Source organism: Aeromicrobium ginsengisoli (genome assembly GCF_004134905.2).
GTDB lineage: Bacteria > Actinomycetota > Actinomycetes > Propionibacteriales > Nocardioidaceae > Aeromicrobium > Aeromicrobium ginsengisoli.
Genome location: NZ_SDPQ02000001.1, coordinates 620,448 through 732,469 on the forward strand (window position 1 = coordinate 620,448; position 112,022 = coordinate 732,469).

A 112,022-nucleotide genomic window follows, 5' to 3' on the forward strand; every position below is an offset into this window, starting at 1 on the left:
TCGTCAACTACGGCGTCAGCGCCGTTGCCGGCCGCGTCATCGGCGGCAGGAAGCCCAACATCTTCACGACGCTGGGCCGGCAGCGCAAGCTGTTCCGCGGCTGGCTCTACTACAGCGGCAAGCTCATGCCGGGCGGCCGGCTGCCGCGCCGGGAGAGCGAGCTCGTGATCCTGCGCATCGCGACGATCCGCGAGTGCGAGTACGAGCGCCGCCACCACGTACGCATCGGGCGCAAGGCCGGGGTCACTCCTGCGCAGATCGACCACCTCGCCGACGAGACCTGGCCCGGCTGGACCGAGCGCGAGCGGGCGTTCTTCGCGGCGGTCGACCAGTTCGTCGACGACAAGTACATCGACGACGCGACGTGGACCGCGCTGAGCCGGCACCTCAGCGAGCCCGAGCTCATCGAGTTCCTGCTGCTGTGCGGCCAGTACGACTCGCTGGCCACGGTGCTGCTGACGCTGAAGGTCCAGCCGGAGGACTAAGGGACCATCGCGTCGAGGTAGCGACGAGTCATCAGTCGCTGTACGAGCCGGGCGACGGGGCCGCCGAGCCGGGTCACCCAGGTCGCCGGGTTCGAGAAGGCGGTGATCGTCGCAGTCACCTCGCCGGTCTTCGGGTCGCGTTGAGCCAGGAACCGCTCCTCCCCCGTCTCGGGGTGGCCGGGCAGCGTGCCGTATGCGAAGCCGCGACGGTCGGGCTCGTCAACGACCTCGACGACGCGGCACGGAATGGTCTGGAGCATGGACCGGAACGTCACGTCGACGCCCGGCCCGACCCGATCAGGACCGGCGATCCGCCGCACGCCGGCTCGCTCCTGCACCTTCCAGCTGAACAGGATCTCAGCGACCGCGTCGAGGTCCACCACGCCGAGCGAGCGCGTGGCACGTACGTGGTGATAGCCGTCAGGCAGCAGCTCGCGAGCCGTCGCCCCAACTTCGGAGTAGGTCAAATCAGCCATGAACCCGGCGACCCCTGACCCGACCACTCGAAGGTTCCGTCACGACGCAACGTCTGGACCAAGGCGCTGGGAATGACCGCAGCACCTCGGAGCGATCAGCCAAGCCGCGATGAGGTCGATCAACGGTGAGCCGACAATCGACAGCAGTCATCGACCCCGGCCCCGTCGCAGACTCAAGACTGCTCGGACAACATGCCAGCCACCAGAAACGCGAGCTCGAGGCTCTGGGCCCGGTTGAGGCGCGGGTCGCACAGCGTCTCGTAGCGGTGCGACAGGTCCTCGGCCGACAGCTTGGCGCCGCCACCCACACACTCGGTGACGTCGTCGCCCGTGAGCTCGACGTGCACGCCGCCGGGCCAGGTGCCCAGCGAGCGGTGCACCTCGAAGAAGCCGCGAACTTCGTCGATGACGTCGTCGAACTCGCGCGTCTTGTAGCCGTTGGAGGTCTCGAACGTGTTGCCGTGCATCGGGTCGCACACCCACGCGACCTCGATGCCGGCCGCAGTGACCTTCTCGACGAGATTGGGCAGACCGTCGCGAATCTTGCCGGCGCCGAAGCGGGTGATGAACGTGATCTTGCCGGGCGTGCGCTCGGGGTTGAGCTTCTCGTAGAGCGCGATCGCGTCATCGGCGGTGCTCGTGGGGCCGAGCTTGACGCCGATCGGGTTGGCGATCTTGCTCATCAGCTCCACGTGTGCACCGTCGAGCTGCCGCGTGCGCTCGCCGATCCACACGAAGTGGCTCGACACGTCGTAGGGCCGCTCGGTGCGCGAGTCGATGCGCGTCAGCGAGTGTTCGTACTCGAGGATCAACGCCTCGTGCGACGAGAAGAAGTCGACGGTGTGGAACTCGTCGGGATCGACGCCGATCGCATCCATGAACGCGAGCGCGCGGTCGATCTCGGCGCCGATGCGTTCGTAGCGCTCGCCGACGGGGCTGTTCTTGACGAAGTCGGTGTTCCACGCGTGCATCTGGCGCAGGTCGGCGTATCCACCGGTCGTGAACGCGCGCGCGAGGTTGAGCGTCGACGCCGAGGCGTGGTAGACGTCCACGAGCCGCTGCGGGTCGTGCGCCCGCGACTCGGCGTTGAAGTCGAAGCCGTTGACCGCATCGCCACGGTAGGCCGGCAGGGTGACGCCGTCGCGCGTCTCGGAGTCGCTCGAGCGCGGCTTGGCGTACTGACCGGCGAGGCGGCCGACCTTGACGACCGGCACGCTCGCGGCGTAGGTCAGCACGACTGCCATCGAGAGCAGGACGCGGAGCTTGTTGCGGACGTTCTCGGCGGTGACGCCCTCGAACGTCTCGGCGCAGTCGCCGCCCTGCAGCAGGAACGCCTCGCCACGCGCGACCTCGGCGAGCCGGTCACGGAGGGCGTCGCACTCGCCGGCAAACACGAGGGGTGGCATCTTGCGCAGCGTCCGCACCGCAGCGTCGCGGGCAGAGGGATCGACATACGTGGGCTGCTGGGCAGCACCCATCGCATGGAGGTCGTCAAGGCTGGGAATGCTCACCAGCCAATCCTACCCGCGTACGATCGTGGCTCGTTCCACGCGTTCTTGCGTGGACGCGCCGCTCAGCCGAAGAGAACCTCGGCCTCTTCGTAGAGCTCGGGGCGTACGACCTTGAGCTCCTTGGTGCCCTCCGACAGCGGGACCCGCTCGATGTCAGTGCCGCGCAGGGCGACCATCTTGCCGAAGTCGCCCTCGTGCACCGCCTGGATCGCGTGGAGGCCGAACCTCGTGGCGAGCCAGCGGTCGAAGGCCGTGGGCGTGCCGCCGCGCTGGATGTGGCCCAGCACGACCGCGCGCGCCTCCTGGCCCGTACGCTGCTCGATCTCGGACGCCAGCCGGTCGCCGATGCCGCCGAGGCGTACGTGGCCGAACGCGTCCTTCTGGCCGCTCACGAGCGACATCGATCCGCCGTCGGCAGGGACGGCGCCTTCGGAGACCACGATGATCGGCGAGTAGTGCGTCGCGAAGCGGCTCTCGACCTGCGCGCACACCTTGTCGATGTCGAACGGGCGCTCGGGGATCAGGATGATGTTGGCGCCACCGGCGAGACCCGCGTGCAGCGCGATCCATCCGGCGTGGCGACCCATGACCTCCACGACCAGCACGCGGTGGTGCGACTCGGCCGTCGTGTGGAGCCGGTCGATCGCCTCCATCGCGATGTTGACCGCGGTGTCGAAGCCGAACGTGAAGTCGGTCCCGGACAGGTCGTTGTCGATCGTCTTGGGCACGCCCACGACGTTGACGCCGAGATCGGCGAGCTTGGTGGCGACGCCGAGGGTGTCCTCGCCGCCGATCGCGATCAACGCGTCACAGCCGTTGGCCGCGAGATTGTCCTTGATGCGCTCGACGCCGTTCTCGATCGCGAACGGGTTGGTCCGCGACGAGCCCAGGATCGTGCCACCACGAGGCAGGATGCCGCGCACGGCGTTGATGTCGAGCGTGATGGTGTCGTTGTCCAGCGGCCCGCGCCAACCATCGCGGAATCCGACGAACTCGTGCCCGTACGTGGACACTCCCTTGCGCACTGCGCCACGGATGACCGCGTTGAGTCCGGGGCAGTCGCCTCCCCCAGTGAGCATGCCGACGCGCATCGAGCTTCCCTTCGTTGTGGTGAGCGTTACTCGGGCTTGATCTCGTCCCAGACCTCGTCGGCCTCGGCGCGGGCGACGACCTTGGCGGCCTCGCGCTCCGCGTCACGGTCTCGCTTCTTGGAGTCCTGCGCGTAGAGGTCGACGTACTCCTGACCCGACAGCCGCATGATCTCGTACATGATCTCGTCGGTGATGGCGCGGAGGATGTAGCGGTCGTCCTGCATGCCTTCGTAGCGGCTGAAGTCGAGCGGCTTGCCGAACCGGACGCCAGGACGGGCGAACTTGCCGAAGATCTTGCCGGGAGGCGCCACGACATCCGTGCCGATGACCGCGAGTGGGATGACCGGCACGCCGGCCTCGAGCGCCAGTCGGGCCACGCCGGTACGTCCGCGGTAGAGCTTGCCGTCGTGCGAGCGGGTGCCTTCGGGATAGATGCCGCAGACCTCGCCGTCCTTGAGGAGCCGCAGCTGCGTCTTGATCGCTCCGGCAGCCGCCGAGCCGCTCGTACGGTCGATCGGCACCTGACCGGCGCCGGAGAAGAAGGTCTTCTGCAGCCAGCCCTTGATGCCGGAACCCTCGAAGTACTCAGCCTTGGCCACGAACGTGACGCGACGCGGGATCACGAGTGGCATGAACAGCCAGTCGGAGTAGGACAGGTGGTTGCTCGCGAGGATGACCGCGCCTTCCTTGGGCACGTTCTCCGTGCCCTCGGCCCAAGGCCTGAAGATCAGCTTGAGCAACGGGCCCAGTGCGAGGAACTTCAGGAACCAATAGAACACGGACAGGACACTACTCTGAACCGCGTCCCTTTCGCATGATGCGACCCGATCGGAACCACGATGAGGGAAGATGGACGCATGACCCCGACGACGTCCCCGGCCGTGGTGCCCGGAGCCGAGCCGTTCTCTGCCGACGGTGGACGCATCGGCGTCCTCCTGAGCCACGGCTTCACCGGCTCCCCCGCGTCCATGACGCCGTGGGGCAAGCAGCTCGCCGGCCTGGGTCACACCGTGCGGGTGCCGCGTCTTCCCGGTCACGGCACGACGTGGCAGGAGCTCAACACGACGACGTGGGAGCAGTGGTACGCCGAGGTCGACGCAGCACTGACCGAGCTCCGCTCACGCTGCGACCACGTCGTGGTCGCCGGCCTGTCGATGGGTGGCTGCCTCGCGTTGCGGCTCGCCGAGCAGCGCCCCGCCGACGTCGATGCCGTCGTGCTGGTCAATCCCGCGATCAACCTCGCCCGCTTCGACCTCAAGCTCCTGCCGGTCCTCAAGCGGCTCGCCCGCTCCCTGCCCGGCATCGGCAACGACATCAAGAAGCCCGGCCAGGACGAGATCGGCTACGTCCGTACGCCCCTCAAGGCGCTCGCATCACAGCTCGTGATGTGGAAGGACGTCCGCACCCACCTCGACCAGGTGACGCAACCGCTGCTGGTCTTCAAGTCCGACGAGGACCACGTGCTCGACCCCACGTCCGTCGAGCTCATCCGGGCCGGCGTGTCGTCCAAGGTCCTCGACGTCGTGGCGCTCCCCGAGAGCTACCACGTCGCGACGATCGACAACGACGACCAGCTGATCTTCGATCGCACGGCAACGTTCATCGCCGAGCACGTCGGGACATTCGATGACTGAGCGCGACGACTTCGACAAGATCGTCGAAGGGCTGGACCTCGACCTCTCGTTCATCGACGAGCCGATCGAGCCCGTCGAGGAGACGCCGGAGCCCGCCTGGTCACCGCGCACCGACGACGACGTCGACGCAGAGGACGCCGAGGAGCCGTTCTACCGCAAGGTCGAGCCGACCCCGTTGATCCCTCGACGGCGCGGCATCATGCTGGCCTGGGCCGGCGTGCTGGGCGCGCCGCTTGCGCTCGTGATCGCGACGTTGAGCGGGGTCTTCCTCGACCGGCCGATCGTGGCGGCCGCCTCGCTCACTTTCGTCGCGTGCGCGATCTACTTGATCTTGCAGTTGCCCGAACACGGGCCCTCGCGGAAGGATTGGCCGGACGACGGCGCCGTGCTGTGAGCCGGGCCATGTCGGCGGCGCCGATGAGGCCGGCCTCCGGCCCCAAGTGTGCCCGTACGATCCGCGCCTCGGCGCGATAGCCGCGACCCGTCAGCGTACGACTGAAGGCGGCTCGCGCCGGGTCGACCAGCAGCTCGCCGGCGTCGCTGACCCCACCGCCGATGACGAACATCCCGGGATCGAGCGCCGCAGCGAGGTTGGCGATGCCGACGCCGAGCCAGTCGCCGACCTCGGCGATCCATTCGACCGCCTCGTCGTTGCCGGCTTGTGCGTGCTTGGTGACGAGGTGGCCCTCGATGGCCGTCACCTCGCCGCCGGCCTCGGCCAGCAGCGTCTTGCCGAAGTCGGTGCCCTCGGTCGCGGCCGCGCGGGCGCGACGAGTCAGGACCCGGCCGCTGGCGTACTGCTCCCAGCAGCCCCGGTTGCCGCACTCGCACTGGTTGCCGTTGGGTACGACCTGCATGTGGCCGAACTCGCCCGCGATGCCGAACTGGCCGCGATAGGGCTGGCCGTCGATGACGATCGCGCCCCCGATGCCGGTGCCAAGCGTGATGAGGACGAGGTCCGCCTCGTTCTGGGCTGCGCCGTAGCGCCACTCGGCCCAGCCGGCGGCGTTGGCGTCGTTGTCGACCAGCACGGGCAGGCCGGTGCGCCGGGCGACTGCGTCGCGCAGCGGCTCGTGACGCCACGCGAGGTGCGGGGCGAACAGGACGGTCGACTGCGTCGCGTCGACGAAACCAGCGGCACCCACGCCGATCGCGCGGATGTGGTGCTCACGGCGGAACTCCTCGGTGATGTCGGCGATCGCGTCGATGACCTCGAGCGGCTCCGTCGTCGGGGTCTCCCGCTTGAGCCGGGCCAGGATGTGGCCGTCCTCGTCGACGACGCCGGCGGCGATCTTGGTGCCGCCGATGTCGATTCCGACGGCGAGCTTGTCAGCCATGGTTGGGCTCGACTCGTGCGAGGTCGGCGGCGCCGATGATGCCGGCTTCGTTGCCCAGTGCCGCGAGCCGCAGGGCGGCCTCGGGACGATGGGCTCGTGCGGGGAGGTGAGCCTCGAACGCCTCGACGACAGGCGTCATCAGCAGGTCACCCGCGGCTCCGACGCCACCGCCGATCGCGATGACGCTCGGGTCGAGGATCGCCGAGAGGACCGCGATGCCCTCGCCCATCCAGCGGCCCAGCTCGGCGAGGAGCTCGATCGCCAGGGCATCGCCCTGCTGCGCCAGCTTGGTGATGGCGGGACCGGTGATCTTGGACAGGTCGCCATCGCCGAGGGCGGCGATCGCCTCTGACCCCTCGTCCTCGTTGGCGACGCGTTCACGAGCATTGCGTACGAGGGCGCTGCCGCTGGCGTACTGCTCCCAGCAGCCGTGCTGGCCGCAGCCGCACAGGATGCCGTCGGGGACGACGCGCATGTGGCCGATCTCGGCCGCGACACCGAACCCGCCGCGAAACAGCCGGCCGCGGTGCACGATGCCGCCACCGATGCCGGTGCCGATCGTGACGAGCAGCAGGTCGTCGGTGTCCTCGCCGGCGCCGAAGCGGAACTCGCCCCAGGCCGCGGCGTTGGCGTCGTTCTCGACCACAACGGGCAGGTCGACCAGCGCGCGTACCCGCTCACCGAGCGGCTCCTCACGCCAATCGATGTTGGGCGCGAAACGCACCGTCGAGCGGTCCTCGCCGACGAAGCCGGCGGCTCCGATGCCGATGCCCGCAGCCTGCTCGTCGCCGACGAGGCGCTCGACGAGGTCGGCCACGACAGCCGGGATCTTGGTCGCATCGTCCGGGGTCGGCTCCGAGACCGAGTCGAGGATCTTGCCGTCCTCCGACACCAGTCCCGTCGCGATCTTGGTTCCGCCGATGTCGACGCCAACGGCCAGTGTCATGTCTCGTCCCGAGGTGTCAGAGCAGTGTCGATGAGCTCGCGGAGCGAGCGAGTGAGCTGGGCAGCGGATTCGGCGACCTTCGCCAACGCCTCCGGGTTGTCGCGGACGAAGCCGGCGACCTGGCACACGGGGCACCAGGCGTTGGTGCACACGTGGGTCGCAGCGTCGCCATCGGTGGCGGCGTGCGGCTGGGACGCCATCGCCCGGAAGAGCTTGAACGCCTCCTCGGCGACCGAACCGACAGGTTCCGAGGCCGCGCTGGAGCTGTGTTCACTCACAGGGCCTCGACCTGTTTCTTCAACCCCTTGAGGGCGGTGTCGATGATGACCTTCTCGGCCTTGCGCTTGAGCATGCCGAGCAACGGGATCGAGACGTCGACCGCCAGTTGATAGGTCACGCGGGTGCTGGAGTCGTCAACCGGTTCGAGGATGTACGCGCCGTCCATCGACTTCAGCATCGAGCCCTTCTCGACCAGGCTCCACGACACGGACGTGTTGCCGTCCCACGTGTAGCCCAGGTCGTACTCGTCACGGATCGGGGTGGCGTCGAGGATGAAGTGCACCTGCTTGGCCCGTGATCCGTCGCCGGCGTCGACGACGTCGGCCGCCTTGACGCCCGTGGCCCACCCCGGATAGGACCCGAAGTCGGCGATCACGTCCATGATCGTGGCGGCTGGAGCGTCGATGACGATGTCACTCGTGGTTCGCGCCATCACCCCTCCTCGTCCGGCTCGAATATGTGTCCCCATGCTAGTGGCCTTGTCGGTGACCGCTCTCCCCGGGAGGTCGCCGCCGGGACGCCCACCGATTCCGTACGCCGCAGCGCGTGAGAGTAGCCTGCCGTACGTGACACAGGCGCATGCACCCGAACTGGGCAACCTCTCCGACGACATCCTCGACCGCCTCCCAGAGCACGCCGATGACGTCGCGCTGGCCCGCATGGTGGACGGTGAGTGGCGCGACGTCACCCTCGGTGACTTCCACCGCACCGTCCTTGCCGTCGCCAAGGGACTCATCGCCGCCGGCGTCGAGGCGGGCGATCGCGTCGCGCTGCTCTCCAAGACGCGCTACGAGTGGACCGTCGCCGACTACGCCATCTGGTGGATCGGCGCCGCGACGGTCCCCGTCTACGAGACCTCGTCCGCTGCGCAGATCGAGTGGATCCTCTCAGACTCCGGTGCGGTCGCGGCGATCGTCGAGTCCGACGTCCACCTCGCCAGGGTCAAGGAGGCCGAGGCGCCGGACCTGCGTGAGACCTGGGTGCTCGACAACGACGCCATCGACCAGATCACGACTCGCGGCGCAGACGTCAGCGACGCCGACGTCGAGGCCCGCCGGAGCGCCCTCACGAGCGACACGCTGGCGACCCTGATCTACACCTCCGGCACGACCGGTCGCCCCAAGGGCTGCAAGCTCACGCACGGCAGCTTCCGCTACGAGCTGGGCGCCGCGATCCCCGAGCTCCCCGAGCTGTTCGAGCGCGAGGGTGCGTCGACGCTGCTGTTCCTCCCGCTCGCCCACGTGTTCGCCCGCATCATCCAGGTCGGCGCGATCCGCTCCGGCGCCAAGCTCGGCCACACCGCCGACGTCAAGGACCTCGTGACCCACCTCGGGTCCTACCAGCCGACGTTCGTGCTCGCCGTGCCGCGCGTGTTCGAGAAGGTCTTCAACACCGCCAGCAGCAAGGCGTACGCCGACGGCAAGGGCAAGATCTTCGACCGGGCCGCGCAGACCGCCATCGCCTACAGCAAGGCACTCGACACCGGGAAGCCCGGAATCGCCCTGCGCACGCGCCATGCGCTGTTCGACCGGCTGGTCTACGGACGGCTCCGAGACGCGCTCGGCGGGCACGCCGAGTGGGCCATCTCCGGTGGCGCGCCGCTCGGCGACCGCCTCGCGCACTTCTACCGCGGCATCGGCGTCACTGTCCTCGAGGGCTACGGCCTGACCGAGACCACCGCTGCCCTGTGCGTCAACACCCCGGACGACCAGCGCATCGGCACGGTCGGCCGCCCTCTGCCGGGCACCGAGGTCCGAGTCGGACCCGACGGCGAGCTGAGCTTCCGGGGCCCGCAGGTCTTCACCGGCTACTGGCACAACGACGAGGCGACCGCCGATGCGCTCGACGCCGAGGGCTGGTTCGCGACCGGCGACCTCGGCGAGGTCGATGCCGACGGCTACGTGCGCATCACGGGCCGCAAGAAGGAGATCATCGTGACCGCCGGCGGCAAGAACGTCGCGCCGGCCGTGCTCGAGGACCGCGTGCGCGCCAACGCGTACGTCAGCCAGTGCCTCGTGGTCGGTGACGGCAAGCCGTTCGTCGCGGCACTCGTCACGATCGATCCAGAGGCGTGGACCGGCGACCTCGACGACCCGGCCCTGCGTGACGAGGTGCAGAAGGCGATCGACGACGCCAACTCACAGGTCTCCCAGGCCGAGTCGATCCGCAAGTTCGTGATCCTGCCCGAGGACTGGACCGAGGACAACGGCTACTTGACGCCATCGTTCAAGGTCAAGCGCAACGCCGTGCTGCGCGACTTTCACGACACGGTCGAGGCACTCTTCGCGAGGTAGTCCTGCCAGCGTGTGGTGAGCTGGTCGACCGTCAGGCCGAACGAGGTCGACAATGCCTTGTCGAGCGCCGTGCCCGACAGGACCGCTTCGTAGAAGCCCACGACACGTTCGTCGCCGTACGTCTGGGCGAGCATGCGGAAGATCATCCACGCCGACTCGTAGACGGCACCGAGGCCATGGCTCTCGGCTCCGAAGTCCGTCGTCGTCGGCAGGTGCTTGGGGGCACGCCCGGCCTTGACTTCGGCAAGGATCTGACCGGCACTGATCGACAGGGACGCCGTGTCGTCGTGCAGCGCGACGAAGTCGGCGAATCCCTCGACGACCCAGCTCTCGGCGCGGGTGCCGACGGCGTGGGTCAGCAGGTGCGTCGCCTCGTGCGTCAGAACGACCTGGGCGGCGCGGCGATCCATCGTCGAGAACACGGCCGGGTTGAGCACGATGACAGTGTCGGCCGAGCTGCCACCGCGACCGTCGAGCCGGGTCGTCACGGCGGCGATCTGGCGCACCTCGTCGAGCGGCTGCCCCACGAGCCGTGCCATCTGGCTCTGCGTGTGCGGCGAGACGACGGTGACATCGCCCTTGGTGCCGGGCACGACGCGACCGACGGCCGAACGGGCCGTCGTGGCCATCGACTCCACCGGCAGCTCGGCGTCTCCCCCGTCGACCTGGATGACGACGGATCCCGGACTCCGTTCGACCGTGACGTCGCCAGCCAGCCAGATCGGCAGCGCACCGTCGTCGGGCGCCGCGGAGACCAGCGAGAACCGGCCGTCAGCCTGCGGAGCCACCCGGAACGTCACGGACGAGGTGTGCACGGAGGTGTCGCTGAGCCCGATCTCGCCGCCGGCGCGCCAGCTGACGTCGACCGTGGCCGACGCCGAGCCATCCGGGTGGTCGGCGACCTCGCCACCGCTGACGTAGCGGAGCTCGACCGCTTCGGCACCCAAAGCCGTACGGGCGCGCCAGGCCCGACGCGCAAACGCCTTGGCGGCCCCCGACGTACCGGCAGCCGTCACGAAGGCCGACTCGGAGTCGGCATCGGTGAGCGCACGGAACTGCGTGGCGAGCTGCGACGCTGCGTCGGCCGGGATGCCGACGACGACGTCGTCGGACCCCTGCCACGGCCGCTGCCACAGCAGCAGCCCCGCGCCCAGAGCGATCAGGACCAGGACGGCGACCGCGTTGGGCCCCAGCCTTCGGGCTGGGTCAGCCAACCCGCCCGCCGACGCTGAAGCCGCTCAGGCTCGTGATCTCCACGCTCTTGCCGGGGCGCGGCGCGTGCACGACCCGGCCACCGCCGAGGTACATGCCGATGTGCGACATGTCGCCGTACGCGACGAGGTCACCGGGCTGCAGTGCGTTCATCGGGACGCGCGTGGTGGCCGCCATCTGGGGGCCGACGACGCGCGGCAGCGAGACGCCGGCAGCGGCCCAGGCCTTCATGATGAGGCCGGAGCAGTCCCACGAGTTGGGGCCGGTGCCGCCGTAGACGTACGGGTCGCCGAGCTGCGCGAGCGCGAAGTCGATCGCCACCTTGGCACGACCCGAGGCGTCGACCTCGGGCATCGTCGTGTCGCTGGAGTTGAACTGCGCCTGCTGAGCGGCCGTCAGGCGAGCGAGCTCGGCCTTGGCGTCGGCGTACTGCTTGCGGATCTTGTCGCGCTTGGCGTCGGCGTCCTTGCGGGCGGCCGCGAGCGAGTCCTTGCGGTCCTGCAGCTGGGCGCGACGGTTCTGGAGCTCCTTGCTGGTCTCTCCGAACCTCTCGAGGGCGTCAGCGCGGGTGCTGTTGAGCGCCTGGACGGCGCCCAGACCCGCGAGGAACTCGTCGGGGTCGCCGCTGCTGAGCAGGTTGACGCTCGGCCCGAGGGGGGCGTCCATCTGCTGCTGGGCGATCGCAGCGCCGAGCTCGGCCTTCTGCCGGTTGTAGTCGACGAGATCACGGTTGATGTCACCGGTGATGTCATCGATCTCGGACTGTGTCTGCTTGGCCTGGACATCGAGCTGGTTGACCTGCTCGTTCATGGCCTCGGCCTTGTGGAAGGCGGCCTCGACGTCCTTGGGGGTGACGGCGGGGTCGGCTCCGGCGGACGGGAGGACGAAAAGCCCTCCGATCACGGCGAGTGCCGCTGCTGCAGCGAATCCTTGACGACGTTTTGAGATAGCGGGCAAGCGCACGCAAGACTCCTATGTTGCCTCGACGCCTACCGGGTGAGCTGACGGGTTCGGGCCAAGGTCTGCCCTACAGTCCGCGCCAGTCCTTGACAGACCAGCCCGTTCCGATTCACCCCACACACATGGGTCCCCGGTTCGCCTCAGACATCTTCCCCATGACTGTGGCAATTCGGCGGTGCGCCCGACGCCGCCCGGGGGGGACGGCGTTCACCGGTCACACAAGCCACCACTGTAGGGGGCGGATGAGGTCAGTTCAACTCTCAACCAGCTTGTGTCTCGGGTCCGGTGACGGGCGTCACAAGGCGGAGAGGCGGCGTCAGGCCGGCATCGGCGAGCACGCCGAGGGCCGCCATCTCCTCTGCGTCGATCTCGATCCCGGCCGGCGGCGCGCCGAGCAGCACCGTGACGATGCAGTCGCCGCACGCACTCGGACTGCGTACGAGACACCGGTCGCAATCGACGACCACGGAGTCGGTGGGGGAATTCTCAGTCATGCCTGCACCTCCTGCTGTTGCCAACGCCCCGCCGTTCGGGACACTCATGACGCTAGGAGCCGGTCCGGACAAAAACGCCGCGCGTTGCAGGATCCACGAGTCTGTCGGCACCCCCACCTACGGTGAACCACATGGAGGTAGTTCAAGGTTCGTTCGACGAGCTCGGCCGTCCGTTGGCCGACACGACGTTCTGCGTCGTCGACCTCGAGACGACCGGTGGCTCGGCCGCCAAGGGCTCCAAGATCACCGAGTTCGGCGCGGTCAAGGTCCGCGGCGGCGAGGTCGTCGGCGAGTTCCAGAGCCTCGTCAATCCTGACGAGCTGATCCCGGCCTACATCACAGTGCTGACCGGCATCACCAACCAGATGGTCATCGGCGCGCCGCGCATCGCCGAGGTGCTGCCGAGCTTCCTCGAGTTCGCGCGCGGCAGCGTGCTGGTGGCGCACAACGCGCCGTTCGACATCGGCTTCCTCAAGCACTACAGCCGTGAGCTCGGCATCCCGTGGCCCGGCTTCGAGACCCTCGACACGGCGACGCTCGCCCGGCGGGTGCTGTCGCGCGAGGAGGTGCCCAACTGCAAGCTCGCGACCTTGGCCGCGAAGTTCCGCGCCACGACGACGCCCAACCACCGCGCCCTCTCCGACGCACGAGCCACCGTCGACGTCCTGCACGGCCTGTTCGAGCGCCTCGGGCCGCTGGGCGTCACGACGCTCGAGGAGGTGTCGACCTACACCGCCAAGGTCAAGCCCGAGCAGCGGCGCAAGCGCCACCTCGCCGACCACCTGCCGGAGGCTCCGGGGGTCTACCTGTTCCGCGACGCCCGTGACGAGATCCTCTACGTCGGCACGTCCCGCAACCTGCGCGTCCGCACCCGGTCCTACTTCACCAAGGCCGAGACCCGCACGCGAATGGGCGAGATGGTCATGCTGGCCCAGCGCATCGAGGGCATCGTGTGCGCCACAGCGCTCGAGGCACAGGTTCGCGAGCTGCGGTTGATCGGCAAGCACCGGCCGCCCTACAACCGGCGGTCCCGGTTCCCAGAACGGCTCAGCTGGCTCAAGCTGACGCGCGAGCCGTGGCCACGGCTGTCGATCGTCCGCAAGATCCTCGACGACGATGCCGACTACATCGGTCCGTTCCGCGGGCGCGCGGCGGCCGAGGGAGCGCTCACGGCGCTCCACGACTCGTTCCGCATCCGCCAGTGCACGACCAAGCTCGCCAAGAAGTCACGCATCTCGCCGTGCGCCCTCGCCGAGATGGGGCACTGCCTGTCCCCTTGCGACGGCTCGGTCGACCTCGAGACCTACGCCGCCGAGGTGTCCCACGTTCGCAAGGCGATGACCGGCGATCCCGAGGAGCTCGTCACCGCCATCCGGGCCCGCATGCTCGACCTCGCGCGCACCGAGCGGTTCGAGGACGCCGCGATCTGGCGCGACCGCCTCACGGGATTCCTCCGGGCCGTCGCCCGCACCCAGCGGCTCCGCGAGCTGACCGCCACCGACGAGCTCGTCGCCGCCGCGCCGCATCCCGAGGGCTGGGAGATCCACGTCATCCGGTTCGGCCGGCTCGCCGCCGCGGGGGTCATGCCCCGCGGCACGCATCCGATCGGCTGGGTCGACGCGCTCCTGGCCACCGCCGAGTCGGTCGAGCCTGGCTTCGGGCCGATCCCTGCGGCGACCGCCGAGGAGACCGAGACCCTGCTGCGCTGGCTCGCCTCTCCCGGCCTGCGCATGGTGCGCGGCTCCTGGCACACCCCACTGGGTGGCGCCGCCCGGCACCTCTCGCCGTTCGAGGACGCCAGCGCGTCGTGGCAAGGGCTCCAGCGGCCGGGATAGTGTGCAGAACGTGATCACTGCCATCGTCTTCATCCAGGCCGAGGTCTCGCGGCTCTCCGAGATCGCCGAGCAGATCGCCGACATCGACGGCGTCAGCGAGGTCTACTCCGTCACCGGCGACCTCGACCTGCTGGCGATGGTCCGCGTGCGGCAGGTCGACGACGTCTCGTCGGTCGTGGCAGACCAGCTCAACAAGGTCGACGGCGTGCTGTCGACCCAGACCCAGATCGCGTTCCAGACGTTCAGCCAGCACGACCTCGAGGAAGCCTTCTCCATCGGGCTCTGAGGTTCAGACCAACGTCTGCGTCGTCCTCGCCCAGTTCTCGAGCACCTTCGTGGCGGCGCCGGTGTCGATCGACTCCTTCGCGCGCTCGATGCCGGCCCGCAGCCTTGTCTCCAGGTCGCCCGACGCGGCCTCGTGCGCCGCGATCGCCGCGCCGGCGTTGAGCAGCACTGCCGTGCGTACGGCTGACTGCTCACCACCCAGCACGCGTTCGAAGACCTTGGCGTTGAACGCCGGGTCGCCGCCGGTCAGCTCCGACACCGGCGCATAGTCGAAGCCGAGGGCCCGAGGGTCGATCGTGTCCTCCACGACCTCACCGGTGGCACCATCGGCGATCCACACGCGTGACGTCGTGCTCGTGGTGATCTCGTCGAGCCCGTCGTCGCCGCGGAACACGAACGCATCGGCTCCGCGCGCGCCCAGGACACCCGCCATGATCGGCCCCATACGGGCATCAGCCACACCGACGGCCGAGGCAGCAGGTTTGGCCGGGTTGACCAGAGGGCCGAGGAAGTTGAACGTCGTCGGGATGCCGAGCTCACGTCGCGGCACCGCCGTGAAGCGGTAGGACGCGTGGAACACCGGTGCAAAGCAGAACGTGATCCCGACGGAGTCGAGGACCTCACCCAAGCGGGTGGGCAGTACGTCGAGACGGACGCCGAGCTCCTCGAGCACGTCAGCCGCACCGCTGGCGCTGGAGGCCGCACGGTTGCCGTGCTTGACCACGGGGACCCCCGCGCCGGCAATGACGACGGCCGACATCGTCGAGATGTTGACGGTCTTGGCGAGGTCACCGCCAGTGCCGACGATGTCGACCACCCGGCCCTCGACCGAGAACGGCACCGCGTGGCGGTACATCGCGTCGACGAGGCCCTGCACCTCGGCGAGGGTCTCGCCCTTGGCACGCAGGGCCACTGCGAATCCGGCGATCTGCGCCGGCGTCGCGTTGCCGGAGAGGATCTCCTCCATCGCCCACGTCGTCGAGTCGGCGTCGAGGTCCTGCCTGGCCACGAGCGCGGAGAGCACCTCAGGCCATGTCGTCGACATGAGGTCAGCCGGGTTGGAGCACACCGCGGGCCAGGTCGATGACGACCTCGGCCAGACGGATCGGCTCGATCGGGTGGGGAACCGCTGCCTCGGCGCGCGACCACGTGGCGAGCCACGCGTCCTGCGGGCGTCCGGTGAGGACCAGCACGGGCGGTGCCTGGTAGATCTCGTCCTTCATCTGGCGCGCGATGCCCAGACCGCCGGCGGGCACGGCCTCGCCGTCGAGGATCACCAGGTCGATCTTGCCCTCGTCGAGGTGCTGGAAGACGACCGGCTCGGTCGCGCACTCGACATACTCGAAGGGCGGAAGGTCCGGATGCGGGCGAGCTCCGAGGGCCGACAACACGGCAGCGCGGACGTCACGATCGTCGCTGTAGACCAGGACACGTAGGGGCTTGTGCTCGCTCACGAGTTGATCGTACATAATGATCGCGTGGCGACTACATCCGTGATTCCTGCTTCCCGACTCCATGGCCAGGAAGGCCGTCCGTCGATGGTGACGGTGGGGACCATCGTGTGGCTCTCCAGCGAGCTCATGTTCTTCGCCGGGCTGTTCGCGGCGTACTTCACGATCCGCAACATCTCCCCCAACCTGTGGAGCCAGGAGACGGCGAAGCTCGACGTCCCGTTCGCCGCGGTCAACACCACGATCCTCGTGCTGTCGTCGGTCGCCTGCCAGTTCGGTGTGTTCGCCGCCGAGCGCGGCAAGCCGGGACGCAGCGGCAAGCTCTCCCAGATCAAGTTGTGGGGCATGCGTGAGTGGTTCGTCCTCACCTACCTCATGGGCGCGATCTTCATCGCGGGCCAGGCCACCGAGTACGCCAACCTGGTCACCGAGCACGTCACGATCTCCAGCTCGCCCTACGGCAGCATGTTCTACCTGGCCACCGGGTTCCACGGCCTCCACGTCGTCGGCGGCCTCATCGCGTTCCTGCTGGTCATCGGCCGTACGTTCGCGGCCCGCAAGTTCACGCACGAGCAGGCGATCTCGGCGATCGTCGTGTCCTACTACTGGCACTTCGTGGACGTGGTGTGGGTCGGGCTGTTCGCCACGATCTACCTCATCAAATAAGGCTCCCCTCACTGCATGTCGGGTCACCGCCCGAAGGTATTCTCAGCAGCACTTCAAGGAATGAGGTTCTCGGTGCGGAAACTGTCCACCAGACGCCGGCATCCACTTGCCGGCATCGTCGTTCTGCTCTTGGCGCTCGGCGTTGTCGGAGGGGTCTACTCAGCTGTCAGGTTCCAGCCCGCGAGTGCCGCCGAGACCGCATCCCAGAATGATGTCGATGCCGGTCGCAAGCTGTTCCTCGTCGGCTGCGCCAGCTGCCACGGCAAGAACGCCAGCGGCATCGAGACCAAGCGCGGCGGCAACTACGGCCCGTCCCTGATCGGCGTCGGCGCGGCCGCCGTCGACTTCCAGGTCGGCACCGGTCGCATGCCCATGGCCCAGTCGGCGCCGCAGGCTCCGGCCAAGGATCCCGAGTACACCGCCGAGGAGACCAAGCAGCTCGCTGCCTACATCGCCACGCTGGGCGCCGGACCGGCCATCCCGGACGACGAGTACACCGACATCTCCGGCAAGACGATCGAGCAGATCCGTGAGGGTGGCGAGTTCTTCCGCACCAACTGCACGGCCTGCCACAACTCGGTCGGCGCCGGTGGCGCCCTGCCGGGTGGCAAGTACGCCCCCAGGCTCGACGGCGTCAGCGCCAAGCACATCGCCGAGGCCATGATGACCGGCCCACAGCAGATGCCGGTGTTCTCCGACGACGTCATCACGCCTGAGGACAAGAGCAACATCATCGCCTACATCAAGCAGGTGCAGAACCAGCCCAACTACGGCGGCATGGCCGGTGGCGGTCTTGGCCCGGTGTCCGAAGGCCTGTTCACCTGGCTCATCGGCATCGGCGGCCTGTTGATCGCAGCCATCTGGATCGGCGCGCACGGAGCGAGAGTGAAGAAGAAATGAGCGACGAGCTGGATCAGCTGACCGACGCCGAGCCGATCAAGGACCCAGGACTGCCGGCGCACCAGCACCGGCCGACCGATGTCGACCCGGCGCAGGAGCTGCGTGCCGAGCGACAGATCACCGGCATGTTCACGGTGGCATCGCTGCTGCTGATCGGGTTCTGCGTCGCCTACATCATGATCGACAAGGACCAGACGTTCCTGGGCTGGTCGGCCATGAACTTCACGCTCGGCGCGACCCTCGGCGGCGCACTGCTGCTGATGGGCGTCGGGATCATCCAGTGGGCCAAGAAGCTCATGGGCGACGACGAGATGGTTGAGCTGCGCCACCCCGCCGCCTCGACCGCCGAGGAGCGCGCCGCGACCCTCGAGGACCTCAACGCCGGCATCAACGAGTCGGGCTTCGGCCGCCGCCCGCTGATCCGTCGCTCGCTGTTCCTCTCGATGAGCTTCCTGGCGCTGCCCACGGTCATCATGCTGCGCGACATGGGCCCGCTGCCCTACGGCCACAAGAACACCGTGTGGAAGAAGGGCATGCGCGTCGTCAACGACGTCGCCGGCACCCCGATCAAGCCGTCGGACCTCCAGGTCGGCCAGCTCGTCAACGCCGAGCCCGCGATCATGTACGAGAAGGACAAGGACGGCGAAGCCGTCCTCCACGGCACTGAGCTGCTGCAGGAGAAGTCCAAGGCCGCCGTGATCGTCGTACGCATGAAGCCCGAGGCCATCACGCCCAGCAAGGGCCGTGAGAACTGGGGCATCGACGGCATCCTCTGCTACTCCAAGATCTGCACCCACGTCGGTTGCCCGATCAGCCTGTGGGAGCAGCAGACGCACCACCTGCTGTGCCCGTGCCACCAGTCGACGTTCGACCTGGCCGACAATGGCAAGGTCGTCTTCGGGCCGGCACACCGCCCGCTCCCCCAGCTGCCGCTCGCACTCGACTCCGAGGGCTACCTCATCGCGGTGAGCGACTTCCCCGAGGTCGTCGGCCCCAGCTACCCAGAACTGGCCCGTGACCAGAAGAGGTTGGATGATAAGTCATGAGCACCGTCGACGAACGCACCAACATCGAGGACACCGAGTTCGGCAAGAAGGCAGCCGGTCCGGTCGGGTGGCTGGATGACCGTCTCGGTCTCGCCGGCGCCAGCAAGCGGTCGCACCTTCTTCGCAAGGTCTTCCCCGAGCACTGGTCCTTCATGCTCGGCGAGATCGCTCTGTGGAGCTTCGTCGTCCTGCTCCTGACCGGTACGTTCCTGACGTTCTGGTTCCAGCCGAGCATGGCCGAGACGACCTACAACGGCTCCTACACGCCGCTCAACGGCCTCGAGATGTCCCATGCGTACGCCTCGACGCTCGACATCTCCTTCGATGTCCGTGGCGGCCTGCTCATCCGGCAGATCCATCACTGGGCCGCCGCGCTGTTCGTCGCCGCCATGATCGTGCACATGCTGCGCGTCATGTTCACGGGCGCCTACCGCAAGCCGCGCGAGATCAACTGGCTCATCGGCATCAGCCTCATGGTGCTCGGACTGGTCGAGGGCTTCGCGGGCTACTCGCTCCCCGACGACCTGCTGTCCGGCACGGGCCTCCGCTTCGTCGACGGCCTGCTGAGGTCGATCCCGATCGTCGGGTCCTATCTCGAGTACTTCATCTTCGGCGGGGAGTTCCCCGGCGACGTGATCATCCCGCGCCTCTACATGGTGCACATCCTGCTGATCCCCGCGCTGCTGCTCGCGCTCATCGGGGCTCACATGATCCTGCTCGTCTACCACAAGCACACGCAGTGGGGCGGGCCCGGACGCACCGAGAAGAACGTCGTCGGCTACCCGATGCTCCCGGTCTACGCGGCCAAGGCCGGCGGATTCTTCTTCGTCGTCTTCGGCTTCACCGCGCTGATGGGCGCCGTGCTGCAGATCAACCCGATCTGGGCCTACGGCCCCTACAACCCCTCAGAGGTCACCGCAGGCTCCCAGCCTGACTGGTACATGGGCTTCGTCGAGGGTGCGGTCCGCATCATGCCCAACTGGGAGAGCACGTTCTTCAACTACACGTGGAGCTGGAACGTCTTCTTCCCGGCCGCGGTCCTGCCGGGTCTCTTCCTCGGCGTCGGTGCTGCCTGGCCGTTCATCGAGCAGTGGATCACGGGTGACAAGCGCGAGCACCACCTGCTCGAGCGCCCACGCAACGCGCCGTTCCGCACGGCGTTCATCGTCGCGGCGATGACGGCGTACGGCGTGCTGTGGATCGGTGGTGGCAACGACATCATCGCGACCAAGTTCCACCTGAGCCTCAACGCGATCACGTGGTTCTGCCGGATCGGACTGTTCGTCCTGCCGGTCGTCACCTTCATGATCACCAAGCGCATCTGCATCGGGCTGCAGCGGGCCGACGCCAACCGCATCCTGCACGGCTACGAGACCGGTGTCATCGAGCGGTCGCCTGACGGCGGCTTCACCGAGCGCCACGCTCCCCTGCCGGTCGGTTCGCAGTACTCGCTGACCAACCACGACCGGTTGCCGGTGCTCGAGGCTCCTCCGGAGACCGATCACAACGGCGTCGCCGCGCCGCACAGCCGGATGGCCAAGCTGCGCGCCAAGGCTCGGGAGATCTACTACGACGGCTCGGTCGACAAGCCCACCGTCGAGGACGTCCACCACGCCGAGGAGCACCTGCGCGATCACGACGGTCACCCGGTCGAGCTCGGCGACGAGTTCCAGGGCGTGTCCGAGTCGGGCGTCCCCCGGGTGCACTGACCCGCCGCACACGAACGAAAGCCCTCGTCAGCATCGCTGGCGGGGGCTTCGTCGTTGCTGACCTGAAGGTCAGGCCTTGTGGAGTGCGGAGCCCCTGAGCCACGCCGACCACGAGACGTTCCAGTCGGTCCACCCGTTGCGGGCCTCCAGCGGCCGCGGACTGTGGATGTAGCGGACGACGTCGCCGCGGCGCGAGTGGTGGTAGAGCCAACTCGCGTTGGCCGTGCTCATGCCGGTGCAGCCGTGACTCACGTTGGCGCGGCCCTGCGAGCCGACCGACCAGGGTGCGGCGTGGAGGAACTCGCCGGAGTTGGTGAGCCGCATCGCCCACCGTACGTCCGAGATGTTGTAGTAGCCCGGGTCCTCGGAGTCGACGCCCGTCGTGGCTGCATCCATGTCGATCGAGGAGAACTTCTCCATGATGACCTTGACGCCCTCGCGGGTGCGGTGCCCGTTGTCGCCTGTCGTCACGGGGATGGTCTTCTCGACCTTGCCGTCGACGGTGTACTTCAGCTGGTGCTTCGCGACGTCGACGACGCTGACGCGCTTACTGCCGGTGCGGAAGTCGATGAGCTGGTCCTGCTGGCCGTAGATGCCGCCGCCGGCGGGCAGCCCGTTGAGCCGCAGGTTGATCTTGATCTTGGCGTGGGCCGGCCAGAAGGTGCGCGGGCGGAAGTGCGCCTCGCGGTCCGAGAACCAGGTCCAGGACCCGTCGACCGCCGGAGTCGACTGGACGCTCATGTTGCGCTCGAACAGCGCGCGATTCCTGACCGGCACGTCGAATGTCACGATGACCGGCATGCCGACACCGACCGTCTCGCCCTGAAGGGGGGCGACGGACGGGTAGGTCTGCTGGGCGAGCGTCAGGGGCTGGGTCGTGAAGTGCCGGATGATGCGCTTGGGCTTGCCGTCCTCGCCAGTCCCCTTGACCTGCAACGTGTAGGCCGTGCCGGGCTCGAGCCGCTCGCTCGCCAGCCAGGAGTCGCCGGCGACCCGGCCCTTGACGGTGGACTTGCCGTCGTCGCTGGCCAGGGCCGCGCTCGTGATCGACCCGTGTGCCGCCTTGACCGCGACGATCGTGTCGACCCGCACGTCGGTCGCCTTCTGGGCGACGTTGGCCGACAGGGTGATGGGATCCTTGGGCTTGTCAGGGGTGACGGCATCCTTGACCCCATCGGCGGTGCAGGCGGACAGACTCACAAGAGCCGCGCACGCGAGCGCGGCCGGCAGACGAAGATCCCTCACCAGGACATTCTAGATGGTGCTTGGTCGTCATTTCGGACGCGCGGCGCCCGACGTGACACGCGTCAGTGCGCGTGGATGCCGCGGTAGTACTCGAAGATCCAGCCGATCGCAGCGACCGACAGGAGCCCCGCGCCGATGATGAACAGCCACCAGCCGATCACGACGCCCAGGACGACGATCGCGAGCGCGGAGGCGCAGAACAGCGGCCACCAGCTGTAGGGCGGGAAGAAGCCCTGCTCGCCGGCACCGTCGGCGATCTCGCCGTCGCTGCGGTCCTCAGGACGGTCGGGGATCTGCTTGGCGATGACGCCGAGGTAGAAGCCCAGCAGCGCGGTCAGCAGGAACGTCATGGTCAGTGCTGACGTGCCGGTGTAGTCGTGCGTCAGGACCCAGTAGACAGGCGCGACGATCGCAAAGAAGATCCCGCACGCGACGATGGTCCAGTACTCGGCCTTCATGGATCAGTGACCGTCCTTGCTGTCGGTGTCGTCTTGCGCCGCCTGCGCCTTGCCCTCGACATCGGGCGCGTCAGCGATCGGGGAGGTCTCCCCCGGGTTGTCCAGCAGCTCCAGCCGCGCGATCTCCGGGTGGTGCAGGTCGAACGCCGGGCTCTCGGAGCGGATGCGCGGCAGCGAGGTGAAGTTGTGGCGCGGCGGCGGTGAGGACGTCGCCCACTCGAGTGAGCGGCCCCAGCCCCACGGGTCGTCGAGCCCGACGAGCGGGCCCTTGCGCGACTTCCACACGTTGTAGAAGAACGGCAGCGTCGATGCGCCCAGCAAGAACGCGCCGATCGACGAGATCTCGTTGAGCGTCGTGAAGCCGTCGGTAGGGCTGTAGTCGGCGTAGCGGCGGGGGAAGCCCTCGACGCCCAGCCAGTGCTGCACCAGGAACGTCATGTGGAACCCGATGAACAACAGCCAGAAGTGGATCTTGCCGAGCTTCTCGTCGAGCATGCGGCCCGTGAGCTTGGGCCACCAGAAGTAGAACCCCGCGAACATCGCGAACACCACCGTGCCGAACACGACGTAGTGGAAGTGGGCGACGACGAAGTAACTGTCGGACAGCTGGAAGTCGAGCGTCGGCGAGGCCAGGATGACACCCGTGAGGCCGCCGAAGAGGAACGTCGTGAGGAAGCCGAGCGAGAAGATCAGCGGGGTGTCGAAGGACAGAGATCCCCCCCACAACGTGCCGATCCAGTTGAAGAACTTGACTCCTGTCGGCACCGCGATCAGGAACGTCATGAACGAGAAGAACGCCAGGTCGACCGAGCCGGTGACGAACATGTGGTGCGCCCAGACCGCGACGGACAGCGCCGCGATCATCAAGGTCGCGCCGACCAGGCCCATGTAGCCGAAGATCGGCTTGCGGGAGAAGACCGGCAGGATCTCGGTGATGATGCCGAAGAACGGCAACGCGATGATGTAGACCTCTGGATGCCCGAAGAACCAGAACAGGTGCTGCCAGAGGATCGGCCCGCCATTGGCGGCATCGAAGACGTGCGCGCCGAGGCGGCGATCGGCCTCGAGCGACAGCAGTGCGGCCGCGAAGATCGGGAACGCGATGATCACGAGCAGGCTCGTCACGAGCGTGTTCCACACGAAGATCGGCATGCGGAACATCGTGAGTCCGGGTGCTCGCATCGTGAAGATCGTGGTGATGAAGTTGACCGCGCCGAGGATCGTGCCGAGGCCCGACATCCACAGGCCCATGACCCAGAGGTCACCTCCGATGCCCGGCGAGTTGACCGCGTCACTCAACGGCGCATACGCGAACCAGCCGAAGCTCGCCGCTCCCCCGGGCACGAAGAAGCCGGAGACGACGATCGTCGAGCCGAACAGGTAGAGCCACTGGCTGAACATGTTGAGGCGCGGAAACGCGACGTCGGGCGCACCGATCTGCAGGGGCATGATCGCGTTGCCGAAGCCGAAGAACAGCGGCGTCGCGAACATCAGGAGCATGATCGTGCCGTGCATCGTGAAGAGCTGGTTGTAGGTCTCTTCGTCGACGATCTGGGTGCCGGGCTGTGCCAGCTCGGCGCGGATCAGCAGCGCGAGGATGCCGCCGATGATGAAGAACGCGAACGACGTGAAGAGGTACATGTTGCCGATCACCTTGTGATCGGTCGTGGTGAGGACCGTGACGACCTTCTGGCCGAGGGTGCGCTCGCGCGTCGCCTCGCGAGGTGTCTCGAATGCCGCCGTGGTGGTGGCCATCAGCCTTCTCCGCTCTCGTTCAGGCCCGCGATGGTGTGCGCTTCCTCAGCGCCCTTGGGCGCACCGGTCTGGCCAGCCTTTTCGAGCTTGACCAGGTGCGCGTCGTAGTCGGCCTTTGACACCACGTGGACCTTGAAGATCATGCGCGAGTGGTAGAGGCCGCACAGCTCGGCGCAGCGTCCGGTGAACACGCCTTCGCGGGTCGGCGTCATGTCGAACGTGTTGATCTTGCCGGGCACGACGTCCATCTTGAAGTAGAACTCGGGAACCCAGAACGAGTGGATGACATCGGGCGAGATGAGGTTGAACCGCACGGACTCGTCGACCGGGAGCCACAGCTCGGTGGGCTCCTCGGGCGTACCGATGTCGTAGACGTCCTCGCCCTGCGTCGCGCCCTCGTCGAGGTAGTTGAAGGCCCACTGCCACTTGCTGCCCACGACCTCGACGGTGTGGTCGGGGTTCTTGACCTTCTCGAGCATCTCGTTCTGCGACGTGACGGTGTGGAAGAAGAAGACCGCCACGATGATGACCGGCGCGAACGTGTAGAGCGCCTCGATCGGGAGGTTGTAGCGGATCTGGACCGGCACCTCGTCGGCACTGCGCCGGCGGTAGCGGATCATCGCGTAGACCATCAGGCCGAAGACCAGCAGGAACACGACCAGGACGGCGATCCAGGCACCGAGCCAGACGTTCCACATGGTGTGCGAGCGGTCGCTGCCGGCGACGGGCAGCGCAAGTCGCTTGAGATCGTTGTCACCGATGTCAGAACAACCGCTCAAGAGCAAACCAGCGACGACGGCGAGAACCGCCAGCTTCATCCGACCCACGGGGCGCCTTTCTGAACCATGACTGTCACGTGATGACACGTGAAGCACCTTACTGGAGCGAGACCGGCCATCTGCGGTGAGGTCAGCCTCTGTTGAACGTACGTCTGAAGGGCTGTTCACGCGAGTGACAGCGCGGCGCCGACCTCGGCCTCGGCCTGCTCGCCATAGGCCGCGCCGAAGCGCTTGAGAAAGCCCTCGCGCTCGAGCTCGTACTCCTGGGTGCCCTTGGTCTCGACGACGCTCGCGGCGATCGTGCAGCCGATCTGGGCCGAGCGCTCGAAGTCGAGTCCGGCTGCGATTCCAGCCAGGAATCCGGCACGGAAGCTGTCGCCGACGCCGGTCGGATCGACGGCGACGACGCCCTCGATGGCCTTGACCTCGATCGGGTCGCCGTCGGCCGGGTAGACCGTGACGCCGGCCTTGCCACGGGTGACGATGCGCGTCTTGACGTGCGCCTGCACGTCGGCGGACGACCAGCCGGTCTTCTGCTCGATGAGCGCGGCCTCGTAGTCGTTGCTGAACAGGTAGGTAGCACCGTCGATGAGGTCGCGGATCATGTCGCCCTCGGCGAACGCGAGCTGCTGCGAGACGTCGGCGGCGAACGGCACGCCACGCTCACGGCACGCGCGGGTGTGCCGCAGCATGCCGTCAGGGTCGTCGGGCCCGACGAGGACGAGGTCGAAGTCCTGGCCGATCGCGAACAGGTCGATGTCGCGCGACTCGGACATGGCGCCGGCGTAGAACGTGGCGAACTGGGCCAGGTCGGTGTCGGTCGTGCACACGAACCGGGCGGTGTGGCGGGTCTCCGACACCAGGACGCCCGAGGTGTCGACCCCCGCGTCGTCGAGCCAGCCGCGATACTCGGCCTCGAAGTCGCGGCCGACGGCCCCGACGAGCAGGGCTCGGTGGCCCAGGCGGGCGAGCGCGTAGGAGATGTTGGCGGCGCACCCCCCACGGCGTACGTCGAGGTCGTCCACGAGGAACGACAGCGAGATCTTGTCGAGCTGGTCCGGCACGAGTGAATCGGCGAACTTACCCGGGAAGGTCATGAGGTGGTCGGTGGCGATCGAACCGGTGATGGCGAGGTGCACCCCCACACAATAGACAACGGCCTCCTGCAATGCAGGAGGCCGTCGTGTGTCTTATGTCTTAGTGGAAAGAATCGCCGCAGGCGCAGGAGCCGGTGGCCATCGGGTTGTCGATCGTGAAGCCCTGCTTCTCGATCGTGTCGACGAAGTCGATCGTCGCGCCGCCGAGGTAGGGCAGGCTCATGCGGTCGACCACGACGTTGACGCCGCCGAACTCGAAGATCTGGTCGCCGTCGAGCGAACGCTCGTCGAAGAACAGCTGGTAGCGCAGTCCGGAACAGCCTCCGGGCTGCACCGCGATGCGCAGCGCGAGGTCGTCACGGCCTTCCTGAGCCAGCAGGCTGCTGACCTTCTCGGCCGCGCCGTCGCTCAGGGTCACTCCGGTGGCGGGTGCGGTCTCGACGGTGGACTGCTCAGTCTCGATCGTCATGTGGTCTCCCATGCGTGGTCTTTGGTCTCGACACGGTGGTCAACCTTCTCCGTGCCGATTCCATTCCATCGTACGCCGTCAGTCCTCGTCGCGAGGCGACCACGTACGTGCGACACGCTCCGCGAGCGCCGCGAGACTCGCATAGGGCTCAGCCATCGCGGCGTCGAGGCCGACGAGATCCGCCATCGCGTAGGCGCTCTCCACGCCCATGGCCCGCATCTCGCGCGAGCCGACGAGGACCTGCCCTGCCAGGACGATGCACGGACGGGCTGCCGCGCCGGCCACGACCGCGACGCCGAACACGGCCTTGCCGGCGCGGGACGAGAAGTCGTAGGTGCCCTCCCCCGTCACGACGAGGTCGTGGGCGCCGGCCTGGGCCGTGAGTCCGACCGCGTCGGCGACGAGCTCGATGCCCGAGACGACGGTCCCGCCGAGCAGCATCAGGGCGAAGCCCAGGCCGCCTGCCGCCCCCGCGCCCTTGGCGTCTGCCGGGCGGCGCTCGGCCGGAGTCGGGCCGCACGTGGCATCGACGAACCGGTCGAGGATGCCGTCGACCGCGATGATCTGGTCGTCGGTCAGCCCCTTCTGCGGCCCGAACGTCTTGGTGGCGCCGAACATGCCGAGCAGGGTCACGTCGACGTCGGCCGCGATGACGAGCTCGACACCGTCGAACCTGGCGCGTGCACCCTCCAGATCGACCCGGGTCACGCCGCGCAGTCCCTCGGGCCCGGCGTCCAGTGCCACGTCGGCAGTCGCACCCAGGGCGGCGAGCAGCCCCGCTCCCCCGTCGTTGGTCGCGCTGCCGCCGAGTCCCACGACGACCCGCCGGGCGCCGGCGTCGAGCGCAGCAGCGATGGCCTGGCCCACGCCGTACGTCGTCGCGTGCAACGGGTCCTGCGGATCGACGAGGTGCAGACCGCAGGCCTGGGCGCTCTCGACGTACGCCGTGCCGTCGGCGTGCAGCACCGCCACCGGGACGTCACCACCGACCGGACCGCGTACGGTCACGATCGCGAGCTCACCGCCGATGCCCTCGTGCAGGACGTCGACGAACCCCGGGCCGCCGTCGGCCATCGCCGCGATGGTCAGCTCGTCGGCGGGCGCGTGGCGATGCCAGCCCTCGACGATCGCCCGCGCCGCCTCCGGTGCCGTCAGCGTGCCGCCGAAGGCGTCCGGCGCCACCAGGACCCTCATGCCGGGGCTACTGGGCGAGGGCTTGCTCGCACGCCGCGATCAGGACGCACGTGGCGAGCACGTCGATCGCTGCCGCGAGCTCCTCGGGCGAGGGGTATGACGGCGCAATGCGGATGTTGCGGTCCCGCGGGTCGTCGCCGTACGGGAACGCTGCCCCGGCCGGCGTCATCGCGACCCCTGCCTCACGGGCGAGCTGGATGACGCGCGACGCGGTGCCGTCGACGACGTCGAGGCTCACGAAGTAGCCGCCCTTGGGCTCGGTCCAGCTCGCGACGCCGTGCTCGCCCAGCCGGGCGTTGAGGATGTCGACGACGGCCTGGAACTTGGGCGCGAGGATCTCGCGGTGTCCGTCCATCAGCGCGTGCACGCCGTCGACGCTCTTGAGGAACCGGGCGTGGCGGAGCTGGTTGACCTTGTCCGGCCCGATCGTGCGCTTGGCAAGGTGCTTGAGGTACCACTCAATGTTGTCCGCGGAGCTGCCGAGGAAGCACACGCCTGAGCCCGCGAACGTCACCTTGGAGGTCGACGCGAAGATCACCGGGCGGTTGGGGTGGCCCGATGCTGAGCACAGGCCGAGGATGTCCGCGGTCTTGGTGTGCTGCTCGGTGAGGTGGTGCACGGCGTAGGCGTTGTCCCAGAAGATCCGGAAGTCCGGGGCGGCGGTCTCGAGGGCCGCGAGCTCGGCGGCGACCGCCTCGCTGACGACCGCACCGGTGGGGTTGCTGTAGGTCGGGACGAGCCACATGCCCTTGACCGCCGGGTCCTTGACCAGCTCGCGTACGGCCGCGACGTCCGGTCCGTCGTCGAGCAGGTCGACCGGCAGCATCTCGATGCCGTACTCCTCGAGCAGCGCGAAGTGCCGGTCGTAGCCGGGCACGGGGCAGATGAACTTGACCGCCTCTTCGACACCCCAGGGCTGCTCGGAGTCGGCGACGCCGTGGAACAGCGCGAACACGAGGTTGTCGTGCATCATCGCGAGGCTGGCGTTGTCACCGGCCACGACCTGCTCGACGGGCACCTGCATGATCGGCGCGAAGATCTCGCGCAGCTCGGTCAGTCCGGTGAGTCCGCCGTAGTTGCGGGTGTCGGTGCCTGCGGCGTCCGCGAAGTCCGCGCCGGGCATCGACAGCAGCTCGTTGGACAGGTCGAGCTGCGCCGGCGACGGCTTGCCGCGGGTCAGGTCGAGCTTGAGCCCGGAGGCCTTGAGCGTCTCGTAGGCCGCGGTCTGCTCGTCGAGAAGAGCCTGGATCTGGTCACTGGAGAGGGTGTCGAACGTCACCCGTCCAACCTATCCGGCCACGGCTTGTCAGCCGAGACCGGGAGCGCCCCAGATCGCGAGCCACTTCGTCAGGTCGGGCTCGACCGGCACGTCCTCGCCGACGATGCCTCGGATCTGCAGCTCGAGGGCGTTGTCGCGCTTCTCGCCGTCGAGCGGGACGAACGGATAGAACGTGCCGCGCTTGTAGAGGTAGACCAGCGCGAGCGGCTTGGCGTCCGCCGTGGCGAAGCCGATCGTCGAGCACAGCAGCGCCGAGCCGAAGCCCGCATCGGCGAGCGAGCTGTTGACGGCGTGCAGGTCGGTCACGAGGCCGGACACGTCCTTGTCAGTACGTGTGACGGTGAGCCAGTGGAAGCCGAACCGGTCCGAGCTGCGGGTCACGGTCGCACCTGCGCTCGTCGTGATGAGCTTCTCGGCGTCGGCCATGACCGTGTCGTCGGCGGCGCCCTCGACGTCACGGAAGCACACCGAGCCCGACCCGGTGGCGGTGAAGCTCTCGGTCTGCAGCGACAGCGCGGCCTGCGGCACCGCGAACAGCACGTCGAGGTCGGCCTGCGGCGGCTTGGTGCGTCCGAGGATCGAGTCGAAGATGCCCATCGACGGCCTAGCCCTGCTCGGACAGCTCGGCGCTGACCTTGGCGAGCTGGTCGAGGCGTTGCTGCAGCGGCGGGTGCGTCGCGAACATGGCGCCGATCGACTCGCGGTTGATCGCGGGGGCGAAGAAGAACGCGCTGATCGCCTGGCCCTCACGCAGGTCGCGGTTGGGGATGCGGGCCATGTCGCCGGAGATCTTGACGAGTGCCGAGGAGAGCTTGGACGGCCGGCCGGTGAGGTAGGCACCGCTGCGGTCGGCGCTGAGCTCGCGGTAGCGCGACAGCGAGCGCGTCAGGATGAAGCTCACGAAGTAGACGACCATGCTGACCAGGAACACCACGAGGAACACGGCGCCGCTGTTCTTGTTGTTGCGGCTGCCGAAGATGTTGCCGGCGTACATGCCCCAGCGGGTGATGAAGCCGGCGAGCAGGCCGAGCGACGAGGCGACGGTCATGACCGTGACGTCCCGGTTGGCGACGTGCGACAGCTCGTGCGCAAGAACGCCCTCCAGCTCATCGGCGTCGAGCCGCTGCATGATGCCGGTCGTCACGCAGACCGACGAGTGCTTGGGCGAGCGCCCGGTCGCGAACGCGTTGGGCATGTCGGTCACCGCGACGGCGACGCGAGGTTTGGGCATGTCGGCGAGTGCACAGAGGCGGTCGATCATCGCGTGCAGCTCGGGGGCCTGCTCGGGCTCGACGACCTTGGCGCCCATCGACTTGAGGGCCAGCGAGTCCGAGAAGTACCACTGCCCCCAGGCGATGCCGAGGACGATGACGATGCCGAAGCCGCCGAGGTTGGTTGTCGTCAGCAGGACCGCCCCGAACGCGACATAGAGCGCGCCGAGACCGAGACTGACGCCGCCCATCCGCAGCGTCAGTCCGCTGTCACCTCTGAATCGGGTCCGGGCCATCGTCGTCCTTCCTGGGGGTGGAGATCTGCTCGAGCTGCCGGTCGACCTCGGCGCTGTCGAGCGCGGTGTCGAACTGCCGGCGCTGCGCCTCGTCCGCGCTCTCTCCCGGTTTGCTGATGATGCCGTCGGCGACGAGCTCGTCGACCGCGTCGGCCTTGGCCTCGAGCTCGCGTGTGCGCCGTTCGGCCGACTCGACCGCCCGGCCGACATCGCTCACCGAGGAGTTGATGCCGCGGGTCGCGCCGTTGATCTCGGCGCGGGCTGCTGCCGCGGTGTGCCGGGCCGCCAGCGTGTCCTTGCGGACTCGGAACTCCTCGACGTCCTGCGCGACCTTGAGCTCCGTCGCCTCGAGCTTGGCCTCCTCGGCCTGGAGGTCGGCGTGCCGCGTCTTGAGGTCTGCTGCCGCCTTCTCGAGCGTCACCTTGCGGGTCAGGATCGCGCGGGCCTCGTCGTCGTTGCCGTGCGCCACGGCCTGCCGCGCCTCGTCGTCGAGCTGGGCGGCCTGCTGGTCGAGCGCGGCGAGCTGGATCTCGACGCGTTTGCGGCTCGTCGCGACGTCCGCGACCCCGCGGCGTACCTGCTGGAGCATGGCCGTCTGGGCGCGGTAGGTCTCGTCGAGCTTGTCCTTGAGGTCCTCGACATCATCGCCGCCGAAACGCCGCGAACGGAAGATCCGGGCGATGCGCTTGCCGATGCTCATGCCTGCAAGCCTACGGGTAGGGTTGCGCGGGTGGTAGACGAGACAGAGGCCGGCAAGGGGCGTCGCACACCGACGCGCAAAGAGGCCGAAGCGGCGCGCAAGAAGCAGATGAAAGTCCCCATGACGCGCAAGGAGCAGGCCAAGCGCGAGCGGGCTGCTCGCGAGGAGATCCGGCTCAAGCAGCGCGAGGCGCTCAAGACCGGTGACGAGAAGTACCTGCCGCTTCGCGAACGTGGCCCGGTGCGCAAGTTCTGCCGTGACTACGTCGATCGCCGCTGGAACTTCGCCGAGTTCCTGCTGCCGTTCCTGGTGGTCGCATTCCTCATCATGATCGCCGGCAGCACCAACGCCAACGTTCAGACCGTCCTCACGAGCATCATCTACCCGGTCGTCATCGTTGGCACGCTCATCGACGAGTTCGTCATGGTGCGTGGGCTCAAGAAACAGATCAAGCAGCGCTTCTCGCCTGACGACGTCAAGGGCAACACAGCGTACGCCGTGCTACGAACCACGCAGCTGCGCCGGTTCCGGCTGCCGAAGCCGCAGGTCAAGCGCGGCGCCCCCTTGGCCCAGCGCTACTGAACCGGTCCTTGAGCTTGTCGAAAGGACGTTTCGACAAGCTCAACGTGAGGGTGTGCCGCTACCTCAACGTGAGGGTGTGCCTGGTTGGCCGCTACGAATCCGTCGAGGCGTGCAGGGACATGGGGCCGTAGACCTCGGTCTCGTCGTCGAACAGGCGTACCTGGTCGATCCCCTGCTCCAGCAGCGCGCCGAACTCTTCACCGACCCACGACTCCGCGTCGCCCCGGCTCTCGAACTCCTCGGACCGACCCTTGACCTCGCCGAGCGAGTCCTCCAACGTCCATGTCCAGCCCATGCTCACGCCTCCTTGGTCGACGGTTGTACGAATGGCGGCTTGGTGACCGTGAACGCCTCGGGGCGACCGCGCACGTCGACGATCACCGTCGCACCGTCTGCCACGGACGGCTCGAGCAGCGCGAGCGCGATGCCCTGACGCAGGGTCGGCGAGAACGTGCCGGACGTGATCTCGCCGAGCTCACCGCCTTCCTCGTCCTGGACCTTCATGCCGGGGCGCGGGATGCCGCGACCTTGAGCGAGGAGGCCGCGCAACGTCCGCACGGTCTTCTCCGCGCGCTGCCGCTCGAGCTCGTCCTTGCCCCAGAACGCCGGCTTGTTCCAACCGACGGCCCAGCCGGCTCGCGCCATGACCGGGCTGATCTCGGGCGACAGCTCGTGCCCGTGCAGCGGGTAGCCCATCTCCGTGCGCAGCGTGTCGCGTGCGCCGAGGCCGCAGGCGCGGATGCCGTACGACTCCCCCGCTGCGATGACGGCGTCCCACACCTCGCCGGCCGACGCCGACGGGACGACGAGCTCGTAGCCGCGCTCGCCGGTGTAGCCCGTGCGGCACACCGTGATGGCCTGGCCCGCGATCGTCGCGTCGGCGAACGACATGTACTCGTGGTCGACCGGCAGGTCGAGGGAGGTCAGCACCTCGTCGCTCAGCGGACCCTGGATCGCGAGGACGGCGTAGTCGCGGTGTTGGTCCGTCACCTCGATGCCCTCGGGTGCCGCAGCCTGCAGTCGGGCAACCACGGCAGCGGTGTTGGCCGCGTTGGGGATCAGGAAGACCTCGAAGTCGCTGCGCAGATAGGCGATGAGGTCGTCGACCGTGCCGCCGTCCTCATCACAGCACAGGGTGTACTGCGCCTTGCCGGTCTCGATGCGGCGGAGGTCGTTGGTCAGGCACTCGTTGACGAAGTCGGCGGCACCTGTGCCGCGCACGAGCGCCTTGCCCAGGTGGCTGACGTCGAACAGGCCGACGGCCTCGCGTACGGCCTTGTGCTCGGCGAGCACACCACCACCGGCGTACTCAAGAGGCATGTCCCAGCCACCGAACGCGGCGAGCTTGGCGCCCAGGGCGACGTGACGGTCGTGCAACGGCGAATGCAGCAGATCCATGGCAGCCAACCTAAGGCACGGGTGCGGGGGCCTCGCGCGGGTGTGGCCGGCGACCCTAGAGTGGCGGACATGCTTTCCGTGACCCTCAGCACCGCCAAGCCGACCACCGCGCGCGCCGACGCGCTGATCCTCGGGATCCGAGGCGACGACGACAAGGGCGACCTCGCCGCAACACTGGACCTGCTGGGCTTCACGGGCGAGAAGGGGCAGACCGTGACGTTCCCCGCCGGCGACGCGGCCAAGGCGCCACTGGTCGTCGCCGTCGCGTTGCCCGAGGAGCCGACCGCCGAGGACCTCCGTCGCGCCACAGCCCGGGGCATACGCGCTGCCAAGAACGCGACCAGCGTCGCGATCGCGCTGCACCCGGCGGGGGTCGACGAGGTCGAGGCCATCGCGGAGGGTGCGCAGCTGGGGTCCTATTCCTACGACACCTACAAGACCAAGAAGAAGGGCGACGCCAAGAAGCCCAAGCTCAAGAGCGCCGTCATCCTGAGCCCGTTCGCCCGCCAGACCACCGCGACCAAGGCCGTCGAGCGCGCTGCCACCGTCACGGCCGCCGTCAACGTCGCCCGCGACTGGGTCAACACACCTCCCGGCGACCTGCGGCCTGCTGACTTCGCCGAGGCGATCACGGCCCACGCCGGCACCGACGTCAAGGTCAGCGTGTGGGACGAGAAGCGGCTGGCCAAGGAGCGCTGCGGCGGCATCCTCGGCGTCGGACAGGGCTCCGACAGTCCTCCGCGCCTGGTGACGCTCTCGTACGCGCCGGCCAACGCCGTGACCCACCTGGCGCTCGTCGGCAAGGGCATCACGTTCGACTCGGGCGGACTCTCGATCAAGCCCGGCGCGTCGATGCAGACGATGAAGCTCGACATGGCGGGCGCGGCCGCGATCGCCGCGGCGACCGTCGCGATCGCCCGCCTCGGCCTGCCGATCAAGGTCACCGCGTACGCCTGCATCGCCGAGAACATGCCGAGCGGCGGCGCGACCCGTCCCGGTGACGTGCTGACGATGCGCAGTGGTGCCACCGTCGAGGTGCACAACACCGACGCCGAGGGGCGACTCGTCCTCGCCGATGGTCTTGCGCTGGCCGCCGAGTCCAAGGCCGATCGCATCGTCGACGTCGCAACGCTCACCGGCGCCTGCATGGTGGCCCTCGGCGAGCTCACGAGCGGCATCCTCGGCAACGACGAGGACTTCAGCGACCAGGTCTTCGCGGCGTCCAAGGCCGCCGGCGAGTCGATGTGGCCGCTGCCCATCACCGAGGAGATGAAGGGCAAGGTCACCTCGTCCAGCCTCGCCGACCTGCGCCAGCACAACCCCAAGCCGTACGGCGGCACGCTGTTCGCGGCCGCCTTCCTGCGGGAGTTCGTCAACGACATCCCATGGGCGCACCTCGACATCGCCGGGCCGTCGTTCAACGAAGGCGGCGCGGTCGACTACACGCCCGTCGGCGGCACGGGTGTCGGCGTACGTACGCTCGTCCGACTCGCGACGGAGCTGGCCGAGGCTCGATGACGATCGATCCGTCGACGACGCGAGCCCTGTCGCAGCGGCTCGCCGTCGAGCAGTCGAAGCAACGCCTCCCGTCGATCGCCGCGGGCATCGTGCGGGACGGGGTCATCGTGTGGTCCGACGCCGTCGGCACCCTCGACGGTCGCCCGGGCGGCCCCGCGTCGACGACCGACACGCAGTACCGGATCGGCTCGATCTCCAAGACCTTCGTCGCGGTCGAGGTCATGCGCCTGCGCGACGAGGGCCGCCTCGACATCGGCGACCCGATCGGCACGCACCTGCCTGAGGTGCCGTTCGGGCAGGTCACGATCGCGCAGCTGCTGACTCATACGTCGGGCCTGCAGGCCGAGACCGACGGTGAGTGGTGGGAGCGCACCCCGGGTGACTCATGGGCGGTACTGCTGGCTTCGGGGACCCAGCTGCGTGCCACGCCCGGCACCGGGTTCCACTACTCCAACCTCGGCTACGCCGTGCTCGGCGAGCTGGTGGCCCGGTTGCGCGAACATCCGTGGCAGGACGCCGTACGAACGGGTCTGCTCGAGCCCCTCGGCATGACGCGTACGACCACGCGCCCCGTCCCACCCGCAGCGCCGGGCCTCGCCGTGCACCCGCTGGCCGACCTCGTGCACGTCGAGCCCGAGCACGACGCCGTCTCGATGGCTCCCGCGGGTCAGCTGTGGTCCACGGTCGACGACCTCGCCCGATGGGCGGCGTTCCTCGGCGGCAAGACCGGCGACGTCCTCAAGCCGGCGACGCTCAAGGAGATGTTGCGGCCGATCGCGGTCAACGACGTCGCCGGCATGCCCTGGACCGGGGCGCACGGTCTCGGCTGGCAGACCTGGAACGTGGACGGGCGCCGCTACGCGGGCCACGGCGGATCGATGCCGGGCTTCCTCGCGGACCTGCGCGTCGACGTCGAGTCCGGCGACGGCATCGTGCTGATGACGAACGCCACGAGCGGCCTGGGCAAGGCGACCACGGAGCTGCTTGGCCTCTTCGCCGAGAAGGAGCCGGTCGCCCCGAAGCCGTGGACCGCCGACGCCTCGCAGCAGCCGAGCCTCGACCTCGTCGGTCCGTGGTTCTGGGGAACGTACGAGTTCCGGCTGACCCTCGCGCCCGACGGCCAGCTCCGGCTCGGCACGCCCGGCGAGGGTCGTGGCGCACGGTTCCGGCCCGACGGCGACGTGTGGATCGGCCTCGACGGCTACTACACCGGCGAGCCGCTGGCCGTGGAGCGCGATGCTTCCGGCCACCCGATCCGCCTGGTGCTCGCGTCGTTCGTGTTCACCCGTACGCCCTACGACCCCGGCGCCGAGATCCCCGGCGGCATCGACGACGCACGCTGGCACTGAGCCATGCGGTCAGGCGCGCTGGGCAGGTCAGTCGGGCAGACCCAGGGCCCTGGCGGCGTCCTCGACCGTGTCCCACTTGGTGCGCTCGCCGTTGAGCCGGTCGGGATGTGCCTGCTTGCGGGCCTTGCGGTAGACCCGCATGAGCTCGTCGAACGACGGGTTGGTCGGCAGCGGGTCGACGCCGGCAATCGACTCGAGCGTCATGATCGCGGCGAGCTCCCGCGGTGTCTGCTTCGCCGGCGGCGGCGCCGAAGGGCTGGACGGCGGCGGCGGTACGCCCTTGGCCTTGCGCAGGTCGTACTCACGCTTGCGCGACGGGATGCCCACGAGGTTGGCGTCGTAGACCGGGATGTTGAGCTTCTTGCGGGCGAACTCGAACGCGGCCTGCGCCGACGCGACCCGGCGGCGGATCGACTCGCCGTCCGAGGCGACCAGCAGCAACGTCGTCTGGGTGACCGAGGTCTTGGGCTCGACATACGCCTCGACGCCCTTGCGTGACTCGGCGAAGGCGCGCAGCGCGTCGAGGTCCGCACGGCTCGCGTTGCGGTCCGAGACCACGGCGCCGCCGTCCGTCCTGGCCTTGCGGCCTCGGAAGATTCCCATGGGACAAGTGTGCCCGATCGTCGGGCATACCCCGATCAACCCCGGTGGCAGCGTGGTTGCCGCAAGTGACAAGATGAGGGCGAACGACATCCTTGGGAGGAACCGTGGCGGACGTCGCCGGCAACAACTTCGACATCGTGATTCTCGGCGGCGGCAGCGGCGGGTATGCCTGCGCGCTGCGCGCGGTCCAGCTCGGCAAGTCCGTCGCGCTGATCGAGAAGGGCAAGCTGGGCGGCACGTGCCTGCACACCGGCTGCATCCCGACCAAGGCGTTACTGCACTCCGCCGAGGTCGCCGACCTGTCCCGCGAAGGCGACAAGTACGGCATCAAGTCGACGTTCGACGGTGTCGACATGCCGGCCGTCAACGCCTACAAGGACGGCGTCATCGACCGGCTCTACAAGGGCCTCCAGGGACTCATCAAGTCCGGCGGCATCACGGTCGTCGAGGGCGAGGGCAAGCTCGTCGATCCCAAGACCGTCGAGGTCAATGGTGAGCGCTACACCGGCACCAACGTCGTGCTGGCCACCGGCTCGGTCTCCCGCACGCTGGGCCTCGACATCGGCGGCCGGGTCATCACGAGCTCCGAGGCGCTCACGATGAGCGAGGTCCCCGACAAGGTCGTCATCATCGGCGGCAGCGTCATCGGCGTCGAGTTCGCATCCGTGTGGAAGTCGTTCGGCGCCGACGTCACGATCATCGAGGGCCTGCCGACGCTGATCCCGCTCGAGGACCCGTCCCTGTCCAAGCAGCTCGAACGCGCGTTCCGCAAGCGCAAGATCAACTTCAAGACCGGCGTCAAGTTCAGCAGCGTCGAGCAGACCGAGACCGGTGTGACCGTCTCGCTCGAGGACGGCACGACGATCGACACCGACCTGGTCCTCGTCGCCGTCGGCCGCGGACCCAACTCCGCCGGCATGGGCTACGAGGAAGCCGGCATCACGGTCGATCGCGGCTGGGTGCCCACCAACGAGCGCCTCGCGACCAACGTCGACGGCGTGTTCGCGGTCGGTGACCTCGTCCCCGGCCTGCAGCTCGCGCACCGCGGCTTCGCCCACGGCATCTTCGTCGCCGAGGAGATCGCCGGGCTCAACCCGCAGCCCGTCATCGACTCGGGCATCCCGCGCGTCACCTACTGCGACCCCGAGATCGCCTCCGTCGGCCTCACCGAGCCCCAGGCCCGCGAGAAGTACGGCGACGACAAGGTCGAGATCCAGGACTACAACCTTGGCGGCAACGGCAAGTCCCAGATCCTCGGCACCGCGGGCAGCGTCAAGCTCGTACGCGAGAAGGACGGCCCCATCGTGGGCGTCCACATGATCGGCGCCCGCTACGGCGAGCAGGTCGGAGAGGCGTCCCTCATGGTCAACTGGGAGGCTTACCCCGAGGACGTGGCGCAGTTCATCCACGCCCATCCCACCCAGAACGAAGCACTCGGCGAGGCGGCACTCGCACTCGCCGGCAAACCGCTCCACTCACACGCCTGACCCGGAGAACCAGAGGACATCATGGCTACGTCTGTCACCCTTCCCGCTCTCGGCGAAAGCGTCACCGAGGGCACAGTCACCCAATGGCTCAAGGCCGTCGGCGACACCGTCGCTGTCGATGAGCCGCTGCTCGAGATCTCGACCGACAAGGTCGACACCGAGATCCCGTCCCCGGTCGCGGGCGTCCTGCTCGAGATCAAGGCCAACGAGGACGACACGGTCGAGGTCGGCGCCGTGCTCGCGATCATCGGCGAGGAAGGCGAGAGCGCCGCCGGTGACGCCGCCCCGGCCGCCGAGGCACCCGCAGCTGAGGCACCTGCTGCCGAGGCGCCGGCAGCCGAGCCCGCTCCCCAGGCGCCCGCCGAGCAGCCCGTCGCACAGAGCGCGTCGGAGGAGCGGTCCCCCGCCCCGGCCGACAGTGCCGAGGCTCAGCAGGCCGCCGCCGAGAATGCCCCGGCACCGCAGCCCGAGACCGCACCCGCATCAGGTGGTGGCACCGCTGTGACCCTCCCTGCCCTGGGCGAGAGCGTCACCGAGGGCACCGTGACTCAGTGGCTCAAGGCCGTCGGCGACGACGTCGCCGTCGACGAGCCGCTCCTCGAGATCTCGACCGACAAGGTCGACACCGAGATCCCGTCCCCCGTCGCCGGCAAGCTCCTCGAGATCAAGGTCGCCGAGGACGAGACCGTCGAGGTCGGCGCCGAGCTCGCGATCATCGGCACCGCTGATTCAGCTCCGGCCGAGAGCGCACCTGCCGCGCCCGAGGCTGCTGCGGCACCTGAGGCCGCACCGGCACCCGAGCCCGCCCCGGCGCCCGAACCGGCACCGGCGTCGGAGCCAGCTCCGGCCGACCCCGAGTCCCAGGCCAACCCGGCTGAGTCCTCGCCGCCCGCCGAGGCGCAGGCCGCGCCTGCCGCCCCGGCACCTGCGCCTGCACCCGAGCCCGCTCCGGTGCCCGCGGGATCGCCCAGCGCGACCGGCGACACGTACGTCACGCCGATCGTCCGCAAGCTCGCCAAGCAGCACGACGTCGACCTGTCGACCGTGACCGGCACGGGCGTCGGCGGCCGCATCCGCAAGCAGGACGTCCTCGACGCCGCCGCGAAGCCCGCGGCTGCTCCGGCTGCCGCACCCGCCGCAGGCGCACCCGCTGCTGCCCCCGCAGCCGCGGCTCCGGCCGAGCCGTCGGCCCTGCGTGGCAAGACCGAGAAGGTCTCCCGCCTGCGCAAGGTCATCGCCTCGCGCCTGGTGGAGTCGCTCGAGATCTCGGCCCAGCTGACGCAGGTGCACGAGGTCGACGTCACCGAGGTCGCCCGTCTGCGGGCCCGCCACAAGAACGCCTTCCTCGAGCGCGAGGGTGTCAAGCTGACCTACCTGCCGTTCTTCGCCAAGGCGGTCATCGAGGCGCTCAAGGTCTACCCCAAGCTCAACGCGGCGCTCGACCTCGAGGAGGGGACGATCACCTACCCCGCCGGCGAGCACCTGGGCATCGCGGTCGACACCGAGCGTGGCCTCATCGTCCCGACGATCAAGGACGCGGGCGATCTGTCGATCGCCGGTCTGGCGCGCAAGATCGCCGACGCCGCCGAGCGCACGCGCACCAACAAGATCTCGCCCGACGAGCTCTCCGGTGCGACGTTCTCGATCACCAACCTCGGCAGCAACGGCGCCCTGTTCGACACGCCGATCATCAACCAGCCGCAGGTCGCGATCCTGGGTGTCGGCGCGGTCGTCAAGCGTCCGGTCGTGGTGACCGACGCGCAGGGCAGCGACAGCATCTCGGTCCGCAGCATGGCCTACCTCTCGCTGACCTACGACCACCGGATCATCGACGGCGCCGACGCCGGTCGCTTCCTCACGGCGGTCAAGCAGCGCCTCGAGGGTGGACAGTTCGAGGGTGAGCTCGGGTCCTGACCATGCAGGTCGTCATCGGTGGCGCCTCAGGGTTCCTCGGTACCGCGCTGACGCAGCACCTGCGTCAGCGCGGTCACCAGGTCACGCGGCTCGTACGTTCGGCTGACTCCGGCGACGACGCATCGGTCTGGGACCCCTACACAGGGCGCATCGACCAGATCGTGATCGACCGCGCCGACGCTGTCGTCAACCTGTCGGGCGCGTCCGTCGCACGGTGGCCGCGTACGGCCAAGCACCGCACGCTCATCCTCGAGTCGCGCACGGCGGCCACCGGCACGCTCGCCAAGGCCGTCGCCGCGTCGCCCAACCCGCCCGCGTTGATCTCGGCCTCGGGGATGTCCTACTACGGCGTCGACTGCGGTGACGAGGTGCTCACCGAGAGCACCGGCGCCGCGGACTCGGGCTTCCTTCCCGGTGTCGTCCAGGCGTGGGAGGCCGCCACGTCCCCGGCAGTCGCGGCCGGAGGACGGGTCTGCTTCACGCGTACGACCTTGGTGCTGAAGGGCGACGAAGGACTGCTCCGCTTCATGCTCCCGGCCTGGAAGCTGGGGCTCGGCGCCCGCCTCGGACCCGGCCGCCACTACATGTCCTACATCTCGCTCAACGACTGGATCCGCGCCGCGACGCTATTGATCGAGTCCCCCGAGCTCAGCGGCCCGTTCAACTTCGGCGCGCCGGTCCCGGTGACCAACGCCGAGTTCACCGACACCCTCGGCGACGTCCTGCACCGGCCGACGTTCCTCGTCGCGCCGCGCTTCGCGATCAAGGGCGCGCTGGGCAGCATGGCCGACGACCTGCTCGGCTCGATGCGGGTCTCCCCCGTGGCGCTGGCCGACGCCGGCTTCACGTTCGAACAGCCTGACCTCACGACGGCCCTCGAGGCCGCACTGCGATGAACCTCCCGGAGCCCGGTCCCGCCGTTGTGGACCCGGCTGCGAGGTTCCTCGACTACCTCGACTACTTCCGCGCCGAGGTACGCCGCAAGGTGGCCGACCTCGACGACGCCGACCTGGGCACCAGCCGGGTGCCGTCGGGCTGGTCCCCGGCTGGGCTGGTGTCACATCTGGTCCACATGGAGCGGCGATGGTTCGTCTGGGGATTCCTCGGCGAGGACCTCGCCGATCCGTGGGGCGAGCGCGACGAGTCCGACGAGCCAGGCCGCTGGACGCTCACTGGACCGGTCCACGAGATGCTCGACGCCCTCGACGCGGGTGGGCGCCGCACCCGCGAGATCGTCGCGAGTCACGCGTTGCACGACCGGGCCGCGACCGGCGGGCGGTTCCCCGAGGGCGAGCCGGCGCCGACGCTCATGTCGATCCTGTTCCACGTCATGCAGGAGTACGCCCGCCACATGGGCCACCTCGACGTCGTACGCGAGCTCATCGACGGGACGACGGGCGAGGGCTGACCCCGGCGATCCGCCACCCCTCGCTCGTACGGACGACAGTGATCACCCGGCGCGACGGCTCGTCGCGTGGCAGCTCGCTGGCCGACCCGTCGGCCCACACGACCCGCGCCGGACCGAGCTGGTCGACCACGTCGAGCCGGGCGCGCGACGACGACGCCGACAGGACCCGGCACGAGATCACCCGCAGATCGGCGCCGAGCACCTGGCCGCCCCGACGCCGATAGTCCGCAAGGGTCGCCGCATCAGCCTCGCCCGCTCGACTCCCCCGGACGTACACTCGGTCGAGCAGCGCCGCGTCGGTCGTCGCGAACGCCTCGGCCCGCACCTCGTCGAGCGCACTGAGGCGGGTCACCCACTGGTCGTCCGGAGCGGGCGACGCGGCCCGGAGGACGGCGATCAGCACCCACACCCAGTCCATCGGGCCACTGTGCCGTCATACGCCACCGGTCCGCTGGGGTTCATCCACAGGCCGGTTAGTCTGGAGACGTGACGCTGCAGATCCTGGACGAGTGGTACGGCGAACGTGCGATCGACTACGTCGATGCGTGGGAGCTCCAACGCGAGCTGCACGCGCAGCGCGTCGCCGACGAGATCCCCGACACCGCGATGTTCCTCGAGCACCCGGCGGTCTACACCGCGGGGCGCCGGACCGAGCCGCACGAGCGACCGCTCGACGGCACCCCGGTTGTCGATGTCGATCGCGGCGGCAAGATCACGTTCCACGGCCCGGGCCAGCTCGTCGGCTACCCCATCACCAAGCTGCCCTCCCACGTGCTGGTCGTCGACTACGTGCGCCGCGTCGAGGAAGCCATGATCCGCGCGTGCGCCGACCTCGGCGTCACGACCGGCCGGGTTCCCGGTCGCTCCGGCGTGTGGCTCGCCGCCGGTCAGGGACGCATCGAGCGCAAGGTCGGTGCGATCGGCATCCGCGTCTCCCGAGGTGTCACGATGCACGGGTTCTCGCTCAACGCCGACGTCGACCTGGGGTTCTACGACCGCTTCGTGCCGTGCGGCATCGCCGACGCCGGGGTCACGACCCTCAGCGCCGAGCTGGGCCGCGACGTGACGGTCCGCGAGGCCGCCGATGCGATGGCCCCGCACCTGCGTGAGCTGCTCGAGTGGCAGCCGTACGAGCCCTCCGCCGACACGGCCAGCGACGAACATCCCAGCGTGCCGGTCCTCGGCGTGACGGCTGGGGCACGGGCGTAGGCTGGCACCGTGACTATCGCTCCTGAGGGACGCAAGATGCTGCGTCTGGAAGTCCGCAACGCCGAGACCCCCATCGAGAAGAAGCCCGAGTGGATCAAGACCCGGGCCAAGATGGGTCCCCAGTACAACGAGCTCATGAAGCTCGTGAAGGGCGAAGGTCTTCACACGGTCTGCCAGGAGGCCGGTTGTCCCAACATCTTCGAGTGCTGGGAGGACCGCGAGGCGACGTTCCTCATCGGCGGCGAGCAGTGCACCCGCCGCTGCGACTTCTGCCAGATCGACACCGGCAAGCCTGACCCGATCGACCGCGACGAGCCCCGCCGCGTCGCCGAGTCCGTCCAGCAGATGGAGCTCCGCTACGCCACGATCACCGGCGTCGCCCGTGACGACGTGCCCGACGGCGGCGCGTGGCTCTACGCCGAGACGGTCCGCAAGATCCACGAGCTCAACCCCGGCACCGGCGTCGAGAACCTCATCCCCGACTTCAACGGCATTCCCGAGCTGCTCGAGCAGGTCTTCGACAGCCGCCCCGAGGTGCTGGCACACAACGTCGAGACCGTGCCGCGCATCTTCAAGCGCATTCGTCCCGCATTCCGCTACGAGCGGTCGCTCGACGTCATCACGCAGGCCCGCGACTACGGCCTGGTCACCAAGTCCAACCTGATCCTGGGCATGGGCGAGACGCGCGAAGAGGTCTCCCAGGCACTCGTCGACCTGCACGAGGCCGGCTGCGACCTCATCACGATCACGCAGTACCTCCGCCCCTCGGTGCGTCACCACCCCGTCGAGCGGTGGGTCAAGCCCGAGGAGTTCGTCGAGCTCAAGGCAGAGGCCGACGAGATCGGTTTCGCCGGAGTCATGTCCGGCCCCCTCGTACGTTCGTCCTACCGCGCCGGCACCCTCTACAAGCAGGCCATCGAGTCAGGACGCGGCAGCGTCGCACTGCGCAACGCGACGTAGACTGACCCTCATGTCGAATGCCACCCCCGAACCCGCCAAGGGTCGCCTGGGCCAGATCCGCCAGGCGTACACGATCACCAAGCGCAGTGACCGCAACATCGGTCTGATCCTGCTGCTGACCTTCCTGGTGGGCGGCGGTGTCGCAGCGACGCTCGGCTACTTCGTCTTCGGCACCGGCATGTTCGGGCTGATCATCACGATCGTCTTCGCGATCCTGATCGGCATCCTCTCGGTGCTCATCGTCTTCGGCCGGCGCGCCGAGAAAGCTGCGTACGCCCAGGTCGAGGGTCAGGTCGGCGCTGCAGCCGGCGCCCTGCAGATGCTGCGCCGCGGCTGGGAGCTCAAGCCCGCCGTCGCGTTCACCAAGAACCAGGACGTCGTGCACCGCGTGGTCGGTCGTCCCGGCATCATCCTGGTCGGCGAGGGCAACCCCACGCGGGTCCGCAACCTCCTGACGGCGGAGAAGAAGAAGCACGCCCGCATCGGTGGCGACGAGATCCCCGTGCTCGACATCGTGGTCGGCGACGGCCCCGGCGAGGTCAAGCTCACCAAGCTCGTCAAGCACGTCCGCAAGCTGCCCAAGAGCATCAAGCCGGCCCAGATGACCAGCGTGCTCTACAAGCTCAAGGCGCTCGACGCGATGCGTCCCGCAGCGCCGATGCCGCGCGGCCCCGTGCCGACGAGCATGAAGGGCTCCCGCAAGGCCATGCGCGGCTGACTCCCACTCTCGCCGCGAGCGGTGGATGTTCCACCGTTTGAGGGGTCATACGGTGGACGATCCACCGCTCGAAGGTGTGTCAGACCTCAGGCCCGGATGACGCGGGATCCTGCCGCGAGGTCGTGGATGCCGCGCTTGTCGTCGTTCATGACGATCGCAGGGATCACGAGGCAGATCAGCAGCGAGCGCACGAGCGCACGAGGGATGCCGATGGGTCGCCCTTCGACGTTCTCGACCTTGAGGCCGAGGATTCGCTTGCCGATCGAGTAGCCGAGCAGCCCGGTCAGCACCGACATCTCGACGACGAAGAACGCCGTGATGACGAGGTTCTCCTTGATGTCCTTGGGCGGGTAGTGCGTGCCGGCGACGGCCGCAGCGCTGAGCGAGGCGACGACCCAGTCGATCAGGAGAGCACCGAGGCGTCGCAGGAGCGAAGGAGGTTGCACGCGGCGAGCCTACAGACGCCGTGATCACGCTCGTCACGGGCACTTGTAACATTCCTGAAACAATCCAGTGACTACCGGGAAACTGCCCGAGCCTAGCGTCAACGGTACGGTGCAGCGACGCACTCACCTGTCATCGACAACACAGGCCGCCCAGCGGCCGAGGAGGCCCCATGTTCGGCAATGCCGACGAGTTGTTCAAGTTCATCAAGGACGAAGGTGTCGAGTACCTGGACGTCCGTTTCACCGACTTGCCCGGCATCCAGCAGCAGGTCACGCTGCCGGCTTCGACGTTCGACGCCGACATGGTCGCCAACGGCGTCGCGTTCGACGGTTCGTCGATCCGCGGCTTCCAGACCATCGACCAGTCCGACATGGTGCTGTTCCCGGACATCAAGACGGCGTACGTCGATCCGTTCAAGGCCCGCAAGACCATCGCAATGGACTTCTTCGTCCACGACCCGATCACCGGCGAGGCGTACTCGCGCGATCCCCGCAACATCGCCCGCAAGGCCGAGGCCTACCTCGCCACGACCGGCATCGGTGACACCGCCTACTTCGCGCCCGAGGCCGAGTTCTACATCTTCGACCGGGTCAACTACGGCACCAGCGCCAACAAGTCGTTCTACGAGATCACGTCGGCCGAGGCCGCCTGGTCCACCGGCGACTCGATCGACGACAACCGTGGCTACAAGGTCCGCTACAAGGGCGGCTACTTCCCCGTCGCGCCGACCGACAAGACGGCCGACCTGCGCAACGACATGATGACCAACCTGACCAACGCCGGGCTCATCCTCGAGCGTGGTCACCACGAGGTCGGCACGTCGGGTCAGGCGGAGATCAACTACCGCTTCGACACGCTGCTCAAGGCCGCCGACGACGTCATGAAGTTCAAGTACATCGTCCGCAACACGGCGTGGGCCAACGACAAGACCGTCACGTTCATGCCGAAGCCGATCTTCGGTGACAACGGCTCGGGCATGCACGTGCACCAGTCGATCTGGAACGAAGGCAGCCCGTTGTTCTACGACGAGGCCGGCTACGGCGGACTGTCCGACCTGGCGCGTCACTACATCGGCGGCATCCTGAAGCACGCGCCGTCGCTGCTCGCGTTCACCAACCCGTCGGTCAACTCCTACCACCGCCTGGTGCCGGGCTTCGAGGCGCCGATCGCGCTGGTCTACTCGGCCCGCAACCGCTCGGCCTGTGTCCGTATCCCGATCACGGGCTCGAACCCCAAGGCCAAGCGCATCGAGTTCCGTTGCCCCGACCCGTCGGCCAACCCGTACCTCGCCTTCTCGGCGCTGCTGCTGGCCGGGCTCGACGGCATCAAGAACAAGATCGAGCCGCCGGCCCCGATCGACAAGAACATCTACGAGCTGCCGCCCGAGGAGTACGAAGCCATCGACATGGTGCCGACCTCCCTCAACGCGGTGCTCGACTCGCTCGAGGCCGACCACGAGTTCCTCACCGCTGGTGACGTGTTCACGCCCGACCTGATCGAGACGTGGATCGACTACAAGCGCAACGAGGAGATCCTCCCCGTGCAGCTGCGCCCGCACCCGCACGAGTTCGAGCTCTACTACGACATCTGACCGGAGGATTCAGCTGGGCAGGCGAACGACGCAGGGCGACCCCTTCGTAGCCAAGCCGGCACCACGCTGAAGCGCCGGTCACGATGACGTGACCGAACGCCCCTGACCACCAAGGTCAGGGGCGTTCGGCTTGTCCGTCGAGGAACCACCGCACGCCGGCGCGGATCGAGTCCTCGATCGGTGCGGGTTCCCAGCCGAACTCGCGGGTTGCCTTGCCGTGGTCCAGTGCGGTCTGGATGTGCATCAGGCGGACGCTGGTCGACGTCACCACCGTGTCCTTGCGGAGCAGCCGGGACGTCGCTCCGCCGACGACGCCGATGACCCGCATCACCGGGAGCGGGATGCCGATCCCGGGCGGCTTGGCGTGGCCCTCGGCGGCCGCGATGTCGAACAGGTCCTTGATGGGCAGATATCGCTCGGAGATGATGTAGCGCTCGCCGGGCCGGCCGTGCTCCTCGGCGAGGAGGAAGGCACGGGCCGCGTCCTCGATGCCGACGACCTCCATCGAGACGCCCTTGACGTACGCCGGGACCTTGCCGCGCGCAGCGGCCCTGACCAGCTTGCCGTGCGGGGTCGGGCCGTGGTCCCGCGGCCCGTACGTCGTGCCGACGTTGAGCACGATCGCCGGGAGGCCGTGCTCGCGGTGCTGGCGCAGGACGAGCTCCTCGGCCTGGATCCGCGAGTCGATGTAGGCGCCGCCGAGGTGCCGCCAGTTGTGCGGCATGGTCTCGTCGGCCAAGCCGGACTCGGCGACCGCAATCGTGACGACGCTGCTGCAGAAGACGAATCGCGGCACCCCGACCTCGACGGCGACGTCCAACACGCTGCGCAACGCCTCGACGTTGGTGGCGTAGAGCGGCGCCGGATCGCGCAGCCAGGCGCGGGCGTCGACGATGCAGTAGAAGACCGTGTCGACGCCCTTCATCGCCGTGCGGAGCGCAGCCAGGTCGTCGAGGTCGCCGTGGTGCCGCTCGACGTCGAGGTCGTCGAACCCCACCGTCGAGCTGGACTCCCGGATCCAGACGCGGACCTGGTCGCCGCGCTCGACGAGCTGGCGCGTCACGTGCGACCCGACAAAACCGCTGGCGCCCATCACGAGCTTCGTACCGCTCACCCTGTCGCTCCTTCTGCAGACTCCGACGATTCTGGCCCATCACCCAGCGTTGGAGCAGCGCTTCGGGCGCATCGGACCCGTCAGGAGTACAACAGACTCAACACCTACCGAGGAGCGACCATGGAACCCAGCAACCTTCTTGATGGCGGCGAGTGGGTCACTGACGGCGGCCTCGAGACCGACCTGCTCTTCAACCACGGCGTCGACCTCCCGGAGTTCGCCTCGTTCCCGCTCATCGAGACCGAGGAGGGATCCACGTTGCTGAAGACCTATTACGGCGAGTACGCAGCCATCGCCGCGGCGGCTGGCGTCGGCCTGATCGTCGAGACGCCGACGTGGCGGGCCAACCCGGACTGGGGCGCGATCCTCGGCTATGACGCCACCAGTCTCGACCGCGCCAACCGCGCCGCGGTCGCCCTCGCTCACGGTGTCGCGGACTCGTCCGCGGTGTCGAGGACCCGGGTCAGCGGTGTCGTGGGCCCGCGTGGCGACGGCTACGTCGCTGCCGGCGCGGACGCCGATGAAGCCGCCGACTACCACTCCGCCCAGGTACATTCGTTCGCTGCCGAAGGCGTCGATCTCGTCCACGCCATGACCATGACCGAGCCCGCAGAGGCCAAGGGCGTCGTACGCGCTGCCCGTGCAGCAAGCCTTCCTGTGGCGATCTCCTTCACCGTCGAGACCGATGGACGGCTCCCGGACGGCAGCACCTTGGCCGACGCGGTCGCCGCCCTCGAGGCCACTGACCCGGCCGACTGGTACGGCGTCAACTGCGCCCATCCCACCCACGTCGTGGCCGGACTGGACGGTGCCGAGTGGCAGCACAAGCTCGCGTTCTTCCGGCCCAACGCGTCGACCATGTCCCACGAGGAGCTCGACGCCATGGAGGTGCTCGACTCGGGCGACCTCGGCCTGCTCGTCGAGTCCACGACCTCGATGCGACAGCAGACGCCGGCACTCGCGGTCATCGGCGGCTGCTGCGGCACGGACAGCCGGCACGTCGCGGCACTGTGGGGCGTACCCGCGGCCCGCTGAGCATCCTCGCCAGTCGAACATATGTTCTATCCTGTGCCTCATGGGGTTCGTCGACCGGTCCGAGAGTGAGTTCCCAGAAGGTCGCGACCCCGTCAAGCAACCGGCCCGCCACGTCTGGGTCAAGCCGTCGGCTCAGTACGCCATGACGCCGTGGGCCGGCCTGCTCATCGAGTGGCGGCGTACGTCCTCGGGTGAGTGGCTGGCACTCGTCGCCGTCGTGACGGGCGGCGTCGGCAACAGCCTGACGGTCCAGTGGCACAAGGCGGACCAGCTCGTACCGGCCAAGGGCTACGAGACGCCGAAGCGCTAGGTCACTCTCCCCCGGCGCGCCGGTGCCGCAACGTGGTCAGCGCCGCTCCCCACACGGGGTCGGACCAGTAGCGACTGTGACCGCGGAGCGCGTTGATCGGCGCCTCGACGATCGGGTCGACACCGGACGGCAGCTCGACCGGACGACGGGTCGGGTCGGTCAGGCGCCAGTCGTCACCGCAGCGCCAGACCGCGAACGCGGTCGTGATCTCATCGACCTGGCCGATCGTCGGGATGCTGCCACCGATCGGCTCGAGCCGGCCCTCCGGCACCGTGAAGTGCGACTCCCGCGGCGGCTTCACGTGGATGTCGTGGTTCCAGGACAGAACGGGACCCGCGAGCGGATCCGTGTCACGCCACAGGTTGATCCACGCGCCGTCGAGCAACCCACGCGTCGACACGATCGCGGTGTGGTTGACGTACGCCGGGAAGGCCCTCGGGAAGATGACCCGCAGCTGTGACCCGAACGTGAGCAGGCCGATCTTCGAGAGCTCGTCGTCGCTGAGCAGGTTGAGCGCGGCGAACGAGACCAGGCTGCCTTGGCTGTGCCCGCAGACGATGACGGAGCGACCCGGCGCATCATCGGGCACGGCGGCGACGTGATAGCGGATCCGCTCGGTCAGGTCGACCACGGCACGCTGGGAGTAGGGCTCCGGTGCGAACGGGTGCACGGCGTGGGGCCAGAACGCGACGACGTCCCACACGATGTTGATGCCGCGCCTGGTCTGCTCGTCGCCGAGCGCCTGCCGGCCCTTTGCGATCAGGAGGGCGATCAGACCGAGCAGCGTCCACGCGCCCACCTGGGCCAGCACCGGCGCCCAGGACTCGACCCGGTCCGGCAGCTCGTTGACCTCGTCCGACGCGACGCTCAGAACCCTCAGGTCCTCCGGCGGCCGGGCGATGTGCTTGAGGGGCGCGAGCTCGGACCAGCCGAGGAACAGGGCGAGCACGGCGCCGACGATCACGATGGACCAGATCGTCAGCTGGATCTGGTTCTTGAGCCTCGCCTCCCACACCGCACTGGCGAGCGCATGGCGCCACCCGGCTGCCCGCGGCGCGGGATAGGGCTCGGCATCCTCGCGCCGGCCGACGTACGCCACACCACTGGGATAGCCGACCTCGACGTGCGCGAGGAGTCGTTGCCGGCTCACGATCCGGCTGACCACCAAGCAGATCGCGGCCGCCAGGGCCACGACGATGATGCCCAGGCCCCAGGCGTACGCCACGCGGTCGATCAAGGGCGTCGAGCCCAGCGCGGTCTTCTTGCTGTCTCCCCCGGCCTTGACCTCCCGCTGACCCAGCGCAGTCGACACCCCGGTCACCAGTGCCGCGGCAAACCCAACGCCGAGGATGACGGCCAGGTTGGCGACGGCGATCGACGTCAGACCCCAGCTGTACGGCCGAAAGGCCCACGCCTCGTCATCACGGCTCGCCCGCCACCTGCGAGTACGTACGGCCAGTCCGACGGCGAACAGCCCGGCGACCAGGGCTCCGGCGCCGGCGAGCATCACGAGCCAGCGTCCGATCACGTCGAACTCGACGACCCGGCTGATGAACTGCGGGATGCGGAACCGGTCGAGCCCGTCCAAGGCACGCTCACGCGGCAGGCCCCGCAGCTGCAGAGCGCGGGCGGCAAGGGCGATCGACAGCATCGACAGCAGCAGGAGGACCAGGGACAGCCGGGAGATCCAGCGATGCCACGTCAGTGCCCATCCCCTGCTGGCCCCGCCGTGCAGCGTCGTCGCCCCTCGCTCCGGATCACCGAGGCCGACGGTCGCCGCGATCGCGACGCCGAGCAGGATGAGGATCACGACTCCGAGGCCCGGGCGCCCCTCCGACGCATCCACGCTCCAGAGCTGCCTGGCGCTGAACCGTTGAGCCATCAGCGCGATCGTGAACAAGCCGATCGCGACGTGCAGCGCCCGGAACGCCGACGTGTCGGAGTCGCCGCGATAGAACTCCGGTCGGGCGAACGGCGTACGCCGTTGCACGTGCTCGACCTTCTCGGTGGGCCGGGGCGATGAGGCATCGACCGGCTGGAGCGCCGGGTCGGGGTCGGGTCGGGCCGGCGGGCCCTCGAGCAACGGCCTGGGTCGCAGGGACAGGCCGAGCGGCAGGATGATCAAGGCGGCGACAACCGTGGCTGCGGCGGGCACGAGGTTCTCGAACCCGTCCGGGATCGCCGAGAGGTGCCGGTAGGCCCACCGGGTGCCGATGATGTCGATCAGCACCATGCCGATCGCGAACGCGAACGTGGCGGTCAGGAACACGGCCTGCAGGCGCAGTCCGGCCATCGCCCCGATCCGCAGCCGCCGCGCCAACGGGTCGACCTTGCCCTCGTGGTCCTCGACCGGCGGCAACATGAACGCCGCAGCGTTGATCAAGCCGAACGGGATCAGCGCGAGCCACAACGCCTTGCGCCACGACCCCGACGTGTAGTTGCCCCAGTGGAATCCCTCGACGACGTGACCGTCCTCGGCCCGGATCTCCCGCCCCTCGTCGTCGACCGCCCGGAAGAACCGCGACTTGTCGTCACCGTCGACCTGGAGGACGTGCGGCCTGGCGAGCATCGCCTCCGGTGGCGTGCCGCTGACACCGTGCACCCTGAGCTCGACCCATTCCGCATGCGTGGCCATCTCGGGCTCCTCACTGTCGCGGGTGCTCCTCATCATGGCGCAGACAGAGCCGCGTTCGCAGGCACTCGGAGTGACACCGGCGACCCGGCCACGTGGCGCTGACAGAATGGCCGCATGACGGTCGGCACCGAACACGAGCTCATCGATCGCTGGATCATCACGTGGGCGCACGCGCGCGGGCTCGAGACGTCGACCGTCGACGGCTGGCCCCTCGTGCACGTACGCTCCCGCACCCGCGAGACCGAGCTGATCTGCACCGATCCCGGGCTCGAGGCGTTCGCCGAGCTCTTCACACACATCGAGGGCGACGAGCGTGCCATGCTCACGGTGATCGCCGACGACGCGAGTCCGTACGCCGAGCTCGCCCTGCCGCCGGGCGTACGCGTCGACCGTGACGACGAGACCCTCATGGCGACGACGTTCCGCCCGATCGAGGTTCCGCCGCTCGAATCACGGTTCACCTCGCGCTGGGACATCGAGGACCACCGCGCTCGCTACTTCGTCGAGGCCGGCGACCGGGTCGCCGCAGAGGGCACGATCGGCATCCTCGGCGAGGACGCGACCTTCGACGCGGTCGAGACCACGCCCGCCTTCCAGCGCCGCGGACTCGGCCGGCATGTCATGGCGACCCTCACGGCGTACGCCTTGGAGTCGGGCGCACGCCGTGGTGTCCTGGCCGCCTCGGCCCAGGGGCGGCTGCTCTACGAGTCACTCGGCTGGGACGCCGAGCTCGACATGCTCTCGCTCATGGGCGCCGTCGACTCCGACTGATCGTCAGACGATCGCGCTGCGGCGACAGACCTCGTCCCACGGCGTCGGCTCCATGCCGAAGTGCTCACGAGCAGCACTGTCGTCTAGGATGTAGGGCGCTGTCCACTGGTACGACAGCTCTCGCAGCTCGCGGATGAGCGGCACGACCTTCGACAGCCCCGCGAACACGGCGTTTGGGACGAGGCTGACCTTGACCGGGGGCTTGCCGACGCTGGTGAGGACCTCGGTGATGGCCTGCTCCTGCGTACGCGGAGGGTTGCTCGGCACGTGCCACGTGCGGCCGTGCGCCGACTCGTCCTCCGCGGCGGCGATCAGGAGCCGTGCCGTGTCGAGCACGTCGGTGAACGTGTGCGGGACGTCCTTGGCGTTGAAGACCCACGCACGCTTGCCCTTGAGGGCGCCGGGCATCTGCCGCGTGATGTGGCCGTTGCCGCCGACACCCGTGCCCATGTAGTCCGAGCCGCGGACCTCGACGGTGCGGATCCGGCCGGCGTCGTGCAGGGCCTTCGCCTCGGCCCACATCGAGGCGCGCAGCACGCCCTTGTGGTCAGTGGCCGCGTCGGGCATGTCCTCGGTCATGGGCTTGTCGACCGGTCCGTACGGGTAGAGGTTGCCGGTGATCGCGTACACGGCGCCCGAGCGTTCGGCCGCGACCAGGAACGCGGCGGCGAGCGGCGGCCAGAACGTGTCCCATGTCGTGTAGTCAGCCGGGTTGGCGCAGTTGTAGAGCACCGAGAACCCCTCGGCGGCAGCGCTCAGCGCGTCGGCGTCCGAGGCGTCGAGCTTCAGGTGGGTCACGCCGTCGATGCCGGTGTCGGTGCCCGACCTCGTGGCGACGGTGACCTCCGAGCCTCGCGCAGCGAGCAGCTGAGCCACGTGGCGGCCGACGGGTCCGGCTCCGACGATGAGGTGACGATCAGACATGGTGGTCCTTCCGAGTTGTGGAGAGCACCGCTCTCGGTTGTGAGCATGTCAGACGTTCAGCCGCATTGCAAGAGCAGTGCTCTCATTTGTTGCGCATGCTCTCTCAATGCTCCACAGTAGGGGCATGGTCGTAGCCAGAACAGCCCGCGAACGGGCCCGCGTCGAGATCACCGCCGAGATACTGGCCGCGGCGCGCGCCCAGCTCGGCGAGGTCGGGCCGAGCCAGCTGTCCCTGCGGGCAGTGGCTCGCGAGGTCGGCATGGTCTCGTCCGCGGTCTACCGCTACTTCGCCAGCCGCGACGAGCTGCTGACGGCACTGATCATCGCCGCGTACGACGAGCTCGGCGCTGCGGCGGAGGCCGCGGAAGAGGCAGTCGAGGACCGCACTGACCACCTCGCCCGGTGGATGGCGACGTGCCGGGCGACCCGTGAGTGGGCGATCAGCCATCCTCACGACTACGCCCTGATCTACGGCTCCCCCGTGCCCGGCTATGCGGCCCCACAGGACACCGTCATGCCGGCCACCCGGGTCATCGTCCGTCTGGTCGAGATCATCGTCGCCGCGCACGGGTCGGGCACCGCTGCCGAGTCGACACAGCCGCCCGCGACCGCCGCCGATCCATCGGGGGTCGTCGCCGACGCCATGGCATTCATCGCCGAGCGGAGCGACGTCGACCTAGAGGCACTGCCGGAGCTCGTGATGCGCACCCTCATGGTGTGGTCAGCGATCTTCGGGACGCTGTCCTTCGAGCTCTTCGGGCACCTCAAGGGCTCGGTCAGCGACTACGAGGGCTATTTCGAGCAGACGGTTCTGCGCCTCGCCGGGGACCTGGGGCTCGCCGAGTGAGCAATCCCTCACGACTTTGATGACCGCGCGAGGTTGTTCGCACGCGACAATGGTCGGATACGTCTGCTGTCGTGCCGAAGGAAGTCAATGCCCCGGATCACCCGTCGTACGTTCGTCGCCGCCCCCGCCCCGCACGTGTGGCAGCTGGCCGGCAACTTTGCCGAATGGCACCCAACGCTCCGCATCTACGCCAACGGCCCCGAGGCGCCGGCCGACGTCGTCGTGACGATCGTGTCGCGGGACGACGAGGCGATGACGCTGTCGTACCACATCCCCGATCCGCCGTTCCCGATCGCGAACCACCGCGCGACGATCCTCGTCGAGGACGCCGGCCACTCCTGCTCGTACGTCACGTGGGAGGCCGACTTCACGGCCGAGCCCGAGGTCCTTCAGGAGCTCGAGGACTCGATCGGCGACGACGTCTTCGCCAAGGCACTCGACAACCTCGCGACGTACGCACAGGACGAGTACGGCAATCAGCAGGTCACCCGCGCCAGCTGAATCATCGGCTCAGCTGCGCCAGTCGCGGAAGCCGACCACGATCAGGCGCATCTGGCGGCGGGCGCCTTCCTTGATCTGCTCCTCGAGGTCGGGGCGGCCGTCCGGCATCTCCACGACCTCCTCGGCGTTGGAGACCATGTTGCGGACGAACAGCCGCGACACCATCTGCACGTCCTCGGTCGACCAGTTCTCGATGTTGGGCAGCCGTGCCAGCACGACTGCCAGCTCACTGACGAACAGGTCGAGCTCGTGGCGGATCGCCGTGCGTACGACTTCAGGGCCGCCAACACGCTCGCGGGCGACGAACGCGAAGTGCGCCTTGCTCTGCTTGACCGCCTCGACCAGTACGTCGGCGGCCGCGTCGATGATGTTGTCGAACACGTGCGGATCGCGCTGCGCGTCGCGAATCATGCGACGCAGCGTCGAGAACGACTGCTCGACCAGCGCGAGGCCCAGCTGGTCCATCGACTCGAAATGGCGATAGAACGCCGTCGGCACCACACCGGCATGCCGTGACACTTGACGGAGGCTGACCTGCGCAAACCCCTTCTCGTGGCTCAGCTCCAGGGCTGACGCGAGGATGGCCTGACGGGTCCGCTCCTTCTGCGCCTGGCGCGAGGCTGACTGCGCGGGCTCGGTCACCTTCACAGCCTAAGTCACCCCTTTCGGTGCACACGCGTATCTCTCGTGGTCGAGGTCACTCGGCGCGCCTGTTGCGCGTGGGCCTCGGGTCGTGCACACTTTGAGTGTACGCATGTTCACTGATTTCGAGGAGGTAACAGATGGGCATCATCCGCAAGGCGCTCAGCTCGCGCCCGGTCGCCTCTCTGACCTCCCCGCACACGATTGACCACTACCTCGACCAGATCCACCCGATGCTCGCAGCGGAGAACGTCCGCGCCCGGGTCGTCGAGGTCGTGCAGGAGACCGGCGACGCCAGCACCGTCATCCTCCGCCCCAACGGCGCGTGGAAGGGGTTCACGCCCGGCCAGCACGTCCAGTTCGGCGTCGAGGTCGACGGCACCCGCCGCGTCCGCTGCTTCTCGGTGTCGAGCTCGCGTGCCGCCAAGAAGGGCACGTTCAGCGTCTCGGTCAAGGCGCACCCCGACGGCTACGTCTCACAGTTCCTGCACCACGAGCTCAAGCCGCGCACGATCGTCTACCTGTCGCAGGCCGAGGGCGAGTTCGTCCTCCCCCGCGTCGTGCCCGACAACCTGCTCCTGGTCAGCGGCGGATCCGGCATCACACCGGTCATGTCGATGATCCGTACGCTCCGCGACTCCGGTCACCAGGGTCAGGTCACGTTCCTGCACTACGCCCGTTCGCGCGACGACGAGATGTTCACCGCCGACCTCGACGCACTTGCCGAGGCAGCCAACGTCACCGTCATGCGCGTCTACACGCGCCAGCCCGCACCGGGAGCCGAGCTCAAGGGCCGCTTCCACGTCGACCACCTCAAGCACCTCGGCATCGACCCGACCGAGACCCTGACGTACGTCTGCGGTCCGGCCGGGCTGATCGCCACCGTTCGCGACACCTACGCAGAGCTCGGTGCCGCCGACCAGCTCCGCCTCGAGTACTTCAAGGTCCCGTCCGTCGACCTCGACGCGGCGGACGCCACCGGCACCCTGACGTTCGACGACGCCAAGATCGAGGCCGACAACTCCGGCGCCACGATCCTCGAGCAGGCCGAGGCTGCCGGGCTCAAGCCGGAGTTCGGCTGCCGCATGGGCGTCTGCAACACGTGCGTCGTCAAGAAGAACCACGGCGCGGTGCGCCACGTCATCAGCAACGAGATCAGCGCCAACACCGACGAGACCATCAAGATCTGCGTGCACGTCCCCGTCGGCGACGTCAACGTCGCACTCTAGGAGAGGGAACCCATGACCAAGGCCAAGAACCCGCCCATCAAGCCGCACAGCGCGAGCAACCACAACGCCGCGCCCCTGTCGCTGGTCAACACCCACAGCGACAAGAAGGCCACGATCGGCCTGGAGTACATGACGTACGAGCAGCTCGAGGAGTTCGGCGAGGAGCTCAACACCGTGCGCCAGCGCGTCCTGGACGACCTCGGCCAGAAGGACGCCGACTACATCCGTCGCGTCATCAAGGTGCAGAAGGCCAGCGAGGTGCTGGGCCGCATCGGCATCTTCATGCCGTTCTTCCCGCCCGTGTTCATCGCCGGCATCCTGTTCCTCGGCCTGGCCAAGATCCTCGACAACATGGAGATCGGCCACAACGTCATGCACGGCCAGTACGACTGGATGAACGACCCGATGGTCGACGCCAGCCGCTACGAGTGGGACAACATCGCCCCCTCCAAGGACTGGAAGCACGGCCACAACTACATCCACCACACCTACACCAACATCCACGGCATGGACCGGGACATCGGCTACAACATGTTCCGCATCGACGAGGACCAGCCGTGGTACGCCAGCCACCGCTTCAACCTGCCGCTCGCGTTCATCCTGATGCTCGTGTTCGAGTGGGGCATCATGTACCACGGCGTCGAGCTGGACCAGTACCTCCAGGGCAAGATCACCAAGGAGGACTTCCAGGGCCGCAAGAAGCGCGCGCTCAAGAAGATCCGCAAGCAGGTCTTCAAGGACTACGTCGCCTGGCCGCTGCTCGGCCTCGCTCTCGTGCCGTTCGTCGGCTGGTGGGCACCCGTCGCCATCCTGGGCGCCAACATCGTCGCCAACGTCATCCGCAACGTGTGGTCGTTCATCATCATCTTCTGCGGCCACTTCCCCGCCGAGGTGCAGACCTTCGCCGAGGAGGACGCGCAGAACGAGACCCGCGGCCAGTGGTACCTGCGCCAGCTGCTCGGTTCGGCCAACATCAGCGGACACAAGCCGTTCCACGTGCTGACCGGCAACCTGAGCTACCAGGTCGAGCACCACCTGTTCCCCGACATCCCGGCGCGCCGCTACCCCGAGGTCGCCGAGGACGTGAAGCTGCTGGTCGAGAAGTACGGCCTGCAGTACAACACCGGTCGCCTGTCCAAGCAGGTCGCCAGCGTCATCCGTCAGCTCGCCAAGCTCGGCCACAAGCCCGACGATCCCTACAAGATCGGCAACAGCCCCGAGTCGAAGGCACTGCGTCGTGCCAAGCGCGAAGCGGCAGCCGCCCTTCGCGAAGAACAGGCACGTGCGCCACAATTGACCTCGTAGTCGACTGCGACCGAGAGGTACACCCGATGGCACTGAGCCGGCGTGAGATCGCCAAGGACGTCCTCCAGCAGTCGACCGAGGCGGCGATAGCCAGTGCCGGGCACGTCGTGGCGATCCTCTTCGAGTCGGCGCGCAAGATCACGACCGAGATCGGTGCGTTCGGCACCGAGATCTTCGAGATCACCGAGGCCAGCAAGCGGGCCGGTCAGGATGGCGACGGCACCAATCCGGCTGCCGAGTAGCAACGAACCACTGGCATGAGCATCTCTGCCGACCGGCCACCAGCCCATTCCTTCGGTGTCTCACGCGCTCCACGCACTCCGCTCAAGGCGCGAGCCGCCAAGGCGATCCTCAAGCCGACCGTCAACCACGTCCCCGTACGCCTGAGGTTCGCGGACGGTCGCGTGTGGGGCGCCGGCGGCGCTGACGCTCCGGAGATGCGCGTCGTACGCCCCAAGGCGTTCTTCGCCCGGCTCGGGGCGGACACCAAGATCGGGTTCGGCGAGGCCTACATGGCCGGCGACTGGACGACCGGCGACGGCACCGACCTCGCGGACCTGCTCGAGCCGTTCGCGGCACGGATGGCGACGATCGTGCCGGTGCCGCTGCAGAAGTTCCGCGTCTTCGTCGACAAGAAGCTGCCCCATCACCAGCGCAACTCGGTCAAGGGATCGCGCCAGAACATCGAGGCGCACTACGACCTGTCCAACGACCTGTTCGCGCAGTTCCTCGACCCGTCGATGACCTACTCCTCGGCCTGGTTCGAGTCGGCCGAGCAGGACCTCGAAGCCGCACAGCTGCGCAAGATCGACGCGATCCTCGACGACGCGCACGTCACGGCCGGCACGCGAGTGCTGGAGATCGGCAGCGGGTGGGGCGCCCTCGCGATCCGCGCCGCGCAGCGCGGTGCGACGGTCACCACGATCACGCTGTCGTCTGAGCAGGCGGCGCTGGCTCAGGAGCGCTTCGCCGAGGCCGGCGTCGACGTCGACCTGCAGCTGGTCGACTATCGCGAGGTCACCGGTGAGTACGACGCGATCGTCAGCGTCGAGATGATCGAGGCGGTCGGCGAAGAGTACTGGCCGACGTACTTCGCGGCGATCGACAAGCTGCTCGCACCCGGAGGACACGTCGCGATCCAGGCGATCACGATGGCCCACCACCGCTACCTCGCGACCCGCAACTCGTACGGATGGATCCAGAAGTACATCTTCCCCGGCGGGCTGATCCCCTCGCTCGACGCGATCGACCAGACGCTGCACGAGCACACGTCGCTCGCGGTGACCAACCGCCGCTCGCTGGGCCAGGACTACGCCCGCACGCTGCACGAGTGGCGCGACACCTTCAATGCCAACTGGGACGCCATCAGGACCCAGGGCTTCGACGAGACGTTCCGCCGCATGTGGGAGTTCTACCTCGCCTATTGCGAGGCCGGCTTCCGCACCGGCTATCTCGACGTCTTCCAGCTCTCCATCTCCCGACCCGCGAAGGGCTGACCGGTGGCGAGCATCGGCCGCCTGCCCAAAGCTCTGCAGGAGGTCTACGAGTGGCAGTACGACGCGGCGTGCGTGGGCGTCGACGAGTCGGTCTTCTTCTCCCCCGATGCTGAACGCGGCCCGAGCCGCCGCGCGCGCGAAGCCGCCGCCAAGGCGCTGTGCGCCGTGTGCCCGGTGATCCGGGAGTGCCTGGAGCACGCTCTCGCCGTCCGCGAGCCGTACGGCGTCTGGGGCGGGCTGAGCATCAACGAGCGCGAGCACCTGCTGCAGGACCGCAAGACGGCCTAGCGTTCCGCCACGAGCTGTCGGTGGGCGCTGGCATGCTGACGTCATGGCGAGAAATGAACGGCAGGAAGCCGCACACGCGCGGCTCGAGGAGCTCTCGGCCGAGCACCAGAAGCTGCCCGGCGTCGACTGGGGCCGGATGTTCGGGTCGACCGGTCTGCGCGTACGCGGCAAGATCTTCGCGGTCGCAGCACATGCCGGCGGGTTGCTGATCAAGGTGCCCGAGGCACATGCCGACGCGCTCATGGAGTCCGGCGTCGCCGATCGTATGGTGATGGGCGGCGTGCCGCGCCGCGAGTGGGTGCTGGTGCCGGACGACGCCGACGACGCGACCTGGGCCGAACAGCTCGACGCCGCCTACACCTACGTCGACTCGATCACGCCCTGACTCACTCGTAGAAGATGCGCTCCACGACCTTGCGGGCCTGACGGGTCGTGCGGAGGTACTCGTCGACCATCCGTTCGCTCTGCTCCATGCCGTAGCCCAGCAGGTGCGCCACGCCGGCGCGCTCGCTGGCCTGCTCGACCATCGACTCGGCGGGCTTGCCGCGCATCAGGACGACGGCGTTGCGAATGCGGCTGACGAGGCGCCACGACGCCTCGAGCGCCTGCGCGTCGTCGTGGCTGACGAGATCAGCCTTGAGCGCAGCGTGCAGGGCGTCGAGCGTGCGGGTCGTCCGCATCTCCGGCACGGCGTGGGCATGCTGCATCTGCAACAGCTGCACGGTCCACTCGACGTCGGCGAGCCCGCCCCGACCGAGCTTGAGGTGCGTGTTGGGATTGGCACCGCGTGGCAGCCGCTCGGAGTCGACGCGGGCCTTGATGCGGCGGACCTCGCGGATCTCGGCCGGGGTCGCGCCGCCTTCGGGCCACCGCAACGGGTCGATCAGTGCCGTGAAGCGCTGGTTCAGGTCGGGATCGCCGACCTCGGCACTCGCCCGCAGCAGCGCCTGGGCCTCCCACACCGCCGACCACTTCTCGTAGTACGCCTTGTAGGCCGCGAACGTCCGCACGAGCGGCCCGTTCTTGCCCTCGGGTCGCAGGTCGGCGTCGACGTCGAGCGGCGGGTCGTCGCCGGGAGCGGCCAGCATCTTGCGCAGCCCCTGCGCGACCGCCATCGCCGCCTCAGCAGCCTCGGTCTCATCGGCGCCCTCGACCGGGTCGTGCACGAACATCACGTCGGCGTCCGAACCGTAGCCGGCCTCACCACCACCGAGTCGGCCCATCAGCACGATCGACAGGCGTGTGGGCATCGTGCCGCGCTCCGCCTCGACGGCTGCGGTGGCGGCCTTGAGCGCACCGTCGAGCGTCGCCGTCGACACGTCGGTCAAAGCCTCACCGACCTCGAGGATGTCGAGACGCCCGAGCACGTCGGCGATGCCGATGCGTGAGAGCTCACGACGCCGCACCCGGCGTACCGCGCGGATCGCGTCCCGCGGGTCCTTGTGGCGGCTGGTCGCGAGCTCGACCTCCGTGCGCAAGCGTTCGCGTTCGAGGGGCTTCAGCTCGGCATCGTCGCCCAGCAGCGCGACCGAGTCGGGCGCTCGCAAGATCAGGTCCGTGACGTAGCGGCTCGACGACAGGACGTGAGCGAGCTGCTCGGCGCCCTCGCCCTCGTCGCGCAGCTTGCGGAGATACCAGTGCGTCTCGCCGAGTCCCTCGGAGATCTTGCGGAACGCCAGCAGGCCGCCGTCGGGATCGGGCGACTCGGCGAACCACGCGAGCATCGCCGGCAGCAGCGACTTCTGGATCGCCGCGCGCCGGGACACCCCCGACGTGAGCGCCTGGATGTGCGCGAGCGCGCCCTTGGGGTCCGCGAAGCCCAGCGCGGTGAGCCGCTGCTCGGCCGCCAGCGGGGTGAGCCGCAGGCCGTCGGTCGGCAGCGAGGCAACCGCCTCGAGCAGGGGTTGGTAGAAGAGCTTCTCGTGCAGCCGCCGCACGATGCGCCGGTGCGCCTGCCACTCACGGGTCAGGTTCTCGGCGGGATTCTGCCGGAACCCCATGCTGCGGCCGATGCGCCGCAGGTCCTCGGCGTCGTCCGGCACGATGTGACTGCGTCGCAGCTTGAACAGCTGGATGCGGTGCTCGAGCGTGCGGAGGAACTCGTACGCCTCCTCCATCGCTGCGCCGTCGCGGCGGCCGACGTAGCCGCCCTCGATCAGTGCCTTGAGCGCGTGCACCGTCGTCGAGCTGCGCAGCGACACATCTGCGCGGCCGTGCACGAGCTGCAGCAGCTGCACCGCGAACTCGACATCGCGCAGTCCGCCCGCACCGAGCTTGAGCTGACGCTCGCGATGGTTGGGCGGGATGTTCTCGATGACGCGGCGACGCATCGCACGTACGTCGGTCACGAAGTTCTCGCGGGTGCTCGCCATCCAGATCATCGGCGAGAGGGCGTCGAGGTAGCCCTGCGCCAGCTCCTCATCACCCGCGGCGTAGCGGGCCTTGAGCAGCGCCTGGAACTCCCACGTCGTGGCCCAGCGCTCGTAGTAGGCGATGTGGCTCGACAGCGAACGTACGAGCGGGCCCGAGCTGCCCTCTGGGCGGAGGTTGGCGTCGACCTCCCAGATCGTGCCTTCGCTCGTGTGCTCGTGGCACAGCTTCATGACCGCGGCGGCGAGCCGGGTCGCCGCAGCGATCGCGGCTCCGTCATCGGCACCTTCGGCGGGCTCGTGGATGAAGATCACGTCGACGTCACTGACGTAGTTGAGCTCGCGCCCCCCGGTCTTGCCCATCGCCATGATCGTCAGCCGGCAGAGGTCAGCGTTCTCGTCGGCGGCCTCGGCGATCTTGAGCGCCGCTCCCAGCGTTGCCACAGCGAGGTCGGCCAGCTCCGCCGAGGACTCCTCGAACGATGTCAGTGCCGTCAGGTCGCGCGCCGCGATGTGCAGGAGCTTGCGGTAGTAGGCGACGCGAAGCTCGTCGGCGGTCGTCGCCTCCGCCATCTGCCGGCGACGGACGTCGAGTCCGATCGGTGTCGTCGAGAGCTCGTCCGTGCTGAGGTCGACCACGTGCTCGGGGTGACGCACGAGGAAGTCGCCGAGCGCCTGGCTCGTGCCGAGGACCACCAGCAGTCGCTGCCGCAGATCGGCGTCGCCGGCCAGCAGGTCGAGCAGCTTGCGCGCACCGAACCGATCGGCGATCGAGGTCAGCGAGGCGAGCGCCGTGTCGGGGCTCGCCACGCCGGCGATCTGGTCGACAAGGGTGTCCGGTACGTTGCCCAGCCTCGTCAGGTCCGCAACGGCGCCTTCGCCGTTGCGGAACCCCTTGCGGGCAAGTGCCAGGGCGAGCTCACGCGCGTCAGTTGCCACTCGTCGAGGCTACTCGACGCCGTGATGCACGATGGAGGTCGTGACCCCAGACGATCCTGCCCTCTCGTTCGGCGCCGCCGCCGATACGTACGACCGAGCGCGCCCGCCCTACCCCGACGAGGTCGTGGACTGGCTCCTCGACGGCGTGGCCGGACCCGTCGTCGACGTCGGCGCGGGCACCGGCAAGCTCACCGCAGCGCTGGCTGCGCGTCGTGACGGCATCGTCGCCGTGGAGCCAGATGCCGGGATGCGGTCGCTCCTGGCGCGCATCCCTGGCATCGACGCGCGGGCCGGATCTGCGGAGGAGGTGCCGGTCAGCGACGGCGCCACAAGCCTCGTGACGATGGCGCAGGCGTGGCACTGGGTCGACGTCCCGCGGGCGTCGGCCGAGCTGGCCAGGGTCCTGGATCGGCCCGGTCGGCTCGGGCTCGTGTGGAACTACCGGTCGGCCGCCGACGAGTGGGTCGTACGCCTGAGCGCGGCGCTCGGCGGGGCCGACTCGGCGGGCCTGATGGACGAGATCCGTACGCAAGGTCCGTCGGTCGAGAGCCCCTTCGGCGCGCACGAGCGACTCGTCGTCGCCTGGGACCACGTCATCGACGTCGACACGCTCGTCGCGCTGGCCGCATCGCGCAGCTATGTCATCGTCCGGCCGCCGAGCGAGCGGGACCGGGTCCTGTCAGCCGTACGGGAGCTGGGGGAGGAGCGCGCCGGGGCCGACGGATCGGTCCGGCTGCCCTACGAGACGTACGCCTTCCGATTCGACCTGACGTGAGCCTCAGACCATCGGCATGAGGCGGTCGAGCTCGAACTGGGTGACCTGGGACCGGTAGTCCTGCCACTCGGCTCGCTTGTTGCGCAGGAAGAAGTCGAAGACGTGCTCGCCCAGCGTCTCGGCGACGAGCTCGCTGCTCTCCATCGTGCGGATGGCCTCGTCGAGGTTGCGGGGCAGCGGGGCGATGCCCATCGCCTTGCGCTCGTTCTCGCTGAGGCCCCAGACGTTGTCCTCGGCCTCGGCCGGCAGCTCGTACTTGCCCTCGATGCCCTTGAGGCCGGCGGCCAGCACGAGCGCGAACGCGAGGTAGGGGTTGCAGCCAGAGTCGATGCCGCGGTGCTCGACGCGCGCCGAACCACCCTTGTGCGGCTTGTACATCGGCACGCGGATGAGCGCCGAGCGGTTGTTGTGGCCCCAGCAGACGTAGTTGGGCGCCTCTCCCCCGCCTGCGAGGCGCTTGTAGGAGTTGACCCACTGGTTGGTGACCGCCGTGATCTCGGGGGTGTGCTCGAGCACACCGGCGATGAACGCGCGACCGGTCTGCGACAGTTGGTACTCGGCGCCAGCCTCGTAGAAGGCGTTCTCGTCGCCCTCGAACAGCGAGACGTGCGTGTGCATGCCCGAGCCCGGGTGCGCCGTGAACGGCTTGGGCATGAACGACGCCCACTTGTCCTGGCTCAGCGCGACCTCGCGGACGACGGTGCGGAACGTCATGATGTTGTCGGCCGTCGAGAGCGCGTCGGCGTAGCGGAGGTCGATCTCCTGCTGACCCGGACCGCCCTCGTGGTGGCTGAACTCGACCGAGATGCCCATGTTCTCGAGCATCGTGATGACCTCGCGGCGGAAGTCCTGGCCGCCGCCCTGGGCCGTGTGGTCGAAGTAGCCGCTGTCGTCGACCGGCACCGGCTGCTCGCCGAGGCCCGGCTTGCCCTTGAACAGGTAGAACTCGATCTCGGGGTGCGTGTAGAACGTGAAGCCCGCCTCGGCAGCCTTCTGGAGCGTGCGCTTGAGCACGTGCCGCGGATCGGCGTACGACGGGGTGCCGTCGGGCATGAGGATGTCGCAGAACATGCGCGCCGTCGCGGGCGTCTCGCCGCGCCACGGCAGGATCTGGAACGTCGACGGGTCAGGCATCGCGAGCATGTCGGACTCGTGCACGCGGGCGAAGCCCTCGATCGCCGAACCGTCGAAGCCGATGCCCTCGGCGAACGCGCCCTCGAGCTCGGCCGGTGCGATGGCGACAGACTTCAGCGAGCCCAGCACATCGGTGAACCACAGACGTACGAACCGGACGTCACGCTCCTCGAGGGCGCGCAGCACGAAGTCTTCCTGTTTTCCCATGCTCACAGTGTGACGACGACGTGTTACGGGCTTGTTACAGGGTCCCCGGCGGCGTTCGGAGGGCCGCGACAGGCCACGGATAGGCTGAACCCGTGCCCCAGATGCGTCTCGCCCTTGCCCAGGTCAACGCCACGGTCGGCGATCTGGCCGCCAACGCCGACCTCGTCGTCGACTACTGCAAGGAGGCGGTCTCTCGCGGCGTTCACCTCGTGGTGTTCCCGGAGATGATGCTGACCGGCTACCCGATCGAGGACCTCGCCATGCGGGCCTCGCTGATCAAGGCGTCGCGCGCCGCCGCCGAGGATCTCGCCGTGCGCCTCAAGGACGAGGGCTGCGGAGAGCTCGTCGCGATGGTCGGCTTCCTCGACCAGGCGCACGACGTCACCGAGAAGATCGGCATCCCCAAGAACGCCCCCACCAACTCGGTCGCCGTCATGCACGGTGGCGAGATCGTCGCGCGGCAGGCCAAGCACCACCTCTGGAACTACGGCGTCGGCGACGAGATCCGCAACTTCGTCGCCGGCGACACGATCAACGTCGTGCAGATCGGCGGCATCGACGTCGCGCTCGCGATCTGCGAGGACCTGTGGCGCGACGGTCCGTCGGCTGCCGCCAAGGCGGCCGACGCCGCGCTGCTGGTGGTGCCCAACGGCTCGCCGTACGAGGCCGACAAGGACGACGTACGCCTCGAGCTGTGCGCCCGTCGTGCCGCCGAGGGCGAGTGCGTGCTGGCCTACGTCAACCTCGTCGGCGGCCAGGACGAGCTGGTCTTCGACGGCGACTCGATCGTGGTCGACGCCGCCGGCGCGGTGCTCGGGCGCTCAGGCCAGTTCGAGCCCGAGCTGCTCGTGGTCGACCTCGACCTGCCGGCCGCGACCCCGGCGATGCCGGGCGCCGACGAGCGCTTCGGCGGCCTTGCCATCAAACGTACGATCGTCAGCGCCGAGCCGTTCGAGGCGTACGAGCCGCTGCCGACCGTCACCAACGAGCGGATGCCCCGGCACGAGGAGATCTGGACCGCGCTCGTGGTGGGCCTGCGCGACTACGTGCACAAGAACGGCTTCCAGTCGGTCCTGTTCGGCATGTCCGGCGGCATCGACTCGACCCTCGTCGCGGCGATCGCGGTGGACGCTCTGGGAGCTGAGAACGTCTTCGGCGTCTCCAACCCCAGCGCCTGGTCGAGCGAGCACTCCAAGTCCGATGCCGCCGAGCAGGCGCGTCGCACGGGGCTGTCGCTCGACACCGTCCCGATCGCGCCGATCTTCGACGCGTACCAGGAGGCCCTGCACCTCGACGGCCTCGCGGAGGAGAACCTGCAGGCCCGCATCCGCGCCGTCATCTGGATGGGCCTGTCCAACCAGCACGGCCACCTCGTGCTGGCCTGCGGCAACAAGTCGGAGCTCGCGACCGGCTACTCCACGATCTATGGCGATGCGGTCGGTGCATTCGCGCCGATCAAGGACGTGCCCAAGACGCTCGTCTGGGAGCTGGCGAAGTGGCGCAACCAGGCCGCCGCCGAGCGTGGCGAGACGCCGCCGATCCCCGAGGGCACGATCACCAAGCAGCCGTCGGCCGAGCTGCGCCCCGGGCAGTACGACTCGGACTCTTTGCCGCCCTATGACCTGCTCGACGCCGTCCTCGATGCGTACGTCGAGCGTGATCTCGGGTCCGCCGACGTCATCGCCGAGGGCTTCGACCCCGCGCTGGTCGAACGCGTCATCACGCTGGTCGACCGCGCGGAGTACAAGCGCCGTCAGTACCCGCCGGGCCCCAAGGTGTCGCGCCGCAACTTCGGCCGCGATCGCCGCGTGCCGATCACCCACCGCTGGCGCGAGAAGCTCGACGGCTAGGTGCTTGCCGGGCGGTGCCTGAGTCGCCCTTCCGGCCCACTGATGGGCGACCAGGTCACCGCCTGGCGCTCTCGCTGTCCTGACCTGGCCGGCCCGTGAGTTCGTTCACACTCGGTGGCGCGTGGCCCGCGATCTGGCACGCTGGAGACATCCGTGGACTCCGCAAGGAGCTGCGAGACGACAAGGAGAACCACCATGGCTGACGCCACCCCTGAAGAGACCGCCCCGTACGGCTCCGGACCCGCCGCAGCGCCCGCTGCGCAGGCCGGAAGCACCCAGATCCGCAAGATCCGTACGCATCACCTGCTCCAGATGAAGGAGCGCGGCGAGAAGTGGGCCATGCTCACGGCGTACGACCAGTACGCCGCTGCGACGTTCGACGAGGCCGGCATCCCCGTGATGCTGGTCGGCGACTCCGCGAGCAACAACGTCTTCGCCAACGAGACGTCGCTGCCGGTCACGGTCGACGAGCTCATCCCCCTCGTCCGCGCCGTGACTCGCTCGACGACGCGTGCGCTGATCGTCGCCGACCTGCCGTTCGGGTCCTACCAGCGCTCCCCCGAGCAGGCCTTCGACACCGCCGTCCGCTTCATGAAGGAGGCGAACGCGCACGCGGTCAAGCTCGAGGGCGGACTGCCGATGGTGCCGCAGGTCAAGCTGCTCACGGACGCCGGCATCCCCGTCATGGCGCACATCGGCTTCACGCCGCAGGCCGAGCACAACCTCGGCGGCTATCGCGTGCAGGGCCGTGGCGACGCCGCCGAGCAGCTCATCGCCGAGGCCAAGGCGCTCGAGGAGGCCGGCGCGTTCGCGGTCGTCATGGAGATGGTCCCGGCGCCGGTCGCCGCCGAGGTCACCAAGGCGCTGCGCATCCCGACGATCGGCATCGGCGCCGGCATCGACTGCGACGCCCAGGTGCTGGTGTGGCAGGACATGATGGGCCTGCGCACGGGCAAGGCGCCGCGGTTCGTCAAGCGCTACGCCGACCTCCACGGCGTGATGCTCGAGGCCGCCAAGGCGTACGCCGACGACGTCGCCAACGGCGCCTTCCCGGCAGCCGAGCACAGCTTCGAGAGCTGAAGATCAGTGGTCTCGATACACCTGCTCGTTCCTCGCAGGCACTCGACCAGCGAGTGCTCGCTGGTCGAGTAGCCGACGAGCTCTGCGGGGAGGCGTGTCGAGACCCTAAGGACTCCAGTCCCAGACGACAGCGCCGAACCACGCGAGCCCGGCCCACAGCAGGAGCCCGACGACCGGCACGACGATCGTGCGCCGCGGGTGCGTGCGCGCCCACTTCGCCACGAGCCACACCTGCGGGATGAGCAGAGCGAACGCGATCACGACGCCCCACCACGGCGCGAACAGCCCGGTCGACACCGAGCACCACAGCACCATGAAGAGCCCGACGACTGCGATCCACGGACCGGAGCGGTCGAGCTGGAGCCTGCGGCGGCTCACTCCTTCGGCTGCTCGGCGTCGTCGTTCCAGTCGGGGTCGTTGTCCCAGTTCTTCGTACGCTCGGCCGCGATCTCGTAGGCGTGCGACGCCTCCTCGGCCGTGTCGTAGGGACCGAGGCGATCAGCTGCGCGGCAGCCTTCCTCGCCCTCGACCGTGTTGTGCTTCGTGCAGTAGTAGAACTTGCCCTCGCTCATGCCTCCATCCTGCCCCAACCGGCGCTGGCGTGCGTTCTCTAGACTCGGCGGGTGACTGTCCTGACTGCTGGCCGCCTGTCCGCCGAGCGCGCGGTCCCGGCATCGATCGAACGTCCTGAGTACGTCGGACAGATCGCGCCGTTGCCCTATCGCGGTTCCTCCGTGCGCGACGACGAGACGATCGCGGCGATGCGCATCGCCGGCCGGATCGCCGCCCAGGCGCTGGACGCGGTCGAGGCCGCGATCGCTCCGGGGGTGACGACCGACGAGCTCGACCGCGTCGGACACGAGTTCCTCGTCGACAACGGCGCCTACCCCTCGACCCTCGGCTACCGCGGCTATCCGAAGTCCCTGTGCAGCAGCGTCAACGAGGTCATCTGCCACGGCATCCCCGACGACCGCCCCCTCGAGGACGGCGACATCGTCAACATCGACATCACCGCGTTCATCGGCGGCGTCCACGGCGACACCAACAAGACCTACCTCGTCGGCGACGTCGACCAGGAGTCACGGCTGCTCGTCGAACGTACGCACGAGGCCACGATGCGGGCGATCCGCGCCGTCAAGCCGGGCCGCGAGATCAACGTGATCGGACGGGTCATCGAGTCGTACGCCAAGCGCTTCGGCTACGGCGTGGTCCGTGACTTCACCGGCCACGGCGTCGGACCGGCGTTCCACGACGGCCTCGTGATCCCCCACTACGACGACCCGTCCTACGACACCGTCATCGAGAAGGGCATGACCTTCACGATCGAGCCGATGCTGACCCTCGGATCGGTCGAGTGGGACATGTGGGACGACGGCTGGACCGCCACGACGCAGGACAAGTCCCGCACGGCCCAGTTCGAGCACACGTTGCTGGTCACCGCCGACGGCGCCGAGATCCTGACCCTGCCCTGACAGGCTCAGCGCAGGAATGCCTTGACCAGGAAGGCCACGACGATTCCGATGCCGGCGCCGAGCAGCGCTGCCGGGAGGAACAGGTCGTCGCCGGCGAACAGGCCGACCGCTCCGCCGACCAGGATCCCGAGTCCCGCACCCACCGCGTACGTGTAGGTGGACGACGGCTCGGGAGGGTGGTGTTCGCTCATGACCCGAAGCGTATCCGCCCGACAGGGCTGCTGTAACTGCTTGTGACAGTCGCCTCGTGGCTGGTCAGGGAATCCAGTTGAACTCGTCCGGGTTGGGCCCGGTCCGCTGACCCTTGTCGAGCGCCGTGATGAGGCCGAGGTCTGAGTCGGAGAGCTCGAAGTCGAACAGATGGAAGTTCTCCTCGACCCGGCTGCGCGTCACGGACTTGGGGAAGACGATGTCGCCACGCTGCACGTGCCACCGGAGGACGACCTGCGCCGGTGTCTTGTCGTGCGCCTTGGCGATCCCGGTGATGACCGGATCGTCCAGGACGAGCCCCTGCGCGATCGGCGACCACGCCTCGGTCGCGATGCCGTGCTCGGCGTTGACCGCGCGCACGTCGTCGTTGGTCAGGTAAGGGTGCACCTCGATCTGGTTGACCGCTGGGACGATCTCGGTCTCCTGGACGAGGCGACGGATGTGGTTGGCCTGGAAGTTGGACACACCGATCGCCTTGGCCCGGCCGTCGCGATAGACCTCTTCGAGCGCCTTCCACGTCTCGACGAAGTCGACGTCGATGCCCGGCAGCGGCCAATGGATCAAGAACAGGTCGAGATAGTCGAAGCCCAGGACCTCGAGGGACTCCTCGAACGCCGCGAGGGCGTCGTCATGGGCGTGGAACCCGTTGTTGAGCTTGCTCGTGACGAACACCTCGGACCGGTCGAGACCAGACTCTCGCAGGGCCTCGCCGACGCCTCGCTCGTTGCGATACATCTCAGCGGTGTCGATGTGACGGTAACCGACCTCGAACGCCGTCAGCGTCGCCTCCTTGGTGTCCTCGGGCGGCACCTGGTAGACGCCGAATCCCAGCTGAGGGATCGACACACCGTTGTTCAGGGAGATCGTGGGGACAGTGCTCATGAAGCAGGACTCCTGGAAGATCGTGGGTGAGGTCACGCTGTCCGAGGGCCGTGGCAGGCCTTCGCTGGGCAGCCTTCACCAGCCTACGCGGAGCGTGATGATCAGCACGCCTAACTTCCGGGCTCCCACGTCGTTCTTGATGTGGGGACCTAGACGAGGAGGTCGGGCGTGCATCGAGTCGTACTCAACATGCAGATGAGCAGCGACGAGGCATTCACGACCGTGTCGACCGCGCTGGGCGCGATTCCGGACATCACGATCGACGCTCCCGGCTGGAACAACAACCGCCACCTCGTCGTGACGATCCAGACCGAGGACCCCGACGCCGTCGACATCGTCCGCGAGATCACGTGGCAGTTCGACGCACTCGCGATCCAGCACTCGCTGCACCTCGCCGACGCCGGCTGACGCCTCAGCCGCGCTTGAGCGGCCGCAGGGTGAAGAGGTTGTCCGAAGGGTCGACGACCGCCTTGAACCTCGCTCCGACGACGTATGCCTTCTTGTCGTGGTCATCGCGATTGACGGCGCGAAACTCCGGTACGTCCTTGCCGCTGATGCGCAGCTGGAGCCGGGCGACATCGTTCGAGCCGTCCCCCGGATCGGTCACCTCGAGGCCGAGGATCTCGGCGGTCGCGTCGTGTCCGCCCCGCAGCAGGCGCTCGGTGTCGTCGCGGGCCTGGTTCGCCTCGAACCACATCCACGCTCCGAGCAGGCCCATGACGAGCACGAAGCCGACGATGGTCAACGCCACACCCCACCACGGTTGGTCGACCTGGTCGAAGATCAGCATCGCCGGCCAGAACAGGATGAACAACCAGCACGCGATGGCGTTGAATCGGAAGAACAGCCGCGCGAACGGGCCGGCGATCGAAGCCTGCTTGGCCGTGACGACCTCATCCGTGGACATGCTGTCAGGATATCGGCGCGCTGAGGCGGCGGGGGCGAATGAGCCGGCCTGTAAGCCGGATCCTGTCGGGCCACCGAAGTGGCCCGGGCGACCATCCATCTGGGACGCCCATTGCTGGACGCCTCGTGCGACCTACCCGCTGACATAGGACGAGCAGCCCGTCAGCGCAGACCCCACGTCGCCGAAACGACGTGACGTCCTCTTGGTCTTGCTCCCGGTGGGGTTTACCTAGCCGCCCCGGTCACCCGGAGCGCTGGTGAGCTCTTACCTCACCGTTTCACCCTTACCCGTTCCCCGGAGGGCCGTTGGCGGTTTGATTTCTGTGGCACTGTCCCGCACGTCGCCGTGGGTGGCCGTTAGCCACCACCGTCGCTCTGCGGAGTCCGGACTTTCCTCGACACCACGGGGGTGCCGCGGTCGCCCGGCCGACTCATTCGCGTCCGCCAGCCTACCGCCCGCCGGGGTGTCGCGGTGCCGTCCGCTAGACTGGCGGCACGAAAGGGAGTAGTCCCCAACGGCTGTGTCGACATACTGACTCCACGAAACTGTGGGTTCCGGTGCAGCAGGCCACCTCACGGTGGCGGACGAGACTTTCGACCAGAATTTGTCGATGACAATGCCTGGTCGAAGGCTTGTCACCCGGCTCTTCGTCCAGGTGGACGAGGAGCCCTTTTCATGTACGCGGTGCTGCTGAGTGCAGCGTTGGTGTTCGTCGCCGAGCTCGGCGACAAGAGCCAGCTGATGTCGATGACGTTCGCGACCCGATACCGGGCGCGGACCGTGATCCTCGGCGCGGGCCTCGCCTGCACGCTCACCAACCTGGTCTCCGCACTGGTTGGCAACGCGATCGGCGATGCGCTGCCGGAGCACGCCGTACGCCTTGCCGGTGGCGTGCTGTTCCTCGTGTTCGCCGCGCTGACGTTGCGCCACCTCGCTGCCGGAGAAGAGCCGAAGCCGCCCGCGACCGGCGGCGCCGCGGTGTTCGTCGTCGGGGCCGCGTTCGTGCTGTCGGAGCTCGGTGACAAGACGATGCTCGCGACCATGACGCTGTCGACGCAGTACCACTGGATCCTGATCTGGATCGGCAGCACGATCGGCATGCTGGTCTCGATCGTGCTGGCTGTGTTCGTCGGCAGGGCCCTGCTGCAGGTCCTGCCGATCAAGGCCGTCCATCTCGTCTCAGCTCTTCTGTTCGCCGGTGTCGGGGTGTGGATGCTCGTCGGCTAGCCTCCTCCGGGTGACACACGACCTGGGCTCACTGGCGGAGATCGTCGGCTTCCTGGTCGCGATCATGGTGCTGGCGCAGGCGTGTGCCGACGAGGGCCTGTTCGACGTGCTCGGTGACCGGGTGTCGAGGTCGGCCGGCGGGTCGAGCGTCAGGCTGCTGGCCTGGAGCGTCGGCCTCGCAGCCACGGTCACAGCGGTGCTCAGCCTGGACGCGACCGTGGTGCTGCTGACCCCGATCCTCATCGCCGCCAGCGCGCACCGCTCTCACGCGTACGCCACGGTGCGGCTGGCCAACTCCGGCTCGACCCTGCTGCCGGTGTCCAACCTGACCAACCTGCTCGTGTTCAGCGCGACCGGCCTGACGTTCGTGGGTTTCACCTGGGCGATGCTGCCGGTGTGGCTGGTGGCCGTCGCAGGCGAGTACGCCGTCCTGCGCTGGTGGTTCCGCGCGGAGACCCGCGAACCGTATGCGACGCCGACCGGCGAGCCGCACGCCCTGCCATGGTTCCCTCTCGTCGTCGTCCTGGCCGTCCTGCTCGCCCTCGCGACCGGCACGACGCCCTGGATCCCCGCGTCAGTCGGAGCGGTGCTGGTCAGCGCGTACGCCCTCCTGCGGCGCACCGCGTCGTGGCGTGACCTGATGCACGCTGCCAACCTCCCGCTCGCGGTCGTGGTCCTGGCCTGGGCGCTCGTCGTGTCCTGGTTGGGCACGACTGCCGTCGGCGAGTGGTTCACCGATGCGATGCCGGCCGGCACCGGGCTCGGCGCGCTGTTGGTCACCGCATTGGTGGCCATGGTGGCCGCCAACCTCATCAACAACCTGCCGGCGACCCTGCTGCTCCTGCCTGCGGCCGACTCCGCCGGTTCGCTGGCGATCCTGGCCCTGCTCATCGGCGTCAACGTCGGTGCCAACCTGACGATGATCGGGTCGCTGGCCAACCTGTTGTGGCGGCAGTCGGGTGGCCGGGCGCTGTCGACCGTACGCGAGTTCCACCTGCTGGGGTTGGCGACGACTCCTGCACTGGTGGTCGTCTGCACCGTGATGCTCTGGGCGTGGACGTCGCTCATCTGGTGACTCTGTAAGGTCGGTCCGTGCTGATCCTGCTGCCGCCCTCCGAGGGCAAGACCCGCCCGGAGTCCGGCGCACCTCTCGACCTCGAGACGCTCTCCTTCGGCCGGCTCACGCCCGTACGCGCACAGCTGCTGCGTACGCTCGTCAAGCTCTGCAACGGCAACCCGAAGCGGGCCATGGAGGTGCTCGGTCTCGGCGCGACGCAGGCCGACGCGATCGCCGTCAACGCGGTGCTGCCCCAGGAGCCGACCGCCCGCGCCGACGAGATCTACACCGGCGTGCTGTTCTCCGAGCTCGACCTGCCGAGCCTCGACGACGCATCGCGCAAACGAGCCGACGAGTCCCTCGCGATCGCCAGCGCACTGTTCGGCCTGCTGCGACCCGACGACCTGATCCCGGCCTACCGGCTGTCGGGCAACGTGACGCTGCCTCGGCTCGGCACCGTCGCGGGCCGGTGGCGTGCCCCGCTCCCCCGCGTCATGGGTGAGGTGGCCGGCGACGGTCTGCTGGTCGACCTGCGTTCCGGGACGTACACCGCCCTCGGGAAGCCCCCCGCGGGGCTGGCCGAGCGCACCGCGACGATGCGGGTCCTGCACGAGCACCGCGGCGTACGCAAGGTCGTCAGCCACTTCAACAAGGCGACCAAGGGCCGCATCGTGCGCGGCCTGCTGGAGTCGGGCGCCGATCCTCATACGGTCGATGAGCTGCAGAGCGTGCTGGCCGATCTCGGCTGGACCGTCGAGCGCGCCGGTCAGCGCCTCGACATCGTCGTCGCCGAGGTCTGAGCCCCTCGATCCTTGAGCGGCTACTCCGGGACGACGTTGACGTTGCGGACCGATGCCGCGCCGTCCGGATACCACTGGATCGTCGTGATCGAGGCGGGCGAGAGCTCGATCTTGTAGATCACCTGCATCGGTGCACCCAGAGCGAGCCGCACCAGCAGCTTGATCGGGGTGACGTGGCTGACCGCGACGACGGTCTTGCCGCCGTACGTTTCGAGAATCCGGTCGCGAGCAGCCGCCACCCGCTCGGCGACGGTGTCGAACGGTTCCCCGCCCGGCGGCGCCACCGCCGTGGACCCGAGCCAGTCGTCGAGCTCGTTCGGCCATCGCTCCATGATCTCGCCGAACGTGAAGCCGTCCCACTCGCCGAACGCGGTCTCGGCCAGGCCCGCCTCGAGCTCGACGTCGAGACCGAGCTCGCCGGCCACGACCGCCGCGGTCTCCCGCGTGCGCTGCATCGGCGACGTGACGATCGCGTCGACGCCACCCAGCCGCTTGAGCCACGCGGCGGCCCGTCGGGCCTGCTCGACGCCGGTCGGAGTCAGCCCGGGGTCGTCTCCCCCGCTGCCGGAGAACACCTTGCGCTCGGTCGCCTGCGTGACGCCGTGGCGCAACAGGACGATCGTCGTGGGCTCGCCCGACGCCCCACCCCGCCAGCCGAGCTGGGCGCTTGGCGCCTGCGGAGCGGTGCCGCCGACCGTGCCGGGCCCACCGGCCGCCTCGTCGTCGAGTGCGGCATTGGCGAGCGCATCGGCCGCCGTGTTCTGCTCGCGCGGCACCCAGGTCCAGGTCACCGTGCCGCGCGGCAGGAGGGCGCGCGCCTGCTCCGCGAGCGGCTGCATGCTGGCGTGCTTGATCTTCCACCGGCCGGCCATCTGCTCGATGACCAGCTTGGAGTCCATCCGCACCTCGACGTCGGTGACCTCGGGAGCGTGCTCGCGGGCCATCTCGAGACCGGCGATCAGTCCGGAGTACTCGGCGACGTTGTTGGTGGCGATGCCGATCGTCTCGCCCCGCTGGGCGATGACCGCCCCGGTGTCGGCGTCACGGACCAGCGCACCGTAGGACGAGGGGCCGGGGTTGCCCCGTGAGCCACCATCGGCCTCGATGATGATCCGCGAGGTCACAGCCCGGACTCGGCCGTACGTACGAGGATGCGGCCGCACTCGGGGCAGCGCAGGACGTCATCTTCCGGAGCCGCCGCGATGTCTCGCAGGTCGGCGCCGTTGAGCTCGAGCCGGCAGCCCTCGCACCTGCGGGCGCGCAGGGCAGCCGCACCGAGGCCGCCGTACTGGGCACGCACCTTGTCGTAGAGCGCGATGAGCTCGTCGGGCACCCCGGCCGCGGCCTGTGCCCGGTCGGCCTGAGCCGCGGCGGCCTGTTCGTCGAGCACGACGATCGCCGCGTCGCGGGCGTCGACAGCTTGCGCGAGGTCCTCGTTGATGGCGGTGAGGTCCGACTCGAGGGCGGTCAACCGGGTCTGCGCCTCTTCGAGCTTCTCCATGACCTCGAGCTCGTCGTCCTCGAGTGTCGAGATGCGGCGCTCGAGCGCGACGAGCTCGTGCTGCAGGCTCTCGAGGTCCTTGGGGTTGCTGATCGCTCCGGAGTTGAGCCGCTCCTCGTCGCGGGCGCGCCGGGTCTTGACCTGCTCGACCTCGGCGTCGGCCTTCTTCTGCGCGCGGGTGAGGTCGGACACCTCGGTGTCGGCCTCGATGCGTGCCCCGTCGAGGTCGTTCGCCTTGGCCTGCAGATCAGCGATCTGGGCGTGCTCCGGGAGCGAGTTCTTGCGGTGCTGGAGCTGGGCGAGGACGGAGTCCTGAGCCTGCAGGTCGAGCAGGGCGGACTGGGCGGTGGGGTCGGCTTTCACAAGGGCTACCGTACCGGCACAGAGTTCCCCGTCACGGGCCGCTCGATCCGCCGGGCCTTCACGAAATGTGCGAGGTCCAGGGATCGGTCACGATGGTCGAGACCTTGGTCTCGATGCCGGGCAGCCGCTCGCCCAGCGCACGCGATCCCACGGGCAGCCAGGTCCACTCCGCTGCCCAGTGGGGTACGTCGACGACGGCGCAGGCGCCAGGCTTCTCGAGGTGCTCGCTGACCGGGTGGTGCCGCAGGTCCGAGGTCACGTAGACATCGGCGCCGGCCGCGTCGGCCGTGGCCAGCAGGAAGTCGCCCGATCCCCCGCACAGTGCCACCGTGCGAATCGATCGCTCCGGATCGCCGGCCACCCGGGTCGCACTGTGGTGTGCCGGCAGCCGCTCCGAGACGTGGGCGGCGAATGCCGCCAGGGTCATCTCCGAGCCCAGCGTCCCGATACGGCCACTGCCGCGATCCGTCGCCTGGGCGGCGGGTTCGAGGACGTCGTAGGCGACCTCCTCGTACGGATGAGCACTGAGCAGCGCAGCCCGCACGTCGTCGCGCAGTCGCCGTTCGGCCACCATCTCGATCCGCGCCTCGGAGACGTGCTCGACCGTGCCGACCTCACCGATCGCCGGGTCGGCGCCCTCGAGCGGGCGGAACGATCCGGTGCCGGTCGACCGGAACTGTGCGGAGTCGTAGTCGCCCATCCGCCCGGCGCCCGCGGCGTGCATCGCGGCGACGACCCGGTCGGCGTCTGTCTCGGGCACGAACACGACCCACTTGTCGGTCGGACCTGCCGGATCAGCCTCCAGCGGGCGTACGTCCGACAGTCCCAGCGCCAGCGCCATCGACTCCGAGACCCCGAGGACGGGGCTGTCGGCGTTGGTGTGGCACGTGTGCAGCGCGATGCCGTTGCTGATCAGGGTGTGGACCACACGCCCCTTGGGCGAGGTCGCCGCCACGCTCGTGACCCCCTTGAGCCACAGCGGGTGGTGCGTCACGACGAGATCGGCGCCCCAGGCGACCGCCTCGTCGACGACTGCCTGCACGGGGTCGACGGCGAAGAGCACCTTGGTGATCTCGGCGTCGGGATCGCCGGCGACGGTGCCGACGGCGTCCCAGCTGTCGGCCCACCGCGGGTCGTACAAGCCGTCGAGGACGCTGACGACGTCACGCAGTGTGGGCATGCCGTCACTGTAGTGAACCGGCAACGCCGTCCCGCACGAGCCGTGTGGGCCTCGTGCGGGACGGCGTTGAGCGGATCAGCCGGCCTTGACCTTGACCGGCGGCGTCGAGCTGACGGTGCCGTCCGAGCGCATCAGCACGGTGTGCTGCTGCGGGTGCCGGAAGTCGAACATCGCCGTGAACGTGTTCGCCCGGGAGTCGAACGCGTGATCACCGATGCTCGAGACGCCCCAGTTCTGCTCGATGAACTTCAGCACCGAGGGCTGCTCGAGCCTGGTGTGCGACACGTAGTTGCGCTTCGCGAACGGCGAGATCACCAGGAACGGCAGACGCTGGCTCGGTCCACAGCGGTCCGCGTAGCCACCGGCGGGAGCCGTCGCCGACTTCCCGGCAGCCGTCGTGCAGACCGCCTGGTCGGTGGCGGGATCGGCCGAGCCGTTGAGGATCGTCGGCGCCACGTGGTCGTACCAGCCGTCCGAGTCGTCGTACGTCACGACGATCGCCGTGCTCGACCAGGACTTCGACTTCTGGATCGCGTTGATCTCGCGGGTGAGGAACTTCTGCTCGTCCAGCGGGCTGGAGTACGAAGCGTGGCCGTCCTGCGCCTCAGGCGCCTTCACGAACGACACCGCGGGCAGGGTGTTGGCCTTGACCGCCTTGTCGAAGTAGCTGAGGTCGTAGTTGTGGTTGGCGCGACCGTTGTGACCGACCTCGGCGAGCGACGTCGGTGCGAGGTGGTGCGGGTTGGACGTCGACTTGTAGTACTCGAACGGCGAGTGGTGCGGCGAGTAGTCACGGACGTTCTGCCCGATGCTGTTCGTCGTGGTCGTCTCGCACTTCGCGTAGTGCCCCTTGGTCCCGTCCCAGGCCGTCGACGGGGTGAAGCCGCCCTGGAACCAGCCCCATGTGACGCCCTGCTGGTTGAGCCGGTCACCGATGTTCTTGCCGGACATGCCGACCACGGCGGAAGTCGCGGTGTGGTCGTTGTCGGAGCAGTCGTCGTAGGCCGGGTCGGGGTCACCGATGACCGTGCCGACACCCGAGGCGTTGGCGCCGGCAACGGCGGTGGACCCGGTCAGTGCCGCGCCGGTGTTGGGGTCGTACGCCGTGCCGCCGTGGGTCTGGCCCGAGATGAGGTTGAGCGCGCCCGGGGTGGACGGTCCGAACGTGGAGTCCCAGTTGTTGTCGCTCATCGAGTAGTTCTGCGCGTAGTTCCACAGGCCGGTGACGGTGTTGCCGTCGAAGTAGTCCATCGCGAGGCCGGGGCTGCCGTAGAGCCCGGTGCAGGTGTCGACGCTGGTCGACTCGACGAACTTGTCCATCGCACCGCCGTTCACGGCCTTCTGCTCGGGCGTGTAGTTGTGGTTCTGGCTGCACGTCGCGTTCTGCGCGTGCGTGAGGCGACTCGGTGCGTACGCATTGGGGTTGTTGGTCAGCGCACCCGAAGTCACGAGGTTGTTGTTCTTGGGCGTACGGCTCGAGCCGTGGAACGTCACGCCGTCAGAGTTCGCGGCCTTGGGATAGGTGCCGAAGTAATGGTCGTAAGAGACGTTCTCGTCGAACAGGACCACCAGGTGCTTGATGGGGGTCTTGGTGCGGGAGGTGCGCCCGCTCTGGTGCGCCACGCGCGGATGGGCACTTGCGGCCGACAGCTGCACGCCGCCGGCCACGAGGCCGGCTGTCGCCATGAGCGCCATCGCGCCCTGACGCAGACGCTTGGTCCTTGTCACCATGTTTCTTCCTCATCTTCTCGGGGGGTGGGTGTTGCGTGTGGCTGGGCGACGGGCTCAGGTGAGCAGCCGTCGGCCCAGCCAGTCCTGGTGATCCCGTACGCCGGGGAGGGCGAAGAAGTAGCCACCCCCGAACGGCGAGACGTAGTCGACGAGAGGCTCGTCGGCGAGGCGCTTCTGGATCGCGACGAACTGGCGCTCCAGGTCGGCGTTGAAGCACGTGAAGATCAGGCCCATGTCGAGGTTGCCGTTGGCATCCGTGCCGCCGTCGTAGTTGTAGCCGCGACGCAGGATCTGCTGCTTCTTGGCGTGCGCCGTGTGCGGGTTGGCGAGGCGGATGTGCGCGTCCATCTGGATCACCTCGCCGGAGGGATCGGCGGCGTAGTCGGGGACATCGTGCTCCTTGGAGCCCGTGAGCGGCGCACCGCTGTCGCGCCGGCGACCGAAGATGTTCTCCTGCTCGCGGATCGAGATGCGGTCCCAGAACTCCACGAGCATCCGGATCTGACGCACCACGTGATAGCTGCCGCCGTCGACCCAGTCCGGCTCGTCGCCGCCGGACCGGGTCCAGACCAGCTGGTTCATCAGCGAGGCGTCCGCGGTCGACGGGTTGGCCGTGCCGTCGCGGAAGCCCATGAGGTTGCGTGACGAGCCCGCCGGTCGCGGCGGCGAGTGGAAGCCGTCGCGGCGCCAGCGCACCTGCATCGCCCCGCGAGTGGCGCGGGTGATCTCGCGCAGCGCATGCAGCGTCGTGTCCTGGTGGTGCCCGCAGATCTGCAGGAGCAGGTCGCCGTCACACACCGCGCGGTCGAGGTCGTCGTTGGGGAAGTCCTCCATACGGCGCAGCCGTGCGGGCTTGCGGTCGGCCAGGCCGAATCGGTCGTCGAACAGCGACGCGCCGACCGACGTCGTGATCGTCAGCCCGTCGGACGGGACCACCGGGCCGAGCACACCGGAGTCCGACGGCGGTGTGGCGAGACCGGTGTCCGGCGGGGTCCCACCCTTCGTCAGCGAGCGGGCCGTCGACGTGATCGTGCGGAACAGGTCGACGAGCTCCGCCTTGGACGACGCCGTGACGTCGAGCGCCACGTAGCTCGCCTGCGCCTGAGCCGGCGTGAGGATGCCGCGCTGGTGCACGCCCTCGAAGGCGTACTGATGGGAGGCGGTGTCGGTCGCCGCACTCGCCGATCGCGGCAGGAGCGTTGAGCCCGCCGCCACAGCGACCGCTCCGGCCGCAGCCCCGCCGAGGAGGTTGCGACGGCTGACTCCGGTGACCTCGGGATCGCGCCTCACGAGGTCCTCCTCGGGTCGCAGATCGCCGCGACGGGTGCGAGCAGCTCGAGCGTCGCGTCGATCTGGGCGTTGACCTTCTCCCGCTGGCTGCGGGTCAGGGCCGAGAGCGGGGTCCACTCACCGTCGGCGCCCTGGAACGTACGAATCAGGTGCTGGGAGGTGTCGAGCGCGCGCTCGGTCGCCGCGAGGTCGGGATAGCGCTCCGCGAGGATCGTGCGGAGCGGCTCCAGGGCCTCGCGCGTGCCGGTCAGGTTGGCGTCGACGGTCGCCAGGGCGGTGTGACTGCCCGCGTCGGTCCGCCCGGTGAGCTCGAACTCGAGGGCGTTCTCGAGGATCTCGTGCGACCGCAGACCGATGTCGACCGGATCGACCCGCCCGCTCACGAACGCCGACCGCAGGTCCGAGACCGACCGCACGAGCCGGGAGGCGTACGGGGTGATGTCGCTCGCCGGCGCGCCACCGTAGAGCAGGGCTTCGATGCGATGGAAGCCCTCGAGGTGGTGGTCCTGCCTCGCTGTCTTGCCGGGCGCGGGTAGCCCGTTGATTGCTCCGTCGAGGTCGCCGAACGCGCCATAGGCGGCGCCCAACGTCTCGTACGTCTGATGGGCGGCGAGCCAGCTGGCCCGGGCCGAGGCGAGGTCGCCGGCCTTGAGGTCCGTCTCGAGCTGCTGCACCTGCGTCTGGAGCACGGGCAGCCTGCCTCGGACCCAGGTCTGGTACGACTTCAGCGCCGGGATCAGCTCGTTGCGGGTCACCGGCTTCAACGGAGGCGTCGCACCGGCTACGTCCTTGGAGCCGGTGATCGTGACCTTGGCGCCGAGGGCGGCCTCGCCGTCCGACGGCAGGCACACGAACCGGTAGGTCCCGTTCCCGAGAGTCACAGTGGCCTGTTGGCGAGCGTCAGCGCCCAGGCTCTCGACGTCGAGGTAGAGCGCACCTGTGGCCGCGTTCTCGAGATGAACCTCCTCGCCGGCGACGGTCGTGTTGTGCAGCTCGAACGTCTGGCGCCCACCGTGTGGGGACGCCCAGCCCTTGCCGCAGTCGTCGACGCCCGCCGAGATGCGCACAGCCGACGAGGCGCTTGAAGCGGCCGATTCGCTCGGCCCGCCGCACGCCGTCAGCGCGAGAGTCGCGCCGAAGATCCCCGCCAGAACTCCCCTGCGAGAGTCGATCGACCGCATCCTGATTTCGTCCTGTCCGAGAGCTCATGGCTGACTGCCACAAGAAGGTTGCAGGACGAAACCACGGCTTTCCAAACCAGAACGGGCCTTCTCGCCGACCCTTCGGCAAGCGTTCACCCGGTGGTCATCTGGGGCGCCGACAGTTCAGGCGACGACCGCAAGGGCCAGTGGGAGCACCGAGCCGGAACCGTGGCGGCGCAGCTCTCGCGCAGCGACCGTCATCGACCAGCGACTGTCGATGCGATCGTCGACCAGGAGCACCGGCTGGCCGGCCAGAGCCGACAAGCCAGACGCGAGCTGATCGCTGACGCCGAACGTTCCCCACACGTCGGCGAGCCGGTAGGCGCTGTTGCCGCCCGGGCCACCGCGCGAGCCCTCCCCGAGCTGGTCGAGCGATCCGAGGTCCTCGAGCCGCCCGATCCGCGCGATGCCACGCGCCAGTGAGTCGACGAGCTCGGGATGCGACCTCGACGGCATGCTGACGACGGCGGCGGGTCGTTGCACCCAGCCCCAGTCCTTGAGCACCCGGACACACGCGCCGAGCAGCTCGTCAGTGACCGGCGCGTCGGCAACGCCGGGCGAGAACAGCTCACGCAGCACGCCACCCCAGCCGAGGTCCGTCAGTCGGGCAACCGCGCGGCCGGGCTCGAATCGTTCGTCCTCGGGGATCTTGCCCTTGGCCTCGACGCCCAGTCGGGTGGCACCGGTCGGCCACTGGGCCCGCGGCTCGATCTCGACACCGACCTTGTCGAGGGTGCTGGAGGCCACGCGTGCCGCATCGTCGGCGACGTCAGTGGGGAACCACGGTGTGGCGCAGTTGTCGCATCGCCCGCACGGCGCGGCCGTCGGATCGTCGAGGTCGCGCTGCAGGATCTCCATGCGGCAGGTCGAGGCGCGCTCGTAGTCGATCATCGACTTCTGCTCGGCGGCGCGCGCCTCGGCGATGCGTTCGTAGCGCTCCCGGTCGTACGTCCACGGCTGCCCGGTCGCGATCCATCCGCCCTGGACGCGGCGCACGGCCCCGTCGACGTCGAGCACCTTGAGCAGCAGCTCCAGCGGCGTGCGCCGGATGTTGACGAGTGCCTCGAGCGCAGGCGTCGACAGCGGGGTGTCGCTGAGCTCGCCGATCACCGCGGCGGCCCGCTCCTCGCTCGGCATCGACGAGGTGGCGAAGTAGTGCCAGATCTCGGCGTCCTCGCGCCCCGGGAGCAGCAGGACGTCGGCGTTGTCGGTGGCGCGGCCCGCACGGCCGACCTGTTGGTAGTAGGCGACCGGCGACGACGGTGCGCCGAGGTGGATCACGAAGCCGAGGTCGGGCTTGTCGAACCCCATGCCGAGCGCACTGGTGGCAACCAGGGCCTTGAGCTCGTTGCCCTTGAGCTGTCGCTCGAGCTCCTCGCGCTGCTCGGGGTCTGTGCGGCCGGTGTAGGCACGCACGGCGTGACCGCCCTCGCGCAGGAGTCGCGCTGTGTCTTCGGCCGCCGAGACGGTCAGCGCGTAGATGATGCCGCTGCCCGGCAGCTCGGCGAGGTGGCTCAACAGCCAGCCCAACCGGTCGCGCGAACCGGTCAGCTCGAGGACACCGAGACGCAAGGACGTACGGGCGAGGGAGCCGCGGATCGTCGTGACCTGGTCGACGGACCCGAGCTGCTCCGCGACGTCGGTCACGACGCGGGCGTTGGCCGTCGCCGTGGTGGCGAGCACTGGCAGGTCGTCAGGCAGCCGGCCGATCAGCTCGGCAAGCCGGCGATAGTCCGGCCGGAAGTCGTGACCCCAGTCGGAGATGCAGTGCGCCTCGTCGATCACGAGCATGCCCATGCGGTCGATCAGCGCGGGCAGCTGCTCGTCACGGAAACGCGGGTTGTTGAGCCGCTCGGGCGACACCAGCAGCACATCGACCTCGTCGGCGGCGAGCTTGGCCTGGGTGTCCTCCCACTCGTGCGGGTTGGCCGAGTTGATCGCCACGGCTCGTACGCCCGCGCGTGACGCAGCCGCGACCTGGTCGCGCATCAGCGCCAGCAGCGGCGAGACCAGCAGGGTCGGCCCGGCACCGCGCTGTCGCAGGAGCAGCGTCGCGATGAAGTAGACCGCCGACTTGCCCCAACCGGTCCGCTGCACGACGAGCGCCCGTCGCCGGTCGTCGACGAGCGCCTGGATCGCCTCGAGCTGACCGTCGTGGAAGACCGCGTCGTCGCGCCCGGTCAGCTTGCGCAGCGCAGTGGTGGCATCCAGCTCGGTGCTCGTCGTCGAAGGCATGACCCCACTGTGTCAGCCGACCCCGACACCGCGCTCCGGCTGTCCACAGCGGCCCTCAGCTGATCGGCGGGATCTGCACGATGACCTGCGGCCAAGCCCGCTGCCCCGTGCGTTCGATCCTCAGCAGCGCCTGCGTCTTGTCGTCATTCATCGCGTCGAACGCGGTGTTGCTGGGGAACGCCTTCACGGCGCGGGACTCCAGGTCGACGAGAAACATTCGACCAGCGCCACCGTCATCGGTCATCGTGACACCGATCCAGGGACCGATGGACAAGACGTCACGGGGAACCGAGTCGGCGTCCGCCTCGACTGGGAACGGTTGAAGGACTGTCGTCCTGCCGGCCGTCTCGGTGATCGTGAGCAAGGCGTCATCTACGAAGGTGTCACCTTCCACGTTGTACGGCTCGCCCATGCACAAGGTCTCGAACGACTCGGTGAACTCGGCTCCGCAGAAGCCCTGCTCCTTCGCACGTGGGCTGACCGGCGCCGACTTCGTCTCGCCGGTCTCGAGGTCGCGGCTGAATTGCTTGTCCTTGACCTCGTACGTCAGGGAGTCGGCGGCAAGCGTCACCCATTTTCCGCCCTTGACGAGCACCTTGGCCGGAGCCGAGCCGTCGACGGGCACGGCGTGCACCGCGGCGTTCCCGCGATCGCGCGTCCGGCAGCACGCGAACCTGCTGAAGTACACCGTGTCGCCCCTCACGACCAGGTCCTCGCCTCCGTTCATGATTCCGGCCGGGTCGTCCGCGCTGAACAGCTGCGCCACCTTCTTGCTGCGTCTGTCGTACGAGTAGATCGCGACCGCGGAGCTGCTGGCGGTGGTCTCGGGCGACTCCAGCCACACCACGAAGTCACCCGAGCTGACGATGCTCCATATCTGCGTGTTCCTTTCGCGCCTGCGGGAGTCCAGGACCGTGAACTCCTTCGTCGCCAGGTCGTAGAGCACTGCAGACGCCTGGGACGAGAAGCCATCCATCCCACCGCTCGCCGGGTCCTCTGGCAGCGAAACGCTTCCCAAGACCTTCCCGTCGGCCGTGAAGCCTCGAAAGTACGTGTCCTGCTGGTGGAACGTGCTCGGCAGCGTTGCGACGACCTTCAGGTCCGCGCCGAGCTTCAGCGTCGCGGCTTTGGCGGGATCGATCGTGCGCACGACCGGCTTGTTCGGCTTCGGCCGGGGAGCCGCATCGGAGCCGGACGTGCATGCAGCCAGGCAGGCAACCGCCACGGCGCCGATGACAAGCTCACGCACACGCATGCCGCATCGTGGCACCGATTCAGCGGGCTCGTACGCCAATCGCGACAGTTCCATCGACGTCGTCGGCGCGCCGCACCTCCGCCGTCAGTCCACCTTCACGGAATGCCGCAACCGTCAGGGGCGCCTGCTCCCTGCTCGTCTCGATCAAGAGGCGTCCCCCGGGGGCCAGCCATTCAGCCGCGCCGGCGGCGACTCGCCGCTGGATGTCGACGCCATCCATTCCCCCGTCGAGCGTCACGTGAGGCTCGTGCTCGCGAGCCTCCGGCGGCATGAGCGCGATGGCCTCGGTCGGCACGTACGGCGCATTGACCACGAGCAGGTCGACGCGTCCCCGCAGTGATGCCGGCAGCGGTTCGTAAAGGTCGCCCTCGAGCACCCGCCCACCGAGCGGCTCGACATTGCGGCGCGCACACCTCACGGCGGCGGGCTCGACGTCCGACGCATACAGCTCCACGCCGCCCAATGCAGCGTGGATCGCAGCGCCGACCGCGCCCGTCCCGCAACACAGGTCGAGCACGACCGCGCCCGTACGCCCGACAGCGACCGCCTCGCGGACCACCACCTCAGTACGCCTCCGCGGCACGAACACGCCAGCCTCCACCGCGATGCGCAGACCGCAGAACTCCGCCCAGCCGACGATGACCTCGAGCGGCAGGCCGGTGATCCGCCGCTCGATCATCGACTCCAGATCCTCGGGCGTTCGCGCCTCGGCGACGAGCAGCGCGGCCTCGTCCTCGGCGAACACGCTGCCCGCCGCGCGAAGCCGCGCAGCGATGTCGCTCGCGCGTCCGGCTTGAGTCATGGCGACATCGTTCCACGCAGGACCGCACCCGAGTCGCGAGCTGGCGGACTGACTGGTTCTGTACCTACTGGTATGTATAGGCTGTCCGCATGAGCTCCCGTGACCTGTTGGTCGAGACCATGAGCCAGCTCCTGTGGGAGCGCGGCTACGCCGACACGAGTCCCCGCGACGTACGCCAGAGATCGGGCGTGGGACAGGGCAGCATGTATCACCACTTCCCCACCAAGCGGGACCTCGCGCTCGCGGCCCTTGAGCGCAATGTCGCTGACGCGCTGCCGGCGACCTCGGACCTCGATGGTCCGGGCGATCCGCTGGCACGGATCGAGGCCTATCTGACCCGCGAGCGTGACGCCCTCAAGGGCTGCAAGGTCGGCCGCATGACGCAGGACCCGCAGGTTCGCGAGGACCCCGTCCTGCTCGCTCCCGTGGCGCGCGCCTTCGCCCAGACGCACGCCAGCTGGACGAGCGTGCTGCGCGAGGCGATCGCCGCCGGCCAGCTGCAGGACGGCCTCGACCCCGAACGGCTCGCGCGGACCCTGATGTCGGTGATTCAGGGCGGCTACGTGCTCGCCATCGCCCAACAGGACCCGGCGCCGTTCGAGCAGGCCTGCGCCGGCGCCATCGACCTGCTGCATGCAGCAGCGCCCAGCACCACGATCCCAAGGAGACCCTGACATGACCGTACGCATCGGCATCAACGGATTCGGCCGGATCGGCCGCAGCTACCTGCGCGCCGCCCTCGCCAACGACGCGGACGTCGAGGTCGTCGCGGTCAACGACCTCACTGACGCGCGTACGTTGGCGACTCTGCTCGAGTGGGACTCGATCTCCGGCCACCTCGATGGCGTCGGAGCCGACGACGGCGCCATCACCCTCGGCGACAAGCGCATGACCGTCTTCGCGGAGCCCGATCCGGCTGCCATCTCGTGGGGTGACGTCGGCGCCGACATCGTGATCGAGTCGACCGGCCGCTACACCGACGGCGAGACCGCAGCAGCCCACCTCAAGGGCGGCGCGAAGAAGGTCATCGTCTCGGCACCGGCGAAGGGCGACGTGCCGACGTTCGTCCTCGGCGTGAACGACGACGCGCTCGACCCGGACTCGTACGACGTCTTCTCCAACGGCTCGTGCACGACGAACTCGCTGGCGCCGCTGGCGAAGGTGCTCAACGACTCGTTCGGCATCGAGTCGGGCCTCATGACGACGATCCACGCCTACACCGGCGACCAGCGGCTGCACGACGCACCGCACTCGGACCTGCGACGGGCGCGCGCGGCCGCGCTGTCGATCATCCCGACGTCGTCGGGTGCGGCCAGCACGATCGGCAAGATCATCCCCGAGCTCGACGGCCTCCTGACCGGGGCGTCGCTGCGCGTCCCGGTGCCGGTCGGCTCGATCACCGACTTCACCGTGGTGCTGAAGCAGGCAGCCAGCGCCGACGAGGTCAACGCGGCGTTCCGCGAAGCGGCCGCGTCGGAGGCGCTGGAACGCTATCTCCAGTACTCCGAGGCGCCGCTCGTCTCCGCCGACATCGTCGGCAACCCGCACTCGTCGATCTTCGACGCACCGCTGACCGAAGCGGTCGGCCGGCAGGTCAAGGTGCTCGGCTGGTACGACAACGAGTGGGGTTTCTCCAACCGCCTCGTGGAGTTCTCCGAGCGGATCGGCACAGCTGTCGCCTGACCTGGCAGGTCAGGCCAGGCGGAAGGTGTCCGTGGGTTCGTCGCGCCCCCGCAGGACGACGCTCTCGTGCTCGGCCCAGAGCGGCTTCTCCTCGGGGCTCGCGGCGGACACGCTGGCCGACGACACCAGGACGCGTCCCTCGACGTCCTTCGCCAGCTCGGTGAGACGTGCCGCCGCGTTCACGGCGTCCCCGATCACGGTGTACTCGAAGCGCGAGCTGTGACCCACGTTGCCCGCAACGGCTTGGCCCGTCGACACCCCGATGCCGGCACCGATCTCGGGCATCTCGGCCGCGAGGCGCGCAGCGATCACCCGGGCCGATGCCAGTGCCGCGGTGGCGTGGTCGTCGAGGTCCACGGGCGCTCCGAAGATCGCCAGCACGGCGTCACCCATGAACTTGTTGACCAGCCCGTTGCGCCGATCGACCTCTTCGACGACCACCTCGAAGAACCGGTTGAGCATGCCGACGACCTCGCTGGGCGGCCGGTTCTCCGCGTACGTCGTCGAGCCGATCAGGTCGATCATGAGGACCGAGACGATCCGGGTCTCGCCACCCAGCTCGACATCGCCGACTGTCGCCGCCCGGGCCACGGACTGACCGACGTGCCGGCCGAACAGGTCCCGGATGCGCTCGCGCTCGCGCAGACCCTGCACCATCTCGTTGAACCCCGATTGCAGCAGGCCGAGCTCGGTGCCGTCGTCGACCCGCACCTCGACGTCGAAGTTGCCCTCGCCGACCTTGGTCAACGCCGCCTGCACCGCCTTGATGGGTCCGACGACCGCGCGGGCGTTGAGCACCGTGACGAGCAGCCCGAAGACCAGGATCACCACGGCCAGGCCGGCCACGACCCACGACAGGCGCTTCACGCTCGGATCGTCGATCGTCAGGGCGATGAATGCCGCAACGACCAGACCGAGCACCGGCGCACCCGTGCCGAGGCTCCAGAACACGATCATGCGGCGTTGGACACCGGCGCCGAGCCGATCGGTCGTCGACCGGCCGGCGAGCGCCCGGGCCGCGACCGGCCGGAGCGAGAACTCCGTGACGAGGTAGGCGATCGCGCTGACCACGACACCGGCGATGCCGACAGCGAAGAACGCGCTCACGGCAGCGCCCGGCTGTATGACGATCGCGAGGGTCCCGAAGACGATCACGCCACCGAACCACAGCAGCGACTGCATCAAGGTGAGCCGCAACGGCAGGCGCAACGCCGTGCGACGCTCGGCGTCGGTCGGCTCGCGCTCCTCCAACGCCCAGCGCAGTGCTCGCAGGGCGCTCACCGTGACCGTGCTCGCGCCGATCACCACCGCGCCGACGACGTACACAGGAACCGCGATCGCCAAGGCCGTGAGATACGACCTGGACGGCCCTTCGCCCGGCGTGATGAGGAACGTCAGGCCGAACACGATGCCGGCGCCGATGACGTTGGTCAGGATCAGCAGCGTCGTCAGCAGGACCTGGACGCGGGCCCGCAGCCGTGTGAACGGTTGCTCGGGCGAACCGACCAGCCAGTCGTTGCCACGCCGGTACACGCTTGCCACGCAGACTCCGTTCGGCTCACGTCGGTGGTGGGCGGAACTGCCGCGACCCCGACCAAAGACTAGTCGGGGTCACGGCTGATGTGGGCGAAGAGGGACTCGAACCCCCGACCTTCCGGGTGTAAACCGGATGCTCTAACCAACTGAGCTATTCGCCCGCAGGACCAGCGGAACGATACCGCAAGGGCGTGCTCCGAGTCGGGTCGCGCCTCAGAACCAGGTGTACGTCGCTCCCCAGCCGCCGCCGATCTCGACCTCGAGGCCGGCCTGGGGCGAGATGACGAGCCCATAAGGCAGCAGATTGTCTGTGCACACGACGAAGAGGTTCAGCCCGCCGCCTCCGGGAGGTAGACGTAATGATCGCCCGCAGCCTCCGGATGCTTCGCCCGGAAGCGACCCGCACGAGCCGTATCCGCAACGCGGCGGGACAACCGCGAACCGCGGCTGCCAAGGTCTCGGGTCCCTGGCAGCCGCGGCACGTCAATCAAACCGTATCGACAGGTTCACCCGCAGGTAATTTGGGAAGAATTCAGGAAAGTTCGGCCAATGCGGCCAGCACGTCGGACAGGTCGCGACGCTCGCCGATCCCCACCTGCACCATCCACCTCACGATTCCCTCGGAATCAATCACGTACGTCCCCCGGTTGGGCGCTCCGGCCTCGGCGTTGAACGTGCCGTAGGCCCTGCTGACCTCGCCGTGCGGCCAGAAGTCGCTGAGGACGGGAAACGTCAGGCCCTCGCTGTCGGAGAAGGCCCGGTTGGAGAAGAAGTGGTCGCACGAGACCGCGAGCACCTGTGTGTCGTGGGCCGCGAACGCGTCGAGGTGGTCGCGGATCTCGCCGAGCTCGCTCGTGCACGTGCCGCTGAACGCGAACGGGATGAACACGAGTACGACATTTCGCGAGTCCCGGAACGAGGACAGGGCGATGTCCTCGCCGTGCTGGCTCCGAAGACTGAAGTCCGGCGCAGCAGATCCGACGTCGACGCTCACTCGCAGAGCTCGTTCGGTTTCAGCGCTTGTGTGCCGTCAGGCGGGTCGAGGCCCAGTCGTCGGACGCCGATGCCGTGGTCGTCGTCGACAGACCCGCGATCGGAGCTGCCTCCACGACGTCGGCACCGGGTACGTATCCGGGTCGGCCCACCTTGGGGGTGAACAGCCAGACCGAGCCGCCTTCGGCGAGGTCCTGCAACGCGTCGACCAGCGCATCGATCAGATCGCCGTCCTTGTCGCGCCACCAGACGATCACGCCGTCGACGACATCACCATGGTCTCCGTCGACCAGGTTGTTGCCGGTGACACGCTCGATCTCGACACGGAGCTCCTCGTCGACGTCCTCATCCCAGCCCAGCTCCTGGATGACGGTGTCAGGACCGAAGCCCAACTTGCCCGCGTCCACCGCGATGTCTCCCTACGTTCGTCGAAAACCTACTGAAAAGTAGGTTCGTCAGCACTGTTGCCGCTAACACAGTAGCGAACCCGGGGTGGAATGATGGACACGTCCACAAGACTCATAGGGAGCAACCATGCCGCAATCCGGCCCCGAACGACCCGCTGTCATTCACGAGGGTCTGCCGACCCAGTTGCCCGACATCGATCCGGACGAGACCTCCGAGTGGGTCAGCTCGCTCGACGAGATGATCGACAGCCGCGGACGCAGTCGCGCGCGCTACGTCATGCTCAAGCTCCTGGAGCGTGCCCGCGAGCAGAACATCGGCGTCCCCGCCCTGCGCAGCACCGACTTCATCAACACGATCCCGCCCGAGCGTGAGCCGTGGTTCCCCGGCAACGAGGCGATCGAGCGACGCATCCGGTCCTACATCCGCTGGAACGCTGCCGTCATGGTGTCCCGGGCCAACCGCCCGGGGCTGGGCGTCGGTGGACACATCGCGTCCTACCAGTCGGCGGCCAGCCTCTACGAGGTCGGCTTCAACCACTTCTTCCGCGGCAAGAACCACCCCGGCGGCGGTGACCAGATCTACTTCCAGGGCCACGCGGCCCCCGGCATCTACGCCCGATCGTTCCTCGAGGGCGGACTCAGCGAGACGCAGCTCGACCGCTTCCGCCAGGAGCACTCGCACGGCGCCGGCAACGGCCTGTCGTCCTACCCGCACCCGCGGCTCATGTCGGACTACTGGGAGTTCCCCACGGTCTCGATGGGCCTCGGCGCGATCAACTCGATCTACCAGGCGCGCTTCAACCGCTACCTGCACAACCGCGGCATCAAGGACACGAGCCAGCAGCACGTCTGGACGTTCCTCGGCGACGGCGAGATGGGCGAGCCCGAGTCGCTCGGCGCGATCGGCATCGCCGCCCGCGAGGAGCTCGACAATCTCACGTTCGTCGTCAACTGCAACCTTCAGCAGCTCGACGGCCCCGTCCGGGGCAACGGCAAGATCATCCAGGAGCTCGAGTCCACGTTCCGTGGCGCCGGCTGGAACGTCATCAAGGTCGTCTGGGGCCGCGAGTGGGACGACCTGCTCGCCCGCGACACCGACGGCGTCCTGGTCAACCAGATGAACCGCACGCCCGATGGAGAGTTCCAGACCCTGTCGGTCGAGTCCGGCGCCTACAACCGCGAGAACTTCTTCGGTCCTGACCCGCGTCTCCGCAAGATGGTCGAGCACCTGTCCGACGAGGAGATCGAGCGGCTCCCCCGCGGCGGCCACGACTACCGCAAGGTCTACGCGGCGTTCGACGCCGCCCAGAAGCACACGGGCCAGCCGACGGTCATCCTGGCGCACACCATCAAGGGCTGGCTGTTGGAGTCGTTCGCCGGCCGCAACGCGACGCACCAGATGAAGAAGCTCACCAAGGACGACCTCAAGGGCTTCCGCGACCGCCTCAACATCCCGATCTCCGACGCCCAGATCGACGGCAGCGACATCGCGCCGTTCTATCACCCGGGCGAGGACAGCGAGGAGATGCAGTACATGCGCGCCCGGCGCGAGGCGCTCGGAGGCTCGCTGCCCAAGCGCGTCGTCAACCCGGTCAGCGTCAAGCTGCCCGAGGACAAGATGTACGACGAGCTCAAGAAGGGTTCGGGCAAGCAGCAGATCGCCACGACCATGGCGTTCGTACGCCTGCTGCGCGATCTCATGAAGGATCCCGAGATCGGGCACCGCATCGTCCCGATCGCGCCCGACGAATATCGCACGTTCGGCATGGACTCGATGTTCCCGTCGGCCAAGATCTACAACCCGGCCGGCCAGACGTACGAGTCGGTCGACCGCAAGCTGCTGCTCGCCTACAAGGAGTCGGCGCAGGGCCAGCTCCTGCACGAGGGCATCAGCGAGGCCGGTGCCATGGCGTCGGCGATCGCGGCCGGCAGTGCCTACTCGACGCACGGCGAGCCGATGATCCCCGTCTATCTCTTCTACTCGATGTTCGGCTTCCAGCGCACCGCCGACTCGATCTGGGCGATGGCCGACCAGCTGGCGCGCGGCTTCCTGATCGGCGCCACCGCCGGTCGTACGACGCTGACCGGTGAGGGCCTGCAGCACGCCGATGGCCACTCGCCGCTGATCGCGCAGACCAACCCCGCGGTCGTGCACTACGACCCGGCCTACGGCTTCGAGATCAGCCACATCATGAAGTACGGCCTCGAGCGCATGTACGGCTCGACCGAGACGTTCCCCAACGGCGAGGACATCATCTTCTACCTCACCGTCTACAACGAGGCGATCAACCAGCCGACCGAGCCGGAGGACGTCGACGTCGAGGGCATCCTCAAGGGCGCCTACGTCTACCGCAAGGCGACCGGAGGCGAGGCATCCGCGCGCATCATGGCGTCGGGTGTCTCGGTGCCGTGGGCGCTCAAGGCGCAGGAGATCCTGGCCGCCGACTACGGCGTCGAGGCCGATGTCTGGTCCGTGACGTCGTGGAACGAGCTCGCCCGCGACGCGATCGCCGCCGAGAAGTGGAACCTCAACCACCCGGGCGAGTACAGCCGGATGCCCTACATCACGGTCAAGCTCATGGACACGTCCGCCGTGACGGTCGCGGTCAGCGACTACATGCGTGCGGTGCCCGACCAGATCGCCCGCTGGGTGCCCGGTCCGTGGCAGTCGCTCGGCACCGACGGCTTCGGCTTCGCGGACACGCGCGCCGCTGCCAGGCGTACGTTCCAGGTCGACGCCGAGTCGATCGTCGTGTCGGTCCTGCAGACGTTGTCGCAGCGGGGCTCGGTGCGGCCCGAGACCGTACGCGAGGCCTTCAACCGGTTCCGCATCGACGACCCGACGGCCGTCGCCGACGTCCCGCAGGTGGGCGGCGACGCCTGATCCCGGTCCGAGACAAACCCTCACAAGGAACCCTCAGGGTCGCCCAATAGGATGGCGACCATGCGTCAACGGCCCTACCATTTCGCGGTCTGTCTCTCGATTGTCGTGGGGCTGGCTGCGGTCGTGGCTTCCAAGAAGTACGACGTCCCGTTGCGCGACCCTGACGGATTCCTCGGTCCGGCCTACATCCGTCTGCCAGTGATCGGCCTGCTGTTCTTCGCTGCAGGCATCGCTCCCCCGGCGTTCCGCCGTTCGAGGCGTACGTTCACGGGCACGCCGCAGTGGCGCCGCTCGCTCGACTACAGCTCGCCGATCACCAGCCGCCTGCTCGACGCCCTCGTCACGACGTTCTTCTGGGGCCTCGTCGCCGGCATCGCGTCGATCGGCTGGACGGCAGCAGGTGGCTCGACGATCGGCCGGATCTCGGTCGTCGCGGTCGCGCTGGCCGTGGTGGCGGCGTTCGCCGCCCTCGAGCTGCGCAGCCAGACGACCACGGGCATGACGACGATCTCGCGACTGACCGAGATCGTGGTGCTCGACGAGTCCACGCTGCGCCCGATCTCCTGGCGCCGTGCCCTGGCCCGCCAGACCGTGCGCATCGTGCTGCCGCTCCTGGCCGTGCGCGCCGTGGCCGGCTACGCCCATCCCTACATCGGTGACTGGGCCTGGCTCGGTGTCCTGCTCATCCCGCTGTGGCTCATGACCAACGGCGCCGACCGGCTCGTCGCCGCGCGGCGCTTCGAGGCCAACCGCATCCCCGCGGACCTCGAACCGTTGCGCGCCCTGAAGGTACGCCCGCGCCTGTTCCTGTTCATGGACATCATCCGCGACGAGTGGACGTGGAAGCGCGTCTTCTACATCGTGCTCGGGCTGGTGTCGTTCTACATCTGCTACGTCAGCTATCGCAACCTCAAGAGCGACCTGCCGCTGGCCCGCGAAGGCGTGCACTTCGACAAGCAGATGCTCGACATCGACTACTTCCTGTTCTTCAACCACAACCCGGCGCCAGTGCTGCACGACCTGCTCGGCACCGGATTCGCCGCCCAGGTCCTCTCGGTCATCTACGTGGCCTACCTCCCGCTGATCCCGCTGACCCTCGGCGCATTCCTCGTGTGGGGCAAGGACCTCTCGCTCGGCGCCTGGTACGCCACCGCATTGAGCCTCAACTGGGTGCTGGGCGTCGTCAGCTACTACATCTTCCCGACGTTCGGCCCGGCGTTCGTCCAACCGTCGATGTTCGCCGATCTGCCCGACACCAGTGCCGCCCAGCTCCAACGCAGCCTTTTCAGGGCGGCCACCAAGTTCTACGAGGACCCTGCGGGCGGCAGCACCTACGGCATCGCGGGCTTCGCGTCGTTGCACGTCTCGGTCGTCGTCTCGGCCGCCCTGTTCCTGCGCGCGACCAACCAGCGCAAGGTCGTGCAGCTGATCGCCTGGGTCTACCTCGGACTCGTCGTGCTCGCCACGATCTACTTCGGCTGGCACTTCATCGCCGATGACGTCGCCGGTGCGTTCATCGGCTGGGCCGCGGTGGTGGTCGGCGCCTGGGCGACGGGCAACACCAAACGACAACGCCGAAAAGAAGCGGCCCTGCTCGAGGCCGACCCCGTGGTCGAGCCCCGCCCGGCCGTCTCTAGCTGATCGCCGGCTCGACGCCTTGGTCGACGGCCGCCGGTACGCTCTCGAGCGCGTACTGGTCGCCTCGGCGCAACAGCGCGCGCCAGCGACCGCGGTGGTAGTGCGCGGGCTCGTTGGCGGCGATGAACGCCGTCACGAGGTTGCAGAACTCCTCCGGATGGTCCTTGTGCGGGAAGTGCCCGGCGTCGTTGAGCACGTGAACATCGGAGACCTGGGTCGGTGCGAAGTCGGCGTGCTTGGCCGGGATCACCATGTCGTCACTGCCCCACACGACCAGCACCGGCATGAGCCGGGCGAGATAGCTGCGATCCGTCATCGTCACGAACTGACCCTTCCAGTTCAGGACGTGGCTGGTCACGCGCTGGACGGCTCGGCGGGTCGCCCGGTCGGCCAGTGACTCGTAGATGCGAGCCACTTCGTCGAGGTCGCGTGTCGCGGTCAACGGCGTACGGGAGAGCGCACGCATGCCAGCGGCGACGAGAGGGCGCCACGGCCGGAACGTCGCCGCTGCGAGCGCTGCACTGCTGCCCGGGACCGTGAGGAAGCGGATGAGCGGCGTGACCTCCTTGCCGAGCCCGCCGGTCGACACGAGCACGACGCGCTCGGTGCGATCAGGGAACTGGTAGGCGAACTGCATCGCGACACCGCCACCGAAGCTGTGCCCCACGACCGTGACCTTGTCGATGCCCAGCACCGTCAGGAGATCACGCATGCCGTTGGCGTAGCCGCCGAGCGAGTAGTCGGCGTCAGGCTTGTCCGACTCGCCGTGGCCCAGCAGGTCAGGAGCGATGACGGTGAAGTGCTCCGACAGCGTCGGAATGACGTCGAGCCACGTCGACGAGTCGCAGGCGAGGCCGTGCAGCAGGAGCAGCGCAGGTCCGGAGCCGGAGATGCGGAATGCGCGCCGGTAGCCATGCACCACCAGGTACTGAACGTCCTCGACGCTTTCCATCCGGACATCCTAGGGCTGTCCTGTCGAGGACGCTGGGCTGGCCCTGCGTGGTGTGCGGGAACGCACACACCGCTCGTTAGACTCGACGCGTGCCGTCTCCCTCATCAGTCCACGAACAACTCACGGACATTCTCGTCCGACTGGTCGGGTGCCCCGCCGACGCAGTCGTGCCTGAGGCGATCCTCAAGGAGCTCGGCACCGACTCGCTCACGATCGTCGAGCTGGCCGACGAGCTCGGACGGCGCTTCGATCTCTATCTGTCCGATGACACGGTCGACAGCCTGGTGACCGTGCAGGACGCGATCGACGCGATCGTCGACCACGACGGCTCGACACCGCCCGCGAGGAGCGGCCGCGTGCCCACCACGCTCGAGTCCCCGGCACCGCCCGTACGCGACGAGGAGCAGGTACGCCGTCGGCGACTCGCGGAACGGCTGGTCTTCTGGTTCGTGGTGGTCGGCGCGGTTCTGGGCGCGGTCCTCGGCTTCGGCGGTTCGGCCCTGGTCGAGGCGACCGGACTCGGCTCGGTCAACCTCGCGCCCATCAGCAACCCGACGACAGCGCCGTCGACGACCCCCACGACCACGCCCGAGCCGGAGCCGACCCAGACCTCCGAGCCCAACCCTGACGAGCCGGAGCCGACGATCAGGGCGTCGAAGTCCCAGGTCGCCCCCGGCGAGCGGTTCGTCATCGAGGGCGCGTTCCCCGCCGTCGGCGCAGGTGCCGAGCTCCAGGTCCAGGTCAAGGACGATGGCAGCGACTGGGACGACTTCCCGATCGAGACGACGACCAAGGGCGGCGGCCGGTTCAAGACCGAGCTCTACACGTCGCGCTCGGGCGATCGCCAGTTCCGCCTGCTCAACAAGAAGACGGACGAGGCGACGCCCGCGGTCACGGTGCAGATCGGCTGACCGGCCTCAGATCACCTGGTGGAGCCAGCGCACGGGCGCACCGTCGCCGGCGTGCCTGAACGGCTCCAGCTCGGCGTCCCACGCGGTGCCCAGCAGGCCGTCGAGGGCGGTCTCCATGTCGACCTCACCGAGGGCGACCTTGACGCGGAACGCCTTGATGCGGTCCTCGGGGATCAGGATGTCGCCGTGCAGTCCGGCCATCGCGTGGAAGATGCCCAGCGACGGCGTGTAGGAGTAGCGCGCCCCTTCGGTCGAGGCCGTGGGCTCCTCCGTGACCTCGAAGCGAAGCTTGTCCCACCCGCGCAAGGCAGAGGCGATCGCGGCGGCGGTGCCAGCAGCGGCCTGCCACGACAGCTCGGCGCGGTAGGTGCCGGGCTCGGCGGCCTGCGGCACCCAGGCGATGTCGGGAGTGCCGCCGAGCACGCCGGCAGCAGCCCACTCGACATGCGCGCAGAGCGCAGACGGAGCTGAGTGCACGAAAAGAACACCCCGGGTCGGGGTGGTCGGCGAAGACATGTTCATCGGTGCCTCCCTAGTGTCGCCTTCCCCAGCGTCTTGGGAGCACCTGAGACCATTGTGACGCATGTTCTCCTGTACGGACAACATCTCAGCCGAAGGGAATGTCGGATGACGACCACAGTGGCGGACAATCCCGCCTCGTCGAGGTTCGAGATCACGGTCGACGGCGAGCTCGCCGGATTCCTCGACTACCGCAAGGACGGCGACGAGTACGCCCTTCCGCACACCCGGATCTACACCGAGTTCGAGGGCCGTGGCCTCGGCACCGAGCTGGTTCGCGGTGCGCTCGCCGAGATCGCCGAGCGCGGCGGCACGGCACTCCCCTACTGTCCGTTCGTGCCCAAGGTCATCCGCGACCACCCCGAGTTCCTCGAGCTCGTGCCCAAGGACCAGCGCGACACGTTCGGGCTCTAGGTGTGACCTAGCGCCCGCGTCGCCGCCGCTTGGGCCACACCGCAACGACCGCGGGACGCGGCACGGATCCCGGCCCGTCGGGCCAGGTCGACGCCGGCGCCTCCACGGTCGCCCCGGACACCTCGCCGGGGTGCTGGACGCACACCATGACGCGTTCCCGATCGACGTAGGGTCCGCACGTCTCGGCACCGTTCGGCACGCTGAGGAACTGCTTGACCTGACCGCGATAGCGACCCTCGAGCGCGAGGCCGAACAGCCCGTCGTGCGAGCCGAGCGCGTTGCCGTCGGTCGAGATCCACAGGTTGCCGTAGCCGTCGAACGCCAGGTTGTCGGGGCACGAGATCGGCGACACCTGGCTCTTGTCGAAGCCGGCGAAATACGTCGAGGGGTCCTGGGGATCGCCGCACAGGAGCAGGACGCTCCAGCCGAACGTCGTGGCAGCAGAGTCGTTCGACGACTCGGTGAGCTCGATGACGTGGCCGTTCTTGTTGTTGGTGCGCGGGTTGGCCTCGTCGGGGCCTGCGGCGCCTGTCGCACCCCGGTTGGAGTTGTTCGTGAGCGCGATGTAGACCTTGCCGCTCTTGGGGCTCGGCTCGACGTCCTCGGGACGATCCATCTTCGTCGCGCCGACCTTGTCGCCCGCCTGCCGCGTGAACAGCAGGACCTCCTCGGCCGTCATGCCGTCGACGTAGGAGTGGGTGCCGCGCACCAGCGGGATCCACTCGCCCTTGCCGTCGAACAGGCCATCGGCGGGCAGCGTGCCCGAACCGTCGACGGGACCGGAGTCACCCGTGAACTTCGCGACGTACAACGTTCCCTCGTCGAGCAGCGTCGCGTTGTGGCGACGGGCCGCGGCGGTGTGACCGCGAGCGACCTTCTTGTCCGACACGAACTTGTAGAAGTAGTCGAACCGTTCGTCGTCGCCCATGTAGACCGCGACGCGACCGTCGCTCGTGATGCGGGGCTGCGCCGCCTCGTGCTTGAACCGGCCCAAGGCCGTGCGCTTCTTGGGCGTCGACTCAGGATCGTACGGATCGACCTCGACGACCCAGCCGAAGCGGTTGGGCTCGTTGGGCTCCTTGGCGATGTCGAACCGGTCGTCGAACCGCTCCCACTTGCGTTCGGTGGCGGTGCCGGAGATGCCGTAGCGCTTGAGGCGCGCGGCCTGGACCGGCTCGGTCACCGTCGCAGCGTTGGCGAAGTACTGGTTGATGTTCTCCTCGGCAGTCAGCCACGTGCCCCACGGCGTCAGACCGCCCGAGCAGTTGTTGAGCGTGCCCAGCACGGTCCGCCCGTCGGGGTCGGCGGTCGTGCGTACGAACGGATGCCCGGCGACCGGGCCGGTCAGCTCGAACTCCGAGCCCGTGTGCAGCCGCCGGTTCTTGCGATCGCCGACGATCGGGCACAGCGAACCGTCGCGGTCGGACTCCTTGACCGCGACGACGCTCAGCCCATGTGCCGCCCAGGCGATCTCGACCTGCTCGCGGGTGGGGTTCGCCGCGTCGTACGCCGGGAACATCAGCGTCTCGCTGGTGTACTCGTGGTTGATCACCAGCAGCTTGGTGTCCCGCCCGTACGGCAGCAGACCCAGGAAGTCGTTGTTGAAGCCGAACTGGCCGCGCTGCGCCGCCGCGGTCTGGGCGTGCACGTCGAACGCCGGAACGCCCCGGAACAGCGGGTCGCCCCAGGCGATGACGACCTTCTTGTCGTACCCGGTGGGCACCACGACGTCGTCGATGACGTTGGGCGGGACGCTCGTGAAGTCGAGGCCGGGCGCGAATCCCGTCCGCCCCGACGGCGCCGCGGCCGCCGCAGGCGCGCTGCCGACCGTAGGTGCGACCAGGCCGGCGACCCCGACGACGGCACCCGCCTTGAGCAGCCCCCGCCGCGAGACCGCAGCGCGCATCATGTCGCCGAAGTACTCGTTGTCAGAGCAGTTGGGCGCCGCCTGGGCGCAGGCGTTGCCGCACCGGTAGAGGCAGGTCACCGACGACCGGCCCGGCCGGTGCGGAGATGCTTCGGGGTGCTTCTGGCGAGGTTCGATCGTGAACATGCGGGGTCCTCCGAAGGTGACGACGGGTGCTGGACCTGACGCTAGGGAGGGCATCCGGCGCTCGCCCCAACACCGGGTGAACGTTGGATGGACGGCAACAGGCGCATGGCTTCGGGCAATGCGGGTACGCCTCAACCAATGGACGAACCTCTGCACGACAGCATCCGACGCCTCGCCGAGGCGCTCAGGCCCGGCGACTTCGACACGACCCTGCACGCCATCACCACCGCCGCGGTCGAGGTCCTGCCGGACGTCGACTACGCGTCGATCACGGTCAAGCACGCCGACGAGACGATCGACACCGTCGCGCCCACCGATGACCTCGTCCTCGACCTCGACGCCAAGCAGTACGAGCTCCGGGAGGGCCCGTGCTACGACGCCGCGGTCAAGACCGCGCACGTCATCTCGCCCGAGATCGCGACCGACGAGCGGTTCCCGGCGTACGGGCCCTATGTCGTCTCGAAGGGCATCCATGCACAGGCCGGCCTGCGCTTGTTCGACGCACCGGCCTCCCAGGGCGCGCTCAACATCTACTCGCACCGAGCCGGCGCGTTCGAGGACTTCGCCACTCTCGCCGACCTGTTCTCCCATCAGGCGGCCGTCGCGATCAACTACGCGCGCGAGATCGACGACCTCAACGACGCGCTCAACACGCGTACGACGATCGGCCAGGCCGTCGGCATCATCATGGAGCGCTACGAGCTCAACGACGAGCGCGCGTTCGCGTTCCTCACCCGCCTCTCGCAGCATCGCAACGTCAAGCTGCGACTCATCGCGGCCGAGATCGTCGAGGACGTGGAGCGCCGCCGCAACTGATTCAGTCGACGACGTGCACGGCGATGCCGTTGTCGCGCCACAGGTCGATCACGGCGGGCTTGTCGTCCCACGCCTCCAGCACCGTGAAGCCGTCATCGGTGATCTGCGCGAGGATCTCCTTCTTGATCACGACGTCCTTGCGATAGTCGCCCACGATCCGCATGTAGAGCGCGTCGTACGGGATGCCGTGCTCGACGAGCCAGTCGAGCGTCAGGTCGCGCCAGATGAACTCGCGTGACGTCACCACGAGGACCGCCCGCCCCTTGTCGTGCTCGGCACGCGCGGCCCTGACCACCTTGGGCCGAGGCGGACACGCTGCCGACGCCGCGTGGAAGGCATGGAAGTCCTTGTCGGCCCCGGTGATGAAGTGCTCGATCGTCGTCGTGTCACACAGCGTGCCGTCCATGTCGAAGATCACCGCGTCGCGCATGCCCCGATTGTGTCGCATCGGCTGGGCAAACCGGACTATCGCCTTCGCGAACTGACCGGCGTACCGTCGGATTTGGGGTACAAGCAGAGGAAGAAGTCATGTTGAGCGATTTGGAAATCTACGCAGTCGTCCCCGCTTCGGATCTCGGCCGGGCACGGGAGTTCTACCAGGACAAGCTGGGCCTCGAGCCCATCGAGGAACGCCGAGAAGGATTGATCTACCAGGGCGCGGGCGGCACGAAGTTCCTGCTCTACGAGACGCAATTCGCCGGCACCGCGCAGAACACCGCGATGAACTGGGCTACGAAGGACCTCGATGCCGAGATGTCCGAGCTCCGCGGTCGCGGGGTCGTCTTCGAGGACTACGACTTCCCGGGTTTCAAGACCGAGAACGGCGTCCTTGCGGACGATGATGGCCGCGCTGCGTGGTTCAAGGACTCCGAGGGCAACATCCTCGCGCTGTCCGAGGGCATGTGATCGGACGTTCGTAGGGAGGGCGGGGCTCGAACCCGCGACCCAGGGATTATGAGTCCCCTGCTCTGACCAGCTGAGCTACCTCCCCTAGGGAATGCGGGCTTAGCCTAACCGTATGGAACCCACACCACTCGAGCCCGTCAGCGAGGACTGGGAACGCGCCCTCGTTGTCGTGGCGCACCCGGACGATGTCGAGTTCGGAGCCGCGGCCGCGATCGCGCGCTGGACCGACGCGGGCAAGACCGTCGTCTACTGCATGGTCACGAGCGGCGAGGCGGGCATCGACGGCATCGCGCCCGACGAGTGCCGCGAGATCCGCATCGCCGAGCAGATTGCCTCGGCCAAGATCGTCGGCGTCGACTCGGTCGAGTTCCTGGGGCTGCCGGACGGGACCATCGAGTACGGCGTGGCGCTGCGGCGGGCGATCACCGAGGTCGTACGCCGGCATCGTCCGGAGATCATCATCACCAACAACTTCCGCGAGACGTGGGGCGGTTCGATGCCCAACCAGCCCGACCACATGGCGGTGGGCCGCGCAGCGCTCAACACCGCCGGCGACGCGGGCAACCGCTGGATCTTCCCCGAGCAGCTCGTCGACGGTCTCGAGCCGTGGGGCGGCGTCACGCAGGTCTGGGCGGCCGGCTCACCCGACGGCAAGCACGGCATCGACACGACCGACACGTTCGACCGCGGAGTCGAGTCGCTGAAAGCCCACAAGGCGTACATCGATGGTCTGGGCTGGGAGAACTTCGACCCGGCCGAGATGCTCGAAGGCATGTCCCGGCCGACAGGATCACGTCTCGGCGTCACGCATGCGACGTCGTTCGAGGTCTTCTCGATGACCTGGGGCGAATGACGATGGATGTGACGGGTTGCAGGCTCGCACCGCGTGTCGCCCTGCACGTCGTCACGCTCAGCGAGTCGATGCCCCGGAAACCACGAAACGGCGCCGAGATCGGCGCCGTTCGGGTGATGCTCCCCCACTTGGACTCGAACCAAGAACCCTCCGATTAACAGTCGAATGCTCTGCCAATTGAGCTATGGGGGATAGGCTCCTCTTGCGAAGGAGCACGGTCAACTACTTTAGCAAGCCGCTTGCGGAGTTGTCGCATCGCCTTGGCCTCGACGTTGCGGACCTGGGCGACGGTCAGGTCGAGGCGTTCGGCGACGATCCGCCGAGGCATCGGGACGGCCAGCGGATCGCCAAGACCGAAGCGCAGTCGCAGGACGTCGGCAAGCTCGTCGGGCATGCCGTCGAGCAGATCTGGATCATCCGATTCGGCCTGCGGGGCCGGGCGATCCTCGTCGCCCAGCGGCTGCTCGGGACGGTGCTGGACGGTCATCGACGAGCCGATCCAGTGCCAGGCGTACGTCGCCAGTCGGGCACCGCGATCGGGATCGAACCGATCGATGGCTCGGATCAGTCCGATCGCTCCCGACTGCACCGCGTCGCGGAGCTCCTCGCCGGTGAACCCCCGGAGGCGCGCCCGCATGGCCACCGAGCGCATCCCGGCGGTGATGAGCGCTTCGCGAGCGTTGCGGTCTCCACGTCGGGCGAGCCGGGCGAGCGCGAGCTCCTCGGCGGCGTCCATCGGCGGGAGGGAGAGCAGCTCGCGTACGAATCGGTCCATGCCACCAGCGTCCGACGACGGAGCGGTGGCGGGCGGTGCCGTGAGCGCGGCCTGTGGACCGCCAGGCGTGCGCGGATCAGCTGGGGATGTCGCCGCCGAGCGAGCGATCACGCAGGGTGCGGAACTGCTGCTCGAGGGCGATGAGCTCGCCGAACATGCGGTTGTAGGGCTCGGCCTGCTCGATCGGGTTGGTGCGCTGCAGCTTGGACTTGATCTCGGTGATCCGGCGGCCGCAGGTCAGCATCTGCAGGCGGAGGATCACCGATGCCACGACCGCGGCCGTGTTGCTCTCGCGGGCGCGCATGGGTTCGACGGCGGCCACCGAGAGCACACGTCGCGCGTCCTCGTCCTGGACCGACTCGGCGAGCCTGGGCAGCCAGTTGGAGTCAGGGCCGGTCGGCCAGGTCATGCCTTGGATGTGCTTCCAGAGGTACTTGGAGACGAAGTGGGTGAAGTCGTTGTCGTCGAGCTCGTCGGCATACTCGCTGGCGAGGTGGGGATATTGCACGATCGCCTTGAGCGCCTCGCGCTCGTCGGAGAACTGCGGAGCGCCGAAGCTGACGGCCTGGCTCGGCGGTTCGGCCGGCGCGGCGGGCTCACCCGTCACGGACTGCACGACCTTGGCCGGCCCAGCACTCGTACGTTTGCGGTGCTCGGAGCGCACCTGCTCGATGTCGGTGCCGACCCGGCCGGCGATCTCGCGCAGCAGCTCGTCGACCTTGGACTTGTCGCGGATCGCCGACGCCAGCGAGACGGCCTCGCGCACGGCGTCGACCCGCTGGTCACCGCGATCGAGGTCGTACTTGCTCAGCATGTTGTCGAGCACGAAGCGATAGAGCGGTATGCGCGACGCGACGAGCTCGCGCACCGCGGCGTCACCGTCGGCCAGGCGCAGGTCGCACGGATCCATGCCGCGTGGCTCGACGGCGACATAGGTCTGGGCGACGAACTGCTGGTCGCCGCTGAACGTCTTGAGGGCAGCGCGCTGCCCGGCCTCGTCGCCGTCGAACGTGAAGATGACCTCGCCGTGGAATGCCTGGTCGTCGAGCATGAGCCGCCGCATGACCCGGGCGTGGTCCTCACCGAACGCCGTGCCGCAGGTCGCCACGGCGGTCGTGACGCCGGCCTCGTGGCACGCCATCACGTCGGTGTAGCCCTCGACGATGACGGCCTGGCCTGACGACGAGATCGACCGGCGGGCGAGGTCGAGGCCGTAGAGCACCTGGCTCTTCTTGTAGATCGGGGTCTCGGAGGTGTTGAGGTACTTGGCCTCGACCCGATCGTCGTCGAACATGCGGCGGGCGCCGAAGCCGATGATCTCGCCGGTCATCTCGCGGATCGGCCACAGCAGGCGGCCACGGAACCGGTCGTAAAGGCCCCGCGAGCCACGAGCGGCGAGGCCGCCGACCAACAGCTCGTCGTCGGTGAAGCCCTTGGCCTTGAGGTGGGCGACCAGCGCCTCTCCCCCGCGCGGCGCGAACCCCATGCCGAACTTCTCGGCAACGGTCTGGTCGAAACCGCGATCCTTGACGAACTGGCGACCGACCTCGGCGTCGTTGGAGCTCTGCAACGCGGCGGCATAGAACGCTCCGGCCTCGCGGTGGGCCTCGAGCAGCCGAGGGCGCTGCTGCGGGTCGCGACGGGGCCCTGTGCTGGCGCCCTCTTCGTAGTGCAGCGTGATGCCGACCTTGACGGCCAGGCGCTCGACGGCCTCGACGAACGTCAGCCCCTCGATCTCCATGAGGAACTTGTAGACGTCGCCGGACGCCCCGCAGCCGAAACAGTGATAGAACCCCTGCACGGGTCGTACGTTGAACGACGGCGACTTCTCGTCGTGGAACGGGCAGAGGCCCTTGCGCGACCCACCGCCGGCGTTCTTGAGCGTGACGTACTGCTCGACGATCTCGTCGATGCGGGCGCGTTCGCGGACGAGCTGGATGTCGTCGTCCTTGATGCGTCCGGCCATGGGGTGAATGTTAGTCGCCGCCACCCACGCCCGAGCCGGGTCATGGCACGCGGCGTCAGCAGAGCGGTGATTTCTCTGACACACCGCATCCGCAGGAGTAGCGTGACCCTCACTTCTCCTTGAAACGGCAGGGGATTCGCCGGGGGGCTCATGGAGGCTCTCATGGTGACGTACGCACGACGGACGATGTCGGAGGCGCTCGCGCGGGCGAAGCACCTCGACGGCCACCGCAACGAGGTGGGCATGTGCCTGGCCGAGGTCGCGGAGATCTACGGCCTGACCGGTCCCTTCAGGTGGGGTGGGAACGGCAGGAAGTGGGCCATCAACTTCTGGCTCGCGGCGGTCGAGCACGGTGAGGTCGTGAAGACTTCGGATCCCCGGAAGATCCCGGCGGGAGCCATGGTGTTCCACGCGCCACGGCCCAAGGCGAAGTCTGTCGGTGGGCGAGCCGGCCACGTGGCGATCGGCGCCGGCGGCGGCAAGGAGTACTCCACGGACCGGCCGCACGACGGCCGCCGAGGCAAGGTGTCGATCCGTTCGGTCGAGCAGGCGTGGACCAAGAAGCTCCTCGGCTACGTCGTCGTGACCGGCGACGGGATCACCCTGACCGACCGGCCCGGCTCGATCTCGACCGACAAGATGGACCCCGCGGCGTACTTCCTGGACGCGCGTGGCCCGCACGTGACCTGGCTCGGCGAGCGGCTCGTGCTGCACCTCGCGGCGCTGGGCATCCCCTCGCCGTACGCTCTGGGGCCCGGCCCGCACTTCACGGAGGTCGATCGCGCCGCGGTGATGCTGTTCCAGGAGGCGCAGGGCTGGATCGGGGACAACGCGGACGGTTTCCCGGGACCGACGACGCTGCTCCGGCTGGCTCGCGCACCCGGCCCGACACCGATCAGGGCGCTGGCGATGGTGGCGACCACCGACCACTTCATGGTCGCGCAACGCGGCCTCTCGATGAACTGCGCCGGGTACGACCACGTGGGCCACGGCGCCGCGACGGCGGAGCGAAGGGCACGGCGTATTGGCGCCAAGATTCTCACCCTCAAGCCCACCGTCATCTGCCTGCAGGAGCTGGAGATCCACAGCCTGAACGACATGGACAAGGCGCTCCGGCCCGGCGGCTACCGCCGGATGAGCCGGGGTGGCAAAGGCCGCGAGATCTACCTTGGCAAGGGCTGCTCACAGATTGCGTCGGGCCTCGAACGGGTCAGCACCGAGCTGGACGACGACGACAAGCCGTGGGCCTGGACGGCGTACACGTTCAAGGGCACGCGATGCATGGCCGTGTCGTTCCACAACGAGAACCAAGGTCATGCGGTCCAGCGACAACAGCTCGCCGAGGTGCTCCACCGTGCTCTGGCACTGGCCAACAAGCACAAGGTGCCATGGTCCAACCTGTTCGTCACCGGCGACGGCAACCTGCCGACGGCCGAGGACGTCGTCGAGGAGTTCAACTGGATGTCGGCGGGCAAGCACGCGCCCAAGCGGACCAACTACGGCCTCATGACGGCGACGAAGTGGGGCCCGAAGCGGCGTGGCAAGCCGATCGACGTCGACCTGTTCCGGCACAACGCCACCGTCGACGCGTACTCCCAGCTGGTCAACAACACGCTGTCGGACCACTACCTGCACTACGTCGACTTCAGGACCGTCGGCCGCTGACCGATCTCAGTTGAGCAGGCGGAGGGCCCACGTGCGCGCCGACGCGTCGGTGAGACTGGCGACCTGATCGATCACGACCCTGCGCCTGGCCGCGTCGTCAGGTGCGTGGGCGAAGTCGAGGGCGAACTCGGCCTCGAGCTCCTGACCGTCGGACGTGTCGAGCACCTCGACCAGCGCCAGCAGCAGCTCGCGCTGGCGGCTCAACGGGCCGGCTCGATCGTCCGACCGCATGACGTAGTGCGCTGCGATCGACTTGAGCACCGTGATCTCGTCGCGGGTGGCGTCCGGCACCTCGAGGTCGGCGGCGAAGCGGATCAGCGGTCCCCCGCCCCATCGCTCGACCGTCGCCAGCTCGGCGGCGTGCGCGAACCGGCCGATCAACGCACTCGTCAGGCTCTTGAGGACGGCCCGGGCGGCGCGGCTGCCGTCGAACGGCGTCGTCGGCCATTCCGGCAGCTCCTGGAGGCGGCCGAGTGCCGCGTCGAGCCGCTCGTCCGAGGCCGTGGCGTCATACCAGTCGCGCGCGACGCCGTGGATCGCCTCGCGGTCGAGCTCGCCGGACCGCAGCACGAACCAGCCGCCGACGACTCCGTCCTCGACGTCGTGCACGGAGTACGCGATGTCGTCCGCGAGATCCATGACCTGCGCCTCGATCGGGCGGCGCATCGCGGGCGCTCCTTCGCGGAGCCACTCGAAGACCGCGACGTCATCTGCGTACGCGCCGAACTTGCCGCTGGCGTCGGGCGCCTCGCCGCGGAGCCATGGATACTTCACGCACGCCGAGAGCGTCGCACGGGTCAGGTTGAGGCCGACGCTGGAGCCATCGGCGGCGAACGCCTTGGACTCGAGCCTGCTGAGGATCCGCAGCGTCTGCGCATTGCCCTCGAAGCCGCCGCACGACTCCGCGGCCTCGTCGAGCGCCGTCTCACCGTTGTGGCCGAACGGCGGATGCCCGAGGTCGTGCGCCAACGCTGCCGAGTCGACGATGTCCGGGTCGCAGCCGAGGGCCTTGCCGAGCTCGCGCGCGACCTGGGCGACCTCGAGCGTGTGTGTCAGCCGGTTGCGGACGAAGTCGTCGAAGCCGGCACCCATGACCTGCGTCTTGGCCGAGAGCCGGCGCAGCGCCGCGGAGTGGACGACGCGCGCCCGGTCGCGCTCGAACGGCGTACGTCCCGAGCGCTTCGGCGGCTCGTCGACGAAGCGTGCCCGGGCCTCGTCGCCGTAAGGTGCGTCGGTCACGCCTGTGGGATCCGCTTCATCATGTGCGTGCTGGTCGGCTCGTAGCCCGCCGAGTCGTAGAGCGCGCGGGCGGTGGCGTTGGGCGCGAACACGTTGAGGCGTACGGATGCGCTGCCGCGCTCGGCGCACCACGCCTCCGCCGCCGCGAGCAGCGCGCGTCCGAGCCCGCGGCCGCGGTGCGGCTCGAGGATCTCGATGTCGTAGATGTACGTGCTCTGCACGGGTTGCTTCGGATCGGTGTAGAGCCAGAGATTGCCCGCGACCACTCCGTCGACCACGCCGACGAACAGGTCGTGTCCGGGGGTCGCCATGCCGTCGGCCAGGGTCTCGGCCTGCTCCGCCCTCGACAGGTCGAGCGCGTGCTCCTCGGGCCAGAGGCCGGCTTCGACCTTCTCGCGGGCGTACTCGACGACCAGACGCTCGTTCCACGCCGCGAAGTAGTCGCCGGACATCGGCTCGAGCGCGAGAGTCATGACGCCAGCGTAGTTGCCCGCGCCCGTGCGATGATCGGGCTCTGGGGGCATGGCCCGGAGGACAGACGCATGACCGACCTCTCGTACGCGTGGCGCCCCGCGGCGATCAAGGCTCTGCGCAAGCTGGCCGTGGCGACTCTCGCTGGTGCGGTCGTCGGCTTCCTGGTCGGCGGCGTCGGCGGCCGCCTGATCATGGGCCTCCTCGCCGGCCTCAACGCCGAGGACGCCGGAGCTCTCAGCGATGACGGCTTCACGATGGGCCAGGTCACCCTCGGCGGCACCCTCAACCTGTTGCTGGTCGGCACGGTGCTCGGCGTCCTGGGCGGCGGGATCCACCTCGCGGTCAGGGACCTGCGCATCGGCCCTGGATGGTTCCGGGCCGCCAGCCTCGCGGTCGGCGCGATGGTCGTCGTCGGCGCGGGTCTCGTGCATTCCGACGGCGTCGACTTCACCCTGTTGGAACCCACGTGGGCCGCGATCGGCCTGACCCTGGCCATCCCGTTCGTGTTCGCGCTGGCGCTCCCACCGCTCGCCGACCGATGGCTCCGCGACGACTCCGCGCTGATGACAACGCGGAGCCGGCTCCTGGTCGTGCCCCTCGTGCCGTGGGTGTTTCCCCCTGACCCCTGCCGCGATCGCCCTTGCGCTCGGCTGGGTGGCGATCCGATCGATGCCCGCTCCCCGAGGCTCCCGCGCCGAGGCCGTCCTGCCCTGGCTCGGGAGGCTCGCCCTGACGGCCGTGTTCACGTTCGCGGCGATCACCCTGACGCAGACAATTAGCGAGATCTACGACGTCGTCAGAACTTGCCGTTGCGCGGTCGCGGCTGACACCTGGGGCACCAGTAGGACGAGCGGTTCATGAACGCGTCCCGGCGGATCGGCGTGCCGCAACGCTGGCACGGCTGGCCCTCCTGCCCGTATGCCTGGAGGGACCGCTCGAAGTAGCCGCTGTTGCCGTTGACATTGACGTAGAGCGTGTCGAACGACGTGCCGCCCTGCGCCAGGGCCTCGAGCATGACCTCGCCGATGTGCACGAGCAGCCCTTCGACCTCGCGGGAGCGCAGGTGACGCGTGTTGCGCGCGTAGTGCAACGGCGTGCGCCAGAGCGACTCGTCGGCGTAGATGTTGCCGACGCCCGAGATCAAGGTCTGGTCGAGGATCGCACGCTTGACCCCGGTCTCGCGCCTGCGCAGGCGCGCGGCGAACTCGGCGGCGTCGAACAGCGGGTCGAGGGGGTCACGGGCGATGTGGGCGATCTCGGGCGGCAGCTCGGCGCCGTCCTCGCTGAACGACATGCCGCCGAAGATGCGCTGGTCGGCGAACCGCAGCTCACGCCCGTCGTCAAGGGTCAGGGCGATGCGCAGGTGCCGGGGCGGCGGAGCTTCGGCCTCGGAGATGAGGAACTGGCCGCTCATGCCGAGGTGGCAGAGCACGGCGTCGCCGTGGTCGAGCTGCATCCAGAGGTACTTGCCTCGCCGGGCGGCACCGACGACCGTACGGCCTTGGAGTCGGTCGGCGAAGTCGCGCGCGCCGGGCAGGTGCCGGCGCACCGAACGTACGTCGTGGACCACGACATGCGTGATCGTGCGGCCGACGACGTGTTCGGCGATGCCGAGGCGGACGACTTCGACCTCAGGCAGCTCTGGCACGGGTCAGAGCCTAGACGTGGTCGGCGACAGAACTCTCGAGGCCGGCGTTGATGGAGCGCCAGGCGATCTCGGCGACCATCTGCTCGGCCTCCTTCTTGGAGCGGCCGCTGCCGCCGCCGAAGACCCGCTCGCCGACATGCACCTCGGCGGTGAACGACTTGTCGTGGTCGGGGCCGGTGCCCTCGAGCACGTAGTGCGGGACGCCGAGGTCGTTGTTGGCGGCGATCTCCTGCAGGGAGGTCTTCCAGTCGAGGCCCGCGCCCAGCTCGGCGGCGACGGCGATCACCGGGTCGAAGATGCGGTGGATGACCTCGGCGGAGCGTTCGATGCCGAACTGCACGTAGATCGCGCCAAGGAGCGCCTCGACGGTGTCGGACAGGATCGAGGCCTTGTCGCGGCCGCCGGTGGCTTCCTCGCCACGCCCCAGGCGTACGTGATCGCCGATGCCGAGCGTGCGGGCCACCTCGGCGAGGGCCTTGGCACTGACGACCGCAGCGCGGAGCTTGGCGAGCTGGCCCTCAGGGAGCTCGGGGTGCTCGGTGAAGAGCGTGTCCGTGACAACGAGCCCCAGGACCGAGTCGCCGAGGAACTCGAGCCGCTCGTTGTTGGGGACCCCACCGTTCTCGTAGGCGTACGAGCGATGTGTCAGGGCATGCTGAAGGAGCCCCGCATCCAGGTCCTCCACACCGAGAACCTGCCGGAGCCCATCAGCACTGAATGCTGCAGAGATCAGAGGACCTGGCGACGCTCGCCGCGAGCTCCGTACTGTCCGCACTTGGTGCACGCGTGGTGCGGCTGCACCTTCGAGTCGCACGCGGGGTTCGCGCAGTCCACGATCGCAGTCTTGGTGGTCTTCCACTGTGCACGACGATGGCGCGTGTTGCTGCGCGATGTCTTCCTCTTCGGGACTGCCACGATCTACTCCTTGCTGTCGTCGGACGTGATGTCCGACCCTGTCTGGTCGGCTGGCGGGACCGGTTGCTCCGCCAGCTGGCTCAACGATGCCCACCTCGGGTCGATCGCCTCACCGTGTGTGTGATTTGGATCATCCGCGAGCCGTGCTCCACATTCGGGGCACAATCCCGGACAGTCCGGACCACACAACGGGTTGTGCGGCAGTGCGAGCACCACCGCGTCCCGCAGGACGGTCTCGAGGTCGAGCAGGTCGTCCTCGAGGACAAACTCCTCTTCTTCGGCCTCTTCTGGATCAGAAGGAGCTTCGTAGAGGTACAACTCCTGGAATCCCACCACGACACCTTCGTCGATCGGGTCCAGGCACCGCACACACTCGCCCACGGCCCGCGCCGAGATGGTGCCTGTTGCCAGAACACCTTCCATGATGGCCTCGAGCCGGAGCTCGATCTCCATCGGGGAATCCTCGGGCACGCTGTAGACGTCGTAACCCATGTCTGCCGGCGCCGGGACGGTCAGGGTGTGCGTACGTTCAGCGCCCGGTTTGCGACCCATCTCGTGGGTGTCGAAAACCAATGGTCCCGAAAGCACGGCTTGCCCATCTGTCCAAGTGCACGACAAAACTTCAACCTGCGAACAGGCCGAAGAGAATCGTAACCCGCCGGGCCCGGCCGAGGCCAATCGCCCTTCACCCAGAGAGGCCGGTTTGTCCCTGTCGGATGACACGATGCGGGTATGACCGAGGGTACCGTCCTGCACGCCGACCTCGACGCGTTCTACGCGTCGGTCGAGCAGCGCGACGACCCGTCGTTGCGCGGTCGTCCCGTCATCGTCGGCGGTGGTGTCGTGCTGGCGGCGAGCTATGAGGCCAAGGCGCGCGGAGTTCGTACGGCGATGGGTGGCCGGCAGGCGCTCCGGCTGTGTCCCGAGGCGGT

Annotated in this window: 116 protein-coding genes, 3 tRNA genes, 1 other RNA gene and 1 riboswitch (2 of these 121 cut by a window edge); of the genes, 52 read left to right on the forward strand and 68 right to left on the reverse strand. The window is 68.5% G+C overall.

All coding sequences use genetic code 11. The annotated features are described in order from the left end of the window. Positions 1-485, forward strand: the 3' portion of a protein-coding gene (locus ESP70_RS03055; protein WP_149687884.1) for a carboxymuconolactone decarboxylase family protein. 46 nt of this gene lie to the left of the window's left edge; the window shows 485 of its 531 coding nt (coding positions 47-531); its start codon lies off the left edge, out of view; its stop codon occupies positions 483-485. On the opposite strand, the gene ESP70_RS03060 is transcribed toward ESP70_RS03055, so the two are convergent. The 4 genes from ESP70_RS03060 to ESP70_RS03075 form a co-directional block, all read right to left on the reverse strand. After that, the gene (locus ESP70_RS03060; RefSeq protein WP_149687885.1) at positions 482-961 is read right to left on the reverse strand and encodes a DUF1990 domain-containing protein; all 480 of its coding nucleotides are present in this window, start codon (positions 959-961) and stop codon (positions 482-484) included. The genes ESP70_RS03055 and ESP70_RS03060 overlap by 4 nt on opposite strands. 173 nt (positions 962-1,134) lie before the next feature. Then, on the reverse strand, positions 1,135-2,475 hold the full coding sequence (locus ESP70_RS03065) for a class II 3-deoxy-7-phosphoheptulonate synthase (RefSeq protein ID WP_342780165.1): 1,341 nt from the start codon (positions 2,473-2,475) through the stop codon (positions 1,135-1,137). A 59-nt stretch (positions 2,476-2,534) separates the two neighbouring features. Then, positions 2,535-3,551, reverse strand: coding sequence for a 6-phosphofructokinase (locus ESP70_RS03070; RefSeq protein WP_246161760.1), 1,017 nt, complete (start codon positions 3,549-3,551; stop codon positions 2,535-2,537). 38 nt (positions 3,552-3,589) lie between these two features. Next, positions 3,590-4,342 carry a lysophospholipid acyltransferase family protein gene (locus ESP70_RS03075; protein WP_056213288.1) on the reverse strand — a complete coding sequence of 251 codons (753 nt, stop codon included), beginning with the start codon at positions 4,340-4,342 and terminating at the stop codon, positions 3,590-3,592. Between the two features lie 78 nt (positions 4,343-4,420). Here ESP70_RS03075 and ESP70_RS03080 point away from each other — a divergent pair, with 78 nt between their 5' ends. Together ESP70_RS03080 and ESP70_RS03085 are read left to right on the forward strand one after the other, a co-directional pair. Next, the gene (locus ESP70_RS03080; RefSeq protein WP_149687887.1) at positions 4,421-5,197 is read left to right on the forward strand and encodes an alpha/beta hydrolase; all 777 of its coding nucleotides are present in this window, start codon (positions 4,421-4,423) and stop codon (positions 5,195-5,197) included. Continuing rightward, positions 5,190-5,591, forward strand: coding sequence for a hypothetical protein (locus tag ESP70_RS03085; protein WP_149687888.1), 402 nt, complete (start codon positions 5,190-5,192; stop codon positions 5,589-5,591). Before ESP70_RS03080 ends, ESP70_RS03085 begins: the two co-directional genes overlap by 8 nt. Here ESP70_RS03085 and ESP70_RS03090 read toward each other — a convergent pair. The 4 genes from ESP70_RS03090 to ESP70_RS03105 are packed head-to-tail and all read right to left on the reverse strand — an operon-like array spanning position 5,497 to position 8,192. Further along, on the reverse strand, positions 5,497-6,534 hold the full coding sequence (locus ESP70_RS03090; protein WP_149687889.1) for an ROK family glucokinase: 1,038 nt from the start codon (positions 6,532-6,534) through the stop codon (positions 5,497-5,499). The two genes, ESP70_RS03085 and ESP70_RS03090, sit on opposite strands and share 95 nt — an antisense overlap. After that, complete coding sequence (locus ESP70_RS03095) at positions 6,527-7,480, reverse strand: ROK family glucokinase (protein WP_149687890.1); 954 nt, start codon at positions 7,478-7,480, stop codon at positions 6,527-6,529. The genes ESP70_RS03090 and ESP70_RS03095 overlap by 8 nt, the downstream gene beginning before the upstream one ends. Continuing rightward, positions 7,477-7,758 (reverse strand): hypothetical protein, encoded by a 282-nt coding sequence (locus tag ESP70_RS03100; RefSeq protein ID WP_149687891.1) that lies wholly within the window; start codon positions 7,756-7,758, stop codon positions 7,477-7,479. The genes ESP70_RS03095 and ESP70_RS03100 overlap by 4 nt, the downstream gene beginning before the upstream one ends. Next, positions 7,755-8,192, reverse strand: a complete 438-nt coding sequence (locus tag ESP70_RS03105; protein ID WP_149687892.1) for an SRPBCC family protein — start codon at positions 8,190-8,192, stop codon at positions 7,755-7,757. The genes ESP70_RS03100 and ESP70_RS03105 overlap by 4 nt, the downstream gene beginning before the upstream one ends. Positions 8,193-8,325: 133 nt before the next feature. On the opposite strand from ESP70_RS03105, the gene ESP70_RS03110 reads away from it, so the two are divergent. Beyond that, complete coding sequence (locus ESP70_RS03110; protein ID WP_246161761.1) at positions 8,326-10,053, forward strand: AMP-dependent synthetase/ligase; 1,728 nt, start codon at positions 8,326-8,328, stop codon at positions 10,051-10,053. Here the strand turns inward: ESP70_RS03110 and ESP70_RS03115 are convergent. From ESP70_RS03115 to ESP70_RS03125, 3 genes are all read right to left on the reverse strand, one after another. Further along, a complete protein-coding gene (locus ESP70_RS03115) occupies positions 10,020-11,267 on the reverse strand; it encodes a basic secretory protein-like protein (protein WP_149687894.1) in 1,248 nt (415 codons plus the stop codon). The two genes, ESP70_RS03110 and ESP70_RS03115, sit on opposite strands and share 34 nt — an antisense overlap. Continuing rightward, the gene (locus ESP70_RS03120) at positions 11,260-12,228 is read right to left on the reverse strand and encodes a C40 family peptidase (RefSeq protein WP_149687895.1); all 969 of its coding nucleotides are present in this window, start codon (positions 12,226-12,228) and stop codon (positions 11,260-11,262) included. The genes ESP70_RS03115 and ESP70_RS03120 overlap by 8 nt, the downstream gene beginning before the upstream one ends. An 8-nt stretch (positions 12,229-12,236) precedes the next feature. Then, a riboswitch (cyclic di-AMP (ydaO/yuaA leader) is annotated at positions 12,237-12,410 on the reverse strand. 75 nt (positions 12,411-12,485) lie between these two features. After that, positions 12,486-12,719: a hypothetical protein gene (locus ESP70_RS03125; RefSeq protein WP_149687896.1), complete on the reverse strand. Its 234-nt coding sequence runs from the start codon at positions 12,717-12,719 to the stop codon at positions 12,486-12,488. A gap of 131 nt (positions 12,720-12,850) precedes the next feature. On the opposite strand from ESP70_RS03125, the gene ESP70_RS03130 reads away from it, so the two are divergent. Both ESP70_RS03130 and ESP70_RS03135 read left to right on the forward strand, forming a co-directional pair. Next, complete coding sequence (locus ESP70_RS03130; RefSeq protein ID WP_149687897.1) at positions 12,851-14,554, forward strand: DEDD exonuclease domain-containing protein; 1,704 nt, start codon at positions 12,851-12,853, stop codon at positions 14,552-14,554. A 10-nt stretch (positions 14,555-14,564) separates the two neighbouring features. Continuing rightward, complete coding sequence (locus ESP70_RS03135) at positions 14,565-14,840, forward strand: Lrp/AsnC family transcriptional regulator (protein ID WP_056215766.1); 276 nt, start codon at positions 14,565-14,567, stop codon at positions 14,838-14,840. A gap of 3 nt (positions 14,841-14,843) precedes the next feature. Here the strand turns inward: ESP70_RS03135 and trpD are convergent, their stop codons facing one another. Together trpD and ESP70_RS03145 are read right to left on the reverse strand one after the other, a co-directional pair. Then, positions 14,844-15,884: an anthranilate phosphoribosyltransferase gene (gene trpD, locus ESP70_RS03140; RefSeq protein ID WP_149687898.1), complete on the reverse strand. Its 1,041-nt coding sequence runs from the start codon at positions 15,882-15,884 to the stop codon at positions 14,844-14,846. Between the two features lie 4 nt (positions 15,885-15,888). Beyond that, positions 15,889-16,293, reverse strand: a complete 405-nt coding sequence (locus tag ESP70_RS03145; RefSeq protein WP_149687899.1) for an Rv3143 family two-component system response regulator — start codon at positions 16,291-16,293, stop codon at positions 15,889-15,891. 39 nt (positions 16,294-16,332) lie between these two features. On the opposite strand from ESP70_RS03145, the gene ctaE reads away from it, so the two are divergent. The 4 genes from ctaE (at position 16,333) to qcrB (ending at position 20,611) form a co-directional block, all read left to right on the forward strand. Then, positions 16,333-16,956, forward strand: coding sequence for an aa3-type cytochrome oxidase subunit III (gene ctaE, locus ESP70_RS03150; RefSeq protein ID WP_483923591.1), 624 nt, complete (start codon positions 16,333-16,335; stop codon positions 16,954-16,956). A 72-nt stretch (positions 16,957-17,028) separates the two neighbouring features. Further along, positions 17,029-17,856 carry a cytochrome bc1 complex diheme cytochrome c subunit gene (gene qcrC / locus ESP70_RS03155; RefSeq protein ID WP_149687900.1) on the forward strand — a complete coding sequence of 276 codons (828 nt, stop codon included), beginning with the start codon at positions 17,029-17,031 and terminating at the stop codon, positions 17,854-17,856. Continuing rightward, positions 17,853-18,902 (forward strand): cytochrome bc1 complex Rieske iron-sulfur subunit, encoded by a 1,050-nt coding sequence (qcrA, locus tag ESP70_RS03160; protein ID WP_149687901.1) that lies wholly within the window; start codon positions 17,853-17,855, stop codon positions 18,900-18,902. Before qcrC ends, qcrA begins: the two co-directional genes overlap by 4 nt. Further along, entirely contained in the window at positions 18,899-20,611 is a 1,713-nt protein-coding gene (qcrB, locus tag ESP70_RS03165) for a cytochrome bc1 complex cytochrome b subunit (protein WP_149687902.1), read from the forward strand. Before qcrA ends, qcrB begins: the two co-directional genes overlap by 4 nt. Positions 20,612-20,680: 69 nt before the next feature. Here qcrB and ESP70_RS03170 read toward each other — a convergent pair whose 3' ends face one another. From ESP70_RS03170 to ESP70_RS03220, 11 genes are all read right to left on the reverse strand, one after another. After that, complete coding sequence (locus ESP70_RS03170) at positions 20,681-21,856, reverse strand: L,D-transpeptidase (protein WP_246161762.1); 1,176 nt, start codon at positions 21,854-21,856, stop codon at positions 20,681-20,683. Positions 21,857-21,918: 62 nt separating this feature from the next. Next, the gene (locus ESP70_RS03175; protein WP_149687903.1) at positions 21,919-22,314 is read right to left on the reverse strand and encodes a cytochrome c oxidase subunit 4; all 396 of its coding nucleotides are present in this window, start codon (positions 22,312-22,314) and stop codon (positions 21,919-21,921) included. Positions 22,315-22,317: 3 nt separating this feature from the next. After that, a complete protein-coding gene (gene ctaD / locus ESP70_RS03180) occupies positions 22,318-24,069 on the reverse strand; it encodes an aa3-type cytochrome oxidase subunit I (protein WP_149687904.1) in 1,752 nt (583 codons plus the stop codon). Further along, a complete protein-coding gene (gene ctaC / locus ESP70_RS03185; RefSeq protein ID WP_149688549.1) occupies positions 24,069-24,887 on the reverse strand; it encodes an aa3-type cytochrome oxidase subunit II in 819 nt (272 codons plus the stop codon). Before ctaC ends, ctaD begins: the two co-directional genes overlap by 1 nt. Before the next feature lie 125 nt (positions 24,888-25,012). Next, positions 25,013-25,987: a carbohydrate kinase family protein gene (locus ESP70_RS03190; RefSeq protein ID WP_149687905.1), complete on the reverse strand. Its 975-nt coding sequence runs from the start codon at positions 25,985-25,987 to the stop codon at positions 25,013-25,015. Between the two features lie 58 nt (positions 25,988-26,045). Beyond that, positions 26,046-26,414 carry a HesB/IscA family protein gene (locus ESP70_RS03195; RefSeq protein ID WP_056215755.1) on the reverse strand — a complete coding sequence of 123 codons (369 nt, stop codon included), beginning with the start codon at positions 26,412-26,414 and terminating at the stop codon, positions 26,046-26,048. A 78-nt stretch (positions 26,415-26,492) separates the two neighbouring features. Beyond that, positions 26,493-27,608, reverse strand: coding sequence for a glycerate kinase family protein (locus tag ESP70_RS03200; protein ID WP_149687906.1), 1,116 nt, complete (start codon positions 27,606-27,608; stop codon positions 26,493-26,495). A 7-nt stretch (positions 27,609-27,615) separates the two neighbouring features. Then, the gene (locus ESP70_RS03205; protein WP_149687907.1) at positions 27,616-28,887 is read right to left on the reverse strand and encodes an aspartate aminotransferase type Ic; all 1,272 of its coding nucleotides are present in this window, start codon (positions 28,885-28,887) and stop codon (positions 27,616-27,618) included. A gap of 27 nt (positions 28,888-28,914) precedes the next feature. Then, on the reverse strand, positions 28,915-29,484 hold the full coding sequence (gene pspAB, locus ESP70_RS03210) for a PspA-associated protein PspAB (RefSeq protein ID WP_149687908.1): 570 nt from the start codon (positions 29,482-29,484) through the stop codon (positions 28,915-28,917). Positions 29,485-29,491: 7 nt separating this feature from the next. Beyond that, positions 29,492-30,394 carry a zinc metalloprotease HtpX gene (htpX, locus tag ESP70_RS03215; protein WP_149687909.1) on the reverse strand — a complete coding sequence of 301 codons (903 nt, stop codon included), beginning with the start codon at positions 30,392-30,394 and terminating at the stop codon, positions 29,492-29,494. Then, positions 30,369-31,094, reverse strand: coding sequence for a PspA/IM30 family protein (locus tag ESP70_RS03220; protein WP_149687910.1), 726 nt, complete (start codon positions 31,092-31,094; stop codon positions 30,369-30,371). The genes htpX and ESP70_RS03220 overlap by 26 nt, the downstream gene beginning before the upstream one ends. Positions 31,095-31,124: 30 nt before the next feature. Between ESP70_RS03220 and ESP70_RS03225 the strand changes: the two genes are divergently transcribed. Next, positions 31,125-31,676, forward strand: a complete 552-nt coding sequence (locus ESP70_RS03225) for a DUF3043 domain-containing protein (RefSeq protein ID WP_149687911.1) — start codon at positions 31,125-31,127, stop codon at positions 31,674-31,676. Positions 31,677-31,767: 91 nt separating this feature from the next. On the opposite strand, the gene ESP70_RS03230 is transcribed toward ESP70_RS03225, so the two are convergent. After that, positions 31,768-31,971 carry a hypothetical protein gene (locus ESP70_RS03230; RefSeq protein WP_056395580.1) on the reverse strand — a complete coding sequence of 68 codons (204 nt, stop codon included), beginning with the start codon at positions 31,969-31,971 and terminating at the stop codon, positions 31,768-31,770. Positions 31,972-31,973: 2 nt separating this feature from the next. Then, positions 31,974-33,074 carry a glycine cleavage system aminomethyltransferase GcvT gene (gene gcvT / locus ESP70_RS03235; RefSeq protein WP_149687912.1) on the reverse strand — a complete coding sequence of 367 codons (1,101 nt, stop codon included), beginning with the start codon at positions 33,072-33,074 and terminating at the stop codon, positions 31,974-31,976. 69 nt (positions 33,075-33,143) lie between these two features. Between gcvT and ESP70_RS03240 the strand changes: the two genes are divergently transcribed. Together ESP70_RS03240 and ESP70_RS03245 are read left to right on the forward strand one after the other, a co-directional pair. Next, the gene (locus tag ESP70_RS03240; RefSeq protein ID WP_149687913.1) at positions 33,144-34,592 is read left to right on the forward strand and encodes a leucyl aminopeptidase; all 1,449 of its coding nucleotides are present in this window, start codon (positions 33,144-33,146) and stop codon (positions 34,590-34,592) included. Continuing rightward, positions 34,589-35,941, forward strand: a complete 1,353-nt coding sequence (locus ESP70_RS03245; RefSeq protein ID WP_149687914.1) for a serine hydrolase domain-containing protein — start codon at positions 34,589-34,591, stop codon at positions 35,939-35,941. The genes ESP70_RS03240 and ESP70_RS03245 overlap by 4 nt, the downstream gene beginning before the upstream one ends. A 27-nt stretch (positions 35,942-35,968) precedes the next feature. Here the strand turns inward: ESP70_RS03245 and ESP70_RS19980 are convergent, their stop codons facing one another. Then, on the reverse strand, positions 35,969-36,544 hold the full coding sequence (locus tag ESP70_RS19980; protein WP_188110463.1) for a hypothetical protein: 576 nt from the start codon (positions 36,542-36,544) through the stop codon (positions 35,969-35,971). Between the two features lie 104 nt (positions 36,545-36,648). On the opposite strand from ESP70_RS19980, the gene lpdA reads away from it, so the two are divergent. The 4 genes from lpdA to ESP70_RS03270 are packed head-to-tail and all read left to right on the forward strand — an operon-like array spanning position 36,649 to position 41,353. Further along, the gene (lpdA, locus tag ESP70_RS03255; RefSeq protein WP_056213231.1) at positions 36,649-38,031 is read left to right on the forward strand and encodes a dihydrolipoyl dehydrogenase; all 1,383 of its coding nucleotides are present in this window, start codon (positions 36,649-36,651) and stop codon (positions 38,029-38,031) included. 21 nt (positions 38,032-38,052) lie between these two features. Beyond that, the gene (gene sucB / locus ESP70_RS03260; RefSeq protein WP_149687915.1) at positions 38,053-39,945 is read left to right on the forward strand and encodes a 2-oxoglutarate dehydrogenase, E2 component, dihydrolipoamide succinyltransferase; all 1,893 of its coding nucleotides are present in this window, start codon (positions 38,053-38,055) and stop codon (positions 39,943-39,945) included. Positions 39,946-39,947: 2 nt separating this feature from the next. Further along, on the forward strand, positions 39,948-40,841 hold the full coding sequence (locus tag ESP70_RS03265; protein ID WP_149687916.1) for a TIGR01777 family oxidoreductase: 894 nt from the start codon (positions 39,948-39,950) through the stop codon (positions 40,839-40,841). Further along, a complete protein-coding gene (locus ESP70_RS03270; protein WP_149687917.1) occupies positions 40,838-41,353 on the forward strand; it encodes a mycothiol transferase in 516 nt (171 codons plus the stop codon). The genes ESP70_RS03265 and ESP70_RS03270 overlap by 4 nt, the downstream gene beginning before the upstream one ends. Here ESP70_RS03270 and ESP70_RS03275 read toward each other — a convergent pair. Continuing rightward, on the reverse strand, positions 41,325-41,771 hold the full coding sequence (locus ESP70_RS03275) for a hypothetical protein (protein ID WP_149687918.1): 447 nt from the start codon (positions 41,769-41,771) through the stop codon (positions 41,325-41,327). The genes ESP70_RS03270 and ESP70_RS03275 overlap by 29 nt on opposite strands. A 68-nt stretch (positions 41,772-41,839) precedes the next feature. Here ESP70_RS03275 and lipB point away from each other — a divergent pair, with 68 nt between their 5' ends. Genes lipB through ESP70_RS03290 form a run of 3 tightly spaced genes read left to right on the forward strand, consistent with a single transcriptional unit; the run spans position 41,840 to position 44,240 of the window. Beyond that, a complete protein-coding gene (lipB, locus tag ESP70_RS03280) occupies positions 41,840-42,562 on the forward strand; it encodes a lipoyl(octanoyl) transferase LipB (RefSeq protein ID WP_223148591.1) in 723 nt (240 codons plus the stop codon). 36 nt (positions 42,563-42,598) lie between these two features. After that, positions 42,599-43,522, forward strand: coding sequence for a lipoyl synthase (lipA, locus tag ESP70_RS03285; protein ID WP_200935550.1), 924 nt, complete (start codon positions 42,599-42,601; stop codon positions 43,520-43,522). 10 nt (positions 43,523-43,532) lie between these two features. Further along, positions 43,533-44,240: a DUF4191 domain-containing protein gene (locus ESP70_RS03290; RefSeq protein WP_149687919.1), complete on the forward strand. Its 708-nt coding sequence runs from the start codon at positions 43,533-43,535 to the stop codon at positions 44,238-44,240. 86 nt (positions 44,241-44,326) lie between these two features. Here the strand turns inward: ESP70_RS03290 and ESP70_RS03295 are convergent, their stop codons facing one another. Continuing rightward, positions 44,327-44,686: an RDD family protein gene (locus ESP70_RS03295; protein ID WP_149687920.1), complete on the reverse strand. Its 360-nt coding sequence runs from the start codon at positions 44,684-44,686 to the stop codon at positions 44,327-44,329. 170 nt (positions 44,687-44,856) lie between these two features. Here ESP70_RS03295 and glnA point away from each other — a divergent pair, with 170 nt between their 5' ends. After that, complete coding sequence (gene glnA, locus ESP70_RS03300; RefSeq protein ID WP_056213218.1) at positions 44,857-46,278, forward strand: type I glutamate--ammonia ligase; 1,422 nt, start codon at positions 44,857-44,859, stop codon at positions 46,276-46,278. 115 nt (positions 46,279-46,393) lie between these two features. Here glnA and ESP70_RS03305 read toward each other — a convergent pair whose 3' ends face one another. Beyond that, positions 46,394-47,392 carry an NAD-dependent epimerase/dehydratase family protein gene (locus ESP70_RS03305; RefSeq protein ID WP_223148592.1) on the reverse strand — a complete coding sequence of 333 codons (999 nt, stop codon included), beginning with the start codon at positions 47,390-47,392 and terminating at the stop codon, positions 46,394-46,396. 120 nt (positions 47,393-47,512) lie between these two features. Here ESP70_RS03305 and ESP70_RS03310 point away from each other — a divergent pair, with 120 nt between their 5' ends. Then, a complete protein-coding gene (locus ESP70_RS03310; RefSeq protein WP_149687921.1) occupies positions 47,513-48,427 on the forward strand; it encodes a homocysteine S-methyltransferase family protein in 915 nt (304 codons plus the stop codon). Between the two features lie 40 nt (positions 48,428-48,467). Further along, positions 48,468-48,737 carry a hypothetical protein gene (locus tag ESP70_RS03315; RefSeq protein WP_056213208.1) on the forward strand — a complete coding sequence of 90 codons (270 nt, stop codon included), beginning with the start codon at positions 48,468-48,470 and terminating at the stop codon, positions 48,735-48,737. A 1-nt stretch (position 48,738) separates the two neighbouring features. Here ESP70_RS03315 and ESP70_RS03320 read toward each other — a convergent pair whose 3' ends face one another. Further along, positions 48,739-51,372, reverse strand: a complete 2,634-nt coding sequence (locus ESP70_RS03320; RefSeq protein WP_149687922.1) for a hypothetical protein — start codon at positions 51,370-51,372, stop codon at positions 48,739-48,741. A gap of 114 nt (positions 51,373-51,486) precedes the next feature. On the opposite strand from ESP70_RS03320, the gene ESP70_RS03325 reads away from it, so the two are divergent. Next, positions 51,487-52,143: a GNAT family N-acetyltransferase gene (locus ESP70_RS03325; protein WP_149687923.1), complete on the forward strand. Its 657-nt coding sequence runs from the start codon at positions 51,487-51,489 to the stop codon at positions 52,141-52,143. 3 nt (positions 52,144-52,146) lie between these two features. Here the strand turns inward: ESP70_RS03325 and ESP70_RS03330 are convergent, their stop codons facing one another. Further along, entirely contained in the window at positions 52,147-53,067 is a 921-nt protein-coding gene (locus ESP70_RS03330) for an NAD-dependent epimerase/dehydratase family protein (RefSeq protein WP_149687924.1), read from the reverse strand. A 124-nt stretch (positions 53,068-53,191) separates the two neighbouring features. Between ESP70_RS03330 and ESP70_RS03335 the strand changes: the two genes are divergently transcribed. Beyond that, positions 53,192-53,914, forward strand: coding sequence for a TetR/AcrR family transcriptional regulator (locus tag ESP70_RS03335; protein WP_149687925.1), 723 nt, complete (start codon positions 53,192-53,194; stop codon positions 53,912-53,914). 87 nt (positions 53,915-54,001) lie between these two features. Further along, positions 54,002-54,415 carry an SRPBCC family protein gene (locus ESP70_RS03340; RefSeq protein ID WP_056213200.1) on the forward strand — a complete coding sequence of 138 codons (414 nt, stop codon included), beginning with the start codon at positions 54,002-54,004 and terminating at the stop codon, positions 54,413-54,415. Positions 54,416-54,424: 9 nt separating this feature from the next. Here ESP70_RS03340 and ESP70_RS03345 read toward each other — a convergent pair whose 3' ends face one another. After that, a complete protein-coding gene (locus ESP70_RS03345) occupies positions 54,425-55,057 on the reverse strand; it encodes a TetR family transcriptional regulator (protein WP_188110464.1) in 633 nt (210 codons plus the stop codon). Positions 55,058-55,197: 140 nt separating this feature from the next. On the opposite strand from ESP70_RS03345, the gene ESP70_RS03350 reads away from it, so the two are divergent. Genes ESP70_RS03350 through ESP70_RS03375 form a run of 6 tightly spaced genes read left to right on the forward strand, consistent with a single transcriptional unit; the run spans position 55,198 to position 59,760 of the window. Next, positions 55,198-56,286 (forward strand): ferredoxin reductase, encoded by a 1,089-nt coding sequence (locus tag ESP70_RS03350; RefSeq protein ID WP_149687927.1) that lies wholly within the window; start codon positions 55,198-55,200, stop codon positions 56,284-56,286. Positions 56,287-56,298: 12 nt separating this feature from the next. Beyond that, positions 56,299-57,591 (forward strand): fatty acid desaturase family protein, encoded by a 1,293-nt coding sequence (locus ESP70_RS03355; protein WP_149687928.1) that lies wholly within the window; start codon positions 56,299-56,301, stop codon positions 57,589-57,591. Positions 57,592-57,617: 26 nt separating this feature from the next. Further along, a complete protein-coding gene (locus tag ESP70_RS03360) occupies positions 57,618-57,833 on the forward strand; it encodes a hypothetical protein (RefSeq protein WP_056395519.1) in 216 nt (71 codons plus the stop codon). Positions 57,834-57,848: 15 nt separating this feature from the next. Further along, on the forward strand, positions 57,849-59,087 hold the full coding sequence (locus ESP70_RS03365; protein ID WP_149687929.1) for an SAM-dependent methyltransferase: 1,239 nt from the start codon (positions 57,849-57,851) through the stop codon (positions 59,085-59,087). A gap of 3 nt (positions 59,088-59,090) precedes the next feature. After that, the gene (locus ESP70_RS03370) at positions 59,091-59,375 is read left to right on the forward strand and encodes a WhiB family transcriptional regulator (RefSeq protein ID WP_149687930.1); all 285 of its coding nucleotides are present in this window, start codon (positions 59,091-59,093) and stop codon (positions 59,373-59,375) included. A 43-nt stretch (positions 59,376-59,418) separates the two neighbouring features. After that, on the forward strand, positions 59,419-59,760 hold the full coding sequence (locus tag ESP70_RS03375) for an MmcQ/YjbR family DNA-binding protein (RefSeq protein ID WP_149687931.1): 342 nt from the start codon (positions 59,419-59,421) through the stop codon (positions 59,758-59,760). Between the two features lies 1 nt (position 59,761). Here the strand turns inward: ESP70_RS03375 and ESP70_RS03380 are convergent, their stop codons facing one another. Continuing rightward, entirely contained in the window at positions 59,762-62,683 is a 2,922-nt protein-coding gene (locus ESP70_RS03380; RefSeq protein WP_223148594.1) for a bifunctional [glutamine synthetase] adenylyltransferase/[glutamine synthetase]-adenylyl-L-tyrosine phosphorylase, read from the reverse strand. Between the two features lie 40 nt (positions 62,684-62,723). On the opposite strand from ESP70_RS03380, the gene ESP70_RS03385 reads away from it, so the two are divergent. After that, positions 62,724-63,458, forward strand: coding sequence for a class I SAM-dependent methyltransferase (locus ESP70_RS03385; protein WP_188110465.1), 735 nt, complete (start codon positions 62,724-62,726; stop codon positions 63,456-63,458). A 3-nt stretch (positions 63,459-63,461) separates the two neighbouring features. On the opposite strand, the gene ESP70_RS03390 is transcribed toward ESP70_RS03385, so the two are convergent. Further along, positions 63,462-64,799, reverse strand: a complete 1,338-nt coding sequence (locus ESP70_RS03390) for a glutamine synthetase family protein (protein WP_056395511.1) — start codon at positions 64,797-64,799, stop codon at positions 63,462-63,464. 101 nt (positions 64,800-64,900) lie between these two features. On the opposite strand from ESP70_RS03390, the gene ESP70_RS03395 reads away from it, so the two are divergent. Together ESP70_RS03395 and panB are read left to right on the forward strand one after the other, a co-directional pair. Further along, positions 64,901-66,649, forward strand: a complete 1,749-nt coding sequence (locus tag ESP70_RS03395) for an NAD+ synthase (protein ID WP_246161905.1) — start codon at positions 64,901-64,903, stop codon at positions 66,647-66,649. Between the two features lie 195 nt (positions 66,650-66,844). Beyond that, positions 66,845-67,729 carry a 3-methyl-2-oxobutanoate hydroxymethyltransferase gene (panB, locus tag ESP70_RS03400; protein ID WP_149687934.1) on the forward strand — a complete coding sequence of 295 codons (885 nt, stop codon included), beginning with the start codon at positions 66,845-66,847 and terminating at the stop codon, positions 67,727-67,729. Positions 67,730-67,834: 105 nt separating this feature from the next. Here panB and ESP70_RS03405 read toward each other — a convergent pair whose 3' ends face one another. Together ESP70_RS03405 and ESP70_RS03410 are read right to left on the reverse strand one after the other, a co-directional pair. After that, positions 67,835-68,107, reverse strand: coding sequence for a hypothetical protein (locus ESP70_RS03405; protein WP_149687935.1), 273 nt, complete (start codon positions 68,105-68,107; stop codon positions 67,835-67,837). Then, positions 68,104-68,301 (reverse strand): hypothetical protein, encoded by a 198-nt coding sequence (locus ESP70_RS03410; RefSeq protein ID WP_056213172.1) that lies wholly within the window; start codon positions 68,299-68,301, stop codon positions 68,104-68,106. The genes ESP70_RS03405 and ESP70_RS03410 overlap by 4 nt, the downstream gene beginning before the upstream one ends. A gap of 51 nt (positions 68,302-68,352) precedes the next feature. Here ESP70_RS03410 and map point away from each other — a divergent pair, with 51 nt between their 5' ends. Beyond that, positions 68,353-69,201, forward strand: coding sequence for a type I methionyl aminopeptidase (gene map, locus ESP70_RS03415; RefSeq protein ID WP_149687936.1), 849 nt, complete (start codon positions 68,353-68,355; stop codon positions 69,199-69,201). Between the two features lie 5 nt (positions 69,202-69,206). On the opposite strand, the gene ESP70_RS03420 is transcribed toward map, so the two are convergent. Both ESP70_RS03420 and ESP70_RS03425 read right to left on the reverse strand, forming a co-directional pair. Further along, entirely contained in the window at positions 69,207-69,392 is a 186-nt protein-coding gene (locus ESP70_RS03420; RefSeq protein WP_149687937.1) for a hypothetical protein, read from the reverse strand. Between the two features lie 64 nt (positions 69,393-69,456). Continuing rightward, a complete protein-coding gene (locus ESP70_RS03425; RefSeq protein ID WP_149687938.1) occupies positions 69,457-70,293 on the reverse strand; it encodes an aldo/keto reductase in 837 nt (278 codons plus the stop codon). A gap of 168 nt (positions 70,294-70,461) precedes the next feature. On the opposite strand from ESP70_RS03425, the gene ESP70_RS03430 reads away from it, so the two are divergent. After that, positions 70,462-70,701: a hypothetical protein gene (locus ESP70_RS03430; protein WP_149687939.1), complete on the forward strand. Its 240-nt coding sequence runs from the start codon at positions 70,462-70,464 to the stop codon at positions 70,699-70,701. A 4-nt stretch (positions 70,702-70,705) separates the two neighbouring features. Here ESP70_RS03430 and ESP70_RS03435 read toward each other — a convergent pair whose 3' ends face one another. Beyond that, the gene (locus tag ESP70_RS03435; RefSeq protein ID WP_149687940.1) at positions 70,706-71,200 is read right to left on the reverse strand and encodes a hypothetical protein; all 495 of its coding nucleotides are present in this window, start codon (positions 71,198-71,200) and stop codon (positions 70,706-70,708) included. A 35-nt stretch (positions 71,201-71,235) separates the two neighbouring features. Beyond that, positions 71,236-71,633: RNase P RNA component class A (gene rnpB, locus ESP70_RS03440), an RNA gene on the reverse strand. Positions 71,634-71,875: 242 nt separating this feature from the next. Here rnpB and ESP70_RS03445 point away from each other — a divergent pair. The 3 genes from ESP70_RS03445 to ESP70_RS03455 are packed head-to-tail and all read left to right on the forward strand — an operon-like array spanning position 71,876 to position 74,284. Then, positions 71,876-72,427 (forward strand): TMEM165/GDT1 family protein, encoded by a 552-nt coding sequence (locus ESP70_RS03445; protein ID WP_149687941.1) that lies wholly within the window; start codon positions 71,876-71,878, stop codon positions 72,425-72,427. A gap of 10 nt (positions 72,428-72,437) precedes the next feature. Beyond that, a complete protein-coding gene (locus tag ESP70_RS03450; RefSeq protein ID WP_149687942.1) occupies positions 72,438-73,502 on the forward strand; it encodes an ArsB/NhaD family transporter in 1,065 nt (354 codons plus the stop codon). Between the two features lie 17 nt (positions 73,503-73,519). After that, positions 73,520-74,284 (forward strand): YaaA family protein, encoded by a 765-nt coding sequence (locus tag ESP70_RS03455; protein WP_149687943.1) that lies wholly within the window; start codon positions 73,520-73,522, stop codon positions 74,282-74,284. A 20-nt stretch (positions 74,285-74,304) separates the two neighbouring features. Here the strand turns inward: ESP70_RS03455 and ESP70_RS03460 are convergent, their stop codons facing one another. From ESP70_RS03460 to ESP70_RS03500, 9 genes are all read right to left on the reverse strand, one after another. Further along, a complete protein-coding gene (locus tag ESP70_RS03460) occupies positions 74,305-75,408 on the reverse strand; it encodes a bifunctional RNase H/acid phosphatase (RefSeq protein ID WP_149687944.1) in 1,104 nt (367 codons plus the stop codon). Then, complete coding sequence (locus tag ESP70_RS03465) at positions 75,405-76,148, reverse strand: zinc ribbon domain-containing protein (RefSeq protein ID WP_149687945.1); 744 nt, start codon at positions 76,146-76,148, stop codon at positions 75,405-75,407. The genes ESP70_RS03460 and ESP70_RS03465 overlap by 4 nt, the downstream gene beginning before the upstream one ends. A gap of 58 nt (positions 76,149-76,206) precedes the next feature. Continuing rightward, positions 76,207-77,328, reverse strand: coding sequence for a Nif3-like dinuclear metal center hexameric protein (locus ESP70_RS03470; RefSeq protein WP_149687946.1), 1,122 nt, complete (start codon positions 77,326-77,328; stop codon positions 76,207-76,209). 75 nt (positions 77,329-77,403) lie between these two features. Beyond that, positions 77,404-79,059: a phospholipase C gene (locus ESP70_RS03475; RefSeq protein ID WP_149687947.1), complete on the reverse strand. Its 1,656-nt coding sequence runs from the start codon at positions 79,057-79,059 to the stop codon at positions 77,404-77,406. Between the two features lie 54 nt (positions 79,060-79,113). Next, positions 79,114-80,349: an iron uptake transporter deferrochelatase/peroxidase subunit gene (gene efeB, locus ESP70_RS03480; protein WP_149687948.1), complete on the reverse strand. Its 1,236-nt coding sequence runs from the start codon at positions 80,347-80,349 to the stop codon at positions 79,114-79,116. Next, entirely contained in the window at positions 80,346-81,530 is a 1,185-nt protein-coding gene (locus tag ESP70_RS03485; RefSeq protein WP_149687949.1) for an EfeM/EfeO family lipoprotein, read from the reverse strand. Before ESP70_RS03485 ends, efeB begins: the two co-directional genes overlap by 4 nt. A gap of 144 nt (positions 81,531-81,674) precedes the next feature. Beyond that, positions 81,675-83,786, reverse strand: coding sequence for a RecQ family ATP-dependent DNA helicase (locus tag ESP70_RS03490; RefSeq protein ID WP_149687950.1), 2,112 nt, complete (start codon positions 83,784-83,786; stop codon positions 81,675-81,677). 55 nt (positions 83,787-83,841) lie between these two features. Then, the gene (locus ESP70_RS03495) at positions 83,842-85,041 is read right to left on the reverse strand and encodes a hypothetical protein (RefSeq protein ID WP_149687951.1); all 1,200 of its coding nucleotides are present in this window, start codon (positions 85,039-85,041) and stop codon (positions 83,842-83,844) included. A 19-nt stretch (positions 85,042-85,060) separates the two neighbouring features. After that, positions 85,061-85,843: a putative protein N(5)-glutamine methyltransferase gene (locus ESP70_RS03500; RefSeq protein WP_149687952.1), complete on the reverse strand. Its 783-nt coding sequence runs from the start codon at positions 85,841-85,843 to the stop codon at positions 85,061-85,063. Positions 85,844-85,932: 89 nt separating this feature from the next. Here ESP70_RS03500 and ESP70_RS03505 point away from each other — a divergent pair, with 89 nt between their 5' ends. Next, positions 85,933-86,517: a TetR/AcrR family transcriptional regulator gene (locus tag ESP70_RS03505; protein ID WP_149687953.1), complete on the forward strand. Its 585-nt coding sequence runs from the start codon at positions 85,933-85,935 to the stop codon at positions 86,515-86,517. Position 86,518: 1 nt separating this feature from the next. Next, a complete protein-coding gene (gene gap / locus ESP70_RS03510; RefSeq protein ID WP_149687954.1) occupies positions 86,519-87,526 on the forward strand; it encodes a type I glyceraldehyde-3-phosphate dehydrogenase in 1,008 nt (335 codons plus the stop codon). Positions 87,527-87,535: 9 nt separating this feature from the next. Here the strand turns inward: gap and ESP70_RS03515 are convergent, their stop codons facing one another. The 4 genes from ESP70_RS03515 to ESP70_RS03530 all read right to left on the reverse strand — a co-directional run bounded on the left by ESP70_RS03515 (position 87,536) and on the right by ESP70_RS03530 (position 90,462). Then, a complete protein-coding gene (locus tag ESP70_RS03515; protein WP_149687955.1) occupies positions 87,536-89,068 on the reverse strand; it encodes an adenylate/guanylate cyclase domain-containing protein in 1,533 nt (510 codons plus the stop codon). Positions 89,069-89,149: 81 nt separating this feature from the next. Next, positions 89,150-89,223, reverse strand: a tRNA-Val gene (locus ESP70_RS03520). A 371-nt stretch (positions 89,224-89,594) separates the two neighbouring features. Next, positions 89,595-90,056, reverse strand: coding sequence for a peroxiredoxin (locus ESP70_RS03525; RefSeq protein WP_149687956.1), 462 nt, complete (start codon positions 90,054-90,056; stop codon positions 89,595-89,597). A 19-nt stretch (positions 90,057-90,075) separates the two neighbouring features. Next, positions 90,076-90,462 (reverse strand): DUF3052 domain-containing protein, encoded by a 387-nt coding sequence (locus tag ESP70_RS03530; protein ID WP_056395448.1) that lies wholly within the window; start codon positions 90,460-90,462, stop codon positions 90,076-90,078. A 127-nt stretch (positions 90,463-90,589) separates the two neighbouring features. Here ESP70_RS03530 and aceE point away from each other — a divergent pair, with 127 nt between their 5' ends. Both aceE and ESP70_RS03540 read left to right on the forward strand, forming a co-directional pair. After that, the gene (aceE, locus tag ESP70_RS03535) at positions 90,590-93,346 is read left to right on the forward strand and encodes a pyruvate dehydrogenase (acetyl-transferring), homodimeric type (protein ID WP_149687957.1); all 2,757 of its coding nucleotides are present in this window, start codon (positions 90,590-90,592) and stop codon (positions 93,344-93,346) included. A gap of 60 nt (positions 93,347-93,406) precedes the next feature. Beyond that, a complete protein-coding gene (locus tag ESP70_RS03540) occupies positions 93,407-94,987 on the forward strand; it encodes a phosphatase PAP2 family protein (protein WP_149687958.1) in 1,581 nt (526 codons plus the stop codon). On the opposite strand, the gene ESP70_RS03545 is transcribed toward ESP70_RS03540, so the two are convergent. After that, entirely contained in the window at positions 94,980-95,936 is a 957-nt protein-coding gene (locus ESP70_RS03545; RefSeq protein WP_149687959.1) for an alpha/beta fold hydrolase, read from the reverse strand. The two genes, ESP70_RS03540 and ESP70_RS03545, sit on opposite strands and share 8 nt — an antisense overlap. 89 nt (positions 95,937-96,025) lie before the next feature. On the opposite strand from ESP70_RS03545, the gene ESP70_RS03550 reads away from it, so the two are divergent. After that, entirely contained in the window at positions 96,026-96,847 is an 822-nt protein-coding gene (locus tag ESP70_RS03550; protein ID WP_149687960.1) for an acyl carrier protein, read from the forward strand. 6 nt (positions 96,848-96,853) lie between these two features. Here the strand turns inward: ESP70_RS03550 and ESP70_RS03555 are convergent, their stop codons facing one another. Then, positions 96,854-97,324 (reverse strand): DUF3145 domain-containing protein, encoded by a 471-nt coding sequence (locus tag ESP70_RS03555; protein ID WP_425458381.1) that lies wholly within the window; start codon positions 97,322-97,324, stop codon positions 96,854-96,856. Between the two features lie 150 nt (positions 97,325-97,474). Between ESP70_RS03555 and ESP70_RS03560 the strand changes: the two genes are divergently transcribed. After that, positions 97,475-97,780 carry a GNAT family N-acetyltransferase gene (locus ESP70_RS03560; protein ID WP_149687961.1) on the forward strand — a complete coding sequence of 102 codons (306 nt, stop codon included), beginning with the start codon at positions 97,475-97,477 and terminating at the stop codon, positions 97,778-97,780. A 7-nt stretch (positions 97,781-97,787) separates the two neighbouring features. On the opposite strand, the gene ESP70_RS03565 is transcribed toward ESP70_RS03560, so the two are convergent. Continuing rightward, positions 97,788-99,833, reverse strand: coding sequence for a PhoX family protein (locus ESP70_RS03565; RefSeq protein WP_149687962.1), 2,046 nt, complete (start codon positions 99,831-99,833; stop codon positions 97,788-97,790). A gap of 138 nt (positions 99,834-99,971) precedes the next feature. On the opposite strand from ESP70_RS03565, the gene ESP70_RS03570 reads away from it, so the two are divergent. Next, a complete protein-coding gene (locus tag ESP70_RS03570; RefSeq protein ID WP_149687963.1) occupies positions 99,972-100,649 on the forward strand; it encodes a GAF and ANTAR domain-containing protein in 678 nt (225 codons plus the stop codon). Between the two features lies 1 nt (position 100,650). Here the strand turns inward: ESP70_RS03570 and ESP70_RS03575 are convergent, their stop codons facing one another. Further along, positions 100,651-101,166 carry a phosphatase domain-containing protein gene (locus tag ESP70_RS03575; RefSeq protein ID WP_342780166.1) on the reverse strand — a complete coding sequence of 172 codons (516 nt, stop codon included), beginning with the start codon at positions 101,164-101,166 and terminating at the stop codon, positions 100,651-100,653. Positions 101,167-101,180: 14 nt separating this feature from the next. Between ESP70_RS03575 and ESP70_RS03580 the strand changes: the two genes are divergently transcribed. Continuing rightward, positions 101,181-101,555, forward strand: coding sequence for a VOC family protein (locus ESP70_RS03580; protein WP_223148596.1), 375 nt, complete (start codon positions 101,181-101,183; stop codon positions 101,553-101,555). Between the two features lie 11 nt (positions 101,556-101,566). On the opposite strand, the gene ESP70_RS03585 is transcribed toward ESP70_RS03580, so the two are convergent. Continuing rightward, positions 101,567-101,640 (reverse strand) — tRNA-Met (locus ESP70_RS03585). A gap of 27 nt (positions 101,641-101,667) precedes the next feature. Here ESP70_RS03585 and ESP70_RS03590 point away from each other — a divergent pair. Then, on the forward strand, positions 101,668-102,408 hold the full coding sequence (locus ESP70_RS03590) for a PIG-L deacetylase family protein (protein WP_149687966.1): 741 nt from the start codon (positions 101,668-101,670) through the stop codon (positions 102,406-102,408). 119 nt (positions 102,409-102,527) lie between these two features. Here the strand turns inward: ESP70_RS03590 and ESP70_RS03595 are convergent. The 3 genes from ESP70_RS03595 to dnaG form a co-directional block, all read right to left on the reverse strand. Further along, positions 102,528-102,600: transfer RNA gene (locus tag ESP70_RS03595), tRNA-Asn, on the reverse strand. Beyond that, positions 102,563-103,183 carry a sigma-70 family RNA polymerase sigma factor gene (locus ESP70_RS20655; protein WP_149688554.1) on the reverse strand — a complete coding sequence of 207 codons (621 nt, stop codon included), beginning with the start codon at positions 103,181-103,183 and terminating at the stop codon, positions 102,563-102,565. The genes ESP70_RS03595 and ESP70_RS20655 overlap by 38 nt, the downstream gene beginning before the upstream one ends. 76 nt (positions 103,184-103,259) lie before the next feature. Beyond that, positions 103,260-105,149: a DNA primase gene (gene dnaG, locus ESP70_RS03605; RefSeq protein ID WP_149687967.1), complete on the reverse strand. Its 1,890-nt coding sequence runs from the start codon at positions 105,147-105,149 to the stop codon at positions 103,260-103,262. Positions 105,150-105,311: 162 nt separating this feature from the next. Here dnaG and ESP70_RS03610 point away from each other — a divergent pair, with 162 nt between their 5' ends. Continuing rightward, positions 105,312-106,814, forward strand: a complete 1,503-nt coding sequence (locus tag ESP70_RS03610; RefSeq protein WP_149687968.1) for a hypothetical protein — start codon at positions 105,312-105,314, stop codon at positions 106,812-106,814. 6 nt (positions 106,815-106,820) lie between these two features. Here ESP70_RS03610 and ESP70_RS03615 read toward each other — a convergent pair whose 3' ends face one another. Together ESP70_RS03615 and ESP70_RS19985 are read right to left on the reverse strand one after the other, a co-directional pair. Next, entirely contained in the window at positions 106,821-108,053 is a 1,233-nt protein-coding gene (locus ESP70_RS03615) for a deoxyguanosinetriphosphate triphosphohydrolase (protein WP_149687969.1), read from the reverse strand. Next, positions 108,050-108,526, reverse strand: coding sequence for a GNAT family N-acetyltransferase (locus tag ESP70_RS19985; RefSeq protein WP_188110466.1), 477 nt, complete (start codon positions 108,524-108,526; stop codon positions 108,050-108,052). Before ESP70_RS19985 ends, ESP70_RS03615 begins: the two co-directional genes overlap by 4 nt. A 69-nt stretch (positions 108,527-108,595) precedes the next feature. Between ESP70_RS19985 and ESP70_RS19990 the strand changes: the two genes are divergently transcribed. After that, entirely contained in the window at positions 108,596-109,306 is a 711-nt protein-coding gene (locus ESP70_RS19990; RefSeq protein ID WP_188110467.1) for a hypothetical protein, read from the forward strand. Positions 109,307-109,323: 17 nt separating this feature from the next. On the opposite strand, the gene mutM is transcribed toward ESP70_RS19990, so the two are convergent. The 4 genes from mutM to ESP70_RS03640 are packed head-to-tail and all read right to left on the reverse strand — an operon-like array spanning position 109,324 to position 111,642. Then, entirely contained in the window at positions 109,324-110,175 is an 852-nt protein-coding gene (mutM, locus tag ESP70_RS03625; RefSeq protein WP_149687971.1) for a bifunctional DNA-formamidopyrimidine glycosylase/DNA-(apurinic or apyrimidinic site) lyase, read from the reverse strand. A 10-nt stretch (positions 110,176-110,185) separates the two neighbouring features. Next, positions 110,186-110,860: a ribonuclease III gene (gene rnc, locus ESP70_RS03630; RefSeq protein ID WP_235503564.1), complete on the reverse strand. Its 675-nt coding sequence runs from the start codon at positions 110,858-110,860 to the stop codon at positions 110,186-110,188. Between the two features lie 44 nt (positions 110,861-110,904). Beyond that, positions 110,905-111,090, reverse strand: a complete 186-nt coding sequence (gene rpmF / locus ESP70_RS03635; RefSeq protein ID WP_056213101.1) for a 50S ribosomal protein L32 — start codon at positions 111,088-111,090, stop codon at positions 110,905-110,907. A 3-nt stretch (positions 111,091-111,093) separates the two neighbouring features. Beyond that, positions 111,094-111,642 (reverse strand): YceD family protein, encoded by a 549-nt coding sequence (locus ESP70_RS03640; protein ID WP_149687973.1) that lies wholly within the window; start codon positions 111,640-111,642, stop codon positions 111,094-111,096. Between the two features lie 180 nt (positions 111,643-111,822). On the opposite strand from ESP70_RS03640, the gene dinB reads away from it, so the two are divergent. Then, positions 111,823-112,022, forward strand: partial view of a DNA polymerase IV gene (dinB, locus tag ESP70_RS03645; RefSeq protein ID WP_149687974.1) — the start only. Its footprint extends 985 nt past the window's final position; 200 of the gene's 1,185 nt are visible here — the first part of the coding sequence; it begins with the start codon at positions 111,823-111,825; its stop codon lies off the right edge, out of view.

Bases quoted from the DNA above. Each gene is read 5' to 3' on its own strand.
- ESP70_RS03060 (WP_149687885.1), bottom strand. From the start codon at position 961: ATGGCTGATTTGACCTACTCCGAAGTTGGGGCGACGGCTCGCGAGCTG.
- ESP70_RS03070 (WP_246161760.1), bottom strand. From the start codon at position 3,551: ATGCTCACTGGGGGAGGCGACTGCCCCGGACTCAACGCGGTCATCCGT.
- ESP70_RS03080 (WP_149687887.1), top strand. From the start codon at position 4,421: ATGACCCCGACGACGTCCCCGGCCGTGGTGCCCGGAGCCGAGCCGTTC.
- ESP70_RS03085 (WP_149687888.1), top strand. From the start codon at position 5,190: ATGACTGAGCGCGACGACTTCGACAAGATCGTCGAAGGGCTGGACCTC.
- ESP70_RS03090 (WP_149687889.1), bottom strand. From the start codon at position 6,534: ATGGCTGACAAGCTCGCCGTCGGAATCGACATCGGCGGCACCAAGATC.
- ESP70_RS03095 (WP_149687890.1), bottom strand. From the start codon at position 7,480: ATGACACTGGCCGTTGGCGTCGACATCGGCGGAACCAAGATCGCGACG.
- ESP70_RS03105 (WP_149687892.1), bottom strand. From the start codon at position 8,192: ATGGCGCGAACCACGAGTGACATCGTCATCGACGCTCCAGCCGCCACG.
- ESP70_RS03125 (WP_149687896.1), bottom strand. From the start codon at position 12,719: ATGACTGAGAATTCCCCCACCGACTCCGTGGTCGTCGATTGCGACCGG.
- ESP70_RS03130 (WP_149687897.1), top strand. From the start codon at position 12,851: ATGGAGGTAGTTCAAGGTTCGTTCGACGAGCTCGGCCGTCCGTTGGCC.
- trpD (WP_149687898.1), bottom strand. From the start codon at position 15,884: ATGTCGACGACATGGCCTGAGGTGCTCTCCGCGCTCGTGGCCAGGCAG.
- qcrA (WP_149687901.1), top strand. From the start codon at position 17,853: ATGAGCGACGAGCTGGATCAGCTGACCGACGCCGAGCCGATCAAGGAC.
- qcrB (WP_149687902.1), top strand. From the start codon at position 18,899: ATGAGCACCGTCGACGAACGCACCAACATCGAGGACACCGAGTTCGGC.
- ESP70_RS03175 (WP_149687903.1), bottom strand. From the start codon at position 22,314: ATGAAGGCCGAGTACTGGACCATCGTCGCGTGCGGGATCTTCTTTGCG.
- ctaD (WP_149687904.1), bottom strand. From the start codon at position 24,069: ATGGCCACCACCACGGCGGCATTCGAGACACCTCGCGAGGCGACGCGC.
- ctaC (WP_149688549.1), bottom strand. From the start codon at position 24,887: ATGAAGCTGGCGGTTCTCGCCGTCGTCGCTGGTTTGCTCTTGAGCGGT.
- ESP70_RS03195 (WP_056215755.1), bottom strand. From the start codon at position 26,414: ATGACGATCGAGACTGAGCAGTCCACCGTCGAGACCGCACCCGCCACC.
- ESP70_RS03200 (WP_149687906.1), bottom strand. From the start codon at position 27,608: ATGAGGGTCCTGGTGGCGCCGGACGCCTTCGGCGGCACGCTGACGGCA.
- pspAB (WP_149687908.1), bottom strand. From the start codon at position 29,484: ATGGGCATCTTCGACTCGATCCTCGGACGCACCAAGCCGCCGCAGGCC.
- htpX (WP_149687909.1), bottom strand. From the start codon at position 30,394: ATGGCCCGGACCCGATTCAGAGGTGACAGCGGACTGACGCTGCGGATG.
- ESP70_RS03220 (WP_149687910.1), bottom strand. From the start codon at position 31,094: ATGAGCATCGGCAAGCGCATCGCCCGGATCTTCCGTTCGCGGCGTTTC.
- ESP70_RS03230 (WP_056395580.1), bottom strand. From the start codon at position 31,971: ATGGGCTGGACATGGACGTTGGAGGACTCGCTCGGCGAGGTCAAGGGT.
- gcvT (WP_149687912.1), bottom strand. From the start codon at position 33,074: ATGGATCTGCTGCATTCGCCGTTGCACGACCGTCACGTCGCCCTGGGC.
- ESP70_RS03240 (WP_149687913.1), top strand. From the start codon at position 33,144: ATGCTTTCCGTGACCCTCAGCACCGCCAAGCCGACCACCGCGCGCGCC.
- ESP70_RS03245 (WP_149687914.1), top strand. From the start codon at position 34,589: ATGACGATCGATCCGTCGACGACGCGAGCCCTGTCGCAGCGGCTCGCC.
- ESP70_RS19980 (WP_188110463.1), bottom strand. From the start codon at position 36,544: ATGGGAATCTTCCGAGGCCGCAAGGCCAGGACGGACGGCGGCGCCGTG.
- sucB (WP_149687915.1), top strand. From the start codon at position 38,053: ATGGCTACGTCTGTCACCCTTCCCGCTCTCGGCGAAAGCGTCACCGAG.
- ESP70_RS03265 (WP_149687916.1), top strand. From the start codon at position 39,948: ATGCAGGTCGTCATCGGTGGCGCCTCAGGGTTCCTCGGTACCGCGCTG.
- ESP70_RS03270 (WP_149687917.1), top strand. From the start codon at position 40,838: ATGAACCTCCCGGAGCCCGGTCCCGCCGTTGTGGACCCGGCTGCGAGG.
- ESP70_RS03275 (WP_149687918.1), bottom strand. From the start codon at position 41,771: ATGGACTGGGTGTGGGTGCTGATCGCCGTCCTCCGGGCCGCGTCGCCC.
- lipA (WP_200935550.1), top strand. From the start codon at position 42,599: ATGCTGCGTCTGGAAGTCCGCAACGCCGAGACCCCCATCGAGAAGAAG.
- ESP70_RS03290 (WP_149687919.1), top strand. From the start codon at position 43,533: ATGTCGAATGCCACCCCCGAACCCGCCAAGGGTCGCCTGGGCCAGATC.
- glnA (WP_056213218.1), top strand. From the start codon at position 44,857: ATGTTCGGCAATGCCGACGAGTTGTTCAAGTTCATCAAGGACGAAGGT.
- ESP70_RS03310 (WP_149687921.1), top strand. From the start codon at position 47,513: ATGGAACCCAGCAACCTTCTTGATGGCGGCGAGTGGGTCACTGACGGC.
- ESP70_RS03315 (WP_056213208.1), top strand. From the start codon at position 48,468: ATGGGGTTCGTCGACCGGTCCGAGAGTGAGTTCCCAGAAGGTCGCGAC.
- ESP70_RS03320 (WP_149687922.1), bottom strand. From the start codon at position 51,372: ATGGCCACGCATGCGGAATGGGTCGAGCTCAGGGTGCACGGTGTCAGC.
- ESP70_RS03325 (WP_149687923.1), top strand. From the start codon at position 51,487: ATGACGGTCGGCACCGAACACGAGCTCATCGATCGCTGGATCATCACG.
- ESP70_RS03330 (WP_149687924.1), bottom strand. From the start codon at position 53,067: ATGTCTGATCGTCACCTCATCGTCGGAGCCGGACCCGTCGGCCGCCAC.
- ESP70_RS03335 (WP_149687925.1), top strand. From the start codon at position 53,192: ATGGTCGTAGCCAGAACAGCCCGCGAACGGGCCCGCGTCGAGATCACC.
- ESP70_RS03340 (WP_056213200.1), top strand. From the start codon at position 54,002: ATGCCCCGGATCACCCGTCGTACGTTCGTCGCCGCCCCCGCCCCGCAC.
- ESP70_RS03350 (WP_149687927.1), top strand. From the start codon at position 55,198: ATGGGCATCATCCGCAAGGCGCTCAGCTCGCGCCCGGTCGCCTCTCTG.
- ESP70_RS03355 (WP_149687928.1), top strand. From the start codon at position 56,299: ATGACCAAGGCCAAGAACCCGCCCATCAAGCCGCACAGCGCGAGCAAC.
- ESP70_RS03360 (WP_056395519.1), top strand. From the start codon at position 57,618: ATGGCACTGAGCCGGCGTGAGATCGCCAAGGACGTCCTCCAGCAGTCG.
- ESP70_RS03365 (WP_149687929.1), top strand. From the start codon at position 57,849: ATGAGCATCTCTGCCGACCGGCCACCAGCCCATTCCTTCGGTGTCTCA.
- ESP70_RS03375 (WP_149687931.1), top strand. From the start codon at position 59,419: ATGGCGAGAAATGAACGGCAGGAAGCCGCACACGCGCGGCTCGAGGAG.
- ESP70_RS03390 (WP_056395511.1), bottom strand. From the start codon at position 64,799: ATGGGAAAACAGGAAGACTTCGTGCTGCGCGCCCTCGAGGAGCGTGAC.
- ESP70_RS03395 (WP_246161905.1), top strand. From the start codon at position 64,901: ATGCGTCTCGCCCTTGCCCAGGTCAACGCCACGGTCGGCGATCTGGCC.
- panB (WP_149687934.1), top strand. From the start codon at position 66,845: ATGGCTGACGCCACCCCTGAAGAGACCGCCCCGTACGGCTCCGGACCC.
- ESP70_RS03410 (WP_056213172.1), bottom strand. From the start codon at position 68,301: ATGAGCGAGGGCAAGTTCTACTACTGCACGAAGCACAACACGGTCGAG.
- ESP70_RS03420 (WP_149687937.1), bottom strand. From the start codon at position 69,392: ATGAGCGAACACCACCCTCCCGAGCCGTCGTCCACCTACACGTACGCG.
- ESP70_RS03425 (WP_149687938.1), bottom strand. From the start codon at position 70,293: ATGAGCACTGTCCCCACGATCTCCCTGAACAACGGTGTGTCGATCCCT.
- ESP70_RS03435 (WP_149687940.1), bottom strand. From the start codon at position 71,200: ATGTCCACGGATGAGGTCGTCACGGCCAAGCAGGCTTCGATCGCCGGC.
- ESP70_RS03445 (WP_149687941.1), top strand. From the start codon at position 71,876: ATGTACGCGGTGCTGCTGAGTGCAGCGTTGGTGTTCGTCGCCGAGCTC.
- ESP70_RS03470 (WP_149687946.1), bottom strand. From the start codon at position 77,328: ATGCCCACACTGCGTGACGTCGTCAGCGTCCTCGACGGCTTGTACGAC.
- ESP70_RS03475 (WP_149687947.1), bottom strand. From the start codon at position 79,059: ATGGTGACAAGGACCAAGCGTCTGCGTCAGGGCGCGATGGCGCTCATG.
- ESP70_RS03485 (WP_149687949.1), bottom strand. From the start codon at position 81,530: ATGCGGTCGATCGACTCTCGCAGGGGAGTTCTGGCGGGGATCTTCGGC.
- ESP70_RS03490 (WP_149687950.1), bottom strand. From the start codon at position 83,786: ATGCCTTCGACGACGAGCACCGAGCTGGATGCCACCACTGCGCTGCGC.
- ESP70_RS03495 (WP_149687951.1), bottom strand. From the start codon at position 85,041: ATGCGTGTGCGTGAGCTTGTCATCGGCGCCGTGGCGGTTGCCTGCCTG.
- ESP70_RS03500 (WP_149687952.1), bottom strand. From the start codon at position 85,843: ATGACTCAAGCCGGACGCGCGAGCGACATCGCTGCGCGGCTTCGCGCG.
- ESP70_RS03505 (WP_149687953.1), top strand. From the start codon at position 85,933: ATGAGCTCCCGTGACCTGTTGGTCGAGACCATGAGCCAGCTCCTGTGG.
- gap (WP_149687954.1), top strand. From the start codon at position 86,519: ATGACCGTACGCATCGGCATCAACGGATTCGGCCGGATCGGCCGCAGC.
- aceE (WP_149687957.1), top strand. From the start codon at position 90,590: ATGCCGCAATCCGGCCCCGAACGACCCGCTGTCATTCACGAGGGTCTG.
- ESP70_RS03540 (WP_149687958.1), top strand. From the start codon at position 93,407: ATGCGTCAACGGCCCTACCATTTCGCGGTCTGTCTCTCGATTGTCGTG.
- ESP70_RS03545 (WP_149687959.1), bottom strand. From the start codon at position 95,936: ATGGAAAGCGTCGAGGACGTTCAGTACCTGGTGGTGCATGGCTACCGG.
- ESP70_RS03560 (WP_149687961.1), top strand. From the start codon at position 97,475: ATGACGACCACAGTGGCGGACAATCCCGCCTCGTCGAGGTTCGAGATC.
- ESP70_RS03565 (WP_149687962.1), bottom strand. From the start codon at position 99,833: ATGTTCACGATCGAACCTCGCCAGAAGCACCCCGAAGCATCTCCGCAC.
- ESP70_RS03570 (WP_149687963.1), top strand. From the start codon at position 99,972: ATGGACGAACCTCTGCACGACAGCATCCGACGCCTCGCCGAGGCGCTC.
- ESP70_RS03590 (WP_149687966.1), top strand. From the start codon at position 101,668: ATGGAACCCACACCACTCGAGCCCGTCAGCGAGGACTGGGAACGCGCC.
- ESP70_RS20655 (WP_149688554.1), bottom strand. From the start codon at position 103,183: ATGGACCGATTCGTACGCGAGCTGCTCTCCCTCCCGCCGATGGACGCC.
- dnaG (WP_149687967.1), bottom strand. From the start codon at position 105,149: ATGGCCGGACGCATCAAGGACGACGACATCCAGCTCGTCCGCGAACGC.
- ESP70_RS03610 (WP_149687968.1), top strand. From the start codon at position 105,312: ATGGTGACGTACGCACGACGGACGATGTCGGAGGCGCTCGCGCGGGCG.
- ESP70_RS19985 (WP_188110466.1), bottom strand. From the start codon at position 108,526: ATGACTCTCGCGCTCGAGCCGATGTCCGGCGACTACTTCGCGGCGTGG.
- ESP70_RS19990 (WP_188110467.1), top strand. From the start codon at position 108,596: ATGACCGACCTCTCGTACGCGTGGCGCCCCGCGGCGATCAAGGCTCTG.
- ESP70_RS03640 (WP_149687973.1), bottom strand. From the start codon at position 111,642: ATGGGTCGCAAACCGGGCGCTGAACGTACGCACACCCTGACCGTCCCG.